The organism is Pseudomonas sp. NY11955 (assembly GCF_048068035.1).
Lineage (GTDB): Bacteria > Pseudomonadota > Gammaproteobacteria > Pseudomonadales > Pseudomonadaceae > Aquipseudomonas.
The window spans coordinates 227,827-332,356 of record NZ_JBLUPS010000003.1 but is presented as its reverse complement, the minus strand read 5'-3'; the positions used below and the strand labels follow the sequence as shown (position 1 = coordinate 332,356).

Genomic DNA, 104,530 nt, shown 5'->3' with positions numbered 1-104,530 from the left:
AGAGGTGTGGGGTTATATCCGCATGCTTGAACTGCCGTACAACAGCCTGCATGAGCGCGGTTTCATCAGCATTGGCTGCGAGCCATGCACCCGGCCGGTGCTGCCGAACCAGCATGAGCGCGAAGGGCGCTGGTGGTGGGAAGAGTCGACGCAGAAGGAATGCGGGTTGCACGCGGGCAACCTGATCAGCAAGGCTTGAGATTCGCAGCACAAGGCCGCTCCTACAGAGCATCGCATAATCCTGTAGGAGCGGCCTTGTGCCGCGAAAGGGCCGCAAAGCGGCCCCTGCATTTGCGGATCAGTGCACCGGCAGCTCGACGCCTTCGAACAGCTCTTCGAGCTCCTGCTTGTTATGGCACTGAATGGCCTTGGCCATTACTTCACGGGTCAGGTGCGGGGCAAACTTCTCGATGAAGTCGCACATGAAACCACGCAGGAAGGTGCCACGACGGAAACCGATCTTGGTGATGCTGGCTTCGAACAACTCGCTGGCGTCCAGCGCTACCAGGTCACTGTCGAGCTTGGCATCCACGGCCATCCCAGCAACGATGCCCACGCCCAACCCCAGGCGCACATAAGTCTTGATCACGTCGGCGTCAGCCGCGGTGAACACCACTTTGGGCGTGAGGCCACGGTGGTTGAAGGCTTCGTCGAGCTTCGAGCGCCCGGTGAAACCGAACACGTAGGTAACGATCGGGTATTCGGCAACCGCTTCCAGGGTCAGCTTCGGCAGTTTGGCCAGCGGGTGACCTTGCGGCACCACCACGCAACGGTTCCACTTGTAGCACGGCATCATGATCAGGTCGCCGAACAGCTCCAGGGCCTCGGTGGCGATGGCGAAGTCGACCGTACCGTCTGCGGCCATCTCGGCAATCTGCATCGGCGAACCCTGGTGCATGTGCAGGGATACTTCCGGGTATTGCTTGATGAAGCTGCTGATGACCGGCGGCAACGCATAGCGCGCCTGGGTATGGGTGGTGGCGATGGAGAGCGTGCCCTTCTTCTCGTTGGAGAATTCCTGGGCAATCTGCTTGATGCTCTCGACCTTGCGCAGAATCTCGCCGGCGGTATTGATGATACGTTCACCGGCCGGGGTAACCCGGGTCAGATGCTTGCCACTGCGGGCAAAGACTTCAACACCCAGTTCATCTTCGAGCAGGCGGATCTGTTTGCTGATACCTGGCTGGGAGGTGTACAGGCTCTGCGCCGTCGCGGAGACGTTGAGGTCATGGTGCGCCACTTCCCAGATGTAGCGCAGTTGTTGAAGCTTCATAGGTTCCCCTCGGTTCAGCGATGAGTCCGCGGCAGCAGGCAGCGACGATATATAACTATATTAGTGGTTCTGGAAATAAATCTAGAACTATTTTGTTACATGCCCCCGGAAATGGCCTACTGCCATCTTCATGCTTTCCTGCGCCCCAAATGCTGCGCCAATGGCACCATGTACACCGGTACCGGCGACAGCTGCAGCAGCCGCACCGCCGTGCGGCCCAGGGGTACATCCACGCCGGCACCGGCGCTGTGGCTACCGAAAATCAGCAGGTCGACGCTCAGTCGCTGCGCCTGATCGAGAATCACCTGCGCCGGGTCACCCTGGCGCACCCGTACCGCCTTGATCACCGCCAGGTCAGCCTCCTCGCCCAACTCGTCGCGAAAGCTTTCCAGCACACGCTGCTCTATATTCGCCATCACCGTGCTCACCCCCTGGCGATGCAGTTGGTCGAGCGTCTGCTCATCGAGGTAGCTTTGCAGGAGGGATTCGGCGAACTGGCCCATCGGCTCTACCGCGTGAATCACATACAACTCGGCATTGAACGTGCGCGCCAACGCCAGCGCGTGCTGCATCACGAAAGGGGCGTAGACACCGAGGTCGGTGGCGTACAGCATGGAGCGGATCATTCGACCTCCTCGACTGCCGCAGCGGCAGAGCAAGCTTCAGCTTAGCAGCGTGCCGGACGCACGCTTTGCCGTCCGGCGCGCTGCTGCCGCGGGCTGGAGGGCAGCGCAAACGCGCACCGGCAAGGTCAACGCCGCACTCAGCAGGACCGATCGCGGCTATCGAGAAAACTCAGCGCCTGGTACAGCATCTCCATGCGCGGCAAGCTGCAGCCTGCCGCCCGTGCCCGCGCCAGCGGCTCGGCATAGATGGCCTGCAGCTCAAGAGGACGCTTGTGGACGTGGTCGTGGTACATGCTTGGCCAGTAGTCGGGCATGCGCTCGGTCACCTGGAACAAGTGCTGGGCATAGCCTTCGGGCAATACATGGCCACAGGCTGCAGCCCCCTGCACCACCTCGGCCATCAAGGCCTGGATCAACTCACGGGCATGGTTGTCAGCCATCAACGGCGTGGTACTGGCGCCCAGCAGGACCGACAGCCCATTGTAGGGCACGTTCCACACCAGTTTCTGCCAGCGCGCCAGTGCCAGGTTCGCCATGGCCTGCGAATCGATGCCCGCGGCCTGGAACAGCGCGGCACCTTCATTGACCCATTCGGCACCGCCATCCATGGCCGGCCCGCTGTGATAGCCCAGGTTGACGGCGCCTAAAGCCTGGTGACGGATCACCCCCGGCCCCTGGCGGTTGACGCAGATGAAACACAGGCCGCCAAGCAAGTGCATATCGCTGCGCAAGGCCGGGCGCAACTGTTCCTCCACGCCCAGGCCATTCTGCAACAGCACCACCTTGGCACCAGGCGCTGCGGCCTGGACGATCAACGGCGCCAGTTGCGCGTTGCTGGTAGCCTTGGCTCCGATCAGCAACCAGTCACAGCGCGGCATATCGGCGGCACTGGCGTATGCCTGCACCTTCATCTGCAACGCGCCGTGCACGGCACTGTCCAGGCTCAGCCCCTGCTCGCGAACGGCCTGGTACTCGCTGCGCAAGAGAAAATGCACATCGAAACCCGCCCGAGCCAGCATCAACCCATAAAAGCCGCCAATGGCGCCGCTGCCGATGATGCCGATGCGTGGGGTGTGCGAATGCATGCCGATCTCCAGGTCTAGGGTCAGCTCTCTTTTTACACAGGTTGAGCCGCGCTGGGCAGCCCATTCGCGCGCAACCCCCTTGATCAGGGAAAAACCCCACAATGACTGGGCTCAGCCCATTGTCGCGCCACCTGTAACGCGCTAAGGTTCGGCTCCCCGCTGCGATTATTCTTGCTGCTGGGCCGCACGGGGATAGTTGGCGGCCGGCACCCGTGACCTGACGAGTAACACGATGGCTGATTTACCGATCGATGACTTGAACGTTGCCTCCAACGAGACCCTGATCACCCCTGATCAGCTCAAGAAGGAAATCCCCCTCAGCGCCAAGGCCCTGCAGACCGTGACTGCCGGCCGTGAAGTGGTGCGCAATATTCTCGACGGCAAGGACCATCGCCTGTTCGTCGTGGTCGGCCCTTGCTCCATCCATGACATCAAGGCCGCCCACGAGTATGCCGAGCGCCTGAAAGTGCTGGCCGAAGAGGTGTCCGATACGCTGTACCTGGTCATGCGCGTGTACTTCGAAAAGCCACGCACTACCGTCGGCTGGAAAGGCCTGATCAACGACCCGTACCTGGATGACTCGTTCAAGATCCAGGACGGCCTGCACATCGGCCGCAAGCTGCTGCTGGACTTGGCCGAAATGGGCCTGCCGACTGCGACCGAAGCGCTCGACCCGATTTCCCCGCAATACCTGCAAGACCTGATCAGCTGGTCGGCCATCGGCGCCCGCACCACCGAATCGCAGACCCACCGCGAAATGGCCTCGGGCCTGTCCTCGGCGGTTGGTTTCAAGAACGGCACCGACGGCGGCCTGACCGTTGCCATCAACGCCCTGCAATCGGTGTCCAAGCCGCACCGCTTCCTGGGTATCAACCAGGAAGGCGGCGTGTCGATCGTCACTACCAAGGGCAACCCCTACGGGCACGTGGTACTGCGCGGCGGCAACGGCAAGCCGAACTACGACTCGGTCAGCGTCGCCCTGTGCGAACAGGACCTGGCCAAGGCCAAGATCAAGGCCAACATCATGGTCGATTGCAGCCACGCCAACTCCAACAAGGACCCGGCCCTGCAACCGCTGGTGATGGAGAACGTCGCCAACCAGATTCTCGAAGGCAACCAATCGATCATCGGCCTGATGGTGGAAAGCCACCTGAACTGGGGCTGCCAGTCGATTCCGAAAAACCTGGACGAGCTGCAGTATGGTGTATCGGTCACCGACGCCTGCATCGACTGGGCGGCCACCGAGAAGACCCTGCGCAGCATGCGTACCAAATTGAAAGATGTGCTGCCGCAGCGTAAGCGCGGCTGATCGAGGCAAAAAAAAGCGGGGCCGCTGTGGGCCCCGCTCCTTGCTCAGGCATTCAGACCTTGCTGGAATGCCGTTGCTGGCGCTCCATGTAACGCTCGACATACGAGCAGGACGGAATCACCGTGTAGCCCATCTGCTCGGCGTACTCCAGGGCCCGTTCGGTCAGCGCGGCAGCAATCCCGCGGCCACGCAGGGCGTTGGGCACGAAGGTGCGATAGATGTCCAGCGTCTGCTTGCCCAAATCCATGTACGTCAGATAGGCACGATGACCGTCCACGTTGGTCTCGAACTGATGACCGGCCTGGTCATGGTGGATGGTCAGCGCTTCGCTCATCACTACTCCTCGCAGGTCTTCTCGGCAGACCCATACCTTAACCGATGGTTGTTTATCCGGCACAGAATCCTCTACGCCACCTGTTGCCCCTTGGACCACTGGACGATTGCAATCGTTCGGAGCCTCTGGCACTCACAAGATAGTAGGCGCCGCAAGCGTGATTGCTCAAGGTGGCGGCGGTTAAAAATGGCCAAAATGGCATCAGGGCGACTTTCCCGAACCCGCCCAACAGCCGCCGGATGTTCTAGGGCTTAAGACGCTGAACGACAGTTAAAGTCACCCTTAGTTCAACAAAAAAGTTCCAGTACTACAACCGCTTGCGAACCCTGCACATTTTTTTCACAGTCACGTCGCAAATCTTGTCGGCGTGGCGTCAAGCAACATTTTTTTTGCAGTTCTTGCGCTCAGTCAGTTTACTTACTACAAGTAATGGGTACTATGTACGCCGGCCAGTTTCTCTTTCCTGAGAGATGGCTATTTAATAGAAAGTCCTTGAAGGGGAACACGATGAACAACGTTCTGAAATTCTCTGCTCTGGCTCTGGCCGCAGTTCTGGCTACCGGTTGCAGCAGCGTATCCAAAGAAACCGAAGCTCGTCTGACTGCGACTGAAGACGCAGCAGCTCGCGCTCAAGCTCGTGCTGACGAAGCCTACCGTAAGGCTGACGACGCACTGGCAGCCGCTCAGAAGGCTCAGCAGACCGCTGACGAAGCCAACGAGCGCGCTCTGCGCATGCTGGACAAAGCCAGCCGCAAGTAATAATCCTCACGGATTGTTAAGAAGCCGACCCACTTGTGGGTCGGCTTTTTTATTGCCTGTGGATCGGAAAAACGCTACCGGCAGATACGAAAAGGCCTGCACTAAGGCAGGCCCGGATGCCTCGCAATTACCTTACTGCAGTTCAGGCGGAATGCTGGTAACCATCGGTGCGCCACCCTGGCCTTCCACCGGCACGGCAATTTCTACCGGCATGCCATCTTCTGCGGCTACCACGTCTCGCACCATGTCCCAGTTCATGCGTAGGTTATTGGCGAGGTCTTCGCGCTTGAGCAAGGCATTGATAACCGCAGTGTGTTTGTCCACCACCGACGGGTTGCCCTGGTCATCCAGCGGCGTGTGCGCTTCAAGATAGACCTTGCCGCCACTGATGCCGAACTTGTAAGGCTCGTTGATGATGCGCACTGGCGTACCCACCGGCACCATCTTCGACAGTTCCAGCACATTGTTGTTGAGCATGCGGAAGCAACCATGGCTGGTCCGCATGCCAATGCCGAACTTCTTGTTCGAACCGTGGATCAGGTAGCCCGGCACGCCCAGGGTGAACTTGAACGGCCCCAGCGGATTGTCCGGGCCAGCCGGCACTACAGCTGGGAGGATGTCACCATCTGCTGCGTGCTCCTTGCGAATGGAGGCGGGCGGCGTCCAGGTCGGGTTCGGCGTCTTGGCGGTGATCTTGGTGTTGGCGATCGGCGACCCCCAGCCCTCTCGACCAATACCCAGCGGGAAGGTATGAACCACATTCTGCCCTTTCGGGAAGTAATACATGCGGTACTCGGCCAGGTTGATGACGATGCCTTCGCGCGGGCCGGGAGGCAGGATGTAGCGGGTCGGCAGGATGATCTCGGTACCGGCGCCCGGCAACCAGGGGTCGACGCCTGGGTTGGCGGCAATCATTTCCAGGTAGCCGAGGTCGTTGGCGGTGCCGATATCGGCGAACGTGTCCTCGTACTTTGCCTTGATCGCATGCACCTGGCCGACGATGTCTTCACCGGGCGGTGGCAGTGGCAGCTCCAACGCGGTAGCGGGGCCCGCTACCAGCAGGGCGGCCAGGGACAGGCTACGGGTGACGGCAGGAAAGCGCGGCAACATCCGGTAAATCCTTCGAAAGGTGGGTCAAGAGGAACGATTGTACACCCGCGCCGGTGCGAGCGGGAGGCATTGGCGCCATGCAAGCGTTTCAGATGATGAAAGGTGCTTGTCGTTCAGCTGCCATGCAGCTCTGGCCACACCGGACGCATGCCGCGTCGCTGGGCATCGAGGATGGCACGGCACAGGTCGCACAGGCGGCCGTCACGGTAGATCGAACGCGGCACCCCCGACCAGCGCGGTTGCGCTGGCAGCAAGCCACCGCACAAAGTACGGTCGACCGGCACGCCCAGCTCAAGCTGACGGGCCACGAGGTGGACGCGGATTTCCTGGCAGGCGAACAGGTCGAGCTGCTCATCGGGCTCGATCAGTTGGTAGGCATACAGGGACCAGGCGGGGCGCGGCATTGGGGGCACTCGAAACGGGGGGCGCAACATTAGCCGAAAGGCGCCCCCGTTTAAAGCGTCACAGCAAGGGTTTTATCGCTGGCCAGGCATTTTCCAGCAGACGCTGCTGGGCACCCTGCGCCGGATGGATGCCATCGGCCTGCATCAGTTCAGGCACGCCCCCTACCCCTTCAAGGAAAAACGGCACCAAAGGTACCTGTTGGTCCACTGCGAGTTGCTCGTACACCTTGGCAAAAGCGGTGGTGTAGCGCACGCCATAATTGGGCGGCAGGCGCATGCCCAGGAGCAGCACCTTGGCACCGGCCTGGCGCGAGCGCTCGATCATCGAAGCAAGATTTTGTTGCAATTGCGCGGGCGGCTGCCCGCGCAGGCCATCGTTGCCGCCCAGCTCCAGCACCACCAGGCTCGGTTTATGCGCTGCAAGCAGCGCCGGCAGCCGCGCCTGGCCACCTGCGCTGGTGTCGCCGCTGATCGACGCATTGACGACTTTGTCGTCGAAACCTTCGTCCTTGAGGCGGGTCTGCAAGAGAGACACCCAACCCTGGCGGGTATCCAGGCCAAAACCGGCGCTGATACTATCGCCAACAACCAGCAGTGTTCCCGCCGCCGCGCTCTGGGCCAGGCAATACAAGGCCAGACCGGCACTCAACCACCACACTCGCATCGGATTCTCCATGGGCCCCAGCATTCTCATTGCGCAGAACCTTAGCAAAGTGGTCCCCAGCGCGGAAGGCGACCTGACCATCCTCCACGCACTTTCCCTCGACCTGGCCCAAGGCGACAGCCTGGCCATCGTCGGCGCCTCGGGCTCTGGCAAGTCGACCCTGCTCGGCCTGCTCGCCGGCCTCGACCTGCCCAGCGCGGGCAAGGTCATTCTCGCCGGCCACGACCTGGGGCCGCTGGATGAGGACCAGCGCGCCCGTGTGCGCGCCGAGCATGTGGGCTTCGTGTTCCAGTCGTTCCAGCTGCTCGACAGCCTCAATGCTTTGGAAAACGTCATGCTGCCACTGGAGCTGGACGGCCGCCGCGATGCCCGCGAACACGCACGCACCCTGCTGGAACGGGTTGGCCTGGGCAAGCGCCTGAGCCACACACCTCGGCAACTGTCGGGCGGCGAGCAGCAACGCGTGGCCATCGCCCGCGCTTTCGCCGCGCAGCCTGCGGTGCTGTTCGCCGACGAGCCCACCGGCAACCTCGACAGCCACACTGGCGAGCGCATCAGCGACTTGTTGTTCGAGCTGAACAAGGAGCGCGGCACTACCTTGGTGCTGGTCACCCATGACGAACGCCTGGCCCGCCGCTGCCGGCGCCAGATACGCCTGGAAGCGGGCCGCCTTGTGGCGCCGGTGGAGGCCTGATGACCCACATGCCGCTGTCTCGCCTGTGTGGCCTAGCACTGCGCCAGTTGCTGCGCGATGTTCGCGCCAGCGAAGTGCGCGTGCTGTTCTTTGCCCTGCTGGTGGCGGTGGCTGCCAGCACTGCCATCGGCTATTTCGGTGCCCGCCTCAACGGCGCCATGCAGCTGCGCGCCAGCGAATTCCTGGGCGCCGACCTGGTACTGCAAGGCAGCGCACCTGCCCGCGAGCAACAGCTCGATGCAGGCAAGGCACTGGGCTTGCGCCATGCCCAGGTGGTCGAATTTACCAGTGTGGTGGGCGGCGATAACGGCATCCAGCTGTCCAGCGTCAAGGCCGCCGACGGTGCCTACCCATTGCGCGGGCAAGTGCGCAGCGCGCCGGCACCTTATGCCGAGGAAACGCCTGGCGGCGGCCCTGCTCCTGGCGAAGTGTGGGTCGAACCACGCCTGCTGGCGGCACTGGGGCTGGCAGTTGGCGACAGCATCGATGTGGGCATGAAAACCCTGCGCATGAGCCGCGTGCTGACCTACGAACCAGACCGCGCCAACAACTTCTACAGCCTTACCCCGCGCGTGATGATGAACCTGGCCGACCTGGAGGCCACCGGCGTGATCCAGCCGGGCAGCCGGGTCACCTACCGCGACCTGTGGCGCGGCGATGCCGAGGCACTGGCCCGGTACCGTCAGGCCGTGGAAAAAGACCTGGCCGCCAACCAGCGCCTGCGCGACACCCGCGATGGCAACCAGCAGATCGGCGGCGCGCTGGGCAAGGCCGAACGCTACCTGAACATGGCCAGCCTGGTGGCTGTGCTGCTGGCCGGCGTTGCCGTGGCCCTGTCGGCCAGCCGCTACGCCGCACGCCGCCTTGACGCCAGTGCCCTGCTGCGCTGCCTGGGTTTGTCTCGCCGCCAGGCATTGGGCCTGTATTGCCTGCAATTGGCCATGCTTGGCCTGGTCGCCGCCCTGGCCGGCGCTTTGCTCGGCTGGCTGGCCCAGTTGGGCCTGTTCCGCCTGCTGCAAGGTTTGCTGCCCAGCGTGGTGCCCGCTGGCGGCGTCGTTCCTGCCCTGGCCGGTATCGGTACGGGGCTGGTCGCGCTGGCCGGTTTCGCCCTGCCGCCGATCGCAGCGCTGGGCCAGGTGCCGCCACTGCGCGTGCTGCGCCGCGACCTGCTGCCGATACCGCCGAGCAGTTGGCTGGTGTACGGCGCTGCCTTGCTCGCCCTGGGCCTGATCATGTGGCGCCTGAGCCTCGACTTGCTGCTCACCTTCGCCCTGCTCGGTGGCGGCCTGGTCGCTGCGCTGCTGCTCGGCGGCCTGCTGTTGCTCGGGTTGCGCAGCCTGCGCCAGATGCTGGCCGGAGCACCTCTCACTTGGCGACTGGGGCTCGGCCAACTGTTACGCCACCCCATGGCTGCCGCCGGCCAGGCCTTGGCCTTCGGCCTGATTCTGCTGGCCATGGCCTTGGTTGCCCTGCTACGCGCAGAACTGCTCGACACCTGGCAAGCGCAGCTACCCAAGGATGCGCCTAACCATTTCGCCTTGAACATCCTGCCGGATGACCGTGAACCGTTCGCGCAACGCCTGCACCAGGTCAACGCCGCTTCGGCGCCGCTGTACCCGGTCACGCCCGGGCGCCTGGTGCAAATCAACGAGCAACCGGTGCAGCAAATCGTCAGCAAGGACTCGGCAGGCGAGCGCGCCGTGCAGCGCGACCTCAGCCTGACCTGGGCCGCCGAGTTGCCCGAAGGCAACGCATTGACCGCCGGCAATTGGTGGCAAGCCTTGCCCGCTCACGATGAAATCCCCGGGGTTTCGGTGGAAGCGGAACTGGCCAGCAGCCTGAAACTGCAAATGGGCGACCTGCTGACCTTCGACATCGGCGGCCAGCAGCGCCAAGCCCGCGTCAGCAGCCTGCGCAGCGTGCATTGGGACAGCTTCCAGCCAAACTTCTACATGATTTTCCAACCTGGCACACTGCAGGGGCTGCCGACCACCTACCTGACCAGCTTCTACCTGGCACCGGGGCATGACCTGGATATAGTGGCACTGTCGCGAGCGTTTCCTGCAGTGACCATCCTGCAGGTGGATGCCTTGCTCGATCAACTGCGCAGCATCCTCGCCCAGGTGACCCTGGCGGTGGAGTATGTGCTGATGTTCGTGCTGGCCGCCGGGCTGGCGGTGCTGTTCGCTGGCTTGCAAGCCACACTGGATGAGCGCATTCGCCAAGGTGCCTTGCTGCGCGCACTGGGCGCGGCGCGGCCGTTACTGGTCAGGGCTCGGCGGATAGAATTCGGTTTGCTGGGGGCGGCCAGCGGCTTGCTGGCGGCGATCGGGTGTGAGCTGATTACCCTGGTGCTGTACCGCTATGCCTTCGACCTGCAATGGAGCCCACATCCGTGGCTGCTGGTGTTGCCGCTGGCGGGGGCGCTGCTGGTGGGAGGTGCGGGGGTGCTGGGGACGCGGCGGGCGTTGAATGCCAGCCCGTTGACCGTGTTGCGCGAGAGTTGAGGCTGCCTGCAGCGGCCTGTTGGCGGGCAGGTACCTATGTTCAAAAGCAACTGAACAGTGTGGCCGATTCCATACATGGGAACAGCCGTGCGCTGCGAAGAGGGCGAGCCAGCGAAAGCATCAACCAGCCCCTTCCCGGCAAATGGCCTATCGCTATATAGTTCATGACATAACGATAACCCCAAGGAGCTGTCTTCATGCGTATCCGCCCGTCCCACCTGGCCTTCTCTGCCCTGGCCAGCCTGTTCGCCTTCAACACTGCCTGGGCCGACGAAGTCCAGGTCGCGGTCGCAGCCAACTTCACAGCCCCCATCCAGGCCATCGCCAAGGATTTCGAAAAAGACACCGGCCACAAACTGGTCGCCGCCTACGGTGCCACCGGGCAGTTCTACGCCCAGATCAAGAACGGCGCACCGTTCGAGGTGTTCCTCGCCGCCGACGACAGCACCCCGAAGAAGCTTGAAGAAGAGAAGGAAATCGTCCCCGGCTCGCGCTTTACCTACGCCATTGGCACCCTGGCCCTGTGGTCTGCGAAAGAAGGTTATGTCGATGCCAAGGGTGACGTGCTGAAAAAGAACGAATACAAGCACCTGTCCATCGCCAACCCGAAAGCGGCACCTTACGGCCTGGCCGCCACCCAGGTACTGGACAAGCTGAAGCTCACCGACGCCACCAAAGGCAAGATTGTCGAAGGCCAGAACATCACCCAGGCCTTCCAGTTTGTCTCCACCGGCAACGCCGAGCTGGGCTTCGTCGCCCTGTCGCAGATCTACAAAGACGGCAAGGTGACCAATGGCTCGGCCTGGATCGTGCCGTCCAACCTGCACGACCCGATCCGCCAGGACGCCGTCATCCTCAACAAAGGCAAGGACAATGCGGCCGCCAAAGCCCTGGTCGAATACCTGAAAGGCCCGAAAGCCGCAGCGGTGATCAAGTCCTACGGTTATGAACTCTGATGCCACTGGACGCCAGTGACCTGGGTGCCATCTGGCTGACCGTGAAACTGGCCAGCCTGACCACCCTGATCCTGCTGGTTATCGGCACCCCCATCGCCTGGTGGCTGGCGCGCACGCGCTCATGGCTGCGCGGGCCGGTGGGTGCCGTGGTGGCATTGCCCTTGGTGCTGCCACCGACGGTGATCGGTTTCTACCTGCTGATCGCCCTCGGCCCGCACGGCTGGCTGGGCCAGGCTACCCAGGCGCTAGGCCTGGGTAGCGTGGTGTTCAGCTTCACGGGCCTGGTGATCGGCTCGACGGTGTATTCCATGCCATTCGTGGTGCAACCGCTGCAGAATGCCTTTGGCGCGATCGGCCAGCGCCCCCTGGAAGTCGCCGCCACCCTGCGCGCCAGCCCATGGGACACCTTCGTTCATGTGGTGCTGCCGCTGGCCCGACCTGGTTTCGTCACTGCCAGCATCCTCGGTTTCGCCCATACCGTGGGCGAGTTTGGCGTGGTGCTGATGATCGGTGGCAACATCCCCGACAAGACTCGCGTGGTCTCGGTGCAAATATTCGATCACGTCGAGGCCATGGAGTATTCGCAAGCTCACTGGCTGGCCGGTGCCATGCTGGTGTTCTCTTTCCTGGTGCTGCTCCTGCTGTACGCCGGACGCCGCGGCAAAGCTGGCTGGAGCTGAAATGACCGCATCGATTGTGGCGCGCCTTAAACTGGCGCGCGACGACTTTACCCTGGATGTCGACCTGCACCTGCCTGGGCGCGGTATCAGCGCGCTGTTCGGCCACTCCGGCTCGGGCAAGACCAGCTGCCTGCGTTGCCTGGCCGGGCTGGAACGCGCCGCCAGCGCCTACATCGAGGTCAACGGCGAAGTCTGGGAAGACAGCACTCGTGGCTACTTCCAGGCACCGCATCTACGCCCGGTGGGCTACGTGTTCCAGGAGGCCAGCCTGTTCCCGCACCTGTCGGTGCGCGGCAACCTGGAGTTCGGCTGGCGCCGGGTAGCCGCTACCGAGCGCAAGGTAAGCCTCGACCAGGCTTGCCAGTTGCTGGGTATCGGCCACTTGCTGGGCCGCCGCCCGGCAACCCTGTCGGGTGGCGAGGCGCAGCGAGTGGGCATTGCCCGCGCCCTGCTCAGCAGCCCACGGCTGTTATTGATGGACGAGCCTTTGGCCGCCCTCGACGGGCCGCGCAAGCGCGAGATCCTGCCTTACCTGGAACGCCTGCACGACGAACTGGACATCCCCCTGGTGTATGTCAGCCATGCCCAGGATGAGGTAGCGCGACTGGCCGACCACCTGGTATTGCTGGAGCAAGGCCAAGCGGTCGCCAGCGGCCCGATCGGCGAGACCCTGGCTCGCCTCGACCTGTCGCTGGCCCAGGGCGAGGATGCCGGCGTGGTGTTCGAGGGCATGGTGGTGGGGCACGACCCCCACTATGACCTGCTCGACCTGCGCCTGCCCGGCAGCGGCGGGCCACTGTTGCGCATCGCCCACCCGGCGCATGTGATGGGCAGTACGCTACGGGTCAAGGTGCAGGCCCGGGACGTCAGCCTGGCGCTGGCCGCCGACAGTACCTCGAGCATTCTCAACCGCCTGCCAGTGCGCGTGCGCGAAAGCCGCCCGGCCGATAACCCAGCCCACGTGCTGGTCAGCCTGGATGCCGGCGGTAACGCCTTGCTCGCGCGCATCACCCGCTTCTCGGCAGACCAGCTTGGCCTGCACCCGGGCCAGGCGCTGTTTGCCCAGATCAAGTCGGTGGCCTTGTTGGGCTGAGCATCCTGCGTGCGGGCGTTGTCCATTGATCAGTGACCTGATCGAGGCCTGCCGCCCATGCTCGACTGCCCCCTGCCGCGCACCCTGCATTACGTAGACGACAGCCAGCCGGGCCTCACCCGGCGACGCTGGCGTGAGCGCTTCATCTACCTAGATGCCGATGGCCAGCGGGTGCGTGACAGTGAAACCCTCGCGCGCATCGCCGCACTGGTGATTCCACCGGCCTATACGGATGTGTGGATCTGCGCCGACCCGCAGGGCCACCTGCAAGCCACCGGCCGCGACGCCCGGGGCCGCAAGCAGTATCGCTACCACAGCCAATGGCGCGAGCTACGCGACCAGCACAAGTACGGGCGCATGCTGGCCTTCGCCCAGGCCCTGCCAAAACTGCGCGCGCAACTGGAAGCCCACCTGGCGCGGCCGGGGCTGGACCGGGAAAAGGTCATGGCATTGGTGGTGAGCCTGCTGGACCACACCCTGATCCGCATTGGCAACCAACGCTACCTGCGCGACAACCAGTCGTATGGCCTGACTACCCTGCGCAACCGCCATGTGCAGGTCAAAGGCAGCACCATTCGCTTTCAGTTCCGCGGCAAGCGCGGCGTCGAACACAACGTCACCCTCAACGACCGGCGCCTGGCCAACCTGCTCAAACGCTGCATGGAGCTGCCCGGGCAGGCGTTGTTTCAATACCTGGACGAAGACGGCCAGCGCCACAGCGTCGGCTCCAGCGAGGTCAACCAATTTCTGCAGCAACTGACCGGATCCGACTTCACCGCAAAGGATTACCGCACCTGGGCCGGCAGCAGCCTGGCGCTGGACCTGCTCAAACCCCTGGCCTGGGAGCCGGAGAGCGAAGCCAGGCGCCAGGTCGCCGCGATAGTCCGCCAGGTGGCCACGCGCCTGGGCAACACGCCGGCCGTGTGCAAGCGCTGCTACATCCACCCGGCAGTCCTGGAGCACTATGCCATGGGGCGCCTGGCCAATTTGCCGAAAAGCCGTGTGCGCAAGGGCCTGGACCCCGAAGAGGTGGCCTTGCTGCTGTTTCTTCAGGTACTTGAGGAACAGGACGGCCATTAAGCTTGTCTATTCAGCCTATGATGCGAAGAAATTTCCCATTAGCCGCCAAGCCCCCTATTCTTGCCATCGAGCACCTTGGCCGACAAACCGTTGACGGTTTGCTTGGGCACCTGCAACTGAAGACACGCAACAGAATTTGTCTGTCGGGGAATTACTATCCGCCGAAAGCGTCTTTAATGAGAAGGAAGAGGGACAAGCTCCCACCGCCGCGGCAACTAGCCCTGCGGATTTTTACATCACCAAGGAGAACTACATGCTGATACTCACCCGTAAGGTTGGCGAAAGCATCGTCATCAACGATGACATCAAAGTCACCATTCTGGGCGTCAAAGGGATGCAGGTGAGGATTGGTATCGATGCACCGAAAGATGTCCAGGTCCATCGCGAAGAGATCTTCAAGCGCATCCAGGCCGGCAGCCCCGCCCCGGAGAAGCACGACGACTCGCACTGAACCCTCCCTTCTCAGGGTGCATGGATGCGCTCGACCGCCTGGCTCAGGTGCTCAGTAACTGATGCACCTTGGCGATCATCATGTCCATGTCGAACGGCTTCTCGAAGATGGCGGCGAACAGCTCCGAACATCCTTGGTTGGCCTGGGCGCCGCTCATGAGAATGACCGGCAACGCGCTTAACGCCGGGTCTTCGCGCATGGCACGCGCGAGCTCTTCGCCGTTGAGTAGCGGCATCATGTAGTCGGTGATCACCAACTGCACGCGCTTTTCCTTCAGCGCCTCCAGCGCCTTGCTGCCGTTGCTGGCTTTTTCCACCAGGTAGCCTTCGTCCTCCAAGGCAAAACCGAGGATATCGGCGATCAGGTACTCGTCATCGACAATCAGGATGGTGGTGTTCATCGGCAGGCCCGTCACCCACTCCCCTGCGGCATCGGCGTTCCCGAGAGCACGCCACAGGCGCCTTCGAACGCCTTGCGCAAGCTAATGCCCTGCGGCCCGATCAGCAACTCGTGCAAGGCAGGGTCATGGTGGCTGTCACGCACCTTGAGGATCGACAGCATGCGCCGTAGTTGCGAATCCAGCTCGACAAAGCGCATCAGCATCAGGTTGTCGACGATGCTCGACAGGTCCGGCGCCGGGGCGCTGATTTCCGAGCCGAAGATGTCGCGCATTTCCCAGGTGAGCATCACACTGACATCACGCGCGCGCAGCTCACCCGCCAACGCGCGGAAAAACGCATTGAGCCGGGTCGGGTCGATGGCCAGGCGGCTGAACGCACCCAGGCTGTCGATCAGTACACGCTTGCTGCCCTGTGCCGCCACACGCTCAAGCAGCCGCGCGCCGACCTGGTCCAACAAGCCCTCGGTTGTCGGCTGCCAGCACAGCTGCAAGCTACCGCTCTGCTCCATCGCGGCAAAATCATGGCCTAGCGACGCGGCCTTGCTGCGCAGGCGTTCAGGTGTTTCGTAAAAGCCAAAATGCAACCCCGGCGACTGCGGGGTGCTCGCCCCCAGAAAGGCCAGGCCCAATGACGTCTTGCCGATACCTGAAGGCCCGATCAACAGGCTAACCGAACCCGTCGCCAAGCCGCCGCCAAGCATCTCATCGAAGGTTGGCACCCCGCTGCTGATGCGCGCCAAAGTGGCGCTGCCCAACTGACTAGGGTGGCTGAACAACGCCTCCAGACGCGGGTAGACGTGCATGCCGGCTTCGTCGATGAGGCATTCGTGGCGCCCCGACAACGCCGCACTGCCGCGGGTCTTGCGCAACTGGACATGGCGCACTGCGCGGCTGCCCACCAGTTGCTCGCCCAGTTCGATCACACCATCGACCATGGTGTGCTCCGGGCTGCCCTCGTCCAGCCGGGCACTGGTCAGCAGCAGCACGGTGCAGCCGGCGAAGGCCGCATGGCCCTGCAGCTCAGAGACGAACTTTTTGGTGTCCAACGCAGTTTCGGCTCGTACGCGGGCATTGAGTACGCCGTCGACGATCAGCAGGCTGGCCTGCTGCCGGGCAATTTCCTGACGCAGCAAGCGCACCACGGCGTCCAGCCCGTCCTGCTCGAGGGTGTCGAAAGCGCTGACGAACTGAATGGGGTCACCCACCAACGCCGGGTCGAAGAAGTCCAGGGTGGACAAGTACTGGAACAAGCGCTCATGCGACTCGCTCAACAAGGTGGCCACCAGCACCCGACCACCGCCACGCACATGGTTGCAGGCCAGTTGGTTGGCGAGGATGGTCTTGCCGGCACCCGGCGGCCCTTGGATGATGTAGGAGGCACCGGCCACCAGGCCGCCCTTGAGCAACGCGTCGAGCCCGTCGATCCCCGTTACCAGCCGCCTGAGTGCCTGTGCCATGTTGTCTACCTGTCGAGTGGGCTATCCGTCTGGTCCTGATACATTGGCAAGTACAATTGCATGCAAGTTCCCCGACCAGGCTCGCTGTCGACACAAATAGCACCGCCACTCTGCCGGGCGAAGCCATACACCTGGCTAAGCCCCAGGCCAGTACCCTTGCCGAACGGCTTGGTGGTGAAGAACGGCTCGAAGATGCGTGGCAGCACCTCCGCCGATATGCCTTCGCCGCTGTCTTCCACCTTGAAGCGCACGAAGTTGCCATGCAACGCTTCAACTTCGCCGGCCAGCGCCACTACATCGACCGTCAAGCCGATCCGACCATCGCCTGCGATGGCGTCGCGGGCATTGAACAGCAAGTTGAGCAAGACCATTTGCAGTTGCCCGGCATCCACCTCGATCAGCGGCAAGTCCGGTTGTAGCAGTACGTTCAGTTCGATCGAGCCTGGAAGCGCATGTTCAAGCAGGCCACGGGTAGCGGTAACCAGGTCCGCAGGTGCAACGCTGGCCACATCCAGCTTGCGGTGGCGGGCAAAGCTGAGCAGTTGCTGGGTCAGTTCGGTGCCGCGCTGGCTGGCATCGAGGATGTGCTGCAGCATGCGCTGGGCGCGTGCCGGGTCCTGGGTGGCCAGCGCCAGGCGTGCCGAACTGATGATGATGGTCAGCATGTTGTTGAAGTCATGCGCCAGGCCACCAGTCAACTGGCCGAGGGCTTCAAGCTTCTGCGCCTGGAACAGCTGAGCGCGCACCGCGTCCAGCTGCAGCGCCGACTCTCGGCGATCAGTAATGTCGCGGGTCACTTTGGCCAGGCCGACGATCTGGCCGTTGTCATCGCGGATCACATCCAGCGCAGCCAAGGCCCAGAACTGCGTGCCGTCCTTGCGCACCCGCCAACCTTCATCTTGCGCCACGCCCTGCTCCAGCGCCTGGCGTAGCAGGCGCTCGGGGCGCCCATCAGCGCAATCCTGCGGGGTGAAGAACAATGAAAAATGCTTGCCGATCACTTCATCGGCACGGTAGCCCTTGATCCTTTGCGCGCCGGCGTTCCACGACACCACATGGCCAGAAGGGTCGAGCATGTAGATGGCGTAATCCACCACCGACTGAACCAACTGTTCATAGCGGTGGGCAGGCATGACGGGATGGTCGAGGCAGTCGGCTGAAACCATGCAAACTCCACTGGCACAGCAGGGGGAACAAAATGAGATTAGCCCAGCGTACCCATCGATGAGCCACCGTGCGACAACAGGTGATCAGCGTTCCGGTTCAACCAGCACCGGGCTGATCCGCCGCGGCATGGCCACCCTCAGCAACCACAGGCCGACCAGCATGATCAGGCTACCGCTGGCCAGGGCCAGGATACGCTGCTGCTGAGCGTGCTCGGCATCGAAGCCCAGCAACAACAGATAACCGCCCAGGCTGATCAGGCTGAGGTAAAGAAACGCCCCCAGCACCACCACCAGGGCGAACAACAGCCGCCAGAATAACCGTGGACGCACGATTCGCTCGCCAACTCGGCCCTGAGTCATCGCTGAACACTCTTGGATCCAATAGAAGGAGGAACAGTGGCGTAATGACAGCAAGGTGTCAATTGCCCATTCGATCGACCCTTCTGTCTGTAGATCATAGGTGCTGCAGTTGACTCAACTATAACGATGGGTTATAAAGCGCGCTTGATTGCGAAGCCCTTCTGCTTAGAAGCGAGCCGGTCGTTGCGACCCCTTCAAACGTGCGAGTGTGGTGGAATTGGTATACACAGCAGACTTAAAATCTGTCGGCGTGAGCCTTGCGGGTTCGAGTCCCGCCACTCGCACCAAACTTCGTTGAAAAGGCGCCCTTGCGGCGCCTTTTTGCTGCCTGCCGGCAATGTCTTGCGCAGCTGCTAGAGTGGAGCTTGTACCCTCCACTGGAACGCCACCATGCGCTACTCCCTGTTCGATGGTCAACGCGACATCATCATCCTGCTCGCCCGCGTACTGCTGATGATCCTCTTCGTCTTGTCTGGCTGGGCCAAGCTGACTGGCTTCGATGGCACAGTTGGCTACATGACCTCGCTGGGCGCCCCTGCTCCGATGCTGGCGGCAGCGATTGCCGTGATCATGGAGTTCGTCGTCGCCATCCTGCTGATCCTCGGCTTCTACACCCGGCCGCTGGCGTTTCTGTTCGCGCTGTTCGTGCTGGGCACGGCGCTGCTCGGCCACCCCTTCTGGAACATGGTCGACCCCGAGCGCAGCGCCAACATGACCCAGTTTCTGAAAAACCTCAGCATCATGGGTGGCCTGCTGCTGCTCGCCGTGAGTGGCCCAGGGCGTTTCTCGGTGGACGGTCGCTGAATCAGTCGTCTTCGCAATCATCGAACCAGGCTGGGTGATCGCGCTCCTCGTCATCGAGGTCATCCAGCGTTTCCTCGTCTTCCTCCACCTCATCCTCGGCGCCCTGGGCATCGGCCTCAAGCTCCATGTCGTCGTAGAGAAATTCGTGGTCAAGCAGGTGATCGTGCTCGGGTTCGTGCAGGTCGTCTTCGTCTTGCATGCTGGCTCCTGGGCTAATGGCAGGCCTATATAGGCCGATCAGGATGCTGGGTCAATGCGTTGCAGCTTAATCTTGGGTTAACCGGCCTGGTTCAGTGTGCAGGTTCTCCCTTCAAACGTCTTTGCCCGCCTTTCATGGCGGGCTTTTTTTTTGGCAAAGCAAACTTCGCCCCGGAGGATGACAGCCTCATGACCTGAACTTCACGAAATCTCGACATACGGATGGGCACACTGACCCTGCTCCGTACGTTCTTGCAGCCCGCCGCATCATTGCCGCGGGCTTTTCTTTTTGGCGAGGGGCCTGCGGCACCCTGCGCAACCGCCGCCTGGCCAAGGCAACTACCCCTTCCTATGACCTGAAGCAGTTTTACCTGGCCAGGCAACGTCTATGCTGTCCCAGCGATAACCCAAGCTCACATCGGATAGACACGGAGGCTCTTATGAAAGCTGCTGTTGTTGCGCCAGGCCGTCGCGTGGACGTGGTCGAGAAAACCCTGCGCCCCCTCCAGCACGGCGAAGCGCTGCTGAAGATGCAATGCTGCGGTGTGTGCCACACCGACCTGCACGTGAAAAATGGCGACTTCGGTGACAAGACCGGTGTCGTGCTCGGCCACGAAGGCATCGGTGTGGTCCAGGAAGTTGGCCCCGGCGTCACCTCGCTCAAGCCAGGCGACCGTGCCAGCGTTGCCTGGTTCTACCAGGGTTGCGGCCACTGCGAGTATTGCAACAGCGGCAACGAAACCCTCTGCCGCGAAGTGAAGAACTCCGGCTACACCGTCGACGGCGGCATGGCCGAGGCCTGCATCGTCCAGGCCGACTACTCGGTCAAAGTACCCGACGGCCTCGACTCCGCTGCCGCCAGCAGCATTACCTGCGCCGGCGTCACGACCTACAAGGCGGTGAAAATCTCCAACATCCGCCCCGGCCAATGGATCGCCATCTATGGCCTCGGCGGCCTGGGCAACCTGGCCCTGCAATATGCCAAGAACGTATTCAACGCCAAAGTGATCGCCATCGACGTCAACGAAGAGCAACTGCGCTTCGCCAGCGAGATGGGCGCGGACCTGGTCGTCAACCCGCTCAACGAAGACGCCGCGAAGGTCATCCAGGCCAAGACCGGCGGCGCCCATGCTGCGGTGGTTACCGCCGTGGCCAAAGGCGCGTTCAACTCCGCCGTCGATGCCTTGCGCGCTGGCGGGCGACTGGTTGCCGTCGGGCTGCCGTCGGAGTCCATGGACCTGAATATTCCGCGCCTGGTGCTGGACGGGATCGAGGTGGTGGGCTCGCTGGTAGGCACTCGTCAGGACCTGCAGGAAGCCTTCCAGTTTGCAGCTGAAGGCAAAGTGGTGCCCAAGGTAACCCTGCGGCCGATCGAGGATATCAACCAGATCTTTGACGAGATGCTGGAGGGCAAGATCAAAGGCCGCATGGTGATCCAGTTCGAGGGTTGATCGCCTGAAGGCAGATCATTTCGTATGACCGCAAAGCCCGTGGATGATCATCTACGGGCTTTTTACCTTCTCGATCGCCAAGGAACAGGCCATGAGCTTCGACTGGCACGCCGGGCCGATAACCCGCAGCACTGCACTGGACAAGCATTACCGCAACACGCAAAAGGTGCGTCAGTTTCTACTCGGCGAGTGCGGGGCGGCATTTAAGTTCGACCGTGCCTTCATGGCCTGGATCAAGAGTGGCACACCGTCCACCATGGGCGACGTGGCGGACGAATGGCTGCGAAGGTATCGATGACACGCTGTGTCTGATTTCTGTAGGCAGGTCTGTGCTGCAGCCGCTTCTTTCAGCGTCTTGCGCAACGATTCAACCATGCTGGAATAATCCATTCCTGACTCCCTCGCTGGTGGAATTGGCTTGAGTTCAACTTTAGCTTGGGAACATTTCAGTATTTCATGCAGTGTCGAGCCCGTGTATTTGAGGAGGTAGGCATGTCCATTCGAAGCTTGGCGAAGCACTTGCCGCCGGATCCTTCGAGGGAAGGCTGGGTAATGGGATGGGGCGTGCTAAGAGACCGACATCCATGGCATTTCGTCGACGTTTATGCCGACCAGAAGACGGCCAAGGCGGAGGCCGCGCGCCGAGGTGATGGCTATGTCGTAGAGTTTGGCTCGCACCGCCTGGGGTCGCGTGATTTCGTTTGCGGTGTGGCCTTGCCTGAAGGCTAGCGCTCGAGTGAAAACCATCCGGGTTTTCTGCGCACAAAGAAAAACCCCGCAGACGTTAATCTGCGGGGCTTTCGAATGGTGGAGGCCGAGGTCGGAATCGAACCGGCGTAGACGGATTTGCAATCCGATAGAAGAAAGGCCGCGTCATGCGGCCTTGGCTAGAAAATCAGTTCCAAAACAAATCGAGACTCACGAGCCTGAAAGCCGCATTCTACAAGGGTCGCAGATTCAGTTTTGGAACCGATTTTCGTCCTGTTTTACCCCCTCCCCCGGCGTTCTGCCGACTCACATTAAGCCCCCCCTTTTGCACCATCTCGTCGCCCTGGGCTTGGCCTGCAGCTCCTGCGCAGATACTGTATACACATACAGCATTAGCGCAGGTGCACCATGAACATCGACACAACCGGCTTCGAGCACGGCATGCCGACCCAGGTCGAAATGCTCGAGCAGCAATCCCACCTCCTGATGGCCGAGAACGACGACCTTAGGCTCAAGCTCGCCCAGGCACAGGCCAACATCACCAAGCTGGTCGATATCAACCAGGGGCTGAACATGCAGGTGGCCGCCGAGGCGCTGCGGGCCAACGGCACACACGTGCGCCTGGTTCAAATCGGCAACCGCCTGCGCTGCAACCATGGGATCGACATCACCCACTGGTTTACCGACTGACCTGAGCCGGTGGCGTCAGGGCGTCGTACTCGCGCTCGCACTGCTGGCCGGCAATCCTGGCTCGGTCAAGCGCTGTCGCCAGTTCTCCCGTTCGTTTATCAGACCGTGCGAGCAGGTCGGAGAGCACCATGGCGGCGCGGGTGGCTGCCTGGCCTCGGGCGATAGCGGCGGTATCCGTGCTGGGGCAACTGACGGCGGCGGCGAACTGAGTGGCGTCACTGCGCAGCCGCTGGCCAGAAGCATCGGCGTCAGCAGCGCCAGCATCAGCAATCGTTCTTTCTTCATACCCTTTTACCCTCGCCTCTTGCTGCGCGTCTGCGCTCCGGTGTTCTTCCTGGCGCGCCGATCGTTCGCCGATAACCTCGGCCAGGCGATCGCCACTGTCTCGCTGTGCTGACACCTTGCCTGCCTTGGCAAGCTCCACTGACCGTCCGTGCTCGTAGGCCGTCCAATGCGTGGCCAGCAGAATGGCCAGAGCACCCGCACATACCCAGCCGTTCACACCGACTCCAGAAACAAATCCCGCTCAGCGGCACGCCGGCGCACCAGGCCAGCCAGAACCTGCCCGCCAGCCTTGTTCCAGCGAGGGAACTGCTCGGCAGCGGCTGCGTAGTTGCCGGTGTTGAGCAGTCGGCGGAGCGTGGATGATTCGAGATTGGCCGCCCCGAGGTTGTAGGTGAAGCACACCAGGGCGTCCCACTGGTTTTGGTTAAGCGGCGCAGTGACCAGGCGCTCCACCTCGGGCTCGAAGCGCTGCACGTCGTTCAACAGCATGCGCTCGGCCTGCTCCTTGCTGACCTTCATGCCGACCTTCACGCCCCGGGTGGTGCCATAGCCGATGGTCCAGACCCCGACTGAATCCTGATAGGCCTGCAGGCGCAGCCCCTCGAACGACTTGATGAGGCTCAAGCCGCGTTGCGATGTACGCATTGGGTTTTCTCCAGACAAAAAAAGCCCGCACTGGGCGGGCTTGGAGTGATTGCAGGGGATTAAGCGGCGGGCTCTTCAGGCGACGGCTCGGCCACGGGCTCCGCCGGCTCCTTTGCGGTGATCGAGACCTTGGCGCTGTACTCCTTCAGCACCTGGGCAGTGAACACCTGCGCGGAGGGGAACTGGTTCAGGATCGCGCGAGCGCGGGCGTCCGCTTCCTCCGGGGTGGCGAAGCGAGTGTTGTTCTCAGCGTCGTAGGCGTTGCTGAGGTTGATGGCGACGTATGGCATAAGTTTTCTCCAGGCAAAAAAATACCGCCAGGCGGCGGTTGGGTTTGGGTGTTGCTGCGAGTTAGGCAGGTGGCGCCGGCCAGTCGATTTCAGTTGGCCAGCCGGCATGCTCTGGCAATCGGCTGAGGGCTACTCGATAGCGCTTCCAGGCCTTGAGCATTTCGACTTCCTCGCCGGTGGCTTCTTCCAGGTCCACCGCATCCTGTAGCGGCGCGATGGCGTAATCAGCCGTTTGGCGCAGCGCTGCTGCCTGCTGCGTCACCTCGCGCAGCTGCATGGCCGGGCGCAGCGCATCAACCTCAACGGAGGTTGCGAAACGCCACCCCGGGACAACGCCTGAGGACAGGATCAGGTCGACACCATTCGTCCAATAAGCCGGCTCCGGGTTTAGGTGGCGGCTGATCTCCTGCGGGCTCATGGCGCGCAGGCCTGCCGGGATAAAATCGTCTTGACTGCCGTCTTCCTCGAAAGCAAAGACCTGGCCAGTAAGATCATTGACTAAATATTTATGGCTCATGCCCGGATCCTCAGGTTGAGAGTTCTCGCCAGTAAAGAACGGGGGCGGTGCCGTTCAGAACCGAAACGTTATAAGTTGCACCCGGGGGCACAATAATGGTCTGAGACGCAATGTATTGTCCTGATGCGTACGAATAACTTCCGATTCCTGCCACCGCACCATCAACCGCAACCTGATAGCCAACGCCACCACCATTCGCTGGCCCGCCAAAAACAGAGACCTGAATGGGTTTTCCGGTGGTGTTGGTGTAGGTGGTGCTCAAAGAGCGCGACACTGCTTTCCAGGTCTGCCCGACGCCGATATCACCGATGCCCAAGGCGGCCTTGGCAGCGGCCGCAGTAGTGCCGCCGGTCCCGCCTTTTGCAATCGGAAGCGCTGCAGGAAGAGCGTTACCCCCGAGCGCTGCGTAAATCTCATCGAAGTTCGCAATCGCCTTCAGCCAGGCGCTTCGACGGTCATCTCCGCCGGCGCCGTTGGGCGACGAGCCGAGGTTGATTACCTGTTTGGTCATGGTGATTCCTTAAAACGGCTTCATTGGCCTGGAGGCAAACAGCGTTCGCCCATTTACGCTAACCGGGTTCACCCCATCGTTGTTCTCGCAGTACATCTGCAGAACGTCCCGTCTCCCCGGCAGAAACCCTCCGAAATTGGCGCGAATCGGCTGGGCGGTCTGTCCGATATTGGTGTTCGAGAAGAGGGCATTGCCCAAAATGTAGTCCTCATAGCTACCCGTCCATGCCATTTGCGCGGGTGCCGCGTAGTAGCCAGCTCCAGAAATGGGATTGCCAGCAGTCACGAATGAATTGGTCGACGGCTGACTGTTGAGCAGCGAGAGATTGGCCGTAGTGACAAACAATCGGTTACCAGCGGCATCCTTCACCGATGCACCGTACTCTCCGGCTTGCGTGCTCGGCGCCATATAACTCGCGCAAAACCACTTGATGGCCATCGGGTAAAGAGCTGCGTCACCGTGTGCAGACTTGGACGGGAAGGACTGGATACGGAACCCAGTCCAGTTACCCGGAGACCCCCTGATATAGAAGTTGCCGATCATCATGTAGTCGGCGGCGTTGAAGAAAATCAGCGGCCGCTCATACGTAGTGATGGGCGCAGGAAATGTAACATCTCCCCACTGGATGAAATTGCCTGAGCCTGGCCCCTGCTCGCCAAGGTTGAGCGCCCCGTTGTATCTGACGCTCAACAGTTTGTTCACCGCATCGATCTGGGTCCGGATGTTGTTATTGCTGGCACGGATGCCGTAACTGCCCGGCGCCGCGAATGGCTCTCCACCCCGGGACAGGATCATCACCTGCCATGTAAGGTTTCGAGGCTGGCGAAGCTGAAGCTGACCGGTTGAATACCACGCCTGCGGACTGTAGGTGCCGTACTCCCCGCCATCGAAAAGAGCGTCCACAACCACGAACGATTCCGCCTGAATCTCTGGGATCGCAACGTATTGGTCAAACGCCCCATTACCCGCAACCTGCATCATTTTCAACGAGCGGATCGGGGTAATGGTGGTGCCTAGGGTGATGGCTCCGGCCGCATCCCGCGTCCGAAGCCCATACAAATCAGCCATCAGGTAAGTCTCCCCACTGCTGTCCGCTCGATGCCATTGGCGTCGTAGACGTACAGACCGCCGTTGTTGAGCAGCGTCGAGCCGTTGGCATCCTGCCCGCGCACAGTGAACGATCCTGAAGCCAGGTTGATCTCGATCAGCGGCAGACCCTGAGCGTTAACCGCTTGGGACCGGAGCGTCATGCCGACAATCAGGTTCTGGATGAAAGCCTGATTGATCAGCGCCGAGTTCAGGAACAGCTGGCCATCCTGGAATACAAACAGGCTTGCCTCAGGCCCGTTCAAGCCATTGATGATCGCCACGCGGTCGGCCGACAGCAGAATCTCGCCAACAGACCCATCACTTCCCTGGATGATGCCGGTGGCCACCCTCTTGCCACTGGCGTTCGTTTCGGTCTTCCATGACGAGATCGCTGACACCCGGCCATCCACGCCGGCCACCGTATCACTGACCATCTGCACTGAAGCACTGACAGCTTGCACCGAACCTTCTACACCGCCGATTTGAGACTGAACGGTGTCGATACGCTTGCCCGAGGCGATCCCATCCTCGATCCGCGCCGACTGTTCGGTCCAGACACCCACCAAGCCACCCGTAGCGCCAGCTAGGCCAGTGCTGTCGCCCTCCATTTCCGGGTTCACCTGGACATACAGTCCATCCAGGCGGCTGGCCTGCGCGGTGATCGCGGTGCCCTGCTGCTTCACCGTGGCGTCCATCTGGCTTATGGCCGTTGCCTGGGCACTGTTCACGCCCTCGGCATCGGTCATGCGGTTGGTCAGGCTCAGCAGCGATTGCCCTTGGCTGGTGAGCGCCGTGCCTTGCTGGGAAACCGTAGTGCCCAGAGTGCTGATCGCTTCGCCGTTGGCCGCATCCGCAGCGGTTACCCGCCGCCCCACGATGTTGCACCACAGTGATCGCCCGGCGCCATCTGCCGGCTGTATCCGCGTAACAAAGCGCGCCGACACTGCCGCCGCTGGGGCAGTCAGTCGCCCGGAGAACGTCTGAAAGCCCCCGCCCGCCGAGAAGGTGAAGGCGTTGAAGTAACCCAAGCTGGTGTCGGCCTTGTCGAAGAACTGCAGCTGGAAGTTGCCGGTTTGCCCTGTCGTCATGTAGGCGCGATAAACATCCGCCGACAGGTCGAACTGCTCACCACCCGAGACAATGAACCGCCCCGGGCCGCAGAAGCTGTTGGCATAGAACGCGATCGCCTTGCCGGCGGACGGATGCGCCGTCAGTCCGGCAATCCCCGGGTTACCCGTCCATGGGTCGACCAGGCCATCTTCAAACGTGCCCCGCAACACCAGATTGTCCGGCTGCTGGCTCAGCGACGCCTTCAACTGGGTCAACGAGTTGCCTTGGCTGGTGATCGTGTTGCCCTGCCCGGTGACTGTCGACTGCAGGGTCTGCAGCGCTGACGCATCCGCTTTGGAAGCCAGCTGTGTCAACGCCGACTGGGCAGCCGCGGCCGCGTCGGTGGCCACCTTGTCGGTCACCGCCACCCAGGCCGAACCGTTCCATCGTTTCGGGGTGTTGGCTGCGCCTGTGGTGTCGATCCACAGGTTCTGCGCCAGGCGGTCAGCCACAGCCGGCGCCGTCGCTTGCACCAGCACCTTGCCTTTTCCGCCCGCCAGCGTGGCCGCGTCCTGTGCGGCCTGCTGGGCAGCGGTGACGTTCTGGTTGGTGGTGGTCAGGCTGCTGCCCAAGGCGGTGACGGCCGAGGCGTTCGCCTCATCACCACTGATCCGCGCATTACGCTCGTCCACGACCGAGGCCACCGATGCCGACGGCGCGATCTGGCCGACCGCAATCCAGTCGATCTCGAACACATCACCGGCCGCCGAGCTGAGCCACAGGTAGAACCTGGTGATCGTGCTGTCCGACCAGTCGCTGCCACCGTTGGTCAACTGCGACATGTCCCACTCGAGGACCATGGTCTGCCCGACCGCCAACCCCGGGTCGGCGATCAGCTTGCGGTACGACGAAGACGAAGCATGGTTGGCGGTGACGTAGCTGACCTGGCCATTCCAGCCCGAACCTGCACGCCGCGTGATGCGACAACGGATGCGGTCATGATCACGACCTTTGAGCGAAACCACCGGAGAATTGAGGTATGCCGCCCCGGTACCGTCATTGGTCACGATCAGCCTGCCGTTCTCGACAGCCAGCGTACAGCGCGTGCCACTCCAGCCCTCGACTGTCGAAGCGAAACCGTAGTTCAGTGCCGGATCGTACCCGCCCGACTCGGCGCGCAGGCTGGCAATCTGCGAAGCCATAGCCGCATCGGCAGTGGTTCGCGCCGTGGTCTCATTGCTGATCGCCGCGGCGTTCGAGGCGGTGCCGGCCGCCACGGTATCAATGCGCTGACCCAGCGCCGAATCGGCATTGGCCCGGGTGGTGGCCTCCGCCTGGATCGCAGCCGCGTTGTTGCCTGCCGAAGCCGTGACGGTGTCGATCTTCTGGCTCAGCGACTCGTCTGCTGACTGGCGGGCCTGCGCCTCACTGGTGATCGCCGCCCCACGCGCCTGGGCTTCGGACAGCAAGCCTTGCGCTCTGGCAGCGGCTTCGTCACCGATGGCCTTGGTGCGCGCCTGGGTTTCGGCGGCAATAGCTTGGTTTCGAGCCGTCGCCTCCCCTGTAACCGCCTGGGCGCGTGCAGCCGCCTCAGCCGCAACCTTCTGGGCAACCGAGCCAGCCTGAGTCGGAGGACCGGAGATCAGCGAAATCTCCTGGCGCAGTACGGGTGCCAGCTGTCCTGCTTCGATCTTGTCCTTCAGCGCGCCAAGCATGTTGGTCATGTCGGACGACGTAGAAGCCACCACCTTCAAGAAGGCACTCACACCATAGGCATTCTTCGAGCGCACGAAGTAGGCGTAATTCGTGGCGAACGCAAGACCTGTGTGGGTGAATGTCAGCCCTTGCCCCAAAAGCTCGCCCCGCGTGGCCTGCGGGTTGGTCGAGAAGAAGAACTCGTAGATGCCCCCATTCAGGCCGTGCAGCGTGTTGCCCGGGATCAGCGTGATGGTGTCGATGGTGGCCTGGACTACGCACGATTCAGGGATGGGCGGCCCGTCGATGCTGACGTTGATGCTGGCCTCGCCTGAGCGAGTCAGTGGGCCGAGGGCGGCGACACTCATCGTGTAACTGCCCGATGGCAGGCCAGAAAGCGGAAGCTGCAGGGTGGTTGCCGGCACCTGCTGAGCCTGCACTGCTGTCCCGCCTTGGCGCACTGTTACGGCATAGGCCGTGACCACGCCAGCCGGCTGCACCCAGCTCAACACACCCTGGGTAACTTCTGCGGTTCCATCTGGCGTCCAGACCAGACCGGTAGGACTACCCAGACCGCCAGCCGGCAGATTGATGAAGCCGATCGGGTTGTACGGCTGACCAACCGCATCGTCGAAGATAGCAGGCTCGTATTGCGAAACGGTCACCGTGCAACCATCGTCGGCGGCCATGTTCCAGTCGGTGACGATGAACTCACCGACCATATTCAAGGATGGCAGGTTGACGCGCACGACCCGACCAGGACGGCAGTTGTAGCCAGCAAAGTTCATTGGCAGCTGGAGCGAGCCGCCGGCGCGTGCCCGGCGCAGCTTGATATTGGCCAAGCGCTGCGCCTGATAGGCATCGGTCACATACCCGAGCGACATGGATTCAGCAGCCTCGCCGCCGTCCTCATCGACCCACTGTTGAATGCGGACCTCAGGGAAGTCGGTCTCTGCCCAGGTCTGCGAGGGATCGATGAACGTGCCGGTGACGATGTTGATGGCCGAGTCGTTGTTGACTTCGGTGGTGCCCGAAACCGTACCGACAATCATGTCTTCGGTGATTTCGAAGTCGTAGGGCCCATAGTAGGCCCCGGCCTGCATCATCCACTTGCCGCCAATGCGGATCAGCTGGCCGGCGCAGGACTCTTCCAGCTTCTGGATTACCTGTGTCCGTTGCTCATCGGCGCCGATGACGCAGCCGGTGCGGTAGCGAATGCCTGATGTGCCGTCGGCGTTGGCCACGGCCTCGTCGCAGACGTTCGCAGCGCTGGCAAAGGTCTCGAAGACGATCTCGTCATCAGGCACCCTACAGCGCGCACGCAGGAACCAGAGCATATGCAGAGCGGTGTTGTCGCTGTAGCCCGTCATGCCCGTGCGTGGGTCGTACAGGTCATTGCGACCGCGCACAACAAAGCGCACATCAGGGATGCCAGAAGGGAATTTCTCAGCGTTGTGCTTGAGCGACAGCCGAACGAACGACAGGCCGCGCCCGATCTGGGTGTCGCGCCAGTCGCGGCAGTTCGCCTTCAAGAAGGCATTGACCTGGGACGGGTCTACCAGCAGTTCGTAGGAGGCGTATTCACCGTATGTGGCAATCTCTTCCTCGCCCAGGTAGATCCCATCCAGGCCGGCGATCGCGCCCTCGCTGAGGACATAGACCAGGTGCAGCCATTCGCCATCGGTCTGTTCGCCGGATTGCTCCTGGGCCCAGACCAGCACGCCACCGGTGCTGGCCCTGCCGAGAATGAACCGAGCCGGCGCTTTTGACGAGCGCACGGTCTGTGCCGACGGCTCGCTGCTGTAGCCGCCGCTCTTGAGCGCGGCATCCTGCTGGGAACCAACAAACAGGCCCACGGCCCCGCCGATGAGGGCGAAGCCGATCCCGCCGGTAACAAAGCCCAGCGCTGCGCCGGCAGCAACCAGCGCGACCTTCCTGACTGCCTTGCTCATTCAACTCTCCAGACAACCAGGGGCTCGCAGGCAATCCGCCCTACCCCATCCTCGGTTACCGACCAGAACTCGCCGGCCCAGAACACCGCCACACCGCGCCCGTTCTCGCCGTCGTACATCGCCACGTCGCCACGCTGGATGAACGCCGGATTGACGCGCTGAAAGCACGCATCCCAGGCACCATCGAGCGAGCCGTGGATCTTCTTCAGCAGGCGCTTTGCGCCGGTTTCCGTGGTGTAACGGCCCCGGTACTGCGCGGCCGGGTCGATTCCGCAGACAGCCAGCGCGCAGTCAGCCGCAAACAGGCAGCAGTCAAATTCGCCCCATGAAAAAGGCCGCTCAGTGGCGGCCTTGATCGTTTGGGCAAGTTGTGTGGTCCAGTCTCGATTGCGCATGGTCTACTCGTAGCTGAAGGAAGGTGCGTCCTTGCTGGCCCCCCAGTAGATGGGCCAGTCGGCCATCTGGGCGACGGCAAAGAAGAAGCGGTCATCCTGGTGGCGGGCGCGGTGGTTCTCGTCGGTCCAGCGCTCGGTGGCGAGCCTGCTCCACTCGGCCATGCGATCGATGATTGGCACCCGTATGGCATTGCCGTCGCTGCCGTTACCGCTGTAGGCGAACTGGGCCGCGTCCATGCGCCCGCTGAACAGAATGTCGGCCGCATACTCCCCGGCCTGGTTGATCACCACGAACAGCAGCTTGGCGTTTCGCCCGCGGCATCCCTTCAGGCTGGTCTCGCTGATGATCGAGGCGTCGAGGCCGTTGAGGGTCAGCTCCACACTCATTGGCGAGCCGGAGCTGCTGCTTTCCTGGGCCTGGCCAACTTCGCCAAACGTGCCCACCCCTTGATACGTGATGCCGTCCAGCACCAGGTCACCGGTGCCGGTATGGGCGAACACCATGCCGTCAGGGAAATCCAGCTGGCAGGCATAGACCGCCATGAAGCGCCCCTGCCCAATGATGTCGACCACGCGCTGACTGAAAGGGAATGAACCAGCCATCAGAAGGCCTCCCTGAACTCGAGCGCGCCGTTGGCCACCAGAGGCCGCAGGGTCAGCGAGTGCGAGTCGCTGGTCCGGCGCATCTCCGCATACGGCGCCTTGTACTCGACTGCGGTACCGGCGGCGATGGTCTTGCGGATCGGCTTGTTGACGCTGATCACGACCTGGCCGAAGCCGTCCGAGATGGCATCATCGACGACTTCGAACATGACCCCGCCGATGGTGATGTAGTCGCCCATGGAGAAGACCTTCTTGTTCGGCGTCACGCCGCCCAGACGCATCGCGGAGGCCTGAGCGACGGCCGTGACCACCACAGGCGCGCCAATCGAGTCGGTACGAGTGCGGGTGAACGCCGGCAGGTTGAACGTGTTGAACATTCCCTGCAGGCGGCCGATGAACGCCGTCAGAATCCGCTCCTCCTCCCGGGACAGCGCCGAGAACGTCAGCTGGCACTGCCAGTAAGCCCCCGGGTAACCCACGATCTGCTGGGCATTCGACAAAGTCGAGGTGAACGCCCGGTTGTTGTAGACGACGCCCCAGGTCATTTCACTCGGGCATAGGCCTTCCGGCCATGCGATTGCCATGTAGGTCCTCCTGGTGATCGGCCATACCCGTTCAGTGGTTACTGCGCGGGGCCTTTGCGCAAGTCCTTGAGGACCAGTTGATAGCCGAGCTGCGCACCCTGGCGCGCCGCTTCCCTGATGTGCGCCATCAGCAGCGCATCCGCAGGGTCGGTTTTCCTCTCACTTTGTGCCATTCATATTCTCCTGGCTGCACATCAGCCCTTGCGCAGCTGCTGCCGCGCAGGACCGTTACTGCGGAAGTCTTTGATGACCATCTGGTAGCCGAGTTGGGCGCCTTGGCGTGCCGCCTCCTGGATGCGCGCCAGCGTGGCCTCGTCAGCGGTGCCCTGCACCACGATGTGCTGTTGGATAGGCGGCATTGAGCTGCCACCGCCCTGGACACCGCTGGATGACTGGATATCGTCGAGGGTTTTATCAAGCTTGGCGCTCGTGCCGGCAGTCGTAACGCGTTCCCCCTTCTGGAGCAGCCAGGTGCCTTCACGCGGCACGCTGTCGATACCGTCGTGCGCCATACCAACCAGGGCCAAGCTGCTCGCCAAGCCGGTGGTGGTCGTGATCGCCGCTGCAGCAGGCGCTGCGTTGGCACCGAACGATGCAAGGGAAGCCATCGCAGCTGCCGGAGCGTAGGCGGCAGCCATAGCAGTGCCGGTTGCCGCAGCCAAGGCTGCCGACGAAGCGGCCGCCGCATCGCCGATGGCAGCGTTCACCGCCATTTGCAGACCGACCTTCACCAGCATGTGTAACAGGTCATCGGCAATGCCTTCTGCGAAATCGCTGAAGTTGAATTCGCCTGTCTTGACGAACCCAACCAGTTCATCCTCCAGGCTGCCCAGGGCATTACTGGTGACATCGTACATTTGGGACGACAGGTCGCGCGCATGATCGGCATAGTCCTGCCAGGCATCCTTGGCCCCGTCCAGCCAGGTGGTCTGCAACTCGTCCTGCTTGCTGTAGTAGTCGACCTGCATCGACAAGCGCTCTTCCAGCGAGGATTGCAGCAATTCCGCTTCCCGCTTGAACAAGCTTTCGCTGATGTCGCCCGAGTTGCGTTGGGCCTGCAGGTCGGCGTACTTCTGGTCGAACTCCTGGCGAATCTCCAAGATACCCTGAAGCCGCTCCCGGGTTTTGCTGCCCATGCCGGCACCGACGAACTCCATGTTCAGGCCAGACTGAGCCGTCGCGTTGGCAGCGGCCAGAGTCGAGGCATACGACGCGGCCTTGGCATTCTCCTCGTTCGCGATCTTGAGCTGCTTGAGCTTGTCCAATTCCTCGGCCAGGCCCTTTAGCTTGACCTGCTGCAGCGATGTGATGCCCTTGAGCTTGCCGGACTCCACTTCAAACTGCAGCTTCGCGACTTCCGTTGCGTCTTTGCGCTTATCCACCTCGGTGTTGATGAGCGCTATCTCGCGTTTGTAGCCTTCCTCAGCCGCATCAAACTGACCTTGCAGTTTTTTGCTCGCAGCTTCTGCCGCCTTTGCGGCAGCCTGCTGGTCTTTCGTGATAGCTGTGAAGCTTCCAGTGCCGCCCTTGCGCATCTCCGCAAGTAAGTCGGCCAGTTCCTTCACCTGGTTGGTATTGCCACTGCTAGGTTTTTCATCGAAGGAGGCCATCAGGTCGCCATAGCCGGTGGCAAGGTCGCCCATCTTCGCCTTGGCATCTCCAATGCTCTTGCCCATGGCATCGATATTCTTGAAAGCATTGTAAATGCGCACCGGCGGTAGGTAGCGGTCCCACCACTTTGCCTCATCGCCGCCAACCATCGCATCATCTACATCAGACAGAGACTTCAGGCCGATGCCGAGCAGATGAATACCAGCCACAGTGCCGACAGCAAACTTACCCAAAGCGCGCAAGCTGGCCGCGAGATCGTCGGAAACTCGCTTCGCTAGAACACCGTTGATGGTTGTATCGCTCAGCCTCGTAGCAAAATTGGCGAGCGTAGGGAGCATCGCGCTAGTGATCTGGTTAGAAAGGCCACTGACAGACTGATCGACGAGCCACGTTGCAGCTTTCAGCTCTTGCGCGGCCCGGATGGTCTTGTCATCCATGATCGCGCCCGCAGCTTCGGCTGCATCACCAAATCGCTTGAATCCTTCCGAGTTATTCCTGAGCAACGGCAACAGCAGAGTTGCATCGTTTGCAATTGCTTCAAGGTAGAAGGTCATGTCAGATTGACTTACCTTGGCTTTTTCGAGGCTGGACACATAAAGTCCAAGAGCCTGGCTGCCGCTTAAGTTCCTGAACTGCTCCGCGGTCACGCCAACTTTCGGAGCAATCTGCTCAAAAAAGTCGGCCATTTCGCCGCCGCCAGTATTTAGAAAATCACCAACCTTATCGTTTACGTCCTTCAGGATGTCGGAAAGTTTATCCTGCTCTATCCCTACCGTCTTTGCGCCAGCCGCCAACTTTTGAAAATCTGAAGTACTGACGTTGGCTACCGAAGCCAAGTTCGTAATTTCTGACGCTGAGTTAATTGCTGACACGGTGATGGCAGCGAGAGCAGTTACACCGGCAGCAACTCCTGCACCGATTGCCGTACCCACTGCCTTAGCATTTTTTTCAACTTGCTTACGCCACTTCTCAGAGCTGCGTTCGGCCTTGTCCATGCCAGCTACAAAACCACCAACTTGCGCTATCACATCAAGAGTCAGCGTACCTAAAGATCTTGATGCCATAAAAACACTCCAAAAAAAAACCGCCGATTGGCGGGTATGCGCTGTTAGCCCAAGAGCCGGGATTTCTCCCTTTCAAATTCTTCCGCCGTGAGATCCCCCTTCCTTTTTAATTCAGAGATCCGTTCAAGCTCTTCATATTTACTCGGACTCGAAGAGCCTGAATTCACAACATCATACCGCTTGGCGCTGCCAACGAATGCCCATACCAGGCAAACCACCCAGACAATACCAGTCCAACCCAACAACAGGTTGATTAAGAATATAGCCGTGTAGTTTTCATGACGACGATAGAACGCCACCATCATTGGCAGGATATAAATGAAGAATGAGGCTGCAGCTATAATAAAATAGCTGCCGTAGATGAGTTCCATGGCCACTCCCTTGGATCGAAACCGCTCAATCTACCACCTTGCCCGCCGATGGCCAAAAGTGATCACGTCCAAGTCGCCATTGCGAGTTCAAGACTGGCCAGCACCTGATCCCCATGCCTCATGAAATCATCCGGGGCATAAGGCTCTGGCCGGACCTTGCGATCACGCATCTGGTTGGCCAGCATCGATGCCAGCAATGCAGCACCTCGCTCTACGCGCATCCCCACATGAAGCGAGCCGCGACGCCTCTGGTACTTCACCCAGGAATGGAACTCGCGCAGGCTCAGGTTTTCTTGCGCTTCCGCGATGGTGCGGCCGCCGACTCCGGCGAGGACGAGTTCGTGCCAGAGCTCGTCGAGGTCGGTGAGCTCGTCGTCTTTCCCAGGTTGTTCACCTCATGTATGGCGGTGAGCAGCGCTACGGTGAGGTTTCCGTCCAAGGCGCCAAGACGCTTGGTGCTCTTGGGGTCCTTCGCCAGCTCAGCCTTGTCCAGAGGGCCATGGGTGATATCCAAGACCGAGAAGACGGGCTGGCCCTCCTCGTTGCAGATAGCCGCAGCGATGCGGCCGGCGATACTGTCTTGGTGGCCGGCAGCGGCAAGCACATCACTGACCGCCGTCTGGTAACCCAGCGGGCGCACAAACACGGTAGCTGTCAGTTGTTCTTCGCCTTGGCGCCAGGAGATTTCCTTCTCGACAGGTCGGCCAGTGAAGGAGCCGGCCTGCTGGAGAGTGTCAATGGTGAGCTTCATCGGAGCCTCAGGCTACTTTCTTGATCCAGGCGGAACCGCCCGATCGCTGGATGGAAACTGCGGTGCTGACCACAGCGTTGGCGGCGAAGTCGAACGGGAAGTCAGCCACGTACCCCTCGTACACGAACCAGGTGCGACTGTCCGGCAACTCGAAGTCATCACCCTCGGCGCTGACTGTCGGAACAGCCGTGCCGTCAGACCAGCCCACGGCCCACTTGATGCTGGTATCACCGTCAGCTTCCGAGAGCTGATGCAGGCGGATGTGGCTGGCGTTGTTGGGATCAGCGTTGATGGTTAGTGAGGCCTGGCCAGGAGTGCGCAGACCGGGCTTGTAGGTACGCTCCTTCGAGCTGAGGCAAGTGTCCTCGATTTGCTCCTTGGGAGAGCCGCCAGGGTTGAATGCCGTGGCGCACTCCACCTCCATAACGGTCTTCGTACCGATACCGGATACAGGCGGCACCAGCGCATAGATCTGGGTGCCTTGAGTCAAAATCGACATGGTGGTCTCCTGTCGGGCAAAGAAAAACCCGCGCTTGGCGGGCTGTGGTGAACTGTTTGGTTATCCAGAGTGGATGGAAACCCAGTAACGGGCATTGCCTGGGCCGTAGTAGCGTTGTGCCTGCACAAACGAACTAAGGATTTTTCGTGAGCCAGTACGCTATCCCCGTTGAATCACGCTTCGCACCAATCAAATTCGCGAGAAAGGACGGAAACGTTTACAGCAATCCTCCTGGGCGACCAGTGATCTTGGCCTCTCTACGCCATGATCCTGACCACGGCAGCGGTCCAAGAATTATTTCAAACTACAAAGAGATCTACGCACTCGTTGATACCGGCGCGGACCACAACTACGCAACACCAGAGCTGATAGCAGAAATTGGTTGCCCACAGATTGGAAAGACAACAATTCGGAGTGCCAATGGATGGAGTGAGTCAACTCAACATTTAGCGCACATTTTTTTGCCTGAGGTTGGCAAGCAGTTCGAGACTGATGTGTTCTCGTCTTCCCTGGTTGATGATGGCGACGGCGGGCAAAGCCTCATCATTGGGGTCCTGGTCATCAAGACTGGCAGGCTTGTGATGGACTTCCAAAGCGACATCTACCGCCTCTATGTCGATTGAGCAGGCCCTTGTTGAGCACTCATACAAAATCATCGCACGATTGGTGGCGATGGGTTCTCGTTGAGCTCGCTTCGCCGGACGGCCAGTCATGATCATCATTGCGTGGGACTCAGTATCCGTATGCATTCTACCTCCTAGATCGAAGACCACTTAACGGCGGACTATCCAGTCCACGTCGAAGTTGGCTCGGTAATTCTTTGTGGTAGGGTCGCGCCCTTCGCCGCCCCATCGGGTGACATAGGCGCTCAGCTCAATTGCGTCTCGGATAGCGTCGCGCACCTGCCGCACTGAAGTGCCGGTGGCGCCGTATACATCAACCTGCAGCGTGACGTTGTCAGCATCCGGGCGGCCGGCCAGGTAATTCTCCGGATCGCCGTTGACTACCTGCCACACCGCGTATGGCTTGGCTACACCCTCAGGCGCCTCGCCGAACGAGTAGAGCCGGAGGCTTGCGCCAGAACCGAGCAGCGCTGTGACCGCTGCAGCCTGCGAGCACAGCTGGAAAATTGGTGGTGTCATGAGGACGCAGCCTTTTTCGAAGCGCGCCGGATGGCGCGGTCTATCGCTTTTTCGTACTCGGTGACAAAGGTCGCCGTCACCTCGCTGATGCTGTTGGCCAGGGCCGGGCGCATGAACGGAACGGCGGCCATGTGCTCGGCGCCGAGTTCGATCAAGCGCCAATGCGGCGTCGGCGAGTTCGGGCTGAGGTCGCCGCCATCCTTGAGCACGGCGCCGTGCAGCACACCGATCCGGAACCCAAGGGCGCCGGTCTGTTTGAAAAGCTTCCCGTTCCAGCGCAAGACGATGTTGTCAGCGATTGAGCGCCCGGTTTCCTTGTCATCAATCCGCTCAGCGCCTTCCTTGGCCTTCTGAACCACGATCTGAGCGGCTTTGCGTAATGCGGCACGGCCACCCTTTCGGCGAACGTCATAGCTGACCGAGTCCAGTTTCCCCAGCAGGCCATCCAAGCCGGTAATGCTGAACTCGACGCCGTCAGCCATCTTTCACACCTTTCGAAACGAGGATGGTCAGGTACTCCTGGCCGGACTTGTCGTCCTCCAGGGGCGGTCCTTCGATGCTGTACACCTGGCCACGGTAGATGATTCGCATAGTGGGCAGCACGCCTTTGCGGTACCGGATCACCATGCGCGCCGTGGCCTCGGACTGGGCCGCCTTCGCTGCGACCAGGTCGCGAGCTGACAACGGCTCAACCCGGGCTGGGCATTTCGCCCAGCGCGGCACCCAATCAGGCTCACCAAACTCGCCGGTCGCTTCATCGCGAACGGGGGTGAACTCCTCGATGTCGATGCGGTGCCGGAGCTTGCCGGCCTGCATCACACACCCATCCGGATGCGATAAGGCATCAGCAGGTGCTGGGACGCCAGCGGCAACTCGGTGGCAATGGTGCCGGTGACAACTTCCTCTCGGTTGGCGAACAGGTGGCCCAGCTTGAGCAGGCAAGCCGCCTGGATGGCGGGGTTAACAACCATGCCGTAGGCGATGGAATCCGCCAGGTCGTAGGCATCCGCCAGGGCCTTGCGTGCGTGCTCAAGTAAACGGCAGCGCATGGCGTGGTCCTGCTCCGCCTCCGCTGCAGCGACCGCGGCTGCGTTCGCCTCCTTGGCTTGCTGCATGTCCGCTGGTACGCCAGCGCGGGCCTCGTCGAGAGCAACCTGGTCCAGGTAGAAGCGCCGATTGAGAAACTGCATCGCCGATTCCTCCGCCGCATCGAGCTGAGCCTGGACCAGTACCTGGTCATCAGGTTCGGCCAGCAGGTGGTGCATGGCGATATCGATGGCGATCACGGACATGGATCACTCCTTGGGCTTGGTGGCCGCTCCCTTGCCGCCTTTGTTGGCCGGCTCCGGCGCCTTCTTGTTCTCGGGTTCCTCGGCTTTCTTCACGTCGTAATCCTCGATCAGGCCATTACGCAGCAAATCGCGAGCACGCAGCTCGTCGACGGTGATTTCTTGGTTGCGCTTGACGTACGCGCCGCCGTTGTTGAAGCCCTTGATGGTTTTAACTTTGACGTCTGGCATGTGCAGTCACGCCCGGTTTCCCGGGCGTGCTCCTGGGCTGATTACGTGGTGGCTTCGAACTCGCCGTGGACGAACGACTCTGGGCGATACACCGCCAGGGCCAGACGTTCCTCGGCGCGGATGGTGACCATGTTGGTGCGGAAGTTGTCGCCGTCCTCGGTGGAAACCTCGACAGCCGCTTCCTCACGGTCGAACACCTGGGCCGCGATGTTCATCGCGCCTACCAGGAACTCGCCTTCTGGCACTGCGTTGCTGTCCACCACCGGCAGCTTCCACAGACGCTGCACGCCGCCTTCCTGGACGTTCACCCAGATGTAAGAGCCGTTGGCGTCCTTGGTCAGCTCGATGTCGGCCCAGTCCACCGGGTTGAGGGCAATGGCCGAAGCGCGGTACTCGGCAACGCGCACCTGCAGGATCGCGCGGCGCAGGGTGTCGATCTTGGTGTCGCCGGTCTTGCGCAGGGCTTCGTTGAAGGCGGTAGCCTGCGGGATCAGGCCCAGCAGATTCTGCCCGGTGCCGTCGCCGGCCAGCAGCTGCTCCTCTTCCTTGTACTTCAGGCCGTAGATCGCGCGGCCGTTGATGTAGCTCTGCAGGAGCGGGATGTCCGACAGCACCTGCTTGGAAGCGCGGAACCAGTGGGCAATGGTGATGACGTTGGTAGTCTTCAAACCGAAGGACAGATCGGACTGGGCCTTCGCGGCGCCCTCACCCGCCTGCGGCGCGGCCATGTTCTGGAAGCCGGTTTCCTGTACGAACTCGACCGCGTTCGAGCCGGTGCGGCCTGGCATGATCAGGTCGCGAATGGTGAATTCACGCTCGGGCCCCACCACGATGCCGGGAACACGGGTCGGCTGAATGCCTACGCCGACGCCACCGGTACCGGTGGTAGCGCTGGTGATGTTGGTCACGGCCTTGCGACCTACGCGAACGATGCCGCGACCGCGAGTCTGCAGCGACTTGAAATCGTCGCACTCGGTCAGCTCTTCGCCTGCAGACTTGAAGTCGACAGGGTCGTTCGCGGAGAAGCGGCGAGCCATCTTCTGCTCGATTTCCTGCAGGCGGTCCTGCAGGCCCAAGCCATCCTTCACCAGGCCATCGAGGATGGTCTTGGTGTCGGCCAGAATGGTACCGTGCGACTTGATCTCTTCAGTGGCCTTGGCGGCGAACGCCTTGATCTCTTTGTCGCGCTCGTCCAGCAGGTCGTTAACCGCCTTCAGCTGGATCTTGTCGTCGGCGTGCTCCTTGCGCTGGAACTGGCGGTGTTCGGAGCGAGCCTGGTTGCTCATGGCGTTATGCATGATGATTCCTCAAAACGATGGGAGAGAAAGTGCCGGGCGCGATTTCAACGCCTCAACGATTTCGATTGCTGCCAGGTCGCCCTCGGACTCGCTCCGGAGCAGGTGCTGCAGCCCGCGGTTGGCAATCACCGTGGACTGAGATTTCGAGAAGCCTGCCTCGCGCAGGAGCAACTCAAATTCGGGCATCGAAGGCAGGCCGCCGTGGGCCAGCTTCGACTTGATGGTGTCGGTACGCGCCTCGTCGTTGGCGGGCACGGTGACGATCGATATCTCAATCAGGTCGAGTTTCGTCAGAGTTCGAATACCGGTCTTCTGGTCGAAGCTCGACTCTCGGACGTAGTAGCCGATCGACAGACCAGTGATCGATCTCGTCTGCATGCCTCGGAACGCGATACGGGCATAAGGCGCATCTGGAAGCCATAGTTCACCGTCGCCGAACAAGCCGTGATCGTCTTCCTTCAGGCTTTCAATGTCCCAGCTGCCAATTGGCTCTCGGGTCATGTGCTGCCACAGCACAGGGAAGGTGCGGCCCTTGGCCTTGGTATCCTCGATCGACTCGAGAAAGGCACCCGGCGCAACGACCTCCTTGTAGCTGTCGACCACGCCGAACACTGAGCCGTAGCCAGAAAAAAGGCCATCGTCACCGACAGCCTTCACGTCATAGTCGAAAGAGCGGTACTTGACCGCCGCCAGTCGATCCTTGTGTCTCATGGGGTGTTACCTCTGGGCTGGTCGTTTAGCCAGTCGAGCAATGCAGCCTTGGCCTGGTTGGCGCCACCGGGGTCTTCGCCCAGCTTGTCGATCGGCAACATGTTGGATTGCACCCTGAGCTTGGAGGCATTACCTCCTGCAGGGGGCAGGTTCTCCTTAATCCGGCAGTCATCACTGGTGTAAATGCCGTTCTGGGTCATGGAGGCGTAGAAAGCCGCTCGCGCTGCGCTATCCATGCGCAGCAGCCCTTCCGGGTTGAACTTCACGTAGAAGCGGCGTCGCTCATCAGGGCGAAGCAGGCGTCGGTTTGCGCACATCTCTATGCGCTTGATCCATGGCAGCAGGGTGAACGACAGGAAGCCGATCATCTGCTGTTCCATGCCGGTGCCCCAGCTGGTGGAGTTCTGCGTGTGCCCGACCATCCACGGCGGCACCCGGAACCAGCGGCAAATTTCTTCGACGTTAAACGCCCTGGTTTGCAACATCTGGGCGTCTTCAGGCGTCATCGACACCTGCTGATACTTCATACCCGCCTCAAGCAGCATGGTCTTGCCCGCGTTGGTCACACCCTCGTATTGCTTGACCATGTCGTCGCGCAGCTCGCCGCGCTGCTTCGGGTTGAGGATCTGGTCGGTGGAAAGCACCCCGCCGAGCTTCATCCCGTTGGCGAACATCTTGGCTGCGGACTCATCGGCGGCCATGGCCGAGCCCAATACCTGACGCCCATAGGACAGAGGCGAAAGCCCGCACAGCGGGTCGGTACCGAAAGCCCTGACGTGGACCATCTGCTCATCGGTCAGCGTGTGTGGCTTGCCGAAGCTGTCGATGAAGCGGTACTCAATACGGCCATCAGCCAGGCGCCTCGGCGGCGACATGTTCTGCGGTAGCAGGAACTCCAGACTGGTCAGTGTCCGCCCACTCATGCGCGGCTCGCAGAAAGAATTACCCTGCAGCAGCAAACTGGCCATGACGTTCTCCCAGAACTCCACTGGGGTCTGATCGGCGTTGGGCTGCTGGCTGATAACGAAGTTGACCGGGTGGGAGCTGGCCACCACCGGCGCGCCGTTCTTGTCCTCGTACAAGGCGATCGGCAGGGTAGCTATGGTCTCCGCAATCAGCCGCACACAGGCCCACACCGTCGAGAGCTGCAGTGCCGTCTGCTGGCTGACCACTTTCCCCGACGCCGAGTCGGTTCCGTAGAACTTGCTCCAGAACGTCGAATCGGTGAGACCGATGCGCCTACCTGCCCAGCCTGCCACGCTGGAAGCCATACCTGGCTCGGCGGACTTAACCAGCGCCTGGCCCAGCACCTGAGTGAGAGATTTAGCCACTGGTCAGCCCCTTGCGGATGAATCCGGCTGCAGCGAGGCAAGCGAATGCTGCTGCCAAGAGGCTGTAGCCCAGACCAGCCAGCACGTATACGCCCGCGACGCCCAGCAGCAGGCCACCGGCCGCGAGCGCCAGAAAGATGATGAGACCAGTTTTCATAGGGTTCCTATCAGCCAAGCACGATGGGATTGGCGAAGAAGTTGTCGAAGCCACCGTTTCCTTCAGCTGCCAGCCGCAGCACGGACCCGATTGCCATGATCAGCGCGACCGCGCCGTCGATCTTGTTGTCGTCGCCCTGTTTGATCGGGCGGACCACGTCGTCGTTGCCTGGCAAGTGCTTGCCGATCACGTTGCCGATACACCAGGTCATGATCGGATTGCCGTCGTGATGGAAGCGTCCTGACTCGATCGCTGCCTCCAGCTCCTTCATGCCGTCGGACATGTTGGTGTAGTTCTGGGTGATGGTGATCGGGTTAAACCCCTCGTCATCAAGGTCGTGGCTCAGGCCAGTGGCGCCATGTGGGTCAATCGGACTCTCCTTAATCGGCGCCAGATGATTCGCCTCCTTGGTGTCCTCAAGGATCTCCCGATAGTCCACCTCTGCACCTGGTGTCGTGAACAGGTGCCCGGTATTGACCCAGGCTTGGAAGCGCTCGGCCATGCGCTTGTTGTCCACGTCGTTGGCCGTGTCTTCCGGAACCCAGAACGCCGGAGCCACGCTGTAGTAGTGGATCTTTCCGTCGATCTCACGCCAGAACAGCCTGGCCCTGGAGTTCATGTCCAGCTTGCGCGCCAAGTCGAAGCCGGCAATCCACTCCTGCCCCTCGAACTGCTCAAGCGTGAGCGTCTTGTCCTCGCAGGCCTTCCAGCTTTCCATGTTGAAGAAGCCGGACTTGGCACTCACCCACAGGTTCAGGTGCTTGGTCTTGAACGTGTTGGTGAAGCGCGCCGAGCGGATCGCCCTGGCCAGCTGGCTCTCCAGGTACTCCTGAAACACCGACACACCCATGCAGGGGTTGGCCTTGGCAAGGTTCTTCGGGTCGGTCCAATCGTCGCCCTCGTCGAGCGTCCAGATGTAGCCGAACAGCTCGTCGTCCGGCACGGTGCCGTTGAGCATCTCGATGACCTGGCGACGCTTGTCGTAGCACGGCCCCTCGATGTTTGCGCCGGCAGTGGTGATGATGAACATTAGCGGCTGCCGGCGTGCCCCCATACCGGTGAGCATCGTGTCGTACTGGGCAGCGCTGTCGTGCTCGTGGTATTCGTCGATGATCGCGCAGGACGGAGACGCACCATCACCAGGGTTGCCGATCAGCGGCTCGAAACGGCTGCCGTTGGACGGTATGTTCAGGTTCGAAGCGTTGACCTCGATTCCCGCCGCCTCGATCAGCATGGGCGAGCGACTGACCATCAGCCTTGCTGGCCGGAACACCTCCCACGCCTGCTTCTCGGTGGTCGCACCGGAGTAGACTTCGGCGCCGAACTCGTTGTCGGCGGTGAACATGCTGATGCCGACGCCGGCGGCGATCACCGACTTGCCGTTCTTGCGCGGCACCTCCCAGTAGCTCTCGCGAAAGCGCCGGTACCCGCCCTTCTTCCGGACCCAGCCGAATGTGCAGGCCAAGCCGAAGAGCTGCCAGGGTTCCAGGGTGATCAGTTGCCGCTTGAACGCCCATTCGCCCTTGGTGTGGGGCAGCAGCTGCATGAGGCGCAGCTTCTTCTCGGCCTTGGCCGGATCGAACTTGTACGGGTAGTTCTTCGAGCGGCTGGACGCCACATCCTCAAAGTGCCGCTCGATCGCCTGGTGGATGTAACGACATGCCGGAAACTTACCCTTGAGGACAGACCTTGCCCACACCATTGCTTTGTCGACATTGGTGTACTTGGCTCTGGTCATCAGGAACTCAGTAGGGCGGCGAACTCGTTGGTGGATTTCTGCTTGTTGCCGCCGATGATTCGGGTTCGGCTGGCCGGGTCCAGGCCCAGCATCGAACCGAATGTCACGATCTGACGCATTGCTTCGTTTGCAGCGGTAAGCGCTGGGTTCTTCATCGGGCTGCCCTGCGATGACTCGACCACCGGGCCAAACTGGTCGACCGCCTCCTGGGCCATTCGCCAGTTGCTGTAGGCGGTGCAGAAAGCCTCAACGTTGTGCAGGTCAGTCAGCGCGATGACGTTCTCGCGCAGCAACTCGGGTACCAGCATCTTCCACATCGTGGCCGCACGATCGCTCAGCCAATCCGGCGGATCGACATTTGTGATGGTGGCGAACTGCGGCTCGGCCTTGTTCAAGGCCCGTTTTCCGGGGTTGCCGGCTAGCTCTTTCTTGGCCGTCGGCTTGGGTTTGCGACCACGGCCGGCGACCTTGGCGGTGCCTCCCATCGCGCAACTCCTGAATTTTTAATTTCGCGGGTGTAAAAAAACGACTGAGGGCGCGGTGTCCGAGCGAAAGGGCCTGAACTTTTGACCCTCCCCCTCCCTGCCAACGAGATTTCATCTCATTTGCGCCGTTTTCGATCATTTTTTGATCGTTTTCGACTCCCGCTGCGTCTTCGCCTTGTGGCAGTCGCGGTTGATCGCCCGCAGGTTGTGGTCATCGTCGGTCCCGCCGTGGGCAAGGGCGACAATGTGGTCAACCTCGTGTGCTTCTCGGATGCGGCCGAGCTGGGCGCAGTCGTCACACCGGCACAGGTACTGATCTCGCTTCAGGATTCGCTCACGCTTGCGCCGCCAAGGGCGACCACCACGGCCTGACCCCTTACGTGTCGCCCAGGCCTTGGCCTGCTCGGCAGCCAGGTCGGCATGGCCATCGCAGTAGCCATTACCGTTGCGGTGCAGTGCTCTGCACCCTGACGCCCGGCACGGGCGCTGAGGTCTTATCGGCATGGCGCACCACTCAAGTAAGTCTGAGGCGGGGCGTCAGGATCGATGCCGCCTTCATCCGCCAGCGCTTCGATCAGTGCTAGGTTCTGGGTCGCGATCTGTTCGAGCAGGCTGGTCTGCTTCTGCTGCTGGTCCAGGATCTGCTGGAGCAAAGAGATTGCTTGCTCGTTCACGGGCCACCTTCATCCATTTGTTGATCCACTCGCGCCGAGCGGCGCACCCACTGCAGGCCATCACTCAGTCCTGCTCATGTTGAGCTGCTGCGCGATATCGGCAGCACGCTCACGCACTTCCAGCACCTGGCCGTCGAACGTGTGGACGATGGCGCAGATGCCGTGCCACTGCGAGCTAGTGGCGGCCTCCTGCACGCGGGCAATGGCGGCCGGGGCAAGATAGTGCTGGCGGCGGTTGACGTCAGTCAGCGTGATCATCGGGTCACCCTTGTGCTTTGCGAGACAGGAACAGGTCGGAATAGCCGCGAAGCTTCTCAACCCCCATGAAGCCGACCATTCCGCCTGCGAAGGTGGCCATGCCCTGTGGCAGGCCCATCCATTCGAGCAACGGCACCAGGGCCAGGGTGATGAGGCCGCACAACGCGCCCTCCAAGAACATCTGCCGCCGGGTGCCGCCGCCATACACCACCCGGAGGACGGCGATCGCGACTGACAAGCCAGCGGCATACAGCTGAGGCTGATGGGCCAGCACCCAGGTGAGCACAGCGGCCCACAGGCCAGGATCCTTCTCGGGCATGTTTGGCATCTCGATTCCTCCCTTTTGGGGAGCGCAGTAGGTTCGGCCCCAACAGCACTCCCAGCTCGGGGCGATGGGTGTGGTGGAGCCGAAAACGAAAAAGCCCCGGCAAGTGCCGAGGCTTCGAATTGGCGGAGATGTCGACCCTGTCAGGTCGATGTCGTGGCGTTTCCCTCCAGTCCCCACGCTGACTGTTACCCCTGCACGTTCCCGCCGGGCTTTGATCATCTCCAAAACGCAAAATCCCGGTCACATTCGCCGGGATTTCACTGTGTCGCGTTGCTTGCAAGCTGGACACGCTGCTATGAAAACAGGTGTTTATCCGCGCGGAAAGCTTTTTATGCAGCCTCGCGCAATTGCTCCAGGGCGCAATCGATCCAGGCCACTCCAGTGTTGATCAGCTCGCGCGCCTTGGCTTCGCTCATCTTGTGCTCGCGGGCGATCCGCAGCGCCGGCCATTTAGCACCGAAGTACAGCCAGACGAAGCCGCCCATCTGCGGGTTGCGCTTGTTCAGCCTGGCTACGGCGCCGTCCACCGCAAGTGCTAGGTCGTCTGTGATCACGTATTGCTTGAGCCCGCCTTCAGCTGGGGCGTGCTCCTTCATAAGCGCATACAGCGGGCAGACGTACTGAGGTACGCCCATGCCATCCATGCGCCACCAACCCCATTGCTCGAGCATGTACGCGGTGTCACCAAGGGCCTTGTCTACGTAGGTTCGTTTTTTCATGTCCTTCCCCCTCAATCCCCGGTGTAGTTGGTGCCTCCGGCGCCGCGCCGGTTGCTTCCCTGATATGTCGCCTCAGGCCCGGATGCCTGAGGGTTCTTCAACTGCTCGATCTGCCGCAGCGCTGTCCGGAGCCTCATGCTGAGCTGGGTCACCAGTTCATCCAGGGCCAGGGCCTCACCGGTTGCTGCCACTACCCAGCCCGAGGCATTGCAGTGGTCGCATGGCAGTTCGTGAAACAAGCCCTTGGAGACCGCTCTCCCACGGCACAAAGGGCATACATCCAATTCAATTACGGCCTTCTTGAAAGCCGGGCCGTGGCTTTTTCTCATTGGCGGGCACGCCCCTTTTTGGCCCGAAGCCAAGGTTGGGTCGCACGGCTGCGCGGTACGACCGCACTGCCAGCCACAACCGACTTGTCGAACTGCTGCAGGCCAAACAAACCTCCTTCCCGCGGCGACACGGTCACTTCCTCGCCGAGGTCCACGCCGAACCACTCATCAATGATCACCCGCCCAATGGCTCGACCTTCCAGGATGTAGAGGAAGGCGACGGCCCCGTGCTCGGAATTCCTCATTTCGAATCCTCGCTTATGGTTGATTCCTGAATCACGCCGCAGGCCCCGTGCTGCTTGGCCTCCAGGCAATTACCCGAAATTGCGTTTCTACCCTCCTTCAACCCATGGATACGGTCGAAGCCCTTGCTGTCTAGAAACGCGTGCCACTGCTCCAGGGCAGCGCGCTTGCGCTCTTCGGCAGTGGTCTGGATGTAGGCCTGGACGTTGTGGCCCATGGCGTGGTTGATCAGCAGCTCGCCGATCAGGAAGTCGATGCCCTGCTCCGCCCAGCAGGTCCTGGCCAGCTTGCGCAGGTCGTGGCTGGTCCACTCGCCCTGCCCCAGGCGGGTGAACACCTCCGAGGCCTGCTTCTCGCTCAGGCACTTGCCGCTCTTGCCCGGGAACAGGTACTGGCCGGTGTAGCCCTTGGCCCTCTGGGTCTCGCGGTACCAGGTCAACAGCGCGCACACCTGCTCGGTCAGTGGCAGCGAGTGCTCGGCGCGGGTCTTGGTGTTCTCCGCCGGCAGGTGCCAGTTGCGGATGGCCAGGGCGATGTGTGGCCACTGGGCTTGGCGGGTCTCGCCCAAGCGGTTGCCGTGACACAGCATCAGCAGGGCCAGCATGGCGTCGGCGGGCTCGTCGGCGATCACCTCGGCCAGCTGGCTCAGCAGGCCCTCGATCTGCACCCCGCGCAGGCGCGCCGGTCGGGCCTTGATCTTGGCCTTGGTGAAGTCGCTGAACTTGATCCCGGCCATCGGGTTGCGGGCGACTAGGCCCAGGGCGTGAGCCTTGCGGAAGGCGTCGATCAACAGGCCGAACACCAGGCGCACGTACTCGAGCGACAGCTGCTCCTGCATCGGCCAGACCAGCTGGTTGTCCAGGGCGCTATGGCTCACATCGGCCAGCGCCAGGCCGCCGATGCGCGGCATCAGGTGGCAGGCAATGGCCGACTTGGCCGTGGCCCGCCGGCTCTTCGACAGGTTGCGGGTGCGCTCGACGCGGTCGGCGAACCACTCCAGCAACCCCCCTACCGTTTGCCAGCCCGACACAGCAGCCTTGCCCTCGCTCAGCAGCCGCTGGCGAACCTCCGGCAGCGAGGCCAGCACCACCTTGGCCGACTGGTCCGGGTAGGTGCCGATCTTGTTCCACTGCTTGCGCACCACGAGGTACCAGGTACCGCGTGGGCGATCCTCGGTGAAGCGCAGGTACAAGCCAGGGTGGCGCGGGTCGCGCAGCAGCACAGCGTCCAGATCATCCGCCCGGCGGCGCAGCTCGGCATCGGAAAGCGCGACCACAACCGTCATGCTGCCACCGTAGCAGGCAGCAGCAGGTAAGCGCGGATGGCCTCGACCGCGTCGATGTTGCCCCGGCACACGATGGCCAGGTAGCCCTGGTCTGCCAGCGCCTGCAGGTAGGCGTCCTGGCTGGGCGACACCGGTGCATCGAACGGCGGCATGGCCTTGAACTCGATGTACAGGCCGAAGTAACCGCCGCGCGCCATCGGCAGCACCAGGTCGGGAACACCGGCCTTCACGCCCTGCCCCTTCAGCTTGGCGGCCACGGCCTTGACACGGTGCCCACCGTTTGGGACGTGGTAGATCAGCTTGTAGGCCTGCGGGTAGCGCAGCTGCAGCTCCTGCATCAGCGCGGCCTGCTCCTGCCCTTCCCGGTCAACGGGCTTGGCACGGGCCGGCTTGGCCTTGAACGGGCGAAGGGCAGGAGCATTCATGCGACCAGCACCCCCTCGTTGATCAGCAGCGCCTGGGTGCGCATCACACCCTCGGCGTGGTAATGCCGGGCGGTTTCGCGATCGACGACCCGGCTGCGGCCGTCACAGGCGTCGTGGCAGGCGCTGCAGGACCAGGCACCTTGCATGTCGTGCGGCTTCTTGCCCACCCCGCAGGTGCCGGCCAAGCGGTAGTGCGCAAGGACGGTGGTCTCGGGGTTACCATTGCACACGCCCGGGATACGTACCTGGCACTCCCGTCCGCGCGCGGCCTTGGTCAGCTTGGTTTGCCGCATGGTCAGAACTCCTCCTTGCCACGGTGCGATTCCCACTCGAAGGGCACCACCACCCCGCCGCCCTCGCGCAGTCGGTCGTAACACCGCTCGCCCATGGCGTGGCGCAGCTGGGCTGGCTCCAGGTTGGAAATCACCACCGTGGGGCGCATCTGCTCGTAGCGCCCGTTGATGATCGAAAACAGGGTGGTCAGCTCGAACTCGCTCGGCTGCTCCTTGCTGACGCCGACCTCGTCCAGCACCAGCAGCGATGGCTCGATCAGGCTGGACAGGATGTCGGCCTCGGACTGCTCGCTGTGGCGGTCGTAGGTCGCGCGGATGGACTGCAGGATCGCGCCCACCGTGCGGTAGACGGCGGTGGCCGAGGTGTTGCGCATCAGCTCGTTGGCCATGCCGGCACCCAGGTGGGTCTTGCCGGTGCCGACCTTGCCCAGCAGCATCAGGCAACGCCCGGTGCGCTCGATCTCCTCGAACGCGGCCACGTAGCGCGTGCAGTAGGCCAGGGCCTTGCGCTGGCCTTCGTGCTCGACGCGGTAGTTGGCCAGGGTGCGCTCGGCGAAACGCTTCGGGATCAGCGCCGCCCCCAGCTTGCGGGTCATGGCCTCGCGCTTCAGGCGGGTTTCCTCAGCCTGCTGCTTGGCCTGACGCTCGGAAATCGCGGCCTTCTCGCATTCAGGGCAGCGACCAACAATCTCGCGCCCCATGAGCATGGTCACCCGCTGCTCGAAGGCACCGTGATGCTCACAGTCCGCTGGCTGGATACGAAAACCAGCGGCGTTTTTCACCTCGGACATGGTGATCACCGATTCAGATCGCATAAGTGCCGTCCTCACGCTCGGACAGGCCGGCGGTGTAGTCGCGTTCGTTGAAGCCGTGGTGACGGCTGTGAGGTTTGGCCTGGGTCGGCAACTGGGCGCCGATGCGCTTGGTGACCCATTCAACTTCGAAGCCGCGCCAGCCGTTCTCGACGGCCACTTCCAGTGCCTGGGCTGGCTGGACGCCGAAAGCCTTGCACTGCTCCAGCTTGACGTTCAGCCCGGCCCAGATTCGGGCGGTCACTGGGGCCTTGGCGGCCTTGCGAACCGTCAGGTAGTCAGCGATCAGCGACTCGTCCAGGCCGTGAGGGTTGTCGGCCAGCATGGCGGCCTTCCCGAACGGCGCCTTGCGGTCAGCTTTGGCCGGGGTCGGCTGCTCATCGCTGGGGGGGCATGTATTTTCTTCCGAAGGAAGAAATACATAGGGGGTTAGATTCTTAGAATAAAGAAGGGAGTCGGCGGTTTTGGTCTGTTTCGACTCTTCGCCGATTCGGACCACTTGAGCCGAGTCGGCTGTTTTGGTCTGTTTCGGCTCAATAACGTAGACCCAGTCTTTCGGGTCATTCACACCGATGTCGCCTCGGGCACCGCCCTCTCGGAACAGCACGCGACGACGCAGCAGGCTCGAGATCGCCTTGGATACGGTGTCAGGGTGAGCGTGGATGGCTTTCGCGATGTCGGTGGCCGGGATGCGCTGAGCACCCGCACCAAAGTTGATGGTGGCCTTGGCCACGTACAGCACAATCTTCATCTCCCGGGCCGGGAGATCGATAGCCAGCAGGCCATCCATGAGCTGGTTGTCCATCCGGGTGAACCCCCTGGACTTGTCAAGTGGGACGATGTTTGTCATGCTTTAACCCGTTCTAATGCTGTAGAGAAAGCCGCCCTGCCAGGCGGTTTTTTTTCGTCTGCTATTCGGCTACTGGATGCCTAAACAGCAGGACGGCCCCACTACTGGCGCAAGGCCAGATGAATCAAAATCCACCTCGTCAATCGGCACCTTTCACCGGGGATATGCCAGGAACGTCTTGCCGCTGCGCAACAAGCACTCCGCCTGACTCCTTCTCCAGAACGCACTGCATCGGATAAGAGAAGCCGCCAGCCGAACGGCACTGGGAGACCCGGCTACTGGACACGCCGAGAGCGTCACCGATGGCGCGGCCGGTGCGGAAATGTTTCAGGGCTTCGTCAAAGGTCATTGATGTCTCTCCGAGGTCTTCGGCGAGTTTAGAGTTCTTAACAATACAAGGCAAGTTATCTAAACACTCAAAGGTTTAGAATCCTAAATATGGAATTCAAAGACCGCGTCATCGCGCGCATGAGGGAGCTCAACCTGAGCTCAACCGACCTCAGCAAATTGTCTGGCGTGTCCAAGGCAACCGTGAGCTTCTGGATTAACGGAACGAACGGCGCCAAGGGCAAAAACCTTCTCGCCCTGGCAAAAGCACTTGAGTGCTCAGCGGAATGGCTTTCTGACGGTACCGGTCGGCCAACTGACGAGAATGCTTCTTCAGGCGCGGCATCCAGCACTGCCGAACTGGTGGCGCAGATGCTTGCCTCTAAGGCTGGAAAGAACCTTTCGGAGAAAGCACGCGAAGTCATGCTTGCCGCTGCTGCCGAAGCGGACAGCCCAGATCGAGGGCAAGAATACCTTCCCTCTGCCTACTCCAGCCTAAAGCCGACCCAGGAAGAAATCCTAATTCCTCAGTACGACGTACGAGCGGCAATGGGCCACGGGCAAGTGCCTGCTGATTACAGCGAGGCCGTGCGAAACCTCGTCGTGCGTGAAGAAATTTTGCGGGAGAAGGGCGTTACGTACACCTCGCCTACAGCATTGGCGATGATAACGGGATGGGGTCAGAGCATGGAGGGGACCATCAATGACAAGGACCTTGTCATTGTTGACCGAGGAATCAACGAGTTTATAGGCGAAGGGATCTACGTAATCACCTGGCACCAAGAGCTGTACATCAAGCGCATGATGCGGTTGGATGAGGACCATTTTCGGCTGATCTCTGACAACCAGCACTATGAGAACCAGACGGCTCGCATCGATGACGTCACAGTGCATGCCAAGGTGCTACTGATCTGGAACGCAAAAAAAGCGTAATACTCACCGCAAAGAAGCCCGCGTATTAGCGGGCTTTTTCGTACCGTCAGAACGGCGCCGACTCCTCTAAAGCCACGAATTCATCCTGGGTTTCTGCTTGAGGATCCTCGTCCGAGAATGCCTCCCAGCGCAGCGTCACAGAGACATCCTCCTCGTTAAATTCCATTTCGATCCCGTCAGTCTCCTTGAGGATCCCCATCACCTCCTCCCACTCCCTGTCCCCATCAGTATCTAGCCGGTGAATGGTCACCCACCTTTGTTGTTGGGCGGCAGGATGATTGATCATCGATGAAACCCGAAGACCCAGGCGCTCCACGCCCGACATAACCACTTTTTCCTGCTGCTTCTGGGGCTTTGCCATCCGATCCTCCAATAACTGTATATCCATACAGGGACTACGCAAGACTAGCTGATCTCCTACAAAGCCGGAAGTCTTGACTTTGCGGTCTCACCGGGAATATCCGTTCGTCCATCCTGTTTAGATTTCTAAAATACTTCTTGACGCCATCTGTTTAGTTTTCTAAATTTGCCTCAAGCAGTCGCTACAAGGGGCTGCAGGCAGACAAGCCACCGCTCTTTAAAAACCAGCAGATGAGCCACCAGGCGCCGAGTTCAACCGGCGATTGAGTTCTGGTGGACGTCACGCAACACAGCAAGCTTCCTCGCTCGACATGTCGGCCCGCAGGTTTGCTGAGCAACACAGATTTCACTGGCTGGCCTTGGCGACAGGGCCAGACGGGAAATCAACCCCACGGAGCAACACCCCATGCTTGGAAAACTGTTCGGCAAGAAAGGTCGTGAAGCCCGCGCTGCAATGCAGGTGGTTCAGAACCGCGACCTGATGCAGGCGATAGTGTACGGCGCCTTCTACGTCGCAGCCGCGGATGGCGATATCGGCGAAGACGAAATCAAGAAGACCGAAAAGCTGATCGCCAACACACCTCAGCTCAAAGGCTTCGGTCCGGAGCTGTCCAACACCATGGACCGGGCCGAGAAAGACTTCCACGACGGCGGCCACCGCATCCTGCGGATGAACGCCGAGAAGGAACTGAAAGACCTGGCTCACTCCCCGGAAGAAGCGGCCATCGTCATCAACGTCATGCTGACCATCGCCGAGGCATCTGGCGACATCGACGACAAGGAAATGGCCGTCCTTGAGAAGTCGGCGAAGCTGATGGGCCTCAGCCTCAAGGACTATCTGTGATCCGCATCGGATCCTTCGCAATCATGGCCGTCGCCGTGGTGTGGCTGGTCATGCGGGGAGTCGATTACGGCACTTGCGCCTGGTACGGCCACCAGACCGAGCGCGACACCCGCTACGCCGCATTTGTCGGCTGCATGGTGAAGACCAGTAGCGGATGGGTGCCACGCAACGAACTGCGCACCCAGCAGTAGCACCGCGTCAGCCTGACGAAAACTGCCCGATCTACCTGGTTCCCCATCACTAGGCTGCATCGGTCGTGGCGTTCGCCCTCCCCTTGGTCCGGGAGGTAGACGGCAGCGAGCGTCACGACCAATGCAGCCACCCGCAAGAGCAAATCATGGACACGATCACTATCGGCGCATGGATAGGCCATCTTGGCCGAGGCCTGGCGCCTCGCGAATTGCAATGCATCCTCGATGTCGCCCAGGGCTTCACCACCAAGGAAATCGCCAGGCACTTCGGCATCAGCGAAAGCGGTGTCGAGAAGCGTATCGGCGACGCCATGTTGAAGCTGGGCGTTGCCCGCCGGGCGGCAGCCGTGGCCGAAGCCATGCGCCGCCAGATCATCAGCCCGCTCTGCATCGCGCTCGTTGCCCTCATGGCCATGCACGCGGTGATCAACGACAGCGACCCCATGCGCCGCGACCGCCGCGCTCCTGAGCGCCGCACCGCCCAAGTTCGAATCGTTCGCAAGGCAGAAGCCTTGGAACTCCATGCCTGACCAACAAGGACCATCCCATGAACGCAGCCATCCGTAACAGCCGTGTGCAATACGCCCAAGTGCAGCAGCAGGCCGAAGCCGCAGCCGCCGAGTTCCGCAGCAATTCCCGCTTCTTCGTCCAGCAGGGCGAGAACAACAGCTGGGCCATCGTCGGCTCCGACGACAACCGGCTGTACGGACAGCGCCGTCGCTACTTCGACGCAGTGACCTATGCCGAAAGCCTAGAGCGCGCCGTGAACGCAAAGTCGGTACCGGTGCTGAAAGTCAGCCCGCCAGATGACGTGCGCACCCGCTGGGCTGCGCTGTGGGCACTGGTGCTGATCGTCATGGCCGGAGCGTTCTCGTCATGAGTCGCGGGGTAAACAAGGTCATCCTGGTCGGCGCAGTTGGCCAGGACCCAGACGTGCGCTACATGCCAAACGGACAGGCCGTGACCAACATCAGCCTGGCCACGAGTGAGCAGTGGACCGACAAGCAGTCGGGCCAGAAGGTCGAGCGCACCGAATGGCACCGCGTGGTGATGTTCGGGAAAGTGGCGGAGATCGCCGGGGAGTACGCCCGCAAGGGGACCCAGCTCTACATCGAGGGCAAGCTGCAAACCCGCGAGTGGGAGAAGGACGGCATCAAGCGCTACACGACTGAGGTGCACGTCGACATGCGCGGCACTATGCAGTTGCTCGGCGGAAAGCCGCAGGGCCAGCAGCCCGGTCAAGCGCCCGATCGTCAGCCGCAGCAACGCCGGCAGGCATCCCAGCAGCAGAGCCAGCAGTCGGCCCCGCCGGATAGCTTCGATGACGACATTCCCTTCGCGCCAGCGCACCACCTCACGGGGGCGTAACCATGCGCCATCAACCGCCCCACCCCACCGCGTACTACCTCGGGCGAGCCTGCCGAGACAACAGCCAGTCACGCGATGCCCAGCCATACGGCTGGATGACCGTGGACTGCGGCTGGTGGCTTGCCGGCTGGCATGACCGAGACATGGAGCTTTCCGCTTGAAACGCATCACCGCGCGCGTCCGGCACGGCCGGCGCCAGCAGCACATCAATCTGCCGCCCAGCGGCTTGGGAGGTACCTGCGATGACCGAGCAAAAGACCGGTGTCGCGAAACACTCTGCGGACTACCGGGCCCGGCAGAAGGCCCAGGCGAAGAAGCTGGGAATCGAGAAGGTGTTCTTCAACATGCCGGAGGGGATCAAGGCCGCCATGGCTGCCGAGATCGAGCGCTACGGCTACGACCAGGTACAGGAACTCTGGCAGGATCTGGCCTTATCGTGGATAGCCCAAGATCCTGAAGAGCGGGCGCGTCGCCTCGAACGACCTGACGCGCCAGCTTTTTACATCTCACCGAAACTAGCGCGCCAGTTCGAAGCGGCAAGTATGGCCGAAATCAGACGGGATCCAGGTGATGAGATAGAAGCACCGCGTTAGTCAGGATCAATCTCACGCATCATCTGCTGCATAACTCGTATGCCTCGATCACGGCATGCCTCATAAGACGCACACACCTCGCTGTCTTCATGGGTGCCTGTGCGGCCATCCTTAGCTTCAACCTCAATTCGTATACCACGGGGAATAGGGTTCGAACCGTCATCGGGCCATTTGAACTGCAAGAAACCCTTCTGTCCTTTCGGCCCATTCCAACGCACGCCGCGAGGTCGGTCCACTGCCAGCTTCAAATCGTCGGTCATAGAAAACTCCATAAGGCCCGGCCCCATGCCGGAATCTCTTTGTACTCCAGAACGCGTTACCAAAAAAAACCTTTTTAGAAGTTGTTGCCTCCGGCGCTGCCCGCCAGCGCCTTCCCCTATTCAACGATAACGCCTCCCCGGCGAGGGCGGCGCCTGCCTGGAGATCACCATGAGCACATTCGCAGTGTTCGGCATGACCGCGAGCGCGGCACTTGCCGATGCCAGGAAACAGACAAAGAACACCAGGCCCAGCGGAAAGGCTGGGTGCCCCCCCCTAGAGCTTACGCTCGCTGAGTGGACGGAGGCTGTTCAGCACAACGCCGACACCATTATGGCCGGCGAGAAAGTGAAGCAGCTCAGCGCCCTATTCGATACTCCGCAGCATGCCCAGCAGTTCATTGAGCTGGCAAAGCGGGCAGGCCCATGTCGAGACCTGCGAATCCGCTCCAAGGCGGCACTCCTCGACGAAAAGGGTCGCACGATCATCAGCCCCAAGACCAAGATGCCCGTTATTGGCTGGGCGGACTGGAAGCCTGAAATTCCCAAAGTCGCCTGACACGGAAATCACCATGACAACAGCAATCGACCTGTTCGCCGGCCTAGGCGGATGGAGCACCGGCGCGCGCGCCGCAGGCGTCCAGGTTCTCTGGGCGGCAAACCACTGGCCGGTGGCCGTTGAATGGCACAGCGCCAACCACCCAGACACGCAGCACGTCTGCCAGGACTTGCACCAGGCCCGCTGGGAGCAGGTGCCGGCGCACGACATCTTGCTTGCCTCGCCCTGCTGCCAGGGCCACGCTAAGGCACGCGGCAAGAAATCGGGAAACCCTGAGCACGACGCTTCGCGCTCGACAGCCTGGGCGCCGGTATCGGCCCTTGAGTTCCACCGGCCACAGGCGGCGGTGATTGAGAACGTGCCCGAGTTCACCGACTGGGTGCTGTATCCGGCCTGGCTGCAAGCGATACAGGCGCTGGGATACCAGGCGGCGCCTCACATCGTGGATTGCGCCGACCTCGGCGTACCGCAGCATCGGGTGCGCCTGTTCATGGTGCTGACGCGCAGCAAGGCGCCGCTCATGCTGCAACTGCCGAGCGAGCGGCATGTGCCGGCCGCCAGTTTCCTCGACTTCGACGCCGGGCGCTGGTCGCAGATCGAGAAGCCAGGCCGAGCCCAGGCAACCCTCGATCGCGTCCGGAATGGCCGGGCGCGCTTCGGCGAGCGGTTCATCATGCCCTACTACGGCAAAGGCTCCGGCGCCACCGGGCGCGATATCAACCGCCCGATCGGCACCATAACCACCCTTGACCGATGGGCCCTGGTCAACGGCGACCGCATGCGGATGCTCAGCGCCAGCGAGGCCTTGGCCGCGATGTCGTTCCCCGCTGACACTCTGCGCCCAGACAGTCACAGGCTGACGATGCACATGGCCGGCAACGCGGTACCGCCGCTGGCCGGCCAGCGCGTTATCGAAGCACTGCTGAAAGCCGTATGACCGAAGGAGTACATTTGTACTCATTCCAACTGTAACCCCACTCCCCTTTATTTTGAGGCGGCGAGCACATCAGCGCCCTGGCTGCCTTCAATGGCAATGCGCCGGGCCTGGCTGACACCTGATGCCAGAGCCCTGGACATCGACTCGCCTGGAAGAGAGTTGAAAGCCTCTTCGTGCACGGCCGTTCCGCTGGGGTCATAAATACCGATGAACATCTGAGTATTTCCAGTACGGGACAAACGAACCTGCACGTCGATCACAGTTCCGTCGCTTAACGTCTCGTCATGGGTTCTGCAATGCAGCTGGGGATCCGCCCAATTCCAATAGCCCTGCCCTCGTCGTCGCATATCCACCTCCGTCTGTTTCTACTCAGTAACGCAGGTAATCGAAGCGGCGCATATGTAAAGCGCACGTTTTAGACCGACGGTGAAATTTTGGCCATTAAATGGCTGATATGACACCAAAAGCCCAATTCACCCTATATTCACTGCCGCGATATGGCGGCCAAGGAACGACCGTGCCTGTAGAAAAAACTGCTCTCGACTCCATCGATCTGGACGCCCTACATGTCGCCGCCAAGGCCGCTGCCGAGGATGTGATCCGCTCCCACGGCTGGAAGGGAATGGTCGAAGACGCCGACCTGCTGGGAACCGATGAGCGCTACCTGGTGCTCGCTGATCCTGCTGTTGTGTCTGGTTTGATCGAAGAGATCAAAACCCTACGCGGCAACTATGACGCGGCTGTCACGCGGATCAAGGAACTGGACCTATTGTTTGGTCGATACCTGCTCGGCATGCGCGCCGCGGTGATCGAGTGGCAGAACGGCCGAGGCGCTGAAGCTGGCATGGAGTGGATCTGGAATGGTCTTGCCGGCCCCGGCGAACTGCCACCAGAAAACGAGGCTCAGGCCCAGGCCTACTTCGACCGCGAGGTTGTGCCAATCGAGGCAGGCCTGGAAGAGGTGTATGCCCTGCTCGAGCAGCGGCGCGCGGCCAAGCAGGTGAATCAATGACCCGCCTCGCCCTCTGCCTCCTGCTGCTGGCCACCGGCTCCAGCGCAGACCCGTTACCGCGCTACGTGGAGCGGATTCACGACAGCGAACGAGCTGTTACCTTCTGGGTTGCCAGCGCGGGCATGGGAATCGGCATCAGCTGCATCCCCGACAGCCAGCTGCAGGCCGACAACCAGCGCCAGCTCTCCCCGCACGAAACCCAACCCGAACCTACACCCGCTCTGGCGCCTGGGCGCTGGATTGATGAGAGGTATGAACTGTGAGCGAGAAACTTGAGCGCGAGGAGCGCTACATCGTCTTCAAGGTGAAAGACCTGAGCGAGCACAAGCTCGGCTGGGTTCGCGACGTGATCAGGCTGAACGACATTCCCACCGTGGACGCCGTGGTGGTTGAAGCCGACTGGCCGGAGTACGAGCCGACCTGGTCGGCTATCGAGCGCCGCGTAACCGGTGCGCAGTGGAATGGAGAAGGACTGCCGCCAGTTGGCCTTGAAGTCGAGTGCACTTACGACGCCTGGGGCTACTGGCTGAAAGGTAAAGTCCTCTGCTACGGCGAGAAGATGATCTTCATGGAGCAGGAGAGCAGCAAGGGCGATGGCAAGTTTGAAGGATCCATGAATCCTGACGGCATCAGGTTCCGCCCTATCCGCACGCCTGAGCAAATCGCAGCCGATGAGCGCATGCACAAGATCAGGAATGCCCATACCCGCATAGCCAGAACGCTTGACCGGTTCAAGCAGGATATCCCTGGACAGTCGGCGGCAATGGCCGTGATTGAGGCCGTGATCGATGCCGGATACGAAAAGCAGGTGACGCCATGACCGACCTGATCGAAGTGAGGGTTTCGAACCTAATCGGTGCGGCACTGGACTGGGCGGTGGCCATAGCCGAAGGCTACAAGCAGGACGCCGAGAACCATCTGACGATTATCAGTCCCCGGGGCGTCTTCACCAGCGTGAGCATTCGCGGAGCATCCGAAGGCTTCGGGTTTCGACCATCCACTAACTGGGAACAGGGCGGCCCACTGATCGACAAGCACAACGGCGGGCTGCACTACGAGGCCCACCTGGCGGACGTGAACTTCCGCTACAGCTCTGGGCCAGGCAGGACCGGTTTCTGGTGCTACGGCCCAACTGCGCTCATTGCCTTCTGCCGAGGCCTTGTCAAAGCCAAGCTCGGCGATACCGTCCAGGTGCCGAAGGAGCTGATCAATGACTACTGAAGAAACCGACGTGCAGGGCCTGATGAAAGCCTGCCAGCGCGGCGTGGCCGGCAAAGGCCCAGCTATCGAAGCGGCCAACAACCTGCTGGCCGAGTGCTACGGCCTGCTGGGCAAGCTCGCCGCCGAGAATGATGCACTTCGCAAAGACCGAGACAGCCTGCTGGAAGCCGGAGGACACCTTCTATGATCCTGCCCCTGATGTACATGGCCTACCTGATCTACAGGGGGCCGCGATGAACCATACGGCCAGATACGAAGAGCTACGTAAAGCGATGCGAGAGAAAGGGATCAGCCAATCCGATCTCGCCCGGAAACTGGGTGTAAGCCAAGCGTCCATCAGCGACGTTTTGCGCGGCCGCAGCTCCCCAGACGGCAAACTTTCTCGCGCCTTGCTGGCCGAACTCGAGCTCACGCCGCGCCAGGCTCCAGCCACTCCGCCACGCTGCCCATTCATGAGTTCATTTCCGGTGCGACTGGCAGTTTCAGGTCAATCCCTGGCGAAACGGCTAGCCGAAGCACTGATGATTGCAGTGATCGCAAACCTGATCACGAAGTAACCCCTCCCTCTACTACTCAAGCCCGCCGACATGCGCGGGCAAGGACTCCACTCAGGGGAAATTCATCGTAAGCAGTCGAACCACTTCATGCTCGGACACTGGGAAGTGTTTTTCCTCAGGGCCGCCACTCCGCCAGAAGACCACCCTCCAGCCCTCTTTAATTCGATATTTCCGGACGTAGGCCGTCACAGCCTGGGAGCGCAGTGTCAGCTCTCCATCAGCGCTGCTTCCAGACTCAACGACACCCGGCGAAGCGAACTTTCTGGCTAGCCTCCCGAGATCTTCTTTGACGCCACTGTGAGCAAATCGCTCGAACGGCTTCATGGGTTTCATCGGTCCAGCCTCCGTCGTGGCAGCTTCAACTCCCTAGCACTATAGCCGCCAACCTACTGTGGCTATTGAATTCCATTTTTCACTATCTCTGCCGCCACCGGCGGCGTGGAGACCATCCCATGGAAACCGAGATCCTTTCGGACGAAGAGTTGGTGTCGATCACCGGCTACAAGCCCCGGGCGTGGCAGCGCCGCTGGCTCACTGAAAAAGGTTGGCACTTTGTCGAAAGTCGCGGCGGCCGGCCACTGGTGGGCCGCCAATACGCCCGCCAGAAACTTAGCGGCGTGGTGATCGACACCGTCCCAGTCGCCACAGCCCCGCCCCCGGCGCCAGCCTGGACCCCTGATTTCTCCCGAGTAAAGTGACATGCGACCCAGAAGTACCGAGAACCGCGACCTGCCGCCGGGCATGTACCGGCGAAAGCGCACCAGGAAGAATGGCAACACATGGGTCGGCTATTACTATCGCGACCAAACCGGCAAGGAAATCCCACTCGGTACCGACCTGGTGCAGGCCAAGCTGAAGTGGGCCGACTTTGAAGCCAAGGCCACACCTGCCGAGCTGAAGACGATGAAGGGAATCTTCGACGAGTACGAGCGCAAGATCATCCCGGGCAAGGCCGCCAGGACCCAGAAGGACAACATCTACGAGCTCAAGCAGCTGCGCGCCGTGTTCGACTCAGCGCCCATCGATGCGATCACGCCGGCCATGATTGCCCAGTACCGCGATTCGCGGTCGGCTAAGACCAGGGCAAACAGGGAAATCGCCCTGCTCTCGCATGTTTTCAACACGGCAAGGGAATGGGGGCTCACCACCAGGGATAACCCTTGCCTGGGTGTGCGCAAGAACAAAGAGAAACCTCGCGACTATTACGCCAACGAAGCGGTGTGGAAGGCGGTGTATGAGGAAGCGTCGGAAGAATTGAAAGACGCTATGGACTTGGCATATCTCACGGGCCAGCGACCAGCAGATGTGCTTTCAATGCGAAGGGACGATATTGAGGGGATCTATCTGCTGGTGAGCCAAGGCAAGACAGGGAAGCGTCTTCGGATCATGCTGCAGACGAATGGCGTGAACAACAGCCTGGGTACTCTGCTGGAGCGCATCCTGCGCCGAAACAGTGAGCACCTTTCGCCGTTCTTCATTCTGAACAGCAACGGCAAGCGATTGTCGTGGGAGATGTTACGAAACCGCTGGCAGGACGCCAGGGAGACAGCGCGGGTGAAGGCAATCAGCAATAAGCAGCCCGAACTTGCAAACCGAATTGCTCAGTTCCAGTTCAGGGACATCCGCCCCAAAGCCGCATCCGAAATCAACGATCTGACTGATGCAAGCTTGCTGCTGGGCCACTCGAAAGAGGGAATTACTGAGCGGGTCTATCGTCGCGTCGGCGCCATCGCGAAGCCTTCGAAAGGCTGAAGTTTCGGAACTCCACCCTAAAAGTTTCGGAACTCTTGGCCTTTTCAGACCCATAAAGAAAAACCCCGCAGACGTTAATCTGCGGGGCTTTCGAATGGTGGAGGCCGAGGTCGGAATCGAACCGGCGTAGACGGATTTGCAATCCGGAGCATAACCACTTTGCTACTCGGCCTCAAAGGTCGGATCTAGCTGCTTGCGCTTTGCTATCTCCTTGAAACGCTGAACCTTTTTCAAAGTTTGCTGCGTTTCGATGGGCGCCATTATGTCTTCATTCCTTTAACCTTGCAACCCCCTGAACGAAAAAAAATTTCAACGGGTTCAAGGTGTTAGCGCAGGCGGCCGAGTTTACTCCACAAGCCCACCACTGTGTTCTCCACGGTGCCGCTGGCAGCCATGCCGATTCGCTCCTGCAAGCTCTTGCGCTCGGCATAGTGCAGGTGGAACAGGTTGGCATTGCGCGCGCGCTCGCTCAGGTACTCGTCGCTGGTCTGCAGTTCGTCTACCAGCTTGCGGTTGAGTGCCGCCACGCCCAGCCAGACTTCGCCGGTGGCCACTTCGTCGATGTGCAGCTGCGGGCGATAGCGGGCAACGAAATCCTTGAACAGCTGGTGGGTGATATCCAGGTCTTCCTGGAACTTCTCCCGGCCCTTCTCGGTATTTTCGCCAAACACGGTCAGGGTGCGCTTGTACTCGCCGGCAGTCAGCACTTCGAAGTCGATGTCATGCTTCTTCAGCAAGCGGTTGACGTTGGGCAACTGCGCCACCACGCCGATCGAACCCAGTACGGCGAACGGGGCGCTGACGATCTTCTCGCCAATGCAGGCCATCATGTAACCGCCGCTGGCGGCAACCTTGTCAATGCACACGGTCAGCGGGATGCCCGCCTGGCGAATGCGCGCCAGCTGCGATGCCGCCAAACCATAGCTGTGCACCAGGCCGCCGCCGCTTTCCAGGCGCAGCACCACTTCGTCACGCGGGGTGGCGAGGGTCAGCAGCGCGGTGATTTCGTTGCGCAGGCTTTCGGTGGCAGAGGCTTTGATGTCGCCATCGAAGTCCAGCACGAACACCCGGCCCTTGGCCTCGGCCTTGCCCTTCTTCTGCTGTTTTTCCGCCTTGGCCTGCTGCTTGCGCAGGGCCTTGAGCTGGGCCTTGTCGAGCAGGCCGGACTCCAGCCGCTCGCGCAAATCCTTGTAGAACTCGTTCAGGCGGGTGACCTGCAACTGCCCACCCGGTTTGCGCCGCCCTTTGCCACGCAACCCGGCGATGGCCGACAGCACCACGAGAATGGCGATGACCAGGGTGGCGGTTTTAGCGAGAAAGCTTGCGTATTCGGCAAGAAACTCCACGTTGACTCCTTGAATGCCTGCGCCAATGCGGCGCGTAACTGTTGCAAGCATACCGTTGCGTCTGTAGTGCTGCCAGCCGGTGTAAACGCTGGCAACATCTTTCAAACAACCTTTTCAAACGCTTGTATGTTTTTTCGTTGACAGCCCGAGTGCCGCATCCTAACCTCGCAGCAACCTCCAACAGGCCGGAACCTTACGTGGGCAACCTCTACCTGATCCGACATGGCCAAGCCTCCTTCGGTGCCGATGACTATGACGTCCTCTCGCCCGTGGGCGTGCGCCAGAGCCAGGCCTTGGGTGAGCACCTGGCCCAGCTGGGTATACGGCTGGACCGCTGCGTGGCGGGTGACCTGCGCCGCCAGCAAGATACCGCGCGCCTGGCGCTGCGGGCGCTGCACGCCAATGGCTGCCCGGTGCCGGCCGTCGAGACCGACGCCGCATTCAATGAGTTCGATGCCGACGGCGTCATCCGCGCTCTGTTGCCCGACCTGCTGCCAGAAGAGCCCGATGCCCTGCATATTCTGCGCAATGCCGCGCAGCACCGCAGCGAGTTCCAGCGCCTGTTCGCGCTGATGGTGCAGCGCTGGCACGATGGCGAACATGCCGACGATGGCCTGGAGACCTGGCAGGCGTTCACTGCCCGCGTACAAGGTGGCTTGCAGCGTGTGCTGGATGCTGCCGGCAGCGGCGACAATATTGCCATCTTCACCTCCGGCGGTACCATTGCCGCCCTGCTCCACCTGGTTACCCGTATCACCCCCAGCCAGGCGTTCGCGCTCAACTGGCAGATCATCAACACGTCGCTCAGCCAACTGAAGTTCCGCGGCCGCGACGTGGCACTGGCTTCCTTCAACAGCCAGGCCCATGTGCAGCTGTTGAAGGCGCCGGAGCTTGTCACTTACCGATAGGCCCGGCTTGTTGTGTCCCTGCGGGGACGTGTAAATCACTCTATAAGGAATGCGCCATGACCTCCGTAGCTGATGCCGTTAAAAAGATGCAAGAGAAGTTCAACCCAGCCGCTGCCGCCGGCCTGGACCTGGTGTTCGGCTTCGACATCACCGACGAAGGCAAGAAATACGCGCTGATCGTCAAGGACGGCACCTGCGACCTGCAGGAAGGCGAGAACCCGGATGCCAACTGCACCCTGGTGATGGACAGCGAAACCCTGAAGGGCATCGTCAGCGGCGAAACCGACGGCATGCAGGCCTTCATGGGCGGCAAGCTGCGCGTTGAAGGCGACATGATGCTGTCGATGAAGCTCAGCGAGCTGTTCCCGTCCTGAGGGCTGGGGATACCGGATGATCGAAAACCGAAGCCTGACCGGCTTCGGTTTTTTTTTGCCTGCATTCGGTGCGGTGATCCACCAGCAACACCCTCACCTATATGGCACCTGGCACGCTTGTTCCAACCTCGGCAGGCCATTAGATTAGCCAATAGTCCTTGCGATCGAGAATAAGGAAAACGCATGACGCTCACCGACCAGTCCACCCAGGTACGCCCCGGCGAAGAACTCGACGCGGCCGTCATCGGCCCTTACCTCAAGGCCAACATCGCCGGCCTGGACGGCCTGCCGAGCATCAGCCAGTTCCCTGGTGGCGCCTCCAACCTCACCTACCTGGTCAGCTACCCGGGCCGCGACTTCGTACTGCGCCGACCACCGTTCGGCCAGAAGGCCAAGTCGGCTCACGACATGGGCCGCGAATTTCGCATCCTCAACCAGCTCAACAGTGGCTTCCCCTACTGCCCCAAGGCCTATGTGCACTGTACCGACAGCAGCCTGATCGGCGGCGAGTTCTATGTGATGGAACGGGTCAAGGGCATCATCCTGCGCTCGGACCTCCCGGCCGAACTGAACCTCGACGCCAGCCGTACCGAAGCCCTGTGCAAAAGCTTCATCGACCGCCTGGTCGAGCTGCACCAGGTGGACTACAACGCCTGCGGCCTGGCAGACCTGGGCAAGCCCGAAGGCTACGTGCAGCGCCAGATCGAGGGCTGGACCAGCCGCTATGAAAAGGCCCTGACCCCGGATGCGCCGTGTTGGGAACAGGTCACCGCCTGGCTGCGCGATAAAATGCCCGCCGACCACCCGCGCCCCAGCATCGTGCACAACGACTACCGTTTCGACAACGTGATCCTGGACGCCGACAACCCCATGCGCATCATTGGCGTGCTGGACTGGGAAATGGCCACCCTGGGCGACCCCTTGATGGACCTGGGCAACAGCCTGGCCTACTGGATCGAAGCCGACGACCCGGCACCGGTGCAGTTGATGCGTCGCCAACCGAGCAACGCCCCGGGCATGCTCAGCCGCCGCCAGTTCGTCGATTACTACGCCGAGCGCGCCGGCATCCGCCTGGACAACTTCGATTACTACTATTGCTATGGCCTGTTCCGCCTGGCAGGCATCGTCCAGCAGATCTACTACCGCTTCTACCACGGCCAAACCCAGGACAAACGCTTCGCCCAGTTCATTCACATGAACCGCTTGCTGGAGCAAATGACCCTACAGGTCATCGCCAAGTCCAGCCTTTGAGCACCGCCCACGACGACGGATAACAAGGAAAACAGCATGTCCAAGACCCACCTGTTCGACCTCGACGGCAAGATTGCCTTCGTTTCCGGCGCCAGCCGAGGCATCGGCGAGGCCATCGCCCACTTGCTGGCCCAGCAAGGGGCCCATGTGATCGTCTCCAGCCGCAAGCTCGACGGCTGCCAACAGGTAGCCGACGCCATCATCGCCGCCGGCGGCAAGGCCACGGCAGTGGCCTGCCACATTGGTGAACTGGAGCAGATCCAGCAGGTTTTCGCCGGCATTCGCGAACAATTCGGGCGCCTGGACGTGCTGGTCAACAACGCAGCCACCAACCCGCAGTTCTGCAACGTGCTGGACACCGACCCAGGTGCATTCCAGAAGACCGTGGACGTGAACATCCGTGGCTACTTCTTCATGTCGGTGGAGGCCGGCAAGCTGATGCGCGAACACGGCGGCGGCAGCATCATCAACGTGGCGTCGATCAACGGGGTTTCGCCTGGGCTGTTCCAGGGCATCTATTCGGTGACCAAGGCGGCAGTCATCAACATGACCAAGGTGTTCGCCAAGGAATGCGCGCCGTTCGGCATTCGCTGCAACGCCTTGCTGCCTGGCCTGACCGACACCAAGTTCGCTTCGGCGCTGGTGAAGAACGACGCCATCCTCAACGCCGCCTTGCAGCAAATCCCGCTCAAGCGCGTGGCCGACCCCAAGGAAATGGCCGGCGCGGTGCTGTACTTGGCCAGCGATGCCTCCAGCTACACCACCGGCACCGCGCTCAATGTCGACGGTGGCTTCCTGTCCTGATCAGGCTTTGACCGCCACCAGGGTGTAGCTCAGGGGCAGGCGTGCGGGTTGCTCGCGCAAGCGATACTCACCGTCGTCGCCCTTGACCATCTGCCCCGGCAGCGCCTCCCAGGGGATGCTCTGGTGCTCGACCAGCGCTGTCAGCTGCAAGCCGTGGGCCATCAAGGCAGTAATCACCTCGCCCAAACCGTGGTTCCATTCGTGGGTTTCGGTGTGGGCCAGGCGTTGCTCAGTTTCGACATAGGTCTGGTCGTTGTGCCACACCGTCGGTTCATCGTGCTCGAAGTACGGGTATTCCAGCTGCAGACGGTCCTGGTGGTCTTCGTTGACGGCCATCAACATCGGGTGCCCATCGCGCAAGAACAGCCGCCCGCCCGGTTTCAGCAGGGCAGCGACGGTGCGTGCCCATGGCTCAATGCGAGGCAGCCAGCAGAGCGCGCCAATGCCGGTGTAGACCAGGTCGAACGCACCTGCCGGCAGTACCTTGTCGGCGGCATAGACGTCGGCTTCGACATAGTCGATAGGCACCGCGCAACGCTCGGCCAATGCCCGTGCCTCGACCAACGACGCTGCGGAATAATCCAGGCCGCAGACCTTGGCGCCAAGGCGCGCCAGCGAGAGCGTATCGGTGCCGATGTGGCACTGCAGGTGGACAGCGTCGAGCCCGTCGATATCGCCGAGCAATGGCAGGTCGAAGCGCACGGTTTCAGACAGGTGCCCGGGTTGCTGGACCAGGCGTTCGACTTCGTAGTCTTTGGAAGCAGCGTGCAGCGGGGCGCGTTCGTCCCAGCTGACGCGGTTGAGTTGCTGTGAGCGGTCCATGGTGTCTTCCTTGAGTGGTAGCGGCTCATGCTAGCCGTCACCTGCACCTTCAGCACACCACTGCCTTGCTAAAAATTGTAAAAGCCGCTCCCGCTGGATCGGTTCCAGCCGTTACAAACAGGTGGCCGCAGCCGCCCGCCGCTGCAACGCCACCCCATCGTTCTTCTGCGCGTAGTAATCCACCCGCGCGCCACCCGCCTGCGGGTAAACATCCACGAACGCCTCGGCCTCACGGGTATAGACGGTGAAGCCACCCTGTTTGCGCGGTTCCAGGTAGCCACTGGCGTCGTCACCGAACACCTTCTCTTCCTGCCAACTGAACTGGATGCACTGGGCAACCAGTTCTGGCGCCTTGTGCGAGTCGAGCTGCGCCGTCGGCTTGCCGCCGCGTGCCGTCTCCATGGTCGCAGAAGCACAACCGACCAACATCAGCGCCGCGGCCATCGGCAGAATTGCACGCATGTTCCATCCTCAGGGTAAAAAAGAAGGCGACTCTAGCACTGCCGGGTAGCGCACGTGAATGCTTGCGTACCGTCAACCCGCCTCGACCAATGCCGCCATGTGCACCGTGTTGCGCCCGGCGGCCTTGGCCTGGTACAGCGCCGCATCGGCCTGGGCCAGCAAGCTGGCAGTGCTGTCCCCGGGGCACGGCACGCCACACCAAAGGCCGACGCTGAAACGCAGTTCGATCTGGTCACCGGCAAAACGTGCCGGGCTGCGCGCAATGGCCTCGCGCAGCCCTTGCAAGGCGGCCATCGCGCCGCTGCGGTCGGTACCGGGCAACAGCAGCAGAAACTCCTCGCCGCCGTAACGCCCAAGGCTGTCACCTTGGCGCAGGCGCTGCTGCAATTGGCGCACGCAATGGCATAACACTTCATCGCCGGCCAGGTGCCCATACAGGTCGTTGATGCGCTTGAAATGGTCAATGTCGATCATCGCCACCGCCAGGCTGCCGTTTTGCTCGCGCGCACGGTCCAGTTCGACGGCGAAGCGTTCGAGGATCGCCCGGCGATTGTAGGTGCCGGTCAGCACATCGCGCAGGGCCAGGTGCTGCAGCCGCGACTCGCTACGCTCCTTGGCCATGAGTACCAGGCCGATCGAGTACATCATCACCGTGGCCGTGCCGATTGCCACGGAGATGCTCTGTTTGAGGTTGCTGGTGTCGTAGCGCATTTCCACCGCCGTGCCATTGGCCACCGCCACCACGCGCATGCCCAAACCAACCAGGCTGATCAACGCACCGATCTCCAGCAGCAGGTGCGCCCTGCCCGGCCGCTCGGCATGGCGCCACGCCCAATACAGGATCATCGAGCACTGCAGCATGAGCACCAGCGTTGCCAGCAGCATGCGTGGCTCCAGCGTGTCGAGCAGCAGCATGAGCCCCACCAGCATGCCGGCAGGTATGACGAAAATGACACGCCAGGGCACCACCTGCTCACGTACCCGGAACAAACTGGCCGTGTAGAACGCCAGGGCCAGCGACAGCAGACTGTTGCCCAGGCCATAGCTGAGCCACAGAGGGGCTTGGGCATAGACGGTGTAGCAGACATAAGCCAAGGCATGCACCAGCAGCCCGCAGCCCGTCAGCATCAGGTTGTCGCGGCGGTTGCTGCGCCCGACCAGCAGCAAGCAGAAGGCCAGGATGGTTGCCACCAGGGCAACGGCGGCGAACAACGTGGGGGTGTGGGCGATCATCGTGATTCACCGTGTGGCAGGTTGCCGTCTTGACTGCGGCTTACCCCACAGTTTAGGGGGGCATTAGCCGCTCGGCCATGACCGAACGGGACAGAACAGCAACCCGCAAGCACGCCACTCATCGCTGTCAGCACAATTTTTTAACCGCCGGGGAAACCAAATGGAGCGATCCCAGTCTCAGAAGGTGTCCCGTAAACCTATGCGGATCAAGGACCTATATCGTGATCACCCGTCTTGCAAGCCTTTCGCTGGTTGCCGTTGTCCTGCTGACCGCAGGTTGCCATAGCCATCGCTACCATGACGATGACGATGGCTGGCGTGACCGCGACCGTGACCATCGCCACCACCATCGGCATGACCGCGACGATGACGATGATGACAATCGGCAATACCGCGGTGACCGCTACTACCGCTGAAGCGTCTTTTCAGCCCTGACCCGCCGCCCGTTGCGCGGCAACTTATCCTGATGATTCCTTTGAGGTTCGTATCATGCGTCTGACTCTGCCTTCCCTTGCCCTCGGCCTGCTGCTGTGCCAGGGCGCTTTCGCCGGTGACGGTACTGCCGCCATTGGCGGCGGCCTGGGTGGTGTCCTGGGCAACGTTGTTGGTCAACAGCTTGGCGGCAAGACCGGCGCGGCCATTGGTGCTGGCGTTGGCGGTGCAGCCGGCAGTGCTGTCGGTGCACGCAAAGGCAACCGTACCGAAGCCGCCATCGGCGGTGGCCTGGGCTCGGCTGGCGGCTCGCTGCTGGGCGGCGCAGTAGGCGGCAAGACCGGTTCGACCGTCGGTGCCGGCCTGGGCGGCGCAGCCGGTGGTGCCCTCGGCAACCACCTGGGCGACGAAAACCGCGGCAGCAAGAAGCACCACCGCCACCGTCACTGATCAGGTGACCGAAGGGCCGCATAGCGGCCCTTTTTGTTGCAGCACATCAACACCCCCTTCCTTACACGCTGGCACACTGGCTGCTACTGTCTATCGTGCCCCTGTGTGAAGGAACACCCCCTCCCCATGAACCAAGAGCTGCTCTGGGTCCTCGGCCTACTGGCCATCGTCATTTTCCTCTTCGTCATCAACCGCCCACGCATGGACGTGGTCGCGCTGCTGGTGATTCTTGCCCTGCCGCTACTTGGCATCCTCACCGTGGAGCAGGCCCTGGCCGGTTTCAGCGACCCCAACGTGGTGCTGATCGCTGCCCTGTTCGTGATAGGTGAAGGCCTTGTGCGCACCGGCATTGCCTACCGCATCGGCGAATGGATGAGCGAGCGGGCCGGCAACAGCGAGGCACGCCTGCTGGTGCTGCTGATGGTGGCCGTGGCCGGGCTGGGGTCGATGATGAGCTCCACAGGAGTGGTGGCCATTTTCATCCCGGTGGTGCTGAGCATCGCCGCGCGCCTGCAGCTTTCGCCCAGCCGCCTGATGATGCCGTTGGCGTTTGCCGGCCTCATCAGCGGCATGCTCAGCCTGGTCGCCACACCGCCCAACGTGGTGGTGCACAGCGAGCTGGTACGCCATGGCCAAGCAGGCTTCAGCTTCTTCAGCTTTACCCCCTTCGGCCTGGTGGTGCTGGTGCTGGGCATTGGCTACATGCTGCTGACCCGGCACTGGCTCAACGGTGAGGTCCGCAAGGACGGCCGGGTGGAAAGCCGCCGCACCCTGTTGGACCTGGTGCTGGACTACAAGCTCAACGGCCGTGAACGGCGCCTGCGCATCCGTCCTCACTCGCCCCTGATCGGGCACACCCTCGGCGAACTGGAATTGCGCACCCGGCACGGCGCCAACGTGATCGGTATCGAACGCCAGCACAAATTCACCACCCGGGTGATCGCTGCCGACTCCAGCACCGTGTTGCACCAGGGCGACGTGCTGCTGCTCGACCTGTTCGCCAACCGCGACGACCTGCGCAGCCTGTGCCAAACCATGCAACTGGAGCCGCTGCACTTCAAGGCCGCTTATTTCATCGACCAGTCCCAGGAGCTGGGCATGGCCGAGGTCTCGCTACCGCCGGGCTCGCAACTGATTGGCAAGAGCATCCTCGAACTGGCGTTTCGTACCCGCTATGACCTCAACGTAGTCGGCCTGCGCCGCGAGCAGGCAGCCATCGAAGAGCAACTGCTGGAAGAAAAGCTGCGCCTGGGCGACACCTTGCTGGTGGTCGGCCCGTGGAAGGCGGTACGCCAGTTGCAAAGCAAGCCCAAGGACTTCCTGGTACTGAGCCTGCCTGCCGAAATCGACCTGGTCGCCCCGGCCCGCACCCGTGCGCCGCAGGCGTTGCTGAGCCTGGCGGTGATGGTCGGGCTGATGGTCAGCGGCGTGGTGCCCAATGTCATCGCTGCGCTGATTGGCTGCCTACTGATGGGCGCTGGCCGTTGCATCGACATGAACAGCGCCTACCGGGCCATCCATTGGCAAAGCCTGGTGCTGATCGTCGGCATGCTGCCCTTTGCCCAGGCACTGCAGAAAACCGGCGGTATCGACCTGGCTGTAGGCGGGCTGGTCAGCGTGCTGGGAGGCGCCGGCCCCAGCGCCATACTTGCCTGCCTGTTCGCGGTCACGGCGGTGATCGGGCTGTTTATTTCCAACACCGCCACCGCGGTGCTGATGGCACCGGTGGCCATCAGCACCGCGGCGCAGCTGGGCATGTCGCCCTACCCGTTTGCGATGACCGTGGCGCTGGCCGCGTCGGCAGCGTTCATGACGCCGATTTCATCACCTGTCAACACGCTGGTACTGGGCCCAGGGCAATACCGCTTCGCTGACTTCGTCAAAATTGGCGTGCCATTCACCGTGCTGGTGATGCTGGTAACGGTGGTGATGGTGCCGTGGTTCTTTGGTCTGTAAGCAACGCGGCAAAGAATGGAGGCAATTTGACATTATCTCGACCGATCGCGGCAGATTGACATCAACTACCTTGACGAAACACACTGCGGGTTATCGCCCCAGGTGCTTCAAGGCGTTGTCCTGGATTTCGTTTCCGCTTGCCGGTCGAGTTCATGGTTTTTCCAGCCCAATCGCGCTTGTTGCCTTATGTCGTTCTGCTTTGCCTGACCTTTGTCCTCACGCTGGGCGGCATCCTGGCACGTCCGATCGAATCGCTGTCGCTGTTCTGGCCGGTGAATGCGGTGCTGGCCGGCATACTGCTGCGCTACCCCCGCCAAGCCACGCTTACCGGCTTTGGCCTGGTGTGGCTGGCCATGGTCGGCGCCGACCTGCTGTGCGGCAGTGCCTGGGTGCCGGCGCTATGGTTCAACCTGTGCAACCTTGGCGTGGTGGTCACCCTCTGGCAACTGCTGTCGCGCTTGCCGCGGCTGCATCGGCGCATGCGCACCCCGCACGGGGTACTCAGCGTGTTCGCCGCCTGTGCCGCCGCTGCCATGGTGGCGGCCAGCATGGCAGCGGTCATGGCCACACCCTGGTTCGAGGAATCGTTGCGCGCCACCTGGCTGGCCTGGTTCAGCGAACAATTCTCGACCAGCGTGCTGGTGCTACCGGTGCTGCTCACCGCACCCTCGGTGCGGGCCCTGCTGCGCGGCGGTGCTCAGCCCATCCGCCTGGCGCCGTTGCTGGTGCTGCTGGCCTCGCTGGCGTTCAGCATCGCCTTTGGCGGCCCTGGGGCCATTGCCTTCCCAATAGCCGCGCTGCTGTGGTGTGCCTGGACCTACTCCCCTTTCCTGGTTTCTCTGCTGACGCTCACAGCCGGCAGTACGCTGATCGTGGCCGTGGCGCAAAACCTCATGCACTTCAGCGTGCCGCAGAGCGAGCCAGGCGTCACCACGCTGATGTCGGCGCGCCTGGGCATCGCCATGCTGGTGCTCGGACCGCTGGTGGTGGCCTGCGTCAGCCAGACCAACCGCAGCCTCATGGCCCGCCTGGCGCACCAGGCCACCATCGATCACCTCACCGGCGTGCTCACCCGCAGCGCTTTCACCCGTCGCGCCAACGCCCTGCTGGACAGCCGCCAGCAGCATGCCCAGGCGCTGCCGTTGACCCTGATGATGCTGGACATCGACCATTTCAAGTCGATCAACGATGCCCACGGCCATGCCGTCGGTGACCAAGTACTGCGCCAGTTTGCCAGCACCCTGCAGGACCAGTTGCACAATGATGAATTGTTCGCACGCCTGGGCGGTGAGGAGTTCGTGGTCATGCTCCCCGGCCTTGCGCCCGAGCGGGCCAAATTTACCGCCGAACGCCTGCGCCGCGCCGTGCAGGACCTGCATGTGGTGCAGGCCGATCAGCGCTTGCAAATTACCGTGAGTATCGGTGTGGCCGGCTGCGATGCCGACCTGCCTGCGCCTACCCTGGACGAGCTGTTGGCGAATGCCGATCAAGCGCTGTACCGGGCCAAGGCCCATGGCCGCAACCGGGTCGAACAGGCTGAAGCACAGCGCCAGGTGATCTGAACTAGCCGGTCAGCAAGTCCCACGACAGCTTGGCGATCAGCACACACAGCAGCACCAGGAACAGCCCGCGGACAAAGCCGGCACCTTTGCGTACTGCCAGCCAGGTACCCGTCAGCGCGCCGAGGATGTTGCACACCGCCATGGGCAGGGCGATGGCGTACAGCACGTTGCCGGTCGGCACGAAGAACACCAGCGCCGCCAGGTTGGTGGCAATGTTCACCACCTTGGCCGAAGCCGAAGCGTGCAGGAAGTCCAGGGCAAAGAAGCGGATGAACAGAAAGATCAGGAAGCTGCCGGTACCTGGACCGAACAGGCCGTCGTAAAAACCGATCGCACCGCCGATCAGCACCGCCAGGCACTGCTCCTTGCGGCCGATTTGCGCAGGTTTGTGCAGGGTGCCAAAGTCCTTCTTGCAGAAGGTGTAGATAGCCATCAGTACGATCAGCACCAGCACTGCCGGGCGCATCATGCTAGGCGGCACCAGCGAAACCGTGGCCGCACCGGCGAACGACATGACAAAGGCGCTGAGTGCCGCCGGCACGATCAACCCCCAGTCCAGCGTCACCTTGCGGATGAACGAACGCGCCGCGAAGGCCGTGCCACATACCGAAGCCAGCTTGTTGCTGCCGAGCAGTGCCGCCGGCTGCGCGCTGGGCAGCACATTGAACAACGCCGGGATCTGGATCAGCCCACCGCCACCCACGGCGGCGTCGATCAGCCCAGCGGCGAAGGCGAACACAGAAAGCACAGCGATATCCATCATGACGCGGTTCCAGGCAGTGAAGTCGCCTGCAAGGCTAATCAAACGAGCGCGCTTGTGTTGAAATGCCATATTGCAAAAACTGCAATAAGGAACAAGCGATGGCATTGGACATGCTGCGGGAAATTCAGGCGTTCGTCAGCGTGGCGCACAAGCACAGCTTCGTGGCCGCCGCCCGCGCACTGGGGCGCTCACCCAGTGCAGTCACACGCGCGGTACAAACCCTGGAAGACAATGCCGGGAGCAAACTGCTCAACCGCAACGCCAACGCCGTGACCCTCACCGAAGCCGGCGAGCGCCTGCTGCCCCACGCCGAGCGCTTGCTGGATGTGCAACGCGATGCCGCCGACGAACTGGCCGCGCTCAGCGGCAGCGCCCAAGGCTGGATCCGCTTTGCCGTGCCGCAACTACTGGGCGAGCATGTGCTGGCGCAGGTGCTTGCCGCGTTTTCCCGCTGCCACCCTCAAGTGACCCTGGACGTACAGTACAGCGACGAAGCCCTCGACCCGCTGCAGGGCAAATTCGACTTCGTGGTGCGCGGTGCCTTCCCGCAATCGAGCGAGCTGATCGGCTACCCGCTATGGCCCTACCAGCGCCACTTGTATGCCAGCCCGGCATACCTGGCCCTGGCCGGCACGCCACAACATCCGGAGGATCTGGATGGGCACGCACTGATCCTGCATACCGCGCCACGCATCCTCAAGGCCTGGCACTTCTGCCGCGACGGCCAAATCACCAGCCTGCGCCCCAGGCCAAGGCTGCGCCTGGGCTCGGGCGTGGCGGTGTATCACGGCGCATTGGCCGGCGCCGGTATCGCTCGCCTGGCCGCCTGGGTTGGTGAAGCGCAAGTCAGAGCTGGGCGCCTGGTGCGGGTATGCCCGCAGTACCGCCTGACGTCCAGCAGCGGCCAGGACCCTCTGATGCATGCGGTATACCCTGCCGGCGAGCTACCGGCGCGGGTTCGTGACTTGCTGGCAGCCTTGCGCCAGGCCGGCAAGGGCTATTGAAGCAGCCCCTGAAACGACTGTTCAATTTCTGCTCAATTTAACAGAGCCCGCCGTGGGCCTGGCTTGCAGCACTTTATCCACAGACCTACCCACGTTTTTTGTGGACAGATTTCCCAGCGCAAAGAATGACTTATCGCACAAACTGCAAGGCCGAATTGGCCAACTTGACCAGCTCGATCCACTCCTGCGTACTGATCACCCCGGTTTGCTCCAGCGCCTCTGCATTGCGCAGTGCCTGGTCATAGCCCAGCTCATCGAGCAGGCCCTTGGCGAGAAAACGGCTCCGCCACTCCAGCATGGCTGCAGTGCCTTTCTTGCATTCCATTAATGTATCGACTCCCAGGCAAAAGACCGCCGAATGAGCGGCGGCGGGAGACTACACGAAGCGTTTGCACTTGAGAATGACTTGCACCTACCGCTGATCCAGCGGTGCAACGAGGGAAGTTAATGGCCAATTGCCAAGAGATTGGGCCCGCCGCTTGGAGTAGACGGGCCGCGCAGAAAAACGCAGTTGAACTCAGCTCGGTGGAATGGTGCCCAGAATACCAATCAGAATGGTCAGCAGCAGAAAACCACCCAGGAACAGCGCCAGCTTGCCCATTGGAACCTCTACAGTTGTGATGCGGGAATGGGCATATTGTCGGCCTAGGGCTGATACGGTTACAGATTCAGGTTTATGGAAAAAAAGCGGATCAGATAGAAACCCTGCGGACTTTTTCCGCAGGCAGCCAACCCAACTCGCCATTGCCCTGCCGCCGGCACCAGACCCAGCCATTGAGCGGACGTACCATCTGCACCCGTTGCCCTGGGTCGACATCCAACTCATGCGCAGAGTAATGGTCCAGCGCCCTGCCCTGGCACACGCTGAGCCGCTCGATCAGCTGCGCCGGCACCCAGCCCGGCTCCTGCCCGGCGCAGGTGCACAAGTACCAGTCCTGCCAGCCCGGCTCGCCTTCGTAGCGCGGGCCGATGTCCAGCAAGGTACCCTTGGCGAAGCGTATAGGCCGCGGGTACTCGCTGCGGTGGGGTTCAATCACAACGTAATGCATGGGCCTCTCCTTGGCCGGAAAACCTTCGATGGTAGCAGAGGCGGAAAAGCCCACCGCTGCACGATGCTTGTATCGTTATGTGTATAAATTGAGACCTGATACACAAGAACGCTTCCTGCAGGCTAATCGGACATATCGGCGATACAGGCGCCATCTTTACTGGCACGCATCAACCCGCACCGCTGGCTTTGCCAAGGAGATGCCCGATGCCTGCCCGTCACTCGACCACCCCCCTGCCACGTCACTTCAGCCGTAGCCTGTTCGCCTGTGCCCTGCTGCCGCTTGGGCTGATGGCTGCGAACATCGCCACCGCCGCACCCGCGCAGCCCCAGGCAGCGACCGCCATAGCAGATAACTTCGGCCCACTGAAACACGTCAACGCAGGGGTGCTCGATGTGGCCTATGTGGAACAAGGCCCTGCCGATGGCCCGGTGGTAATCCTGCTGCATGGTTGGCCGTACGACATTCACAGCTTCGAGGAAGTTGCACCCGCCTTGGCCGCGAAAGGTTACCGGGTACTGGTGCCCTACGTGCGCGGCTACGGTCAGACTCGCTTCCTGTCCGCGCAAACGCCACGCAATGCCCAGCCCACAGCGCTGGCCAGCGATGTCGTCGCCTTCATGGATGCCCTGCATATCCAGCGCGCCGTACTGGCCGGCTTCGACTGGGGGGCGCGCACTGCCGATATTGTCTCGGCGCTTTGGCCGGAGCGGGTCAAAGCCCTGGTATCCGTCAGCGGCTACCTGATCAGCAGCCAGGAGGCCGCCAAAGCCCCGCTGCCGCCCAGCGCCGAGCTGCAGTGGTGGTACCAGTACTACTTCGCGACTCCACGCGGCCAGGCTGGCTACGAACAGAACCGCCATGCTTTTGCCAAGCTGATCTGGCAAACCGCCTCGCCCAAGTGGGCGTTCGATGATGCCAGCTTCGAGCGCAGTGCCAAGGCCTTGGACAACCCCGACCACGTGGCGATTACCGTGCACAACTACCGCTGGCGGCTGGGGCTGGCCCAGGGCGAAACACGCTACGACCCGCTGGAGGCCAAGCTGGCCAGTTTCCCCAGCATCGCCGTACCGACCATCACCCTGGAAGGCGACGCCAACGGCGCCCCGCACCCACCGGCCGAAGCGTACGCGCAGCGCTTTACCGGCAAGTACGAATATCGGCTGATCAGCGGTGGCATTGGCCATAACCTGCCGCAGGAAGCGCCGCAGGCGTTTGCCCAGGCGGTGGTGGATGCGGATCACCTGTAGCCTGCAGGCGGCAATTGCTACATAAGGTTTCGAAAAGCGCGACAGGTGCTGGGGGCAACCACGCTGAAGGGTTTACCCGTAGAAAGGGGATTGGCCCCAGTCAACACGGGGGGCGAGCTTGATTGGGAAGAAATGAATTGAAACTCGGTTTGTAGGATCGTTTACCGCACGGAGTAGGAAGATGCGTAGCTGCAGCACTTGCCTGTATGAAACATCAGTTTCTCCAGCAAATTCGAGCTGCTACGGTCCATTTTTCCTACAACGGCACGGAAGCCTACAGCATGAGAAAAGCATGGACCCATTCAATACTTCAGCCCTGAAACTGCAGAAAAATTTGCTTAACCTGCGCCTTGAGCGTGATCGCCTGAGAAGTGAGGGCAAGGACACCGAAGCGGATCAACTCGCCGGGCCGATTGCGCGATTGGAAGCGGCCATTGGGCAATTGCCGGAGGATATGAGGCCGGCGACCTTACAGTGAACCTTGTAGGAGCAGCCTTGTGCTGCGAAGAGGCCGGCCAGGCAAAAAACCTACTTCGCCGGTAATGGCCTCTTCGCAGCACAAGGCTGCTCCTACACGGTGACCGCGCTGGTTTTGCAGCGTCTACACCCTCAGAACAGCTTGACCGTGTAACTCAGGATCAAGCGGTTCTCGTCGATGTCGGTGCGGTAATTGGAGCGCGCCATCACGTTGCGCACGCGTATCCCCAGCCCGGCCAGCGGCCCGCTCTGCACCACGTAGGCCAGGTCCAGATCACGCTCGCGGTCACGCCCCTCGAAGCCCAGCCCGGTGTCCACGTCCCGCCCCTTCACATAACGCAGGGTCGACGTCAGCCCTGGAATGCCCAAAGCGACAAAGTTGTAGTCATGCCGCACCTGCCACGAGCGCTCACCCGGCGCCGAGAACTCATAAGTCGGCAGCGTATTCCCCATCGGGTTGGTGTTGGCACCCACCTGGATGAAACCATCATCGCCGCCGATCTGCTGGTAACCCAAGTAAAAGGTATGCCCGCCAGTCTTGGCCGAGAACAAGCTGAACAACGCATGGTTGTCGTAGTCGCCGGCAATCTTGCGCCCGTCCTCGCGGGCATCGAAGTAGCCGGCATTGACCCCCAGCGTCCAGTCGCCCAACGGCTCGGCGTGCTTGAAACTGTAGAAACGCTGCTGGTAGATATCCTCCAGCTGCGCCTGCCACACCCCTACGCTGGTGCGGTTATCGTTGAAGGCATAGTCGGCGCCCACGTAGTTGAAGCGGTCGCTGGTAAAGCGCGCCAGCCGCGCCGGGTTGATCGGGTCGTTGACCAGCGCGTACATCTTCTGGCTGTTGGACGAGTCGCGCAGGCTGGTGGAGCGGAACTGGCCGGCATTCAGGGTCAAGCCGGCGAACTCGCGGGACTCCAGCATCGCGCCCTGGTAAGTCGGCGGCAGCAGGCGCAAGTCGCTGAACAGCAGCACCGGCAGGTTGGGCATCAGCTCGCCCACCTTCAGCTCGGTCTGCGACACCTTGAACTTGATCGCCGCCCCCAGGCGGCTGTATTCGTCCGCCGACTTGCCGCTGTCCAGGCTGGGCAACAACCCGGACTTGGCATGCGCCGGGCTGCTGTCGAGCTTGAAGCCGAGCAGGCCGGTAACATCCACGCCGACACCCACGCTGCCCTGGGTATAACCGGAACTGGCATTGAGGATAAAACCCTGCGCCCATTCCTGGGTACGCGACTGGGTGCTTGCGCCCTTGATGTCGGCATAGTCGCGGCTGAAAAAGTAATTGCGCGCCTGCAGCGTGGCGCGCGCATCCTCGATGAAACCGGCCTCTTGCGCCGAGGCCTCGGCGCACAACGCGGCGGCTATGCAACCGCCGGCCAGGCGCACGGACGAACTAAGATGCGGTGCGGTGGAACCTTGCATGGGGCTACTCCTGAATTCGGGCAACAGCAACCCGGCGCGGCGACCTGGTTGGGCCACCGACGTGCGGGTTGCATCGAGAGAGGGCTGGCAGGCGGGCACCCGGCCCGCCTGCCCTGCCGTTGCGTGAAGGGCTGGGCCGCTAGCGGTTGACCAGCTTCGCCGGCAAGGCGATGACCAGGAAGCAGCTGAGAATCAGGCAGCCGGCAAACACCCACAGTGCGGCGTGCGAGGTACCCGTGAGGTCGGTGACCAGCCCCATCAGTGAATTGCTCACCAGGCCGGCGATGTTGGCCACCGAACAGGCCAGGGCAAAGCCTGTGGCGGCGGCGGTGCCTTTGAGGAAGGTCGCCGGCAGGCTGAAGAACACCGGCACCGCGCCGATGATCGCTGCCGAGGCAATGGCGAACAGCACCACGGTCATGACCAGGTTCTGGCTGAACAAAGTGCTGCTGGCCATGGCGATCGCACCAATGATAAACGGCACGATGATGTGCCAGCGGCGCTCGCGATGGCGGTCGGAGCTGGCCCCGATCATCAGCATGCCGGCCAATGCGGCCAGGCTCGGAATGGCTGTGAGCAAGCCGATGTGGAAGGTGTCGCTGACGCCCGCATCGCGAATGAAGGTCGGCATCCAGAAGCCCATGGCATAGGCGCTGAGCAGGATCGAAAAGTCGATGCCCCCGAGCATCCACACCTTCAGGTTGAAGAAGCCGTCGCGGAAGCTGTGCTTGCTGTCCTTGCCCTCGGCATCGTCGGCGGCCAGGTCTGCCGCCAGTTGTGCCTTGTCCTCAGCCGACAGCCACTTGGCTTGGTGGAAATGGTTAGGCAGTGCCCAGAATGTGAGGATGCCGAGCAACACGCTGGGGATTGCCTCCAGCAGGAACAGCCACTGCCAGCCGTGCAAACCGTGCACCTGGTCGAAATGCCCCATGATCCAGCCGGAGATCGGCCCGCCGATCACGCTCGACAAAGGCAGCCCGATCATGAACAAGGCAATGATGCGCCCGCGCCGATAGGTGGGGTACCACATGGTCAGGTAGTACAGCACGCCGGGCAGGAAGCCGGCCTCGGCAGCCCCCAGCAGGAAACGCAGGATATAGAACTGGGTGGTGCTGGTGACGAACATGGTGCAGGCCGACAGCAGGCCCCAGGTGATCATGATGCGTGCGATCCACAGCTTGGCGCCAACGCGCTGCAGGATCAGGTTGCTCGGCACTTCGAAGATGATGTAGCCGACGAAGAACAGCCCCGCACCCAGGCCATAGGCCGCGGTGCTGAACTGCAGGTCTTCGAGCATCTGCAGCTTGGCGAAGCCGACATTGATGCGGTCCAGATAAGCTGCGAGGTAGCAGAAGCACAGGAAGGGGATGAGCCTCCAGGTGATCTTGCTGTACAGCGCTTTCGTGCCATGGTCGATGTCACTGTGGACCGTGGTTGCATTCGCAATTGGCATTTCCTGTCTCCTGGCGGGCGACTTTGTGGTTGTTTTAAGGCCAGCAGTTTTCGACGCGCCGGGCACCCCGCGCACTATACGCGGCGTGCCTGGGCAGCGCCTGAAGACCCCGAGTGCTCCTGCGGGGCGACCGCCCGGACAGCAGGCGGTCATGGACGGGCTTCCCGCGCCGTTCCTTGATTGTTATTGGGTAAGGGCTGCCCGGCGCTCAGCCGGCCAGGTGCCTGAGTTGCTGCATGGCATCCTGCCGGGTGACGACATCGCCGTACTTGCTGTCGATGTCGAACAGGTTGGCTTCGTGCGGGTCGTTGTGGCGGTCACCGACACACTCACGTACCACAATGGTTCGAAACCCGTGCTGCATGGCATCCACCGCACTGGCGCGGATGCAGCCGCTGGTCGAGCAGCCAGCCAGCACCACGGTATCCACCCCTTGTGCATGCAGCAGCGGAGCCAGGCTGGTGGCGAAGAAGGCGCTGGCGTATTGCTTGCTCAGCACCACCTCCCCCGCCTGCGGCGCAACGGCTTCGCAGAAGGCCGCCAGCGGGTTGCCTTCGACCATGTCCTTCATCACTGGCGCCTTGCGCACCCACACACCACCGTCGGTGAAGTGCGGTGGCTGGTAGCGGATGTTGGTATGCACCACCAGGGTACCGCAATCGCGGGCCAGCGCCAGCAAGCCGGCGGCCTGCTCCACCGCCGTGACCACGCCCGGCGCGTACAGCGGTGCCCCGGGGGTGGTGTAGCCCTGCATGAAGTCGATCATCAACAGGGCCGGCTTGCGGCCAAAGCCAATGCGTTGGCCCCACACCCCTTGGTAGTTGTCACGGGCGCTTTGTGCGTCGCTCATGTCCGTCTCCGATTTCAGTAGGCGCCCGACAGCAGCGCACCGGCACCCGGCACGACCGGTTCCAGGTCGAGCGCCTTGAGCATGGCGTAGGTGGTGGCGATGGCGGCGGTGACCACCGGCTTGCCGGTTTGCGCCTCGACCTTGGCCACTGCCGGTAGCGATTGCATCTGCACGCAGGCCGACAGCACCACCACATCGACACCTTCAAGGTCCATGCCGGCGACGATGCCCGGCAGGTTGGCCGGGTCGTGGCGGGCCACGGCGAGGTTGTCGGGGATTTCCAGCGCGCGCCAGTCCTGCACCTCGAAGCCTTCCTCGCGGATGTAATTCACCACCAGCTCGGTCAGCGGCTTCATGTACGGTGCGACGATGGCGATGCGCTTGGCCTTCATCACATGCAAGGCCTCGACCAACGCCCCGGCACTGGTGATGACCGGTGCCAATGCGTCGTTATCGGCAGTGGCCTGGCGCAGGCGCTTTTCCGATTGGCGGTGATAGCCCAGGCCCATGGCCATGATCGCCACCAGGCAGGCGTAGCCCAGCACATCGACCTTGGCGTCGGACAGCTCCACTGCGCAGCGGTCGGACTCGGCGTCCATGGCGGCCAGTTCTTCCTTCTTCACCTGCTTCATGCGCATGCGGCTGGAGTGGAAGGTGAAGCGCTCAGGGCGGATTGCCTGGCGTGCGTTGAGCATCGCCGGGATCTCGGTTTCCATGGTCGTGTTCGAGCTCGGCACGATCTGGCCGATGCGGTATAGCTTGGTCATGTCTCGTGCTCCGTCAGACGAGGGGTTGGTCGAGGAAATCGCCGAAGGCAGCGAAGAAGCCTTCAAGGTCATCCCAGGGGATCATGTGGCCAGCGTTGTCTACCTGTACCACCTGGATATCCGGCTTCAGCTCGCGGATTTCGGCAATGTCGCGTGGCTCGATCACCCCGCCGCGCCCGGCCACCATCAGCAACGCCGGCTGGCGCACGGCGGGCAGGTCCTGGTGGATGTCCACCTCGTGGAAATCATCGAAGGCGCGCACGATCGCCGGCTCGTAGCAGGTGTGCAGCCATTCAGCGCGCAGTGCCAGTTGCTCCTCGCTCCAGGTGGCGCAGAAGGCGCGCATGTCATCGCCGCTCATACCCACCGTGGCCTGGCGGATCGAATCGACATACCACGGCAGCTTGCTGGGGTAGGCGCGGCGGCCCGGCCCGGACACTGGCGGGTCGACCAGCACCAACCGCTGCAGCCCCGGTGCGCCTTGGGCTGCGGCGCGGATGGCGAAGCGCGCGCCCATCGAGTGCCCGACCAGGTGGTAGCTGTCCAGGCCCAGTGCTGCAGCAAAGGCCGGGATATCGGCGGCACAAGCATCGGTGCCGTAATCCAGTTCCGGCCCGCTTGAAGACAAGCCGCGCCCACGCACATCCAGCACGTAGGTGTCGAAGTGCTGCCCAAGGCGCTCGGCGACAAAGCCCCAGGTGATCGCCGGGCTGGTGATGCCTGGCACCAGGATCAGCGCATGGCCCTTGCCGCCATAGCGCAGGTAGTGCTGGCGGACGCCATTGGCGCTGACGTTGCCGCCGGCGACGAAGGTGCTCATGCCGCCTCCCCGCTTTTCAGCTGCTGCCCGTACAGGTCGTAGCCATAGACCCACGCCGGATCCTCCTGCGTGTAAAGCCAGGTGTTGGCGTTCGACACCGACTGCACCTGCGATGCCCGCTCCTTGCGGTTTGCCTCGTACAGTGCGAACGCGGTGCGGTGGTCGGACAACCCGGTCTCTTGCAGGCAGCGGGTCAGCATGGCCGCGTCCTCGATGGCCATGCAGGCGCCCTGGGCCATGTGCGGCTTCATGGGGTGGCAGGCGTCGCCCAGCAGCACCAGGCGGCCTCGGCTCCACAGTGGCAACGGGTTGCGGTTGCGCAGTGGCCACTTAGTGATCGACTCGGTGGCATCGATCAGTTTCTGCACGGTGGGATGGTAGCCCTCGAAGGCGGCGCGCATTTCTTCCTGGCTGCTGTCGACGAACGCGCCCTGGAAGTCCCAGGCCTCATGGGGCACGCCGGTAACGAAGTAGTATTCGTCGCGCTTGCCGGTGGTGTAGTAGACCATCATGTGGCGGTCCTCGGACCACCACTTGACGCAGGGCTCGAACACATCGGCGTGCTGCGCCAGGTTCACCCCACGGATCAACGCACGGTGTGCCACCCAGCCGCTGTAGTTCGGCGCTTCGGCACCCAGCAGCTCCTCACGGATTTTCGAGTGGATGCCGTCGGCACCGATGACGATATCGGCCACGGTGTGGGTGCCATCGGCGAAGTCCAGGCGCACCTGGTCGCCTTCGTCGACGATCTTTTCCAGCCGCTTGCCGAAGTGCACGGTGCCCGGCTTGATCGCCTCGATCTGCAACGCATGCAAGTCGCCACGGTGGATGGTGATGTAGGCGGCGCCGTACTCGCGGCGAGCAAACTCGCCCAGCGGGATACGCGACAGGTAATCGCCGCTGTTGCCATCGCGGCTGAACCAGAAGTCCGGGTGCGAGCCCATCAGTTCCAGTTTCTGCTCCAGCCCCATGCGGCGGAAGATCTTCATGACGTTGGGGCCGATATGAATACCCGCGCCAAGGCGGGTGAACTCCGGCGCCTGCTCGAACACCTCGACATCGAACCCGGCCTGTTGCAGCAACGTGGCGGCGGCTGCCCCACCCAGACCTGCACCGACGATTGCGATTTTCTGCCTACCCCGCATGGGTATCTCTCCTCTTGTTCTGATGTGTGGCCAGCGGTTCGACCGTCTGACGATTTAGAGCGTATACGCTGTAAATGTTTTTTGGAAAGGGCCCAGAGCAAATATTTTTCAAACGCCTGATCGAAAACCATAACTCGCAAATTGTTACCGTAAACACTGGGCAATGTGTGGATAGGTAACGTTCTACAGAGAACTTGCGCTTGCCGACGGGATGCGCTTAGATCTGCAAAAGTAGGGTGTACACACTATTATTTCGCACCGAGATGAAGCACCAGGCACTGCCACGGTGCATCCCCGCCAACGCCACCCAGGAGAACCCCGATGCCGGTGAGCAATGCGCAACTGACCCAGATGTTCGAGCACGTGCTGAAACTGTCCCGCGTGGACGAGACGCAGAGCGTGGCCGTACTCAAGAGCCACTACTCCGACCCGCGCACGGTCAATGCCGCGATGGAGGCCGCACAGCGCCTGAAGGCCAAGGTGTATGCGGTAGAACTGCCGGCGTTCAACCACCCGACCGCCATGGGCAACGACATGACCGCCTACTGTGGCGACACCGCCCTTACCGGTAACCTGGCGGCGCAACGGGCGCTGGAAGCGGCCGACCTGGTCGTCGACACCATGATGCTGCTGCACTCGCCCGAGCAGGAGCAGATCCTCAAGACCGGTACGCGCATCCTGCTGGCCGTGGAACCACCCGAGGTACTGGCGCGCATGCTGCCCAGCGAAGACGACAAACGTCGGGTACTGGCGGCCGAAACCCTGCTGAAACAGGCGCGCAGCATGCATGTGCGGTCCAAGGCCGGCAGCGACTTCCACGCCCCGCTCGGCCAGTACCCGGCCGTGACCGAATACGGCTATGCCGACGAGCCGGGGCGCTGGGACCACTGGCCCAGTGGCTTCCTGTTCACCTGGCCGAACGAGGACAGCGCCGAGGGTACGCTGGTGCTGGACGTGGGCGACATCATCCTGCCGTTCAAGAACTACTGCCGCGAGCGCATTACCCTGGAGATCGAAAAAGGCTTCATTACCGGCATCCATGGCGGCTTCGAGGCCGAGTACCTGCGCGACTACATGAAGTACTTCAACGACCCCGAGGTGTACGGCATCTCGCACATCGGCTGGGGCCTGCAGCCGCGCGCGCAGTGGACGGCCATGGGCCTGCACGACCGCAACGACGGCATGTGCATGGATGCCCGCGCTTTCTACGGCAATTTCCTGTTCTCCACCGGCCCCAACACCGAGGTCGGCGGCAAGCGCAAGACCCCGTGCCACCTGGATATCCCACTGCGCAACTGCGATATCTACCTGGATGACAAGGCCGTGGTGCTGGCGGGCGACGTGGTCGCGCCAGAGGAGTCGCGGGCGCGATAGTGGTTATACTGGCCGGGCGCTCCGCTATTGGCGGCCGGCCAGCACCTTTCCACCAGCCCAAGCCATCCTATGCCGAAGAAAACCACACCCAGCAGCGCCCCGCTCGACAACACCCCCTACGACGTCACCGAACAGGTCGGCCATTTGCTGCGCAAGGCCTACCAGCGGCACACGGCGATTTTCCAGCAGCAGGCTTGCGACCCACAGTTGACCTCGATCCAGTTCGTCACCCTGTGCGCCCTGCGCGACCATGGCCCCAGCTCCCAGGCCGAACTGATCAAGGCCACGGCGGTGGACCAGGCAACCATCCGCGGTATCGTCGAGCGCCTGAAGGCGCGCGAGCTGGTGCAGCTGTCGCCTGACCCGGGCGACCGACGCAAGGTCATCGTCGAGCTCACCGACAGCGGCGCGGCATTGCTCGATGCCATGATCCCCTGCGCCCGGCAGATCAGCGAACTGAGCATGGGCAGCCTGAATGCCGGTGAGCGCGTGGCCATTCTGTACCTGCTGCGCAAGATGATCGACAGCGACGAAAGCGCTGGCTGACGTTTCCCCCAGGCTACCGCAGCCCCCCTGTAGGAGCAGCCTTGCGCTGCGAAGAGGCCATTGCAGCTGAAGCTGATCTCCAGCCTTACTGGCCCCTTCGCAGCACAAGGCTGCTCCTACAAAAAGCCTGATCGACAGCGACGAAAGCGCTGGCTGACGTTTCCCCCAGGCTACCGCAGCCCCCCTGTAGGAGCAGCCTTGCGCTGCGAAGAGGCCATTGCAGCTGAAGCTGATTCCAGCCTTACTGGCCCCTTCGCAGCACAAGGCTGCTCCTACAAAAAGCCTGATCGACAGCGACGAAAGCGCTGGCTGACGTTTCCCTCAGGCTACCGCAGCCCCCCCTGTAGGAGCAGCCTTGCGCTGCGAAGAGGCCATTGCAGCTGAAGCTGATCTCCAGCCTTACTGGCCCCTTCGCAGCACAAGGCTGCTCCTACAAAAAGCCTGCCTGCTCCCCGAAATCATCCCTGGCCTGCTTCTTGCTCACTCATTTCATGTAGTGAGTACTTACCGAAACTCACGCACCATTTGAGTCCTTTGGTAGCGCAAGCAACCTCCAGAGATGAGCCAATAATGCAAACAACCATCTCCCTGCGGGTCAACGGCCAGCCCGTCGAAGTCAGCGCCATGCCCGACACCCCGCTGCTGCTGATCCTGCGCAACGACCTGTGCCTGAACGGCCCCAAGTACGGCTGCGGCCTGGGCGAGTGCGGGGCGTGCACGGTGATCATCGACGGCGTGGCCGCACGCTCGTGCGTCATCCCCCTGGCCGGCGCCGCGGGCCGCGACATCACCACCCTCGAAGGGCTGGGCAGCAAGGCCGCGCCGCACCCGGTGCAACGGGCGTTCATCGACGAACAGGCGGCCCAGTGCGGCTATTGCATGAACGGCATGATCATGACCGCCAAGGCCCTGCTCGACCGTATTCCCGACCCCAGCGACGAACAGATTCGCAATGAGCTGTCCGGCAACCTGTGCCGCTGCGGCACCCACGTCGAAATCCTGCGCGCCGTGCGCCGCGCCGCCGAGACCCGGAGAAAAGCATGAACCACTCTCAACAGGTGCCCAGCCGCGACCAGTTGCTGGCCAAGGCCGGCGTGCTGCTGATCGTCGACCACATCACCCCACCCTCGGGGCCCGTGGCCAAGGGTGTGACACCGGTGGTCAAGGAGCGCGAGCTGGCGTTGTTCATCGCCGTCAGTGACGACGGCATGGTCTACGCCTTCAACGGCCACGTCGACCTGGGCACCGGCATCCGCACCTCATTGGCGCAGATCGTCGCCGAAGAGCTGGACCTGCGCATGGACCAGGTGCACATGGTGCTGGGCGATACCGAGCGGGCCCCCAACCAGGGCGCGACCATCGCCAGCGCCACCCTGCAGATTTCCGCCGTGCCGTTACGCAAGGCCGCCGCCACAGCGCGGCGCTATCTGTTGCAACAGGCCGCACAGCGCATTGGTTGCGCGCCCGAAGCGCTACGCATCGAAGACGGCACGGTTATCGCCAGCAACGGCCGCACGATGAGCTTTGCCGACCTGGTGCAAGGTGAAAACCATCAGCTGACCATTGCCGACGATGCTCCGCTCAAGGCCATCGACGACTACCGCCTGGTCGGGCGCAGCACCGCACGGGTAGACATCCCCGGCAAGGCCACCGGCGAGCTGACCTATGTACATGACATGCGCCTGCCCGACATGCTCCACGGTCGGGTGATCCGCCCGCCCTACGCCGGCCACGACAGCGGCGATTTCGTCGGCAATAGCCTGCTGGCGGTAGATGAGTCCTCCATCGCCCATATCCCCGGCGTGGTGGCCGTGGTGGTCATCCGCGATTTCGTCGGAGTGGTGGCCGAGCGCGAAGAGCAAGCGATTCGCGCAGCCCATGAGCTGAAAATCAGCTGGAAGCCCTTCACAGGCAAGCTGCCCGACCTCAGCGATGTCGCCCAGGCCATCCGCGACAACCCGCGCGTACAGCGTACCGTGCTGGACCAGGGCGATGTCGACGGTGGCCTCGCCAATGCCAGCCAGCGCCTGAGCCGCAGTTACCTGTGGCCGTACCAACTGCACGCCTCGATCGGCCCGTCGTGCGCACTGGCCGACTTCACCGACGGGGCAATCCGCGTGTGGTCCGGTACGCAGAACCCGCACCTGCTACGCGCCGACCTGGCGTGGTTGCTGGCATGCGACGAAGCACGCATCGAAATCATCCGCATGGAGGCCGCCGGTTGCTACGGCCGCAATTGCGCCGATGACGTGTGCGCCGATGCGGTGCTGTTGTCGCGCGCGGTGCAGCGCCCGGTACGGGTGCAACTGACCCGTGAACAGGAGCATGTGTGGGAACCCAAGGGCACCGCGCAGTTGATGGAGATCGACGGCGGCCTGAACGCCGACGGCAGCGTGGCCGCCTACGACTTCCAGACCAGCTACCCGTCCAACGGCGCGCCCACCCTGGCCTTGCTGCTGACCGGCGCCGTGGAGCCCGTGCCGGCGCTGTTCGAAATGGGCGACCGCACCTCGATCCCGCCGTATGACTATGAACACATGCGCGCCACCATCAACGACATGACGCCACTGGTGCGTGCCTCATGGATGCGGGGCGTATCGGCCATGCCCAACAGCTTCGCCCACGAATCGTACATCGACGAGTTGGCCTTCGCCGCCGGCGTCGACCCGGTCGAATACCGCCTCAAGCACCTGTCCGACCCGCGCGCCATCGACCTGGTCAAGGCCACCGCCGAACGTGCCCAATGGCAGCCGCATACCCAGCCCATGCAGGCGCAAGCCGAAGGTGACGTGCTGCGTGGCAGGGGCTTTGCCTATGCGCGCTACATCCACAGCAAATTCCCCGGCTTCGGCGCGGCCTGGGCGGCATGGGTGGCCGATGTGGCGGTAGACCGGCGCACCGGTGAAGTCGCCGTCACCCGCGTGGTGATCGGCCACGATGCCGGGATGATGGTCAACCCCGAGGGCGTGCGCCATCAAATCCACGGCAACGTCATCCAGTCCACCAGCCGGGTGCTCAAGGAGCAGGTCAGCTTCGAGGAGTCGACCGTGGCGAGCAAGGAATGGGGTGGCTACCCCATCCTGACGTTCCCCGAGTTGCCCGCCATCGACGTGATGATGCTGCCCCGCCAGCACGAGCCGCCGATGGGCAGTGGCGAGTCGGCATCGGTACCGAGCGCGGCGGCCATCGCCAATGCCATTTTCGATGCCACCGGCATTCGCTTTCGCGAGCTGCCGATCACGGCCGAACGGGTGCGTGCCGCCCTCGGCGGCGAAGGCCAGGGGCCAGATGCACCCACGCCAGCACAGCCGACAAGCAAACGGTCGAAATGGTGGTTCGGCTCGCTGGCCGGGGTATTTGGCGCAGCCTTGGGCATGCTTGCCACCGCCCTGCCCTGGCGCGCCGAGATCGCCCCGGTGACGCCGCCTGGCGCCGGCAGCTGGAGCGCCGCGATGCTTGAGCGCGGGCGCCAGGTGGCAGCCGCCGGCGACTGCGCCGTGTGCCATACGGTCAGCGGCGGCAAGGTGAATGCCGGTGGGCTGGCAATGGACACGCCCTTCGGCACGCTTTACAGCACCAACATCACCCCCGACCCGGAAACCGGCATCGGCCGCTGGTCGTTCGCCGCCTTCGAGCGGGCCATGCGCGAAGGTATCAGCCGCGATGGCCGGCACCTGTACCCCGCCTTTCCCTACACCTCGTTTCGCAACATCAACGACGCCGACATGCAGGCGCTGTATGCCTACCTGATGTCGCAAACCCCGGTACGCCAGGCAGCGCCCGCCAACCAGATGCGCTTCCCGTTCAACCAGCGACCGCTGATGGCCGGCTGGAACGCGCTGTTTCTGCAACGCGGCGAATACCAGCCCGACCCGCAACGCAGTGCGCAGTGGAACCGTGGTGCTTACCTGGTCGACGGGTTGGGGCATTGCACGGCCTGCCACTCGCCGCGCAACCTGATGGGCGCGGAAAAAGGCGGCAGCAGCTACCTCGCCGGCGGCATGGTCGATGGCTGGGAAGCCCCGGCCCTGAATGCCCTGGGCAAGTCATCGACACCGTGGAGCGAAGACGAACTGTACAACTACTTGAGCACTGGCTTTTCCGAAAAACACGGTGTCGCGGCCGGCCCCATGGGCCCGGTGGTCAGTGAACTGGCCACCCTGCCAAAGAGCGACGTGCGTGCCATCGCCCACTACCTCAGCTCACTCGATGGCAAGCCGCAGCCAGTGGCCGCCAAGGCCGCGCCTCAGGCGGACACGCAAGTGTCGCTAAGCAACGGCGAGCGGGTTTTCAAGGGTGCCTGCATGGCCTGCCACAGCGATGGGCTGGGGCCGAAACTGTTTGGTGTCAGCCCGTCGATGGCGGTCAACAGCAACGTCCACAGCGACCTGCCGGACAACCTGCTGCGCGTGGTGCTGCACGGCATTGCCAACCCGGCAACCCGTGACTTGGGCTATATGCCTGGCTTCAAGGACAGCCTATCGGACCGCCAGGTAGCCGACCTGGCAGCCTACCTGCGCCAGCGCTTCGCTGCCGACAAGCCGGCCTGGCAAGGGCTGGCGGCCAAGGCCGCGCAAGTACGCGCCAACCCTGGCAGCCATTGAGGCTCAGCGGCGCAGGCCGCGCAGGGCCAGGTCGCTGATGAATGCCAACCAGTCGGCCTTGGCCTGCTGGTCGGCAAGGTCCACGGCCAGGAACGAGCTGAGGGTATGGCGGTTGGAATTATAGAAGTAGCAGAGCGAGGCAATCATCAAGTAAGCGTGGGTGATCTCGATGTCGTCGCGGAACAGGCCCTTGGCCTGCCCGGCCTCGATGATCGGTCGCAGCACGCCGACCGCCTCGCCGGACAGCGCCCGGAGGTTTTGCGACTTGCGCGCGTGCAGGCCCTGATGAAGGTTTTCGGTGGCGAGGATGGTGACGAATTCGGGATGGCGCACATAGTAGTCCCAGATGAACGCCACCAGCTCGCGCAAGGCCTGCTCCGGGTCGGCCAGGTCCAGGCGCAGCTTGGCTTCGGCCTGATTGAAACTGGCGTAGATGTGCTCCAGCACGCTGATGAACAGCTTTTCTTTACTGCCGAAGTAGTAATAGATCATCCGGTCGTTGGACTTGGCCAGTGTGGAGATCTGCTCGATGCGCCCGCCGGTGAAGCCTTCCTTGCTGAAGACCTTCACCGCGGCCTTGAGAATGTTGTCCCGGGTGCGGTCGGCCTGCTGGGCGCGAACACCGGTTTTGCGAGTTTGCATGTCGGTCCCTGTGGGGCTGGCCAGATACCCAACACTGCCACAGACGTTGGGCCAATGCGCGGCTTTTTCGGCTGGGCTGACACGATACGAGCGAGGTAGCGGAACATGCAGCATCTCGACCTGCAGGTGATCGACACGGCCCTGCAATGGGCCCAAGCCGGGGATACGGTGTGGCTGTGCACCGTGTTGTCCACCTACGGCTCGGCCCCCCGCTCGCCCGGTGCGATGCTGGTTTGCCGCAGCCCACATGAGTGGGTTGGCTCATTGTCCGGTGGCTGCGTGGAAGAGGAATTCCTCGCCAGCCTCGGGCACGGCGCGTTCACCCAACCCGCGCAGGTGGTGCGCTATGGCGATGGCCAGGAACAGAGCCGGCGCCTGCGCCTGCCGTGTGGCGGCGTCCTGGTGGTGCTGGTGGAGCGGCGGCAGGCGGACGGCGCGTGGCTGGAACATCTGCAAGCCCTGCGCGGGGCACTGCTGGGCCAGCAGCGGGTGACGCGCAGGGTCGGTTTGCCGGCGGGTGATTTCAGCCTGCAGGGCGACAATGGCGTTGCCGTGCGCATGGACGACAGCGCCGTGCATATTGGCATCGGCCCCGCTTTGCGGCTGGTGCTGGCTGGGCTGTCGCCAGTCGCCGAAGCCTGTGCCGACATTGCCCGCACCCTGGGCTGCGAAGTCATCGCCTGTGACCCGCGCGAGGAGATGGCGGGTATCGACATAGAGGGCGCACAGATGCATCGGGTGCTGCCCTCGCTGTTTATCGCTGCCGGGGGTTGCCATGCGGCGACTGCGGTAGTGGCGCTGACCCATGATCCGAAAATCGACGACCTGGCCTTGATGGAGGCGGTGCATACGCCGGCGTTCTACATCGGCGCCATGGGTTCGGCGGCCACATCAGCCCGCCGCGCCGAGCGGCTGCAGCGGATTGGCGGTTTGACCGACAAGCAGATCGAGCGGCTGCACATGCCGATCGGGCTAGACCTGGGCAGCAAGTCGCCAGCGGAAATTGCCCTGGCGGTGATGGCGGATGTGCTGCGGGTGTACCGGGGCAAGCCGCGCGATGCACTGTGACTTTAGCTATGTGCAGTTCCATGCCGGGCAAACTTGATCCCCGCTCCCAGGCAGGTAACCGCAAAGGCAATCACCAACGCCCCAGTCCCCAGCAAGAAGATCAGTTGCTGGTTCGACCCTTCCACCAACAGGGCAATCAGCGCCGGTGTCACCGCTGCGGCCCCCATCAAGGTAATGCTGACCAACGGCGTGAGCTTGCCAGTCGGGTCGTTGGTAGTGATCAACGCCATGTAGTAAGACAGCGATAGCACCCAGCCAAAGTTGATCAGCAACAACGCCACGAACAACTGCATCGGCGTGCGGGTATGGCCGGTGAGCATGGCAATGGAAATGAACACGGCGACCAGGCCCACGGCAATCATCACTTGGCGGTTAACCCGCGCGCCCAGTAGGCTGGGCAACCCGGCCCCAGGCAGGCCGCCAATGGCTGACAGGCCGAACGCCCAGCCAATATCGACACCCTCGATGCCTTGGTCCCGCGCCAACTGGTCGATGAAGCCCCACACGCAATAGATGGCGATCTGCATGAACAACATGCCCACCAACGCAGTGCGCCCCGTGCGCGCCGAACCACCCTGGGCGGGTGAGCCTTCTTGATTGGCCACCGCAACGGTCGGGCGGCGCGGCAGCACCAGGCTGGCGCCGCAGATCAACAGGTACCACAGGCCGAACGCGCACAAGGCGGTTACTGTTCCACTCTGTGCGGCAAGCAAGGGCAGCGCCGCGGAAAACAGCGAGTACTCCGGCGTTTGCAGCAACAGCATCAGCCCGAACGAACGGTCCTGATTGGGCAAGCGGCCCAACGTGGACACCGCGTAGGCGTACACCAGCCCCGCGCAGGTGCCGGCCGCCAGGCGCACACTGAGCAACATTGCGTTGCTGCTGGCATAGGCGGTGGCAATGCTAAGTGCCACGCACAGCGCGCCGACGAATAGGCACAGGCTGCGGCCGCCATGGCGTTTCATCAGCAATGGGCAGAGTAACGTGCCCAGCGTCATGCCGATCATTTCGACCGACACCACCCAGCCTTGCTGGTCCAGTGACAGGCCAAGCTGCTCGGTGACCAACCCCATGAAGATGGGTTGCACGCCACAGACGATGAAGGCAGTACAGGCAATGAAAATCAGCGCGGCACGCAGCAGCTTGGAATCTTGGGTCATGGGGGACTCCGACACGGCATTTGTTTTTATTGTGTGTGGCGACCGGCCCTGAAAGGCGCCGTAGCTGGCGGCTGGGCGGGTCTCGTGGCAATCCTGGGCCGAGATCGAAGGCATTGAAAGTTAATTATCGGAATCGACTTCAGTGGGCTTTTTAATGCACGCCACACCGCCCGCCTGCATCCAGAAATGCACTGCACCCGATCCTGATAATTAATTGGAGACATACCCACATCCCCCCTACCGTGATACGTCTCATAAGCCTCAGTAAAAAAGGCCCGATCATGAACGACCGTGAGTTCATCAATGCCATCGACGCCGATGGCCAGCCCCTGCACATCGCCGTCAGCAACGGCCGCATCACCCACATCGGCCCGCAACGCGCCAGCACGCCAGCCCGCGAGACCATCGACCTTGAGGGCCTGCTGGCCCTGCCTGGCTTCGTCGACGGCCACATCCACCTGGACAAGAGCTTCGTCGGCGACCGCTGGCGCCCGCATCAACCCGTCACCAGCCTGCGCGAACGCCTGGCCGTGGAAAAACGCGAGCTCGCCAGCGCCCCGCCAATCGTCGAGCGTGCCGACGCGCTGATGCGCCAGGCCGCCTCTTACGGCACCCTGGCCATGCGCTGCCATGTGGACGTGGACGCCACCACAGGCCTCACCAACCTGCACGCCATGCTGCAAGCCCGGGACAAGTGGAAAGACCTGCTCGACATCGAGTTGGTCGCCTTCCCTCAAGCCGGCGTCGTGACCTGCCCCGGCACTGCCGAAGTCATGGAAGCGGCCATTGGCGAAGGTGTGCAGGTGGTCGGTGGCATCGACCCGACCACCCTGGACGGCGACGCCGAAGCCCAGCTCGACATCGTATTCGGCATCGCCGACCGGCATGGCGTGAAGGTCGATATCCACCTGCATGAACCCGGCGACATCTGCATCGCCCAGCTCGAGCGCATCGCCGCGCGCACCACTGCCCTGGGCATGCAAGGTTTGGTGGCAGTCAGCCACGCCTATGGCCTGGGCGACGTATCCGACGCAGTGGTCGACCGCACTGCCGAAGTGCTGGCCGGCGCCGGCGTATCGATCATGACCAACGCCCCGGGCGAGCACGCCTTCCCGCCTGTACTACGCCTGCGTGCGGGGGGGGTGCGGGTGTTCACCGGCAACGACAACATCCAGGATGCCTGGTGGCCTTACGGCAATGGCGACATGCTGCAGCGGGCGATGCTGATCAGCTATCGCTCGGGCTTCAATACCGACGAAGAACTGCGGGTTGCGCTGGAGATGGCCACCGAAGCCAGTGCCGGGGTGATGGGCAAGCAGGACTATGGTTTGAAGGTTGGCAACGAGGCCAGTTTCGTGCTGTTCAAGGCACCGAATGCGGCTGCGGCGGTGGCGGCAGCCATTCATGAACGTGTGATCGTGCGCCACGGCGCATTCTGGGGCGGGCCTGCGCAGTTGCAGTTGAAGGCTGCACAGTTTGCTACCGAGCTACGCCGCTAGCCGCACATCAGGGCCGCTGCGCGCCCCAGCGCCGGCCCATGACTCACTCCGCCTCAGCCCGCAAAATCCCGATCAGGATCTCAGCCAACGCCATGACCATCGGGTCTGCGGTGGGCCGATGAAAAATCGCAGCCTCAAACACCTTGATCGGCTTGAACCCCTCCTCCGCCCCCAGCACCCGATGTCTGGCCGTCACTACCCGCGATGGCAACAGACTCACCCCCAAGCCATTGGCCACCGCCTCCTGAATCCCCGCCAGGCTCGAGCTGGTAAATGCGATCCGCCAACTGCGCCCCATCGCCTCGACCGCACCGATCATGTCATCCCGGTACAAGCCCCGCGGTGGAAAAGTCACCAGCGGGATCGGGTCCTGGGCAAAACACGGGTACTGCGCACTGTCGATCCACTCGATGCGCTCCGGCTGGCACGCATTGGCCTCACGGCTATGCCGCCGCTGCTTGATCAGCACCAGGTCAAGCTCGCCTCGGTCATAGGTGCTCATCAGGTCCCGGCTCAGGCCACCAGTGATCTCCAGCTTCACTGTCGGGTTACGCCGGTTGAACGCAGCCAGCGCCTGCATCGTCTTGCCCGCGACAAAATCGTCCGGCAGGCCGATACGCACGGTCACCGTCACCCCACCCGACATGGCTTCGGTCAATTGGCTGCTCACCGCCAGCAGGTGCCGCGCGTAACCCAGCAGTGTTTCCCCCGCATCGGTTGGGCGCACCTCGCGGTTACTGCGGTCGAGCAACTGCTGGCCAACCATTTCCTCAAGCCGGCGCACCTTCTGGCTGACCGTGGACTGGGTGGAATGCAGGCGCGCGGCGGCGGTGGTGAAACTGCCGCAGTCGGCCACCATGACCACGGTGCGGAGCATGTCCAGGTCGTAGATGGCGCGGTTGGGGTTGGTGGATTCTGGCATTTGCAGGTTCAACTTCTAAACGGGGCTTACTGCATGATGCCTCAAGCTGGGGCGCAATACGCATTGCCCCTGTGCGGGGCATGCTTTGTATGCGTGCATGAATGGGGTATCAGGGTACGAGGGTTTTCTCGAAGTAAACCCGTTTGAAACCGTCTTCTGTACGCTTGCCCACCTCTACGTAGCCGAGCTTGGGGTAAATCGACAGGTTCTCGGTCATCATTTCGTTGGTGTAGAGATGGACAGTGCTTAGCCCCCGTTGCCGGGCGGCATTTTCGCAGTAGCCAATCAGCGCCTTTCCTACCCCACGCCCGGCTGCACTGGGCAGGACCGCCACGTTTTCCAGCAGCAAATGCCCTTCTTCGGCATAGAAGACAATAAAGCCCTGAAAGTTCGCCTGGTCATCCGCCGCAACGTAGACCACCCCTTGCGCGATCTGCCTGGCGAAGTCCGCGGTCATCGGGGCTGGCTTGCGCCCAATGAGCGGCACATAGCGAGCGTAGGCCTGTTCGGCGCAATGTCTGATCTCGGGCTCATCAGTGGCTACGGCCAGCCGGATCATGGCGTCTCCTTGGTCAATGGGGGTTCCGATGCTCACCGCAACTGCTCGCACATCGCACAACAGTTCGATAATCGCACCAATTCCGCCAAACCCCCTCTACTGTTGCCCTATCTTGCGGCACGCTATAGCGAAAGTCAGCAAACACTTTCAAGCGCTGACAGGCCCCATCGCTTCATGCGCTCCGGCCAGCCCGACAACCACAACTCCAGGAACAACCAGGAGCTCGCCTTGATCAATAAAACGTACGAGTCCATCGCCAGCGCGGTGGAAGGGATCACCGACGGTTCGACCATCATGGTCGGTGGCTTCGGCACTGCCGGCATGCCGTCCGAGCTGATCGATGGCCTGATCGCAACCGGTGCTCGCGACCTGACCATCATCAGCAACAACGCCGGCAACGGCGAGATCGGCCTGGCCGCCCTGCTCATGGCGGGCAGCGTGCGCAAGGTGGTCTGCTCGTTCCCGCGCCAATCCGACTCCTACGTGTTCGACGAACTGTACCGGGCCGGCAAGATCGAACTGGAAGTGGTGCCGCAAGGGAACCTGGCCGAGCGTATCCGCGCAGCCGGTTCGGGCATCGGTGCGTTCTTCTCGCCGACCGGCTACGGCACGCTGCTGGCCGAAGGCAAGGAAACCCGTGAAATCGACGGCCGCATGTACGTTCTGGAAATGCCGCTGCATGCCGACTTCGCGCTGATCAAGGCGCACAAGGGCGACCGTTGGGGCAACCTGACCTACCGCAAGGCCGCCCGCAACTTCGGGCCGATCATGGCGATGGCCGCCAAGACCGCCATCGCCCAGGTCGACCAGGTTGTCGAACTCGGTGAGCTGGACCCGGAACACATCATCACCCCGGGTATCTTCGTCCAACGTGTGGTCGCCGTCACCGGCGCTGCCGCTTCTTCGATCGCCAAAGCTGTCTGAGGCCTGCCATGACCATCACCAAAAAGCTCTCCCGCACCGAGATGGCCCAACGCGTGGCCGCAGATATCCAGGAAGGCGCGTACGTAAACCTGGGCATTGGCGCACCGACTCTGGTGGCCAACTACCTGGGCGACAAGGAAGTGTTCCTGCACAGCGAGAACGGCCTGCTGGGCATGGGCCCAAGCCCAGCGCCGGGCGAGGAAGACGATGACCTGATCAACGCCGGCAAGCAGCACGTGACCCTGCTGACCGGAGGTGCTTTCTTCCACCATGCCGACTCGTTCTCGATGATGCGTGGCGGCCACCTGGACATCGCCGTGCTGGGTGCCTTCCAGGTCTCGGTCAAGGGCGACCTGGCCAACTGGCACACCGGTGCCGAAGGCTCGATCCCTGCCGTGGGCGGCGCGATGGACCTGGCCACCGGCGCCCGCCAGGTGTTCGTGATGATGGACCACCTGACCAAGACCGGCGAAAGCAAGCTGGTGCCCGCGTGCACCTACCCGCTGACGGGCATTGCTTGCGTCAGCCGTATCTACACCGACCTGGCCGTGCTGGAAGTGACGCCCGAAGGCCTGAAAGTGGTCGAAATCTGTGCGGATATCGACTTCGATGAGCTGCAAAGGCTTAGCGGTGTACCCCTGATCAAGTGATCGCCTGCCCTACACGGCCCTTTGTAGGAGCGGCCTTGTGCCGCGAATGGGCTGCAAAGCAGCCCCAGCAATTGTTGATGTGCCGCTGAAATCCGGGGCCGCCTTGCGGCCCTTCCCCAAATGATGTCTTAACACCTCGGGAAAACTGAATTTTTCGCTTTGTTGTAGGGCATTTCCCAAAGACACTGTTGCCGCCTATTTTCCTGCGGGTGCCCTATCGGGACTCTAATCTGCTCCTGTCGCTGCACATGAGCGACTCGGCTTTGACGGGCCGCGATGGATTTGAGTTATGGCACCTCTTTATGGTGGCTGTACGTGCGGGCACGCTTGCGTGCGCCGGAGTTTCTCAATTCCGCCGGTCCGTCAACCCACGTACAGCTGCCACCCTTCTGCTTGACGGCTGACAGGTGGCAGCACCAATAGGGAATTGAACAATGTTGAAAATGGTCCCCGATCCACCGCACACCCTCCACGCCCTCGAAGACACCCTCGTCCAAACCTCGAACTACTTACTTTGTGCTCTCGCCGTTTCGCAACAAGCGATGCTGCTGCAACCCAAATCACCTGCAGCGGTATTGATGATGGCGACGGCGCATGAACTCGAGTCGCTGCGTTTGTTGCTTGAGTCCGCATTGATTCAGGTGCAGATACCGAACGAACCGCGAACGCTGCACTAAGCCGAAAGACTGGTGCTTCAGGGAGATGGACCAATGGCTACTGACGAACCAAACGCAAAAACGACCGCAAGACCACTTTCTACCAGGGTGAAAACCACACGCACCCACTGTTTCGCATCGAAGCCGGCATTCCTTGCCAGAGCGCTCGGGAGCAGGCGTCGGAGCTGATGGGGTATGTGCGGGAACTGACGATTGTCGGTTTGATGGATGAAAAACCGATGATGATCTGGGCTGCGCATTACCTGAGCGCATTGGCCAAGACGCTGATGGATGATGCGGAACTGGGCATGAAGCGCTGAGCTCGTGGAATGACAAGGCGGCACCTAACGCGTGACCGCCTTTGCTTTAACCGCAGTGCTTATGATTGGGCGCTTTTACGTGGCGCACGCTGAAAACGGGTAATCGCGATTTGAACAGCAGCCGCCACGAGGCACAGCACTGAATCGCCCCTGGTTTCCTAGACACTCTCCAAGCTCAGGAAATAGCGTTTCTCATACTCTACTGGCGACGGCTGCATAGCACTGCTGTGTCGACGCTTGGGGTTATAGAACATCTCGATGTAATCGAAAATATCACTTCGGGCTTCGTCACGCGTTGCGTAGATCTTTCGTCGGATTCGCTCCCGCTTCAAAAGCTGGAAAAAGCTCTCGGCTACGGCATTGTCGTGGCAGTTTCCCCGTCGGCTCATGCTGCTGATCACATTGTTGGCCTTCAGGAAGCTTTGCCAATCTGAGCTACTGAACTGACTGCCTTGGTCTGAGTGAATCATCACTTGCTGCTGTGGCTTGCGTCGCCACACGGCCATCAGAATGGCGTCGATGGCCGGGTCGCTGCTCATCCTGGGCTTCATTGACCAACTAATGACTTGGCGAGAGAACAGATCCAGCACTACCGCCAGGTACAGCCACCCTTCATAGGTGCGGATGTAGGTGATATCGGTCACCCAGACCTTATTCGGCTCACTGACCTTGAACTGCCGGGCCAGATGGTTGGGCGATGCCACTGTTGGTTTTCCGCCATAAAACCCAGGACGACGGCGATAGCCCGTTTGCGAACGCAGCCCCTCTGCCTGCATCAAGCGACCGACTCGATTTCGCCCACAGATCTCTCCTAGCTCTCGCAGGTCATCGTGAATCTTGCGATAGCCATACACGCCGCCGCTTTCTAACCAGGCCTGCTTGATCAAGCCAAGCAGGCGCTGATCTTCTTTGGCTCGGGCAGATTGAGGCTCGGCCAACCAAGCGTAGTCGCCGCTGGGATGCACCTTGAGGGTTTGGCAAAGGCGACGCACTGGGTAATCCGTCGAGTGCTTGTTGATGAAGGCGTACTTCAGCCGCACTCCTTGGCAAAGTACGCGGCGGCCTTCTTTAAGATGTCTCGCTCTTCTGTCACCCGCTTAAGTTCAGCGCGCAGCTTGCGCAGTTCAGCCTGCTGATCATTGTCTTGCTGACGCTGCTCTTGGGGCTTGCTGTAGACCTTGATCCAAGCGTAAAGGCTGTGCACGGACATGCCCAGGCGCTGGGCGACCTCGGCGACAGGTTTGCCTTTTTCGGTCACTTGCTTGACCGCTTCGATCTTGAATTCTTCGGGGTAACGCTGACGACTCATGGCACCTCCTATTTGGGCCTCATTATGAGGCTTGGAGGTGTCTACGAAACCAAGGGCGATTCACCCTACCGGCCTGGCTGGACTTCAAGGTCATTCCGTTCGAAGGCCTTGGCGAGCAAGTGATCCGCCTGCGCGTGTCAGTTATCACCGGCGGCTCGCAACCGGTGCTGAAGCTGCGCTGGATCGGCGAGGAAGCCCAGCGCGAGGCCACCGCCCAAGAATTCAAGTCCGTGCTCGACACCAAGATTGGCACCGGCGCGCAGCTATCCTTGGGCACCTTTGACGCGAAGTAAACGATGATCGCGCCCTCGCTTTGCGGGGGCGTTTTAAGCGTTCATCGGGCTCACTCAAAGAGAGCTGAGGGGAAGCGACTCCTAGAGATGATGAGTTTTTCCCCGGCCACATAACCCCTAGTGCGAGCCGCGTTCATGTATGCGCGAAGACTTTTGCCGTTGGGCATCGTTACCAATACCTGATAGCTATCTTCGCTCCCGCCAAATGTTTCCGCCCTTGCGCTTACCATATCATCAAACTGGAAGGAGTCGATGCAGCAAACCTCCTGTCCTTCCACGCACACCAGGCCGAGAAAAACCTTTTTGTAGTGCTTTTTTGCGCTTTCTATCGCTGCAATGACGTCCGAAGAGAAGTTGAAAAGGTACTCGGCGTGAACGCCATTTGGCTCTTGCCTGTACTTCAGGAAAAGACACGTATCAGCGTTGATCAGGAAAGCGTTGTTTACCTTCTTGCCCTCAAGGCGTAAGGAGTTGATTGCTGTAAAGCGATCATCCTCGGCAATCTGCATTAAAGCAGCACCCAAATTCTGGTGCTCGGTACGAATTTTCATAGTTGCTCCATAACCCGGCTCCATGCCGGCCGGCCATCAAACACCAACCAATTTCAAAAAGCCACCACACCAAGGTCGCACCGGCCACAGAGGGCTGCGCAAGCGCGGAGAAAGCCATGAATGACGAACAACGCCACCAAAAATGGATCGCCCAGCGCAAAGCCGAAAAAGCCAAACGCCGCGACCGCGCCGCCGAGTGCCTGAAGGACCACGAATACACCGTGCTGGCTGACACCGACCAGCTGAAGGCCTGGCGCTGCAAGGCACCGCGAACCACCAGCTACGCTTTCGACATCCTGATCACCCGCTTCGGTATCGAAACGATCGGTGACATCGACGGCCTGACCTTCAACGTCGGCCTGTTCTACGGCATCGAATTCCTGGCCGGTGACGACATCGGATACTACATCCACTCGAAGCTTGAAGAGCACTGCCGCGAGCGTGAGTTTGACGAGCACGCTTTCCGCGCGGCACTGGTGACTGGCGTATGCAGCCAGGTCTGCGAGCAAGTCGACGAGGACCAGTACAGTGCCCTGCCCGAGTGGATGCGCAACGACGGCGGACGCCACGAGGCCGGCCGCTGGGATGAGCTCCGGAAGCTGGTTAAAGAGCATCTCGCAGCCATTGAATATGACGGGAATGGCCGCGACTTCTGGGACTCGCTGAATGACCGCCTGAGCGAGGCCGACGACATCAGCTACGTCGAGCAAGCCAGCATGTTCATGGGCGAGCACCACGAAGAGCTTGGCCTGGGCTGCGACTACTGGGAGATCACCATCGACAAGCCGCGCGACAGCCTGATCAACCGGCTGTACCTGATCAACCACGCCGCCAAGGCGATCGTCGCCCAGCAGGGCGAAGCGAAAGCCGCCTGACCCGGAGGTTTCGATGAGCAACTACAACTGCGACTACGTTCGCCGCCATTACGACGTGCCGGCCGAGATCGGCCGCCGCGTTATCGCCAACGGCGAGCCGGGCGTGATCATGGCCGACCGAGGCCACTACATCGGCGTCGTCCTCGACAGCGATCCGAAGAAGCGCATTCGCAACTACCACCCCGCCTGGGAGATGCAGTACGGCGAGATGGCTGAAAAGCTGCCGCTGAAGCGCTACCAGGTGCTCGTTGCCGGCTGGGACTGGTGGGACATCACCAATCGAACAATTGTCGACGTATTCGCCAGCACGCCGTCGCAGGCTAAGTACAAGGCCTACGAGCGCTGCGAGTACCACGACATTGAGTGCATGTTCGGCTTCAAGGTTCGCCGGGCCTGATCTTCCGGCGCTGCCCACCAGCGCCGGAGTTCAGTAAGTTAGGAGAAAAGCAGATCTCCATATCCCCACACCAACGTTCCTGCTGCCGCAGAAAACACAGTTGCGACCCTCAAGCCATTCAAAATACCGAGGTAATCCACCCGTAGCTCATTGGTCAGCCGACCTATTTCTTCGGACAGCTGCGACTCATTCAGGAGCGCAAACACAGTCACAATTGCCCCGGAGCGTGCGAACCAATCGCCAGGGTCTGTCCCTACCGGGACAAAGAAGCACAGTATTGCCCACCCCAACGAGACGGCGGTGGCAGCGAAGGCAAGGAAGATTCTTCGCTTAACTTCCCGTCTAGTCGCCGCCGCTTTTCCTTCTGGTTCAAACATTTAAAGCTCCTTGATGGCATTTTGCCCACGCAAAGTACCCATCGAATCGGCTTTTGTCACGTCGGACATTCACATGATTAAAGCAATCGACCTATTCGCCGGCCCCGGCGGATGGCGCACCGGCGCCCGCGCCGCAGGCGTCCAGGTTCTCTGGGCAGCAAACCACTGGCCGGTAGCCGTTGAATGGCACAGCGCCAACCATCCCGAAACACAGCACGTCTGCCAGGACCTGCACCAGGCACGCTGGGAGCAGGTGCCGGCACACGACATCTTACTAGCCTCACCCTGCTGCCAGGGCCACGCCAAGGCGCGCGGCAAGAAGTCGGGTAACCCGGAACACGACGGCTCGCGTTCGACAGCCTGGGCGCCGGTATCGGCACTTGAGTTCCACCGGCCACAAGCGACAGTGATCGAGAACGTTCCTGAGTTCACCGACTGGGTGCTCTATCCCGCTTGGCTTCAGGCGGTCCAGGCCCTTGGATATCAGGCAACGCCGCACATCGTGGACTGCGCCGACCTCGGAGTGCCGCAGCACCGAGTGCACCTGTTCATGGTGCTGACACGCAGCAAGGCGCCGCTGATGCTTCAGCTGCCACAGGAACGACATGTGCCGGCAGCCAGCTTCCTCGACTTCGACGGGGGACGGTGGTCGCAGATCGAGAAACCAGGCCGGGCCCAGGCCACACTCGACAGGGTGCGCAACGGGCGCCAGCGCTTCGGCGACCGGTTCATCATGCCCTACTACGGCAAGGGATCTGGCACCACCGGCCGCGACATCAATCGACCGATCGGCACCATCACCACCCTAGACCGCTGGGCGCTAGTCGACGGCGACCGCATGAGGATGCTCAGCGCCAGCGAGGCCTTGGCGGCGATGTCGTTCCCAGCCGACACACTGCGCCCGGACAACCACCGCCTGACCATGCACATGGCGGGAAATGCAGTGCCGCCGCTAGCCGGGCAGCGCGTCATCGAAGCCTTGATGAAGGCCGTTTAATGCTTGCGGCTCTTGCCCAGCCCGTAAGCACCTCCGTTCACGGTGAAAACGCTACGCCCCTTCTTCTTTTTCTTCTTGGGACTAAAGAGCAGGCGCACCCGTCGGGCTCGAGCTGCACCAGACAGATCGCAAACCTTGAGGCCAACCGGGCCTTTGCAGGTGTCGATGTGCTTGCGCAATTTCTGAGCGGTGAATAAGCGACCGCAGTGCTTGCACACCTGGTCGATTGGTCGTCCCTTCGCATCAACGTCAACTGTCATGACTTCCCTCCATTGAAGTCGCGAGCATAACCGCGAGGTATCCCCATGCCCACAGAAAACCGATCCAGCAACACCGAGATGGCTTCAACGTCGCGGGCTCACAAGAATCGCTACTCTGCCTGCCCCTCCGACGCTGCCCGCCAACGCCTTAACGCTTCTCGTGAAGCTCCGGCGGCCAAGCGCTGATAAACCAGAACAGCCCTAGTCCACCGATGTTGCCCCAGCTCCAGTGAATAGCCGGGTGGATGATCAGCCCAATAACCC

The 104,530-nt window shown here is 61.8% G+C and carries 134 protein-coding genes, 2 tRNA genes and 2 pseudogenes (2 of these 138 running past the window's edge); 60 read left to right on the top strand and 78 right to left on the bottom strand.

Features of this window, described 5'->3' with window-relative positions; translation table 11 throughout:
• Positions 1 to 199, top strand: partial view of a phosphoadenylyl-sulfate reductase gene (locus ACNFBR_RS07470; RefSeq protein WP_416734302.1) — the final stretch only. Its footprint begins 536 nt before the window's first position; 199 of the gene's 735 nt are visible here — the last part of the coding sequence; its start codon lies beyond the left edge, outside the window; its stop codon occupies positions 197 to 199.
• A 99-nt stretch (positions 200 to 298) separates the two neighbouring features.
• Here the strand turns inward: ACNFBR_RS07470 and cysB are convergent, their stop codons facing one another.
• The 3 genes from cysB to ACNFBR_RS07455 form a co-directional block, all read right to left on the bottom strand.
• Positions 299 to 1,273, bottom strand: coding sequence for an HTH-type transcriptional regulator CysB (gene cysB / locus ACNFBR_RS07465; protein ID WP_010953293.1), 975 nt, complete (start codon positions 1,271 to 1,273; stop codon positions 299 to 301).
• A gap of 128 nt (positions 1,274 to 1,401) precedes the next feature.
• On the bottom strand, positions 1,402 to 1,899 hold the full coding sequence (locus ACNFBR_RS07460) for a universal stress protein (protein WP_416734301.1): 498 nt from the start codon (positions 1,897 to 1,899) through the stop codon (positions 1,402 to 1,404).
• A 137-nt stretch (positions 1,900 to 2,036) separates the two neighbouring features.
• On the bottom strand, positions 2,037 to 2,984 hold the full coding sequence (locus tag ACNFBR_RS07455) for a putative 2-dehydropantoate 2-reductase (RefSeq protein ID WP_416734300.1): 948 nt from the start codon (positions 2,982 to 2,984) through the stop codon (positions 2,037 to 2,039).
• Between the two features lie 232 nt (positions 2,985 to 3,216).
• Here ACNFBR_RS07455 and ACNFBR_RS07450 point away from each other — a divergent pair, with 232 nt between their 5' ends.
• The gene (locus ACNFBR_RS07450) at positions 3,217 to 4,293 is read left to right on the top strand and encodes a 3-deoxy-7-phosphoheptulonate synthase (RefSeq protein ID WP_416734299.1); all 1,077 of its coding nucleotides are present in this window, start codon (positions 3,217 to 3,219) and stop codon (positions 4,291 to 4,293) included.
• Between the two features lie 52 nt (positions 4,294 to 4,345).
• Here ACNFBR_RS07450 and ACNFBR_RS07445 read toward each other — a convergent pair whose 3' ends face one another.
• Positions 4,346 to 4,627: a GNAT family N-acetyltransferase gene (locus ACNFBR_RS07445; RefSeq protein WP_025338432.1), complete on the bottom strand. Its 282-nt coding sequence runs from the start codon at positions 4,625 to 4,627 to the stop codon at positions 4,346 to 4,348.
• A 507-nt stretch (positions 4,628 to 5,134) separates the two neighbouring features.
• Here ACNFBR_RS07445 and oprI point away from each other — a divergent pair.
• Positions 5,135 to 5,386, top strand: coding sequence for an outer membrane lipoprotei OprI (gene oprI / locus ACNFBR_RS07440; RefSeq protein WP_003259780.1), 252 nt, complete (start codon positions 5,135 to 5,137; stop codon positions 5,384 to 5,386).
• Positions 5,387 to 5,518: 132 nt separating this feature from the next.
• On the opposite strand, the gene ACNFBR_RS07435 is transcribed toward oprI, so the two are convergent.
• From ACNFBR_RS07435 to ACNFBR_RS07425, 3 genes are all read right to left on the bottom strand, one after another.
• A complete protein-coding gene (locus tag ACNFBR_RS07435; RefSeq protein ID WP_416734298.1) occupies positions 5,519 to 6,496 on the bottom strand; it encodes a L,D-transpeptidase family protein in 978 nt (325 codons plus the stop codon).
• A gap of 113 nt (positions 6,497 to 6,609) precedes the next feature.
• Positions 6,610 to 6,900 (bottom strand): hypothetical protein, encoded by a 291-nt coding sequence (locus tag ACNFBR_RS07430; protein WP_110745001.1) that lies wholly within the window; start codon positions 6,898 to 6,900, stop codon positions 6,610 to 6,612.
• 58 nt (positions 6,901 to 6,958) lie between these two features.
• A complete protein-coding gene (locus ACNFBR_RS07425; RefSeq protein ID WP_416734297.1) occupies positions 6,959 to 7,564 on the bottom strand; it encodes an arylesterase in 606 nt (201 codons plus the stop codon).
• Between the two features lie 10 nt (positions 7,565 to 7,574).
• Between ACNFBR_RS07425 and ACNFBR_RS07420 the strand changes: the two genes are divergently transcribed.
• From ACNFBR_RS07420 to csrA, 7 genes are all read left to right on the top strand, one after another.
• A complete protein-coding gene (locus tag ACNFBR_RS07420; RefSeq protein ID WP_416734296.1) occupies positions 7,575 to 8,258 on the top strand; it encodes an ABC transporter ATP-binding protein in 684 nt (227 codons plus the stop codon).
• Positions 8,258 to 10,765 (top strand): ABC transporter permease, encoded by a 2,508-nt coding sequence (locus tag ACNFBR_RS07415; protein ID WP_416734295.1) that lies wholly within the window; start codon positions 8,258 to 8,260, stop codon positions 10,763 to 10,765. Before ACNFBR_RS07420 ends, ACNFBR_RS07415 begins: the two co-directional genes overlap by 1 nt.
• Before the next feature lie 197 nt (positions 10,766 to 10,962).
• Entirely contained in the window at positions 10,963 to 11,721 is a 759-nt protein-coding gene (gene modA, locus ACNFBR_RS07410) for a molybdate ABC transporter substrate-binding protein (RefSeq protein WP_416734294.1), read from the top strand.
• Positions 11,721 to 12,401 (top strand): molybdate ABC transporter permease subunit, encoded by a 681-nt coding sequence (gene modB, locus ACNFBR_RS07405; RefSeq protein WP_016487935.1) that lies wholly within the window; start codon positions 11,721 to 11,723, stop codon positions 12,399 to 12,401. The genes modA and modB overlap by 1 nt, the downstream gene beginning before the upstream one ends.
• Position 12,402: 1 nt before the next feature.
• Positions 12,403 to 13,494, top strand: a complete 1,092-nt coding sequence (gene modC / locus ACNFBR_RS07400; protein WP_416734293.1) for a molybdenum ABC transporter ATP-binding protein — start codon at positions 12,403 to 12,405, stop codon at positions 13,492 to 13,494.
• A 57-nt stretch (positions 13,495 to 13,551) separates the two neighbouring features.
• Entirely contained in the window at positions 13,552 to 14,574 is a 1,023-nt protein-coding gene (locus ACNFBR_RS07395) for a DNA topoisomerase IB (protein ID WP_416734292.1), read from the top strand.
• Positions 14,575 to 14,827: 253 nt separating this feature from the next.
• Entirely contained in the window at positions 14,828 to 15,025 is a 198-nt protein-coding gene (gene csrA, locus ACNFBR_RS07390; RefSeq protein WP_004375914.1) for a carbon storage regulator CsrA, read from the top strand.
• 43 nt (positions 15,026 to 15,068) lie between these two features.
• On the opposite strand, the gene ACNFBR_RS07385 is transcribed toward csrA, so the two are convergent.
• From ACNFBR_RS07385 to ACNFBR_RS07370, 4 genes are all read right to left on the bottom strand, one after another.
• Positions 15,069 to 15,425 carry a response regulator gene (locus ACNFBR_RS07385; protein ID WP_416734291.1) on the bottom strand — a complete coding sequence of 119 codons (357 nt, stop codon included), beginning with the start codon at positions 15,423 to 15,425 and terminating at the stop codon, positions 15,069 to 15,071.
• An 11-nt stretch (positions 15,426 to 15,436) separates the two neighbouring features.
• Positions 15,437 to 16,882, bottom strand: a complete 1,446-nt coding sequence (locus ACNFBR_RS07380; protein ID WP_416734290.1) for an ATPase domain-containing protein — start codon at positions 16,880 to 16,882, stop codon at positions 15,437 to 15,439.
• A 5-nt stretch (positions 16,883 to 16,887) separates the two neighbouring features.
• The gene (locus tag ACNFBR_RS07375) at positions 16,888 to 18,048 is read right to left on the bottom strand and encodes a two-component system sensor histidine kinase NtrB (protein WP_416734289.1); all 1,161 of its coding nucleotides are present in this window, start codon (positions 18,046 to 18,048) and stop codon (positions 16,888 to 16,890) included.
• 84 nt (positions 18,049 to 18,132) lie between these two features.
• Positions 18,133 to 18,408 carry a hypothetical protein gene (locus tag ACNFBR_RS07370; protein WP_416734288.1) on the bottom strand — a complete coding sequence of 92 codons (276 nt, stop codon included), beginning with the start codon at positions 18,406 to 18,408 and terminating at the stop codon, positions 18,133 to 18,135.
• Positions 18,409 to 18,610: 202 nt separating this feature from the next.
• Between ACNFBR_RS07370 and ACNFBR_RS07365 the strand changes: the two genes are divergently transcribed.
• Positions 18,611 to 18,695 (top strand) — tRNA-Leu (locus ACNFBR_RS07365).
• Between the two features lie 103 nt (positions 18,696 to 18,798).
• Positions 18,799 to 19,212, top strand: coding sequence for a DoxX family protein (locus ACNFBR_RS07360; protein ID WP_416734287.1), 414 nt, complete (start codon positions 18,799 to 18,801; stop codon positions 19,210 to 19,212).
• Position 19,213: 1 nt separating this feature from the next.
• Here ACNFBR_RS07360 and ACNFBR_RS07355 read toward each other — a convergent pair whose 3' ends face one another.
• Positions 19,214 to 19,411, bottom strand: coding sequence for a hypothetical protein (locus tag ACNFBR_RS07355; RefSeq protein WP_416734286.1), 198 nt, complete (start codon positions 19,409 to 19,411; stop codon positions 19,214 to 19,216).
• Positions 19,412 to 19,850: 439 nt separating this feature from the next.
• Between ACNFBR_RS07355 and adhP the strand changes: the two genes are divergently transcribed.
• The 4 genes from adhP (at position 19,851) to ACNFBR_RS07335 (ending at position 22,259) form a co-directional block, all read left to right on the top strand.
• The gene (gene adhP, locus ACNFBR_RS07350) at positions 19,851 to 20,861 is read left to right on the top strand and encodes an alcohol dehydrogenase AdhP (RefSeq protein ID WP_012273161.1); all 1,011 of its coding nucleotides are present in this window, start codon (positions 19,851 to 19,853) and stop codon (positions 20,859 to 20,861) included.
• A gap of 91 nt (positions 20,862 to 20,952) precedes the next feature.
• Positions 20,953 to 21,159: a DUF6434 domain-containing protein gene (locus tag ACNFBR_RS07345; protein ID WP_416734285.1), complete on the top strand. Its 207-nt coding sequence runs from the start codon at positions 20,953 to 20,955 to the stop codon at positions 21,157 to 21,159.
• Between the two features lie 194 nt (positions 21,160 to 21,353).
• Complete coding sequence (locus ACNFBR_RS07340) at positions 21,354 to 21,590, top strand: hypothetical protein (protein WP_416734284.1); 237 nt, start codon at positions 21,354 to 21,356, stop codon at positions 21,588 to 21,590.
• 387 nt (positions 21,591 to 21,977) lie between these two features.
• Complete coding sequence (locus tag ACNFBR_RS07335) at positions 21,978 to 22,259, top strand: hypothetical protein (protein WP_416734283.1); 282 nt, start codon at positions 21,978 to 21,980, stop codon at positions 22,257 to 22,259.
• Here the strand turns inward: ACNFBR_RS07335 and ACNFBR_RS07330 are convergent.
• The 15 genes from ACNFBR_RS07330 to ACNFBR_RS07260 all read right to left on the bottom strand — a co-directional run bounded on the left by ACNFBR_RS07330 (position 22,249) and on the right by ACNFBR_RS07260 (position 36,171).
• Positions 22,249 to 22,761, bottom strand: a complete 513-nt coding sequence (locus tag ACNFBR_RS07330) for a DUF2514 domain-containing protein (RefSeq protein WP_416734282.1) — start codon at positions 22,759 to 22,761, stop codon at positions 22,249 to 22,251. The genes ACNFBR_RS07335 and ACNFBR_RS07330 overlap by 11 nt on opposite strands.
• Positions 22,758 to 23,189: a lysozyme gene (locus ACNFBR_RS07325; RefSeq protein WP_416734281.1), complete on the bottom strand. Its 432-nt coding sequence runs from the start codon at positions 23,187 to 23,189 to the stop codon at positions 22,758 to 22,760. Before ACNFBR_RS07325 ends, ACNFBR_RS07330 begins: the two co-directional genes overlap by 4 nt.
• Positions 23,190 to 23,248: 59 nt before the next feature.
• Positions 23,249 to 23,479 carry a hypothetical protein gene (locus ACNFBR_RS07320; protein ID WP_416734280.1) on the bottom strand — a complete coding sequence of 77 codons (231 nt, stop codon included), beginning with the start codon at positions 23,477 to 23,479 and terminating at the stop codon, positions 23,249 to 23,251.
• Between the two features lie 61 nt (positions 23,480 to 23,540).
• Positions 23,541 to 23,996 (bottom strand): tail fiber assembly protein, encoded by a 456-nt coding sequence (locus ACNFBR_RS07315; protein WP_416734279.1) that lies wholly within the window; start codon positions 23,994 to 23,996, stop codon positions 23,541 to 23,543.
• A 10-nt stretch (positions 23,997 to 24,006) separates the two neighbouring features.
• Positions 24,007 to 24,507 carry a hypothetical protein gene (locus ACNFBR_RS07310; RefSeq protein ID WP_416734278.1) on the bottom strand — a complete coding sequence of 167 codons (501 nt, stop codon included), beginning with the start codon at positions 24,505 to 24,507 and terminating at the stop codon, positions 24,007 to 24,009.
• Positions 24,508 to 24,516: 9 nt separating this feature from the next.
• Positions 24,517 to 25,575 (bottom strand): hypothetical protein, encoded by a 1,059-nt coding sequence (locus ACNFBR_RS07305; RefSeq protein ID WP_416734277.1) that lies wholly within the window; start codon positions 25,573 to 25,575, stop codon positions 24,517 to 24,519.
• On the bottom strand, positions 25,575 to 30,293 hold the full coding sequence (locus tag ACNFBR_RS07300; protein ID WP_416734276.1) for a phage tail tip fiber protein: 4,719 nt from the start codon (positions 30,291 to 30,293) through the stop codon (positions 25,575 to 25,577). The genes ACNFBR_RS07305 and ACNFBR_RS07300 overlap by 1 nt, the downstream gene beginning before the upstream one ends.
• A complete protein-coding gene (locus ACNFBR_RS07295; protein WP_416734275.1) occupies positions 30,290 to 30,688 on the bottom strand; it encodes a DUF6950 family protein in 399 nt (132 codons plus the stop codon). Before ACNFBR_RS07295 ends, ACNFBR_RS07300 begins: the two co-directional genes overlap by 4 nt.
• Before the next feature lie 3 nt (positions 30,689 to 30,691).
• Positions 30,692 to 31,291, bottom strand: coding sequence for a hypothetical protein (locus ACNFBR_RS07290; protein ID WP_416734274.1), 600 nt, complete (start codon positions 31,289 to 31,291; stop codon positions 30,692 to 30,694).
• Positions 31,291 to 31,875, bottom strand: a complete 585-nt coding sequence (locus ACNFBR_RS07285) for a hypothetical protein (protein WP_416734273.1) — start codon at positions 31,873 to 31,875, stop codon at positions 31,291 to 31,293. Before ACNFBR_RS07285 ends, ACNFBR_RS07290 begins: the two co-directional genes overlap by 1 nt.
• A 38-nt stretch (positions 31,876 to 31,913) precedes the next feature.
• The gene (locus tag ACNFBR_RS07280) at positions 31,914 to 32,048 is read right to left on the bottom strand and encodes a hypothetical protein (protein WP_416734272.1); all 135 of its coding nucleotides are present in this window, start codon (positions 32,046 to 32,048) and stop codon (positions 31,914 to 31,916) included.
• 21 nt (positions 32,049 to 32,069) lie between these two features.
• Positions 32,070 to 34,550 carry a phage tail tape measure protein gene (locus ACNFBR_RS07275; protein WP_416734271.1) on the bottom strand — a complete coding sequence of 827 codons (2,481 nt, stop codon included), beginning with the start codon at positions 34,548 to 34,550 and terminating at the stop codon, positions 32,070 to 32,072.
• Positions 34,551 to 34,594: 44 nt separating this feature from the next.
• Positions 34,595 to 34,921 (bottom strand): superinfection immunity protein, encoded by a 327-nt coding sequence (locus ACNFBR_RS07270; protein WP_416734270.1) that lies wholly within the window; start codon positions 34,919 to 34,921, stop codon positions 34,595 to 34,597.
• 283 nt (positions 34,922 to 35,204) lie between these two features.
• Positions 35,205 to 35,672: a phage tail assembly chaperone family protein, TAC gene (locus ACNFBR_RS07265; protein ID WP_416734269.1), complete on the bottom strand. Its 468-nt coding sequence runs from the start codon at positions 35,670 to 35,672 to the stop codon at positions 35,205 to 35,207.
• A gap of 7 nt (positions 35,673 to 35,679) precedes the next feature.
• The gene (locus ACNFBR_RS07260) at positions 35,680 to 36,171 is read right to left on the bottom strand and encodes a phage tail tube protein (protein ID WP_416734268.1); all 492 of its coding nucleotides are present in this window, start codon (positions 36,169 to 36,171) and stop codon (positions 35,680 to 35,682) included.
• 146 nt (positions 36,172 to 36,317) lie between these two features.
• Between ACNFBR_RS07260 and ACNFBR_RS07255 the strand changes: the two genes are divergently transcribed.
• On the top strand, positions 36,318 to 36,794 hold the full coding sequence (locus ACNFBR_RS07255; RefSeq protein ID WP_416734267.1) for a hypothetical protein: 477 nt from the start codon (positions 36,318 to 36,320) through the stop codon (positions 36,792 to 36,794).
• Between the two features lie 150 nt (positions 36,795 to 36,944).
• Here the strand turns inward: ACNFBR_RS07255 and ACNFBR_RS07250 are convergent, their stop codons facing one another.
• From ACNFBR_RS07250 to ACNFBR_RS07135, 24 genes are all read right to left on the bottom strand, one after another.
• Complete coding sequence (locus tag ACNFBR_RS07250) at positions 36,945 to 37,313, bottom strand: DUF3168 domain-containing protein (protein WP_416734266.1); 369 nt, start codon at positions 37,311 to 37,313, stop codon at positions 36,945 to 36,947.
• Positions 37,310 to 37,795 (bottom strand): HK97-gp10 family putative phage morphogenesis protein, encoded by a 486-nt coding sequence (locus tag ACNFBR_RS07245; RefSeq protein WP_416734265.1) that lies wholly within the window; start codon positions 37,793 to 37,795, stop codon positions 37,310 to 37,312. Before ACNFBR_RS07245 ends, ACNFBR_RS07250 begins: the two co-directional genes overlap by 4 nt.
• Entirely contained in the window at positions 37,788 to 38,129 is a 342-nt protein-coding gene (locus ACNFBR_RS07240; protein ID WP_416734264.1) for a phage head closure protein, read from the bottom strand. Before ACNFBR_RS07240 ends, ACNFBR_RS07245 begins: the two co-directional genes overlap by 8 nt.
• Positions 38,129 to 38,605, bottom strand: a complete 477-nt coding sequence (locus ACNFBR_RS07235; RefSeq protein WP_416734263.1) for a head-tail connector protein — start codon at positions 38,603 to 38,605, stop codon at positions 38,129 to 38,131. The genes ACNFBR_RS07240 and ACNFBR_RS07235 overlap by 1 nt, the downstream gene beginning before the upstream one ends.
• 3 nt (positions 38,606 to 38,608) lie before the next feature.
• Positions 38,609 to 38,833 carry a hypothetical protein gene (locus ACNFBR_RS07230; RefSeq protein WP_198750624.1) on the bottom strand — a complete coding sequence of 75 codons (225 nt, stop codon included), beginning with the start codon at positions 38,831 to 38,833 and terminating at the stop codon, positions 38,609 to 38,611.
• Positions 38,834 to 38,874: 41 nt separating this feature from the next.
• The gene (locus tag ACNFBR_RS07225; protein WP_416734262.1) at positions 38,875 to 40,131 is read right to left on the bottom strand and encodes a phage major capsid protein; all 1,257 of its coding nucleotides are present in this window, start codon (positions 40,129 to 40,131) and stop codon (positions 38,875 to 38,877) included.
• Positions 40,132 to 40,140: 9 nt separating this feature from the next.
• Positions 40,141 to 40,842, bottom strand: coding sequence for an HK97 family phage prohead protease (locus tag ACNFBR_RS07220; RefSeq protein WP_129932379.1), 702 nt, complete (start codon positions 40,840 to 40,842; stop codon positions 40,141 to 40,143).
• Positions 40,839 to 42,173, bottom strand: a complete 1,335-nt coding sequence (locus tag ACNFBR_RS07215; RefSeq protein ID WP_416734261.1) for a phage portal protein — start codon at positions 42,171 to 42,173, stop codon at positions 40,839 to 40,841. The genes ACNFBR_RS07220 and ACNFBR_RS07215 overlap by 4 nt, the downstream gene beginning before the upstream one ends.
• Complete coding sequence (locus ACNFBR_RS07210) at positions 42,166 to 42,330, bottom strand: hypothetical protein (protein ID WP_198756446.1); 165 nt, start codon at positions 42,328 to 42,330, stop codon at positions 42,166 to 42,168. Before ACNFBR_RS07210 ends, ACNFBR_RS07215 begins: the two co-directional genes overlap by 8 nt.
• Before the next feature lie 10 nt (positions 42,331 to 42,340).
• Positions 42,341 to 44,068, bottom strand: coding sequence for a terminase large subunit (locus ACNFBR_RS07205; RefSeq protein WP_416734260.1), 1,728 nt, complete (start codon positions 44,066 to 44,068; stop codon positions 42,341 to 42,343).
• Positions 44,068 to 44,553, bottom strand: coding sequence for a phage terminase small subunit P27 family (locus ACNFBR_RS07200; protein WP_322361847.1), 486 nt, complete (start codon positions 44,551 to 44,553; stop codon positions 44,068 to 44,070). Before ACNFBR_RS07200 ends, ACNFBR_RS07205 begins: the two co-directional genes overlap by 1 nt.
• 135 nt (positions 44,554 to 44,688) lie before the next feature.
• Positions 44,689 to 45,057, bottom strand: a complete 369-nt coding sequence (locus ACNFBR_RS07195; RefSeq protein ID WP_416734259.1) for an HNH endonuclease — start codon at positions 45,055 to 45,057, stop codon at positions 44,689 to 44,691.
• A complete protein-coding gene (locus ACNFBR_RS07190; RefSeq protein ID WP_416734258.1) occupies positions 45,048 to 45,227 on the bottom strand; it encodes a hypothetical protein in 180 nt (59 codons plus the stop codon). The genes ACNFBR_RS07195 and ACNFBR_RS07190 overlap by 10 nt, the downstream gene beginning before the upstream one ends.
• 60 nt (positions 45,228 to 45,287) lie before the next feature.
• Complete coding sequence (locus tag ACNFBR_RS07185; protein ID WP_416734257.1) at positions 45,288 to 45,485, bottom strand: hypothetical protein; 198 nt, start codon at positions 45,483 to 45,485, stop codon at positions 45,288 to 45,290.
• A gap of 4 nt (positions 45,486 to 45,489) precedes the next feature.
• The gene (locus ACNFBR_RS07180; RefSeq protein ID WP_010952643.1) at positions 45,490 to 45,813 is read right to left on the bottom strand and encodes a phage holin, lambda family; all 324 of its coding nucleotides are present in this window, start codon (positions 45,811 to 45,813) and stop codon (positions 45,490 to 45,492) included.
• Between the two features lie 329 nt (positions 45,814 to 46,142).
• Complete coding sequence (locus ACNFBR_RS07175) at positions 46,143 to 46,532, bottom strand: antiterminator Q family protein (RefSeq protein WP_027609633.1); 390 nt, start codon at positions 46,530 to 46,532, stop codon at positions 46,143 to 46,145.
• 11 nt (positions 46,533 to 46,543) lie between these two features.
• Complete coding sequence (locus tag ACNFBR_RS07170; protein WP_416734256.1) at positions 46,544 to 46,861, bottom strand: hypothetical protein; 318 nt, start codon at positions 46,859 to 46,861, stop codon at positions 46,544 to 46,546.
• On the bottom strand, positions 46,858 to 47,106 hold the full coding sequence (locus ACNFBR_RS07165; protein WP_416734255.1) for a hypothetical protein: 249 nt from the start codon (positions 47,104 to 47,106) through the stop codon (positions 46,858 to 46,860). The genes ACNFBR_RS07170 and ACNFBR_RS07165 overlap by 4 nt, the downstream gene beginning before the upstream one ends.
• Complete coding sequence (locus ACNFBR_RS07160; RefSeq protein WP_416734254.1) at positions 47,103 to 48,389, bottom strand: tyrosine-type recombinase/integrase; 1,287 nt, start codon at positions 48,387 to 48,389, stop codon at positions 47,103 to 47,105. The genes ACNFBR_RS07165 and ACNFBR_RS07160 overlap by 4 nt, the downstream gene beginning before the upstream one ends.
• Complete coding sequence (locus tag ACNFBR_RS07155; RefSeq protein WP_392524723.1) at positions 48,386 to 48,814, bottom strand: VRR-NUC domain-containing protein; 429 nt, start codon at positions 48,812 to 48,814, stop codon at positions 48,386 to 48,388. The genes ACNFBR_RS07160 and ACNFBR_RS07155 overlap by 4 nt, the downstream gene beginning before the upstream one ends.
• On the bottom strand, positions 48,811 to 49,107 hold the full coding sequence (locus ACNFBR_RS07150; protein ID WP_169775102.1) for a DUF1364 domain-containing protein: 297 nt from the start codon (positions 49,105 to 49,107) through the stop codon (positions 48,811 to 48,813). The genes ACNFBR_RS07155 and ACNFBR_RS07150 overlap by 4 nt, the downstream gene beginning before the upstream one ends.
• A 2-nt stretch (positions 49,108 to 49,109) precedes the next feature.
• Positions 49,110 to 49,922, bottom strand: a complete 813-nt coding sequence (locus tag ACNFBR_RS07145) for an ATP-binding protein (RefSeq protein WP_416734253.1) — start codon at positions 49,920 to 49,922, stop codon at positions 49,110 to 49,112.
• Positions 49,912 to 50,769 (bottom strand): replication protein, encoded by an 858-nt coding sequence (locus ACNFBR_RS07140; protein WP_416734252.1) that lies wholly within the window; start codon positions 50,767 to 50,769, stop codon positions 49,912 to 49,914. The genes ACNFBR_RS07145 and ACNFBR_RS07140 overlap by 11 nt, the downstream gene beginning before the upstream one ends.
• A gap of 139 nt (positions 50,770 to 50,908) precedes the next feature.
• Complete coding sequence (locus ACNFBR_RS07135; protein ID WP_416734251.1) at positions 50,909 to 51,118, bottom strand: hypothetical protein; 210 nt, start codon at positions 51,116 to 51,118, stop codon at positions 50,909 to 50,911.
• Positions 51,119 to 51,207: 89 nt separating this feature from the next.
• Between ACNFBR_RS07135 and ACNFBR_RS07130 the strand changes: the two genes are divergently transcribed.
• Positions 51,208 to 52,029 (top strand): S24 family peptidase, encoded by an 822-nt coding sequence (locus ACNFBR_RS07130; protein WP_416734250.1) that lies wholly within the window; start codon positions 51,208 to 51,210, stop codon positions 52,027 to 52,029.
• A gap of 46 nt (positions 52,030 to 52,075) precedes the next feature.
• Here ACNFBR_RS07130 and ACNFBR_RS07125 read toward each other — a convergent pair whose 3' ends face one another.
• Positions 52,076 to 52,390, bottom strand: coding sequence for a DUF1654 domain-containing protein (locus tag ACNFBR_RS07125; RefSeq protein WP_416734249.1), 315 nt, complete (start codon positions 52,388 to 52,390; stop codon positions 52,076 to 52,078).
• A 405-nt stretch (positions 52,391 to 52,795) separates the two neighbouring features.
• Here ACNFBR_RS07125 and ACNFBR_RS07120 point away from each other — a divergent pair, with 405 nt between their 5' ends.
• From ACNFBR_RS07120 to ACNFBR_RS07090, 7 genes are all read left to right on the top strand, one after another.
• Positions 52,796 to 53,233 (top strand): tellurite resistance TerB family protein, encoded by a 438-nt coding sequence (locus ACNFBR_RS07120; RefSeq protein WP_008099709.1) that lies wholly within the window; start codon positions 52,796 to 52,798, stop codon positions 53,231 to 53,233.
• Entirely contained in the window at positions 53,230 to 53,424 is a 195-nt protein-coding gene (locus tag ACNFBR_RS07115; protein ID WP_416734248.1) for a hypothetical protein, read from the top strand. Before ACNFBR_RS07120 ends, ACNFBR_RS07115 begins: the two co-directional genes overlap by 4 nt.
• Positions 53,425 to 53,570: 146 nt before the next feature.
• On the top strand, positions 53,571 to 53,954 hold the full coding sequence (locus tag ACNFBR_RS07110) for a LuxR C-terminal-related transcriptional regulator (protein WP_416734247.1): 384 nt from the start codon (positions 53,571 to 53,573) through the stop codon (positions 53,952 to 53,954).
• Positions 53,955 to 53,971: 17 nt separating this feature from the next.
• Complete coding sequence (locus ACNFBR_RS07105) at positions 53,972 to 54,304, top strand: hypothetical protein (protein ID WP_416734246.1); 333 nt, start codon at positions 53,972 to 53,974, stop codon at positions 54,302 to 54,304.
• Positions 54,301 to 54,792, top strand: coding sequence for a single-stranded DNA-binding protein (gene ssb / locus ACNFBR_RS07100; RefSeq protein ID WP_416734245.1), 492 nt, complete (start codon positions 54,301 to 54,303; stop codon positions 54,790 to 54,792). The genes ACNFBR_RS07105 and ssb overlap by 4 nt, the downstream gene beginning before the upstream one ends.
• Before the next feature lie 2 nt (positions 54,793 to 54,794).
• Complete coding sequence (locus ACNFBR_RS07095) at positions 54,795 to 54,953, top strand: hypothetical protein (RefSeq protein ID WP_416734244.1); 159 nt, start codon at positions 54,795 to 54,797, stop codon at positions 54,951 to 54,953.
• 81 nt (positions 54,954 to 55,034) lie between these two features.
• Positions 55,035 to 55,385, top strand: a complete 351-nt coding sequence (locus tag ACNFBR_RS07090) for a hypothetical protein (protein WP_416734243.1) — start codon at positions 55,035 to 55,037, stop codon at positions 55,383 to 55,385.
• On the opposite strand, the gene ACNFBR_RS07085 is transcribed toward ACNFBR_RS07090, so the two are convergent.
• On the bottom strand, positions 55,382 to 55,645 hold the full coding sequence (locus ACNFBR_RS07085; protein WP_416734242.1) for a hypothetical protein: 264 nt from the start codon (positions 55,643 to 55,645) through the stop codon (positions 55,382 to 55,384). The genes ACNFBR_RS07090 and ACNFBR_RS07085 overlap by 4 nt on opposite strands.
• Before the next feature lie 169 nt (positions 55,646 to 55,814).
• Here ACNFBR_RS07085 and ACNFBR_RS07080 point away from each other — a divergent pair, with 169 nt between their 5' ends.
• Positions 55,815 to 56,201 (top strand): hypothetical protein, encoded by a 387-nt coding sequence (locus tag ACNFBR_RS07080; protein WP_416734241.1) that lies wholly within the window; start codon positions 55,815 to 55,817, stop codon positions 56,199 to 56,201.
• Between the two features lie 13 nt (positions 56,202 to 56,214).
• Positions 56,215 to 57,138 (top strand): DNA cytosine methyltransferase, encoded by a 924-nt coding sequence (locus ACNFBR_RS07075; protein ID WP_416734240.1) that lies wholly within the window; start codon positions 56,215 to 56,217, stop codon positions 57,136 to 57,138.
• A gap of 47 nt (positions 57,139 to 57,185) precedes the next feature.
• On the opposite strand, the gene ACNFBR_RS07070 is transcribed toward ACNFBR_RS07075, so the two are convergent.
• On the bottom strand, positions 57,186 to 57,485 hold the full coding sequence (locus tag ACNFBR_RS07070) for a hypothetical protein (protein WP_416734239.1): 300 nt from the start codon (positions 57,483 to 57,485) through the stop codon (positions 57,186 to 57,188).
• A 98-nt stretch (positions 57,486 to 57,583) separates the two neighbouring features.
• Between ACNFBR_RS07070 and ACNFBR_RS07065 the strand changes: the two genes are divergently transcribed.
• The 6 genes from ACNFBR_RS07065 to ACNFBR_RS07040 are packed head-to-tail and all read left to right on the top strand — an operon-like array spanning position 57,584 to position 59,928.
• Positions 57,584 to 58,150 (top strand): hypothetical protein, encoded by a 567-nt coding sequence (locus ACNFBR_RS07065; RefSeq protein WP_416734238.1) that lies wholly within the window; start codon positions 57,584 to 57,586, stop codon positions 58,148 to 58,150.
• Positions 58,147 to 58,413 (top strand): hypothetical protein, encoded by a 267-nt coding sequence (locus ACNFBR_RS07060; RefSeq protein ID WP_416734237.1) that lies wholly within the window; start codon positions 58,147 to 58,149, stop codon positions 58,411 to 58,413. Before ACNFBR_RS07065 ends, ACNFBR_RS07060 begins: the two co-directional genes overlap by 4 nt.
• Complete coding sequence (locus ACNFBR_RS07055) at positions 58,410 to 58,970, top strand: hypothetical protein (protein WP_416734236.1); 561 nt, start codon at positions 58,410 to 58,412, stop codon at positions 58,968 to 58,970. Before ACNFBR_RS07060 ends, ACNFBR_RS07055 begins: the two co-directional genes overlap by 4 nt.
• Positions 58,967 to 59,371 (top strand): phage protein NinX family protein, encoded by a 405-nt coding sequence (locus ACNFBR_RS07050; protein ID WP_416734235.1) that lies wholly within the window; start codon positions 58,967 to 58,969, stop codon positions 59,369 to 59,371. The genes ACNFBR_RS07055 and ACNFBR_RS07050 overlap by 4 nt, the downstream gene beginning before the upstream one ends.
• Complete coding sequence (locus ACNFBR_RS07045) at positions 59,361 to 59,558, top strand: hypothetical protein (RefSeq protein WP_416734234.1); 198 nt, start codon at positions 59,361 to 59,363, stop codon at positions 59,556 to 59,558. Before ACNFBR_RS07050 ends, ACNFBR_RS07045 begins: the two co-directional genes overlap by 11 nt.
• A 46-nt stretch (positions 59,559 to 59,604) precedes the next feature.
• On the top strand, positions 59,605 to 59,928 hold the full coding sequence (locus ACNFBR_RS07040) for a helix-turn-helix domain-containing protein (RefSeq protein ID WP_416734233.1): 324 nt from the start codon (positions 59,605 to 59,607) through the stop codon (positions 59,926 to 59,928).
• Positions 59,929 to 59,979: 51 nt separating this feature from the next.
• On the opposite strand, the gene ACNFBR_RS07035 is transcribed toward ACNFBR_RS07040, so the two are convergent.
• A complete protein-coding gene (locus tag ACNFBR_RS07035; protein ID WP_416734232.1) occupies positions 59,980 to 60,261 on the bottom strand; it encodes a hypothetical protein in 282 nt (93 codons plus the stop codon).
• A gap of 119 nt (positions 60,262 to 60,380) precedes the next feature.
• Here ACNFBR_RS07035 and ACNFBR_RS07030 point away from each other — a divergent pair, with 119 nt between their 5' ends.
• On the top strand, positions 60,381 to 60,626 hold the full coding sequence (locus ACNFBR_RS07030; RefSeq protein WP_416734231.1) for a DUF4224 domain-containing protein: 246 nt from the start codon (positions 60,381 to 60,383) through the stop codon (positions 60,624 to 60,626).
• Position 60,627: 1 nt separating this feature from the next.
• Complete coding sequence (locus ACNFBR_RS07025) at positions 60,628 to 61,680, top strand: tyrosine-type recombinase/integrase (protein ID WP_416734230.1); 1,053 nt, start codon at positions 60,628 to 60,630, stop codon at positions 61,678 to 61,680.
• A gap of 98 nt (positions 61,681 to 61,778) precedes the next feature.
• Here the strand turns inward: ACNFBR_RS07025 and ACNFBR_RS07020 are convergent.
• Both ACNFBR_RS07020 and sohB read right to left on the bottom strand, forming a co-directional pair.
• A tRNA-Cys gene (locus ACNFBR_RS07020) sits at positions 61,779 to 61,852 on the bottom strand.
• 154 nt (positions 61,853 to 62,006) lie between these two features.
• Complete coding sequence (gene sohB / locus ACNFBR_RS07015; RefSeq protein ID WP_416734229.1) at positions 62,007 to 63,026, bottom strand: protease SohB; 1,020 nt, start codon at positions 63,024 to 63,026, stop codon at positions 62,007 to 62,009.
• Positions 63,027 to 63,223: 197 nt separating this feature from the next.
• Between sohB and ACNFBR_RS07010 the strand changes: the two genes are divergently transcribed.
• From ACNFBR_RS07010 to ACNFBR_RS06995, 4 genes are all read left to right on the top strand, one after another.
• Positions 63,224 to 63,934: a histidine phosphatase family protein gene (locus ACNFBR_RS07010; protein WP_416734228.1), complete on the top strand. Its 711-nt coding sequence runs from the start codon at positions 63,224 to 63,226 to the stop codon at positions 63,932 to 63,934.
• A gap of 56 nt (positions 63,935 to 63,990) precedes the next feature.
• Positions 63,991 to 64,308 (top strand): SCP2 sterol-binding domain-containing protein, encoded by a 318-nt coding sequence (locus ACNFBR_RS07005; RefSeq protein ID WP_012273165.1) that lies wholly within the window; start codon positions 63,991 to 63,993, stop codon positions 64,306 to 64,308.
• A 183-nt stretch (positions 64,309 to 64,491) separates the two neighbouring features.
• On the top strand, positions 64,492 to 65,559 hold the full coding sequence (locus ACNFBR_RS07000; protein ID WP_416734227.1) for a phosphotransferase family protein: 1,068 nt from the start codon (positions 64,492 to 64,494) through the stop codon (positions 65,557 to 65,559).
• Positions 65,560 to 65,595: 36 nt separating this feature from the next.
• Positions 65,596 to 66,363, top strand: coding sequence for an SDR family oxidoreductase (locus ACNFBR_RS06995; protein WP_416734226.1), 768 nt, complete (start codon positions 65,596 to 65,598; stop codon positions 66,361 to 66,363).
• Here ACNFBR_RS06995 and ACNFBR_RS06990 read toward each other — a convergent pair whose 3' ends face one another.
• The 3 genes from ACNFBR_RS06990 to ACNFBR_RS06980 form a co-directional block, all read right to left on the bottom strand.
• Positions 66,364 to 67,185 carry a class I SAM-dependent methyltransferase gene (locus tag ACNFBR_RS06990; protein WP_416734225.1) on the bottom strand — a complete coding sequence of 274 codons (822 nt, stop codon included), beginning with the start codon at positions 67,183 to 67,185 and terminating at the stop codon, positions 66,364 to 66,366.
• A gap of 111 nt (positions 67,186 to 67,296) precedes the next feature.
• A complete protein-coding gene (locus tag ACNFBR_RS06985; protein WP_016498900.1) occupies positions 67,297 to 67,647 on the bottom strand; it encodes a hypothetical protein in 351 nt (116 codons plus the stop codon).
• Positions 67,648 to 67,719: 72 nt separating this feature from the next.
• Positions 67,720 to 68,880, bottom strand: coding sequence for a GGDEF domain-containing protein (locus ACNFBR_RS06980; protein WP_416734224.1), 1,161 nt, complete (start codon positions 68,878 to 68,880; stop codon positions 67,720 to 67,722).
• 224 nt (positions 68,881 to 69,104) lie between these two features.
• On the opposite strand from ACNFBR_RS06980, the gene ACNFBR_RS06975 reads away from it, so the two are divergent.
• From ACNFBR_RS06975 to ACNFBR_RS06960, 4 genes are all read left to right on the top strand, one after another.
• A complete protein-coding gene (locus ACNFBR_RS06975) occupies positions 69,105 to 69,296 on the top strand; it encodes a hypothetical protein (RefSeq protein WP_016711445.1) in 192 nt (63 codons plus the stop codon).
• A 73-nt stretch (positions 69,297 to 69,369) separates the two neighbouring features.
• Positions 69,370 to 69,762, top strand: coding sequence for a glycine zipper domain-containing protein (locus ACNFBR_RS06970; protein ID WP_012273171.1), 393 nt, complete (start codon positions 69,370 to 69,372; stop codon positions 69,760 to 69,762).
• A 126-nt stretch (positions 69,763 to 69,888) separates the two neighbouring features.
• Positions 69,889 to 71,718, top strand: a complete 1,830-nt coding sequence (locus ACNFBR_RS06965) for an SLC13 family permease (protein WP_416734223.1) — start codon at positions 69,889 to 69,891, stop codon at positions 71,716 to 71,718.
• Positions 71,719 to 71,855: 137 nt separating this feature from the next.
• Positions 71,856 to 73,280, top strand: coding sequence for a diguanylate cyclase (locus ACNFBR_RS06960; protein ID WP_416734222.1), 1,425 nt, complete (start codon positions 71,856 to 71,858; stop codon positions 73,278 to 73,280).
• Between the two features lies 1 nt (position 73,281).
• On the opposite strand, the gene ACNFBR_RS06955 is transcribed toward ACNFBR_RS06960, so the two are convergent.
• Positions 73,282 to 74,043 (bottom strand): sulfite exporter TauE/SafE family protein, encoded by a 762-nt coding sequence (locus ACNFBR_RS06955; RefSeq protein ID WP_416734221.1) that lies wholly within the window; start codon positions 74,041 to 74,043, stop codon positions 73,282 to 73,284.
• 98 nt (positions 74,044 to 74,141) lie between these two features.
• On the opposite strand from ACNFBR_RS06955, the gene ACNFBR_RS06950 reads away from it, so the two are divergent.
• A complete protein-coding gene (locus ACNFBR_RS06950) occupies positions 74,142 to 75,047 on the top strand; it encodes a LysR substrate-binding domain-containing protein (protein WP_416734220.1) in 906 nt (301 codons plus the stop codon).
• 130 nt (positions 75,048 to 75,177) lie between these two features.
• Here the strand turns inward: ACNFBR_RS06950 and ACNFBR_RS06945 are convergent, their stop codons facing one another.
• Together ACNFBR_RS06945 and ACNFBR_RS06940 are read right to left on the bottom strand one after the other, a co-directional pair.
• Entirely contained in the window at positions 75,178 to 75,372 is a 195-nt protein-coding gene (locus ACNFBR_RS06945; RefSeq protein WP_416734219.1) for a hypothetical protein, read from the bottom strand.
• 367 nt (positions 75,373 to 75,739) lie between these two features.
• The gene (locus ACNFBR_RS06940) at positions 75,740 to 76,096 is read right to left on the bottom strand and encodes an SH3 domain-containing protein (protein ID WP_416734218.1); all 357 of its coding nucleotides are present in this window, start codon (positions 76,094 to 76,096) and stop codon (positions 75,740 to 75,742) included.
• A 206-nt stretch (positions 76,097 to 76,302) separates the two neighbouring features.
• Between ACNFBR_RS06940 and ACNFBR_RS06935 the strand changes: the two genes are divergently transcribed.
• Positions 76,303 to 77,346, top strand: coding sequence for an alpha/beta fold hydrolase (locus tag ACNFBR_RS06935; protein WP_416734217.1), 1,044 nt, complete (start codon positions 76,303 to 76,305; stop codon positions 77,344 to 77,346).
• Positions 77,347 to 77,638: 292 nt separating this feature from the next.
• Positions 77,639 to 77,824, top strand: coding sequence for a hypothetical protein (locus ACNFBR_RS06930; RefSeq protein ID WP_416734216.1), 186 nt, complete (start codon positions 77,639 to 77,641; stop codon positions 77,822 to 77,824).
• Between the two features lie 131 nt (positions 77,825 to 77,955).
• On the opposite strand, the gene ACNFBR_RS06925 is transcribed toward ACNFBR_RS06930, so the two are convergent.
• The 6 genes from ACNFBR_RS06925 to nicC all read right to left on the bottom strand — a co-directional run bounded on the left by ACNFBR_RS06925 (position 77,956) and on the right by nicC (position 84,283).
• Entirely contained in the window at positions 77,956 to 79,248 is a 1,293-nt protein-coding gene (locus ACNFBR_RS06925; RefSeq protein ID WP_416734215.1) for an OprD family porin, read from the bottom strand.
• Positions 79,249 to 79,387: 139 nt separating this feature from the next.
• Positions 79,388 to 80,701: an MFS transporter gene (locus ACNFBR_RS06920; protein ID WP_416734214.1), complete on the bottom strand. Its 1,314-nt coding sequence runs from the start codon at positions 80,699 to 80,701 to the stop codon at positions 79,388 to 79,390.
• A gap of 208 nt (positions 80,702 to 80,909) precedes the next feature.
• Positions 80,910 to 81,551: an N-carbamoylsarcosine amidohydrolase gene (locus ACNFBR_RS06915; protein ID WP_416734213.1), complete on the bottom strand. Its 642-nt coding sequence runs from the start codon at positions 81,549 to 81,551 to the stop codon at positions 80,910 to 80,912.
• Positions 81,552 to 81,565: 14 nt separating this feature from the next.
• On the bottom strand, positions 81,566 to 82,318 hold the full coding sequence (locus ACNFBR_RS06910) for an Asp/Glu racemase (protein WP_416734212.1): 753 nt from the start codon (positions 82,316 to 82,318) through the stop codon (positions 81,566 to 81,568).
• 13 nt (positions 82,319 to 82,331) lie between these two features.
• On the bottom strand, positions 82,332 to 83,138 hold the full coding sequence (gene nicD, locus ACNFBR_RS06905) for an N-formylmaleamate deformylase (protein ID WP_416734211.1): 807 nt from the start codon (positions 83,136 to 83,138) through the stop codon (positions 82,332 to 82,334).
• Positions 83,135 to 84,283 carry a 6-hydroxynicotinate 3-monooxygenase gene (nicC, locus tag ACNFBR_RS06900; RefSeq protein WP_416734210.1) on the bottom strand — a complete coding sequence of 383 codons (1,149 nt, stop codon included), beginning with the start codon at positions 84,281 to 84,283 and terminating at the stop codon, positions 83,135 to 83,137. The genes nicD and nicC overlap by 4 nt, the downstream gene beginning before the upstream one ends.
• A gap of 321 nt (positions 84,284 to 84,604) precedes the next feature.
• On the opposite strand from nicC, the gene ACNFBR_RS06895 reads away from it, so the two are divergent.
• The 4 genes from ACNFBR_RS06895 to ACNFBR_RS06880 all read left to right on the top strand — a co-directional run bounded on the left by ACNFBR_RS06895 (position 84,605) and on the right by ACNFBR_RS06880 (position 90,807).
• Positions 84,605 to 85,657, top strand: coding sequence for a 2,5-dihydroxypyridine 5,6-dioxygenase (locus ACNFBR_RS06895; protein ID WP_016498883.1), 1,053 nt, complete (start codon positions 84,605 to 84,607; stop codon positions 85,655 to 85,657).
• Positions 85,658 to 85,726: 69 nt separating this feature from the next.
• On the top strand, positions 85,727 to 86,203 hold the full coding sequence (locus ACNFBR_RS06890; protein WP_416734209.1) for a MarR family winged helix-turn-helix transcriptional regulator: 477 nt from the start codon (positions 85,727 to 85,729) through the stop codon (positions 86,201 to 86,203).
• A gap of 570 nt (positions 86,204 to 86,773) precedes the next feature.
• A complete protein-coding gene (locus tag ACNFBR_RS06885; RefSeq protein ID WP_416734208.1) occupies positions 86,774 to 87,247 on the top strand; it encodes a (2Fe-2S)-binding protein in 474 nt (157 codons plus the stop codon).
• Positions 87,244 to 90,807 (top strand): molybdopterin cofactor-binding domain-containing protein, encoded by a 3,564-nt coding sequence (locus tag ACNFBR_RS06880; RefSeq protein WP_416734207.1) that lies wholly within the window; start codon positions 87,244 to 87,246, stop codon positions 90,805 to 90,807. The genes ACNFBR_RS06885 and ACNFBR_RS06880 overlap by 4 nt, the downstream gene beginning before the upstream one ends.
• 3 nt (positions 90,808 to 90,810) lie before the next feature.
• On the opposite strand, the gene ACNFBR_RS06875 is transcribed toward ACNFBR_RS06880, so the two are convergent.
• Positions 90,811 to 91,449: a TetR family transcriptional regulator gene (locus ACNFBR_RS06875; RefSeq protein WP_416734206.1), complete on the bottom strand. Its 639-nt coding sequence runs from the start codon at positions 91,447 to 91,449 to the stop codon at positions 90,811 to 90,813.
• 105 nt (positions 91,450 to 91,554) lie between these two features.
• Here ACNFBR_RS06875 and ACNFBR_RS06870 point away from each other — a divergent pair, with 105 nt between their 5' ends.
• On the top strand, positions 91,555 to 92,517 hold the full coding sequence (locus tag ACNFBR_RS06870; protein WP_416734205.1) for an XdhC family protein: 963 nt from the start codon (positions 91,555 to 91,557) through the stop codon (positions 92,515 to 92,517).
• Positions 92,518 to 92,519: 2 nt separating this feature from the next.
• On the opposite strand, the gene ACNFBR_RS06865 is transcribed toward ACNFBR_RS06870, so the two are convergent.
• Entirely contained in the window at positions 92,520 to 93,677 is a 1,158-nt protein-coding gene (locus ACNFBR_RS06865) for an MFS transporter (protein WP_416734204.1), read from the bottom strand.
• Between the two features lie 281 nt (positions 93,678 to 93,958).
• On the opposite strand from ACNFBR_RS06865, the gene ACNFBR_RS06860 reads away from it, so the two are divergent.
• Complete coding sequence (locus tag ACNFBR_RS06860; protein ID WP_416734203.1) at positions 93,959 to 95,176, top strand: amidohydrolase family protein; 1,218 nt, start codon at positions 93,959 to 93,961, stop codon at positions 95,174 to 95,176.
• A gap of 43 nt (positions 95,177 to 95,219) precedes the next feature.
• On the opposite strand, the gene ACNFBR_RS06855 is transcribed toward ACNFBR_RS06860, so the two are convergent.
• Together ACNFBR_RS06855 and ACNFBR_RS06850 are read right to left on the bottom strand one after the other, a co-directional pair.
• On the bottom strand, positions 95,220 to 96,098 hold the full coding sequence (locus tag ACNFBR_RS06855) for a LysR substrate-binding domain-containing protein (protein WP_416734202.1): 879 nt from the start codon (positions 96,096 to 96,098) through the stop codon (positions 95,220 to 95,222).
• 109 nt (positions 96,099 to 96,207) lie between these two features.
• Positions 96,208 to 96,657 (bottom strand): GNAT family N-acetyltransferase, encoded by a 450-nt coding sequence (locus ACNFBR_RS06850; RefSeq protein ID WP_416734201.1) that lies wholly within the window; start codon positions 96,655 to 96,657, stop codon positions 96,208 to 96,210.
• A 228-nt stretch (positions 96,658 to 96,885) separates the two neighbouring features.
• On the opposite strand from ACNFBR_RS06850, the gene ACNFBR_RS06845 reads away from it, so the two are divergent.
• The 4 genes and pseudogenes from ACNFBR_RS06845 to ACNFBR_RS06830 all read left to right on the top strand — a co-directional run bounded on the left by ACNFBR_RS06845 (position 96,886) and on the right by ACNFBR_RS06830 (position 99,207).
• Positions 96,886 to 97,581 carry a 3-oxoacid CoA-transferase subunit A gene (locus tag ACNFBR_RS06845; RefSeq protein WP_010954768.1) on the top strand — a complete coding sequence of 232 codons (696 nt, stop codon included), beginning with the start codon at positions 96,886 to 96,888 and terminating at the stop codon, positions 97,579 to 97,581.
• Between the two features lie 8 nt (positions 97,582 to 97,589).
• Entirely contained in the window at positions 97,590 to 98,231 is a 642-nt protein-coding gene (locus ACNFBR_RS06840; RefSeq protein WP_416734200.1) for a 3-oxoacid CoA-transferase subunit B, read from the top strand.
• 434 nt (positions 98,232 to 98,665) lie between these two features.
• The gene (locus tag ACNFBR_RS06835; protein ID WP_416734199.1) at positions 98,666 to 98,908 is read left to right on the top strand and encodes a hypothetical protein; all 243 of its coding nucleotides are present in this window, start codon (positions 98,666 to 98,668) and stop codon (positions 98,906 to 98,908) included.
• 33 nt (positions 98,909 to 98,941) lie between these two features.
• Positions 98,942 to 99,207 (top strand): annotated as a pseudogene (locus ACNFBR_RS06830) (DUF3077 domain-containing protein).
• Between the two features lie 158 nt (positions 99,208 to 99,365).
• Here the strand turns inward: ACNFBR_RS06830 and ACNFBR_RS06825 are convergent.
• Positions 99,366 to 100,516, bottom strand: a protein-coding gene (locus ACNFBR_RS06825) for an IS3 family transposase (RefSeq protein ID WP_416734198.1) whose coding sequence is annotated in 2 segments (ribosomal slippage) — positions 99,366 to 100,282 and positions 100,282 to 100,516 — 1,152 coding nt in all. Because the reading frame shifts where the segments join, the coding sequence is not laid out codon by codon here.
• 62 nt (positions 100,517 to 100,578) lie between these two features.
• Here ACNFBR_RS06825 and ACNFBR_RS06820 point away from each other — a divergent pair.
• Positions 100,579 to 100,809: pseudogene (locus ACNFBR_RS06820) on the top strand (DUF2303 family protein); the annotation flags it as partial.
• A 50-nt stretch (positions 100,810 to 100,859) separates the two neighbouring features.
• Here ACNFBR_RS06820 and ACNFBR_RS06815 read toward each other — a convergent pair.
• Positions 100,860 to 101,360 (bottom strand): hypothetical protein, encoded by a 501-nt coding sequence (locus tag ACNFBR_RS06815; protein WP_416734197.1) that lies wholly within the window; start codon positions 101,358 to 101,360, stop codon positions 100,860 to 100,862.
• 116 nt (positions 101,361 to 101,476) lie between these two features.
• Here ACNFBR_RS06815 and ACNFBR_RS06810 point away from each other — a divergent pair, with 116 nt between their 5' ends.
• Both ACNFBR_RS06810 and ACNFBR_RS06805 read left to right on the top strand, forming a co-directional pair.
• The gene (locus ACNFBR_RS06810; RefSeq protein WP_416734196.1) at positions 101,477 to 102,235 is read left to right on the top strand and encodes a hypothetical protein; all 759 of its coding nucleotides are present in this window, start codon (positions 101,477 to 101,479) and stop codon (positions 102,233 to 102,235) included.
• Positions 102,236 to 102,248: 13 nt separating this feature from the next.
• On the top strand, positions 102,249 to 102,632 hold the full coding sequence (locus tag ACNFBR_RS06805) for a hypothetical protein (protein ID WP_416734195.1): 384 nt from the start codon (positions 102,249 to 102,251) through the stop codon (positions 102,630 to 102,632).
• 38 nt (positions 102,633 to 102,670) lie between these two features.
• On the opposite strand, the gene ACNFBR_RS06800 is transcribed toward ACNFBR_RS06805, so the two are convergent.
• Positions 102,671 to 103,009 carry a hypothetical protein gene (locus ACNFBR_RS06800; protein ID WP_416734194.1) on the bottom strand — a complete coding sequence of 113 codons (339 nt, stop codon included), beginning with the start codon at positions 103,007 to 103,009 and terminating at the stop codon, positions 102,671 to 102,673.
• Between the two features lie 73 nt (positions 103,010 to 103,082).
• Between ACNFBR_RS06800 and ACNFBR_RS06795 the strand changes: the two genes are divergently transcribed.
• Positions 103,083 to 104,006, top strand: coding sequence for a DNA cytosine methyltransferase (locus tag ACNFBR_RS06795; RefSeq protein WP_416734193.1), 924 nt, complete (start codon positions 103,083 to 103,085; stop codon positions 104,004 to 104,006).
• Here the strand turns inward: ACNFBR_RS06795 and ACNFBR_RS06790 are convergent.
• Positions 104,003 to 104,266: a C2HC-type zinc finger protein gene (locus ACNFBR_RS06790; RefSeq protein ID WP_416734192.1), complete on the bottom strand. Its 264-nt coding sequence runs from the start codon at positions 104,264 to 104,266 to the stop codon at positions 104,003 to 104,005. The genes ACNFBR_RS06795 and ACNFBR_RS06790 overlap by 4 nt on opposite strands.
• A gap of 148 nt (positions 104,267 to 104,414) precedes the next feature.
• Positions 104,415 to 104,530, bottom strand: the 3' portion of a protein-coding gene (locus tag ACNFBR_RS06785) for a hypothetical protein (RefSeq protein ID WP_416734191.1). It continues 88 nt past the right edge of the window; 116 of the gene's 204 nt are visible here — the last part of the coding sequence; its start codon lies beyond the right edge, outside the window; the stop codon is at positions 104,415 to 104,417.

Bases quoted from the DNA above. Each gene is read 5' to 3' on its own strand.
- cysB (WP_010953293.1), bottom strand. From the start codon at position 1,273: ATGAAGCTTCAACAACTGCGCTACATCTGGGAAGTGGCGCACCATGAC.
- ACNFBR_RS07460 (WP_416734301.1), bottom strand. From the start codon at position 1,899: ATGATCCGCTCCATGCTGTACGCCACCGACCTCGGTGTCTACGCCCCT.
- ACNFBR_RS07455 (WP_416734300.1), bottom strand. From the start codon at position 2,984: ATGCATTCGCACACCCCACGCATCGGCATCATCGGCAGCGGCGCCATT.
- ACNFBR_RS07450 (WP_416734299.1), top strand. From the start codon at position 3,217: ATGGCTGATTTACCGATCGATGACTTGAACGTTGCCTCCAACGAGACC.
- ACNFBR_RS07445 (WP_025338432.1), bottom strand. From the start codon at position 4,627: ATGAGCGAAGCGCTGACCATCCACCATGACCAGGCCGGTCATCAGTTC.
- oprI (WP_003259780.1), top strand. From the start codon at position 5,135: ATGAACAACGTTCTGAAATTCTCTGCTCTGGCTCTGGCCGCAGTTCTG.
- ACNFBR_RS07435 (WP_416734298.1), bottom strand. From the start codon at position 6,496: ATGTTGCCGCGCTTTCCTGCCGTCACCCGTAGCCTGTCCCTGGCCGCC.
- ACNFBR_RS07430 (WP_110745001.1), bottom strand. From the start codon at position 6,900: ATGCCGCGCCCCGCCTGGTCCCTGTATGCCTACCAACTGATCGAGCCC.
- ACNFBR_RS07425 (WP_416734297.1), bottom strand. From the start codon at position 7,564: ATGCGAGTGTGGTGGTTGAGTGCCGGTCTGGCCTTGTATTGCCTGGCC.
- ACNFBR_RS07420 (WP_416734296.1), top strand. From the start codon at position 7,575: ATGGGCCCCAGCATTCTCATTGCGCAGAACCTTAGCAAAGTGGTCCCC.
- ACNFBR_RS07415 (WP_416734295.1), top strand. From the start codon at position 8,258: ATGACCCACATGCCGCTGTCTCGCCTGTGTGGCCTAGCACTGCGCCAG.
- modA (WP_416734294.1), top strand. From the start codon at position 10,963: ATGCGTATCCGCCCGTCCCACCTGGCCTTCTCTGCCCTGGCCAGCCTG.
- modB (WP_016487935.1), top strand. From the start codon at position 11,721: ATGCCACTGGACGCCAGTGACCTGGGTGCCATCTGGCTGACCGTGAAA.
- modC (WP_416734293.1), top strand. From the start codon at position 12,403: ATGACCGCATCGATTGTGGCGCGCCTTAAACTGGCGCGCGACGACTTT.
- ACNFBR_RS07395 (WP_416734292.1), top strand. From the start codon at position 13,552: ATGCTCGACTGCCCCCTGCCGCGCACCCTGCATTACGTAGACGACAGC.
- csrA (WP_004375914.1), top strand. From the start codon at position 14,828: ATGCTGATACTCACCCGTAAGGTTGGCGAAAGCATCGTCATCAACGAT.
- ACNFBR_RS07385 (WP_416734291.1), bottom strand. From the start codon at position 15,425: ATGAACACCACCATCCTGATTGTCGATGACGAGTACCTGATCGCCGAT.
- ACNFBR_RS07380 (WP_416734290.1), bottom strand. From the start codon at position 16,882: ATGGCACAGGCACTCAGGCGGCTGGTAACGGGGATCGACGGGCTCGAC.
- ACNFBR_RS07375 (WP_416734289.1), bottom strand. From the start codon at position 18,048: ATGGTTTCAGCCGACTGCCTCGACCATCCCGTCATGCCTGCCCACCGC.
- ACNFBR_RS07370 (WP_416734288.1), bottom strand. From the start codon at position 18,408: ATGACTCAGGGCCGAGTTGGCGAGCGAATCGTGCGTCCACGGTTATTC.
- ACNFBR_RS07360 (WP_416734287.1), top strand. From the start codon at position 18,799: ATGCGCTACTCCCTGTTCGATGGTCAACGCGACATCATCATCCTGCTC.
- ACNFBR_RS07355 (WP_416734286.1), bottom strand. From the start codon at position 19,411: ATGCAAGACGAAGACGACCTGCACGAACCCGAGCACGATCACCTGCTT.
- adhP (WP_012273161.1), top strand. From the start codon at position 19,851: ATGAAAGCTGCTGTTGTTGCGCCAGGCCGTCGCGTGGACGTGGTCGAG.
- ACNFBR_RS07345 (WP_416734285.1), top strand. From the start codon at position 20,953: ATGAGCTTCGACTGGCACGCCGGGCCGATAACCCGCAGCACTGCACTG.
- ACNFBR_RS07340 (WP_416734284.1), top strand. From the start codon at position 21,354: ATGTCCATTCGAAGCTTGGCGAAGCACTTGCCGCCGGATCCTTCGAGG.
- ACNFBR_RS07335 (WP_416734283.1), top strand. From the start codon at position 21,978: ATGAACATCGACACAACCGGCTTCGAGCACGGCATGCCGACCCAGGTC.
- ACNFBR_RS07325 (WP_416734281.1), bottom strand. From the start codon at position 23,189: ATGCGTACATCGCAACGCGGCTTGAGCCTCATCAAGTCGTTCGAGGGG.
- ACNFBR_RS07320 (WP_416734280.1), bottom strand. From the start codon at position 23,479: ATGCCATACGTCGCCATCAACCTCAGCAACGCCTACGACGCTGAGAAC.
- ACNFBR_RS07315 (WP_416734279.1), bottom strand. From the start codon at position 23,996: ATGAGCCATAAATATTTAGTCAATGATCTTACTGGCCAGGTCTTTGCT.
- ACNFBR_RS07310 (WP_416734278.1), bottom strand. From the start codon at position 24,507: ATGACCAAACAGGTAATCAACCTCGGCTCGTCGCCCAACGGCGCCGGC.
- ACNFBR_RS07305 (WP_416734277.1), bottom strand. From the start codon at position 25,575: ATGGCTGATTTGTATGGGCTTCGGACGCGGGATGCGGCCGGAGCCATC.
- ACNFBR_RS07300 (WP_416734276.1), bottom strand. From the start codon at position 30,293: ATGAGCAAGGCAGTCAGGAAGGTCGCGCTGGTTGCTGCCGGCGCAGCG.
- ACNFBR_RS07295 (WP_416734275.1), bottom strand. From the start codon at position 30,688: ATGCGCAATCGAGACTGGACCACACAACTTGCCCAAACGATCAAGGCC.
- ACNFBR_RS07290 (WP_416734274.1), bottom strand. From the start codon at position 31,291: ATGGCTGGTTCATTCCCTTTCAGTCAGCGCGTGGTCGACATCATTGGG.
- ACNFBR_RS07285 (WP_416734273.1), bottom strand. From the start codon at position 31,875: ATGGCAATCGCATGGCCGGAAGGCCTATGCCCGAGTGAAATGACCTGG.
- ACNFBR_RS07280 (WP_416734272.1), bottom strand. From the start codon at position 32,048: ATGGCACAAAGTGAGAGGAAAACCGACCCTGCGGATGCGCTGCTGATG.
- ACNFBR_RS07275 (WP_416734271.1), bottom strand. From the start codon at position 34,550: ATGGCATCAAGATCTTTAGGTACGCTGACTCTTGATGTGATAGCGCAA.
- ACNFBR_RS07270 (WP_416734270.1), bottom strand. From the start codon at position 34,921: ATGGAACTCATCTACGGCAGCTATTTTATTATAGCTGCAGCCTCATTC.
- ACNFBR_RS07265 (WP_416734269.1), bottom strand. From the start codon at position 35,672: ATGAAGCTCACCATTGACACTCTCCAGCAGGCCGGCTCCTTCACTGGC.
- ACNFBR_RS07260 (WP_416734268.1), bottom strand. From the start codon at position 36,171: ATGTCGATTTTGACTCAAGGCACCCAGATCTATGCGCTGGTGCCGCCT.
- ACNFBR_RS07250 (WP_416734266.1), bottom strand. From the start codon at position 37,313: ATGACACCACCAATTTTCCAGCTGTGCTCGCAGGCTGCAGCGGTCACA.
- ACNFBR_RS07245 (WP_416734265.1), bottom strand. From the start codon at position 37,795: ATGGCTGACGGCGTCGAGTTCAGCATTACCGGCTTGGATGGCCTGCTG.
- ACNFBR_RS07240 (WP_416734264.1), bottom strand. From the start codon at position 38,129: ATGCAGGCCGGCAAGCTCCGGCACCGCATCGACATCGAGGAGTTCACC.
- ACNFBR_RS07235 (WP_416734263.1), bottom strand. From the start codon at position 38,605: ATGTCCGTGATCGCCATCGATATCGCCATGCACCACCTGCTGGCCGAA.
- ACNFBR_RS07230 (WP_198750624.1), bottom strand. From the start codon at position 38,833: ATGCCAGACGTCAAAGTTAAAACCATCAAGGGCTTCAACAACGGCGGC.
- ACNFBR_RS07225 (WP_416734262.1), bottom strand. From the start codon at position 40,131: ATGCATAACGCCATGAGCAACCAGGCTCGCTCCGAACACCGCCAGTTC.
- ACNFBR_RS07220 (WP_129932379.1), bottom strand. From the start codon at position 40,842: ATGAGACACAAGGATCGACTGGCGGCGGTCAAGTACCGCTCTTTCGAC.
- ACNFBR_RS07210 (WP_198756446.1), bottom strand. From the start codon at position 42,330: ATGAAAACTGGTCTCATCATCTTTCTGGCGCTCGCGGCCGGTGGCCTG.
- ACNFBR_RS07205 (WP_416734260.1), bottom strand. From the start codon at position 44,068: ATGACCAGAGCCAAGTACACCAATGTCGACAAAGCAATGGTGTGGGCA.
- ACNFBR_RS07200 (WP_322361847.1), bottom strand. From the start codon at position 44,553: ATGGGAGGCACCGCCAAGGTCGCCGGCCGTGGTCGCAAACCCAAGCCG.
- ACNFBR_RS07195 (WP_416734259.1), bottom strand. From the start codon at position 45,057: ATGCCGATAAGACCTCAGCGCCCGTGCCGGGCGTCAGGGTGCAGAGCA.
- ACNFBR_RS07185 (WP_416734257.1), bottom strand. From the start codon at position 45,485: ATGATCACGCTGACTGACGTCAACCGCCGCCAGCACTATCTTGCCCCG.
- ACNFBR_RS07180 (WP_010952643.1), bottom strand. From the start codon at position 45,813: ATGCCAAACATGCCCGAGAAGGATCCTGGCCTGTGGGCCGCTGTGCTC.
- ACNFBR_RS07175 (WP_027609633.1), bottom strand. From the start codon at position 46,532: ATGAAAAAACGAACCTACGTAGACAAGGCCCTTGGTGACACCGCGTAC.
- ACNFBR_RS07170 (WP_416734256.1), bottom strand. From the start codon at position 46,861: ATGAGAAAAAGCCACGGCCCGGCTTTCAAGAAGGCCGTAATTGAATTG.
- ACNFBR_RS07165 (WP_416734255.1), bottom strand. From the start codon at position 47,106: ATGAGGAATTCCGAGCACGGGGCCGTCGCCTTCCTCTACATCCTGGAA.
- ACNFBR_RS07160 (WP_416734254.1), bottom strand. From the start codon at position 48,389: ATGACGGTTGTGGTCGCGCTTTCCGATGCCGAGCTGCGCCGCCGGGCG.
- ACNFBR_RS07155 (WP_392524723.1), bottom strand. From the start codon at position 48,814: ATGAATGCTCCTGCCCTTCGCCCGTTCAAGGCCAAGCCGGCCCGTGCC.
- ACNFBR_RS07150 (WP_169775102.1), bottom strand. From the start codon at position 49,107: ATGCGGCAAACCAAGCTGACCAAGGCCGCGCGCGGACGGGAGTGCCAG.
- ACNFBR_RS07145 (WP_416734253.1), bottom strand. From the start codon at position 49,922: ATGCGATCTGAATCGGTGATCACCATGTCCGAGGTGAAAAACGCCGCT.
- ACNFBR_RS07140 (WP_416734252.1), bottom strand. From the start codon at position 50,769: ATGACAAACATCGTCCCACTTGACAAGTCCAGGGGGTTCACCCGGATG.
- ACNFBR_RS07135 (WP_416734251.1), bottom strand. From the start codon at position 51,118: ATGACCTTTGACGAAGCCCTGAAACATTTCCGCACCGGCCGCGCCATC.
- ACNFBR_RS07130 (WP_416734250.1), top strand. From the start codon at position 51,208: ATGGAATTCAAAGACCGCGTCATCGCGCGCATGAGGGAGCTCAACCTG.
- ACNFBR_RS07125 (WP_416734249.1), bottom strand. From the start codon at position 52,390: ATGGCAAAGCCCCAGAAGCAGCAGGAAAAAGTGGTTATGTCGGGCGTG.
- ACNFBR_RS07120 (WP_008099709.1), top strand. From the start codon at position 52,796: ATGCTTGGAAAACTGTTCGGCAAGAAAGGTCGTGAAGCCCGCGCTGCA.
- ACNFBR_RS07110 (WP_416734247.1), top strand. From the start codon at position 53,571: ATGGACACGATCACTATCGGCGCATGGATAGGCCATCTTGGCCGAGGC.
- ACNFBR_RS07105 (WP_416734246.1), top strand. From the start codon at position 53,972: ATGAACGCAGCCATCCGTAACAGCCGTGTGCAATACGCCCAAGTGCAG.
- ssb (WP_416734245.1), top strand. From the start codon at position 54,301: ATGAGTCGCGGGGTAAACAAGGTCATCCTGGTCGGCGCAGTTGGCCAG.
- ACNFBR_RS07095 (WP_416734244.1), top strand. From the start codon at position 54,795: ATGCGCCATCAACCGCCCCACCCCACCGCGTACTACCTCGGGCGAGCC.
- ACNFBR_RS07090 (WP_416734243.1), top strand. From the start codon at position 55,035: ATGACCGAGCAAAAGACCGGTGTCGCGAAACACTCTGCGGACTACCGG.
- ACNFBR_RS07085 (WP_416734242.1), bottom strand. From the start codon at position 55,645: ATGACCGACGATTTGAAGCTGGCAGTGGACCGACCTCGCGGCGTGCGT.
- ACNFBR_RS07080 (WP_416734241.1), top strand. From the start codon at position 55,815: ATGAGCACATTCGCAGTGTTCGGCATGACCGCGAGCGCGGCACTTGCC.
- ACNFBR_RS07075 (WP_416734240.1), top strand. From the start codon at position 56,215: ATGACAACAGCAATCGACCTGTTCGCCGGCCTAGGCGGATGGAGCACC.
- ACNFBR_RS07070 (WP_416734239.1), bottom strand. From the start codon at position 57,485: ATGCGACGACGAGGGCAGGGCTATTGGAATTGGGCGGATCCCCAGCTG.
- ACNFBR_RS07065 (WP_416734238.1), top strand. From the start codon at position 57,584: ATGGCTGATATGACACCAAAAGCCCAATTCACCCTATATTCACTGCCG.
- ACNFBR_RS07060 (WP_416734237.1), top strand. From the start codon at position 58,147: ATGACCCGCCTCGCCCTCTGCCTCCTGCTGCTGGCCACCGGCTCCAGC.
- ACNFBR_RS07050 (WP_416734235.1), top strand. From the start codon at position 58,967: ATGACCGACCTGATCGAAGTGAGGGTTTCGAACCTAATCGGTGCGGCA.
- ACNFBR_RS07045 (WP_416734234.1), top strand. From the start codon at position 59,361: ATGACTACTGAAGAAACCGACGTGCAGGGCCTGATGAAAGCCTGCCAG.
- ACNFBR_RS07040 (WP_416734233.1), top strand. From the start codon at position 59,605: ATGAACCATACGGCCAGATACGAAGAGCTACGTAAAGCGATGCGAGAG.
- ACNFBR_RS07035 (WP_416734232.1), bottom strand. From the start codon at position 60,261: ATGAAACCCATGAAGCCGTTCGAGCGATTTGCTCACAGTGGCGTCAAA.
- ACNFBR_RS07030 (WP_416734231.1), top strand. From the start codon at position 60,381: ATGGAAACCGAGATCCTTTCGGACGAAGAGTTGGTGTCGATCACCGGC.
- ACNFBR_RS07025 (WP_416734230.1), top strand. From the start codon at position 60,628: ATGCGACCCAGAAGTACCGAGAACCGCGACCTGCCGCCGGGCATGTAC.
- ACNFBR_RS07005 (WP_012273165.1), top strand. From the start codon at position 63,991: ATGACCTCCGTAGCTGATGCCGTTAAAAAGATGCAAGAGAAGTTCAAC.
- ACNFBR_RS07000 (WP_416734227.1), top strand. From the start codon at position 64,492: ATGACGCTCACCGACCAGTCCACCCAGGTACGCCCCGGCGAAGAACTC.
- ACNFBR_RS06995 (WP_416734226.1), top strand. From the start codon at position 65,596: ATGTCCAAGACCCACCTGTTCGACCTCGACGGCAAGATTGCCTTCGTT.
- ACNFBR_RS06990 (WP_416734225.1), bottom strand. From the start codon at position 67,185: ATGGACCGCTCACAGCAACTCAACCGCGTCAGCTGGGACGAACGCGCC.
- ACNFBR_RS06985 (WP_016498900.1), bottom strand. From the start codon at position 67,647: ATGCGTGCAATTCTGCCGATGGCCGCGGCGCTGATGTTGGTCGGTTGT.
- ACNFBR_RS06980 (WP_416734224.1), bottom strand. From the start codon at position 68,880: ATGATCGCCCACACCCCCACGTTGTTCGCCGCCGTTGCCCTGGTGGCA.
- ACNFBR_RS06970 (WP_012273171.1), top strand. From the start codon at position 69,370: ATGCGTCTGACTCTGCCTTCCCTTGCCCTCGGCCTGCTGCTGTGCCAG.
- ACNFBR_RS06965 (WP_416734223.1), top strand. From the start codon at position 69,889: ATGAACCAAGAGCTGCTCTGGGTCCTCGGCCTACTGGCCATCGTCATT.
- ACNFBR_RS06955 (WP_416734221.1), bottom strand. From the start codon at position 74,043: ATGATGGATATCGCTGTGCTTTCTGTGTTCGCCTTCGCCGCTGGGCTG.
- ACNFBR_RS06950 (WP_416734220.1), top strand. From the start codon at position 74,142: ATGGCATTGGACATGCTGCGGGAAATTCAGGCGTTCGTCAGCGTGGCG.
- ACNFBR_RS06945 (WP_416734219.1), bottom strand. From the start codon at position 75,372: ATGGAATGCAAGAAAGGCACTGCAGCCATGCTGGAGTGGCGGAGCCGT.
- ACNFBR_RS06940 (WP_416734218.1), bottom strand. From the start codon at position 76,096: ATGCATTACGTTGTGATTGAACCCCACCGCAGCGAGTACCCGCGGCCT.
- ACNFBR_RS06935 (WP_416734217.1), top strand. From the start codon at position 76,303: ATGCCTGCCCGTCACTCGACCACCCCCCTGCCACGTCACTTCAGCCGT.
- ACNFBR_RS06930 (WP_416734216.1), top strand. From the start codon at position 77,639: ATGGACCCATTCAATACTTCAGCCCTGAAACTGCAGAAAAATTTGCTT.
- ACNFBR_RS06925 (WP_416734215.1), bottom strand. From the start codon at position 79,248: ATGCAAGGTTCCACCGCACCGCATCTTAGTTCGTCCGTGCGCCTGGCC.
- ACNFBR_RS06920 (WP_416734214.1), bottom strand. From the start codon at position 80,701: ATGCCAATTGCGAATGCAACCACGGTCCACAGTGACATCGACCATGGC.
- ACNFBR_RS06915 (WP_416734213.1), bottom strand. From the start codon at position 81,551: ATGAGCGACGCACAAAGCGCCCGTGACAACTACCAAGGGGTGTGGGGC.
- ACNFBR_RS06910 (WP_416734212.1), bottom strand. From the start codon at position 82,318: ATGACCAAGCTATACCGCATCGGCCAGATCGTGCCGAGCTCGAACACG.
- nicD (WP_416734211.1), bottom strand. From the start codon at position 83,138: ATGAGCACCTTCGTCGCCGGCGGCAACGTCAGCGCCAATGGCGTCCGC.
- nicC (WP_416734210.1), bottom strand. From the start codon at position 84,283: ATGCGGGGTAGGCAGAAAATCGCAATCGTCGGTGCAGGTCTGGGTGGG.
- ACNFBR_RS06895 (WP_016498883.1), top strand. From the start codon at position 84,605: ATGCCGGTGAGCAATGCGCAACTGACCCAGATGTTCGAGCACGTGCTG.
- ACNFBR_RS06890 (WP_416734209.1), top strand. From the start codon at position 85,727: ATGCCGAAGAAAACCACACCCAGCAGCGCCCCGCTCGACAACACCCCC.
- ACNFBR_RS06885 (WP_416734208.1), top strand. From the start codon at position 86,774: ATGCAAACAACCATCTCCCTGCGGGTCAACGGCCAGCCCGTCGAAGTC.
- ACNFBR_RS06880 (WP_416734207.1), top strand. From the start codon at position 87,244: ATGAACCACTCTCAACAGGTGCCCAGCCGCGACCAGTTGCTGGCCAAG.
- ACNFBR_RS06875 (WP_416734206.1), bottom strand. From the start codon at position 91,449: ATGCAAACTCGCAAAACCGGTGTTCGCGCCCAGCAGGCCGACCGCACC.
- ACNFBR_RS06870 (WP_416734205.1), top strand. From the start codon at position 91,555: ATGCAGCATCTCGACCTGCAGGTGATCGACACGGCCCTGCAATGGGCC.
- ACNFBR_RS06865 (WP_416734204.1), bottom strand. From the start codon at position 93,677: ATGACCCAAGATTCCAAGCTGCTGCGTGCCGCGCTGATTTTCATTGCC.
- ACNFBR_RS06860 (WP_416734203.1), top strand. From the start codon at position 93,959: ATGAACGACCGTGAGTTCATCAATGCCATCGACGCCGATGGCCAGCCC.
- ACNFBR_RS06855 (WP_416734202.1), bottom strand. From the start codon at position 96,098: ATGCCAGAATCCACCAACCCCAACCGCGCCATCTACGACCTGGACATG.
- ACNFBR_RS06850 (WP_416734201.1), bottom strand. From the start codon at position 96,657: ATGATCCGGCTGGCCGTAGCCACTGATGAGCCCGAGATCAGACATTGC.
- ACNFBR_RS06840 (WP_416734200.1), top strand. From the start codon at position 97,590: ATGACCATCACCAAAAAGCTCTCCCGCACCGAGATGGCCCAACGCGTG.
- ACNFBR_RS06835 (WP_416734199.1), top strand. From the start codon at position 98,666: ATGTTGAAAATGGTCCCCGATCCACCGCACACCCTCCACGCCCTCGAA.
- ACNFBR_RS06815 (WP_416734197.1), bottom strand. From the start codon at position 101,360: ATGAAAATTCGTACCGAGCACCAGAATTTGGGTGCTGCTTTAATGCAG.
- ACNFBR_RS06810 (WP_416734196.1), top strand. From the start codon at position 101,477: ATGAATGACGAACAACGCCACCAAAAATGGATCGCCCAGCGCAAAGCC.
- ACNFBR_RS06805 (WP_416734195.1), top strand. From the start codon at position 102,249: ATGAGCAACTACAACTGCGACTACGTTCGCCGCCATTACGACGTGCCG.
- ACNFBR_RS06800 (WP_416734194.1), bottom strand. From the start codon at position 103,009: ATGTTTGAACCAGAAGGAAAAGCGGCGGCGACTAGACGGGAAGTTAAG.
- ACNFBR_RS06795 (WP_416734193.1), top strand. From the start codon at position 103,083: ATGATTAAAGCAATCGACCTATTCGCCGGCCCCGGCGGATGGCGCACC.
- ACNFBR_RS06790 (WP_416734192.1), bottom strand. From the start codon at position 104,266: ATGACAGTTGACGTTGATGCGAAGGGACGACCAATCGACCAGGTGTGC.